This is a genomic window from Oribacterium asaccharolyticum ACB7 (genome assembly GCF_000238075.1).
In the GTDB taxonomy this organism is placed as follows: Bacteria; Bacillota; Clostridia; order Lachnospirales; family Lachnospiraceae; genus Oribacterium; species Oribacterium asaccharolyticum.
Genome location: NZ_JH414505.1, coordinates 190,047 through 274,476, shown reverse-complemented (window position 1 = coordinate 274,476; position 84,430 = coordinate 190,047). Strand labels below are relative to the sequence as shown.

63 protein-coding genes and 1 pseudogene are annotated in these 84,430 nt (G+C 45.3%); 55 read left to right on the top strand and 9 right to left on the bottom strand.

Annotated features, from left to right (window positions below):
* Window positions 1-141: 141 nt before the first annotated feature.
* The 17 genes and pseudogenes from HMPREF9624_RS06190 (at window position 142) to HMPREF9624_RS06115 (ending at window position 20,997) form a co-directional block, all read left to right on the top strand.
* Window positions 142-1,230 (top strand): HD-GYP domain-containing protein, encoded by a 1,089-nt coding sequence (locus tag HMPREF9624_RS06190; protein WP_009537007.1) that lies wholly within the window; start codon window positions 142-144, stop codon window positions 1,228-1,230.
* Window positions 1,231-1,417: 187 nt separating this feature from the next.
* Complete coding sequence (locus HMPREF9624_RS06185) at window positions 1,418-3,319, top strand: energy-coupling factor transporter ATPase (protein WP_009537006.1); 1,902 nt, start codon at window positions 1,418-1,420, stop codon at window positions 3,317-3,319.
* Window positions 3,312-4,118: an energy-coupling factor transporter transmembrane component T family protein gene (locus tag HMPREF9624_RS06180; protein ID WP_009537005.1), complete on the top strand. Its 807-nt coding sequence runs from the start codon at window positions 3,312-3,314 to the stop codon at window positions 4,116-4,118. The genes HMPREF9624_RS06185 and HMPREF9624_RS06180 overlap by 8 nt, the downstream gene beginning before the upstream one ends.
* Before the next feature lie 181 nt (window positions 4,119-4,299).
* Window positions 4,300-5,061: a tRNA pseudouridine(38-40) synthase TruA gene (truA, locus tag HMPREF9624_RS06175; RefSeq protein WP_009537004.1), complete on the top strand. Its 762-nt coding sequence runs from the start codon at window positions 4,300-4,302 to the stop codon at window positions 5,059-5,061.
* An 82-nt stretch (window positions 5,062-5,143) separates the two neighbouring features.
* Window positions 5,144-5,986: a hypothetical protein gene (locus HMPREF9624_RS06170; RefSeq protein ID WP_009537003.1), complete on the top strand. Its 843-nt coding sequence runs from the start codon at window positions 5,144-5,146 to the stop codon at window positions 5,984-5,986.
* 4 nt (window positions 5,987-5,990) lie between these two features.
* Window positions 5,991-8,174 (top strand): thiamine pyrophosphate-binding protein, encoded by a 2,184-nt coding sequence (locus tag HMPREF9624_RS06165; protein ID WP_009537002.1) that lies wholly within the window; start codon window positions 5,991-5,993, stop codon window positions 8,172-8,174.
* Window positions 8,175-9,356: an NAD-dependent epimerase/dehydratase family protein gene (locus HMPREF9624_RS06160; RefSeq protein WP_009537001.1), complete on the top strand. Its 1,182-nt coding sequence runs from the start codon at window positions 8,175-8,177 to the stop codon at window positions 9,354-9,356.
* An 18-nt stretch (window positions 9,357-9,374) separates the two neighbouring features.
* The gene (locus HMPREF9624_RS06155; RefSeq protein WP_009537000.1) at window positions 9,375-10,604 is read left to right on the top strand and encodes a class I SAM-dependent methyltransferase; all 1,230 of its coding nucleotides are present in this window, start codon (window positions 9,375-9,377) and stop codon (window positions 10,602-10,604) included.
* A 156-nt stretch (window positions 10,605-10,760) separates the two neighbouring features.
* Window positions 10,761-11,966: an alcohol dehydrogenase catalytic domain-containing protein gene (locus HMPREF9624_RS06150; RefSeq protein WP_009536999.1), complete on the top strand. Its 1,206-nt coding sequence runs from the start codon at window positions 10,761-10,763 to the stop codon at window positions 11,964-11,966.
* Between the two features lie 15 nt (window positions 11,967-11,981).
* Window positions 11,982-13,076 carry a glycosyltransferase family 2 protein gene (locus tag HMPREF9624_RS06145; RefSeq protein ID WP_009536998.1) on the top strand — a complete coding sequence of 365 codons (1,095 nt, stop codon included), beginning with the start codon at window positions 11,982-11,984 and terminating at the stop codon, window positions 13,074-13,076.
* Between the two features lie 6 nt (window positions 13,077-13,082).
* Window positions 13,083-15,470 carry a glycosyltransferase family 2 protein gene (locus HMPREF9624_RS06140; protein WP_009536997.1) on the top strand — a complete coding sequence of 796 codons (2,388 nt, stop codon included), beginning with the start codon at window positions 13,083-13,085 and terminating at the stop codon, window positions 15,468-15,470.
* 37 nt (window positions 15,471-15,507) lie between these two features.
* Window positions 15,508-15,594 (top strand): annotated as a pseudogene (locus HMPREF9624_RS12290) (toxin HicA); the annotation flags it as partial.
* Complete coding sequence (locus HMPREF9624_RS06135) at window positions 15,578-15,928, top strand: type II toxin-antitoxin system HicB family antitoxin (RefSeq protein WP_009428403.1); 351 nt, start codon at window positions 15,578-15,580, stop codon at window positions 15,926-15,928. The pseudogene HMPREF9624_RS12290 and the gene HMPREF9624_RS06135, both read left to right, overlap by 17 nt.
* A gap of 41 nt (window positions 15,929-15,969) precedes the next feature.
* Window positions 15,970-17,634, top strand: a complete 1,665-nt coding sequence (locus HMPREF9624_RS06130) for a M3 family oligoendopeptidase (protein WP_009536995.1) — start codon at window positions 15,970-15,972, stop codon at window positions 17,632-17,634.
* Between the two features lie 90 nt (window positions 17,635-17,724).
* The gene (locus tag HMPREF9624_RS06125) at window positions 17,725-18,354 is read left to right on the top strand and encodes a DUF421 domain-containing protein (protein ID WP_009536994.1); all 630 of its coding nucleotides are present in this window, start codon (window positions 17,725-17,727) and stop codon (window positions 18,352-18,354) included.
* 285 nt (window positions 18,355-18,639) lie between these two features.
* Window positions 18,640-18,891, top strand: coding sequence for a hypothetical protein (locus tag HMPREF9624_RS06120; protein WP_009536993.1), 252 nt, complete (start codon window positions 18,640-18,642; stop codon window positions 18,889-18,891).
* Between the two features lie 435 nt (window positions 18,892-19,326).
* Window positions 19,327-20,997, top strand: coding sequence for a M3 family oligoendopeptidase (locus tag HMPREF9624_RS06115; protein ID WP_009536992.1), 1,671 nt, complete (start codon window positions 19,327-19,329; stop codon window positions 20,995-20,997).
* A gap of 226 nt (window positions 20,998-21,223) precedes the next feature.
* On the opposite strand, the gene HMPREF9624_RS06110 is transcribed toward HMPREF9624_RS06115, so the two are convergent.
* The gene (locus tag HMPREF9624_RS06110; protein ID WP_009427665.1) at window positions 21,224-22,177 is read right to left on the bottom strand and encodes an EamA family transporter; all 954 of its coding nucleotides are present in this window, start codon (window positions 22,175-22,177) and stop codon (window positions 21,224-21,226) included.
* 244 nt (window positions 22,178-22,421) lie between these two features.
* Here HMPREF9624_RS06110 and HMPREF9624_RS06105 point away from each other — a divergent pair, with 244 nt between their 5' ends.
* The 11 genes from HMPREF9624_RS06105 (at window position 22,422) to HMPREF9624_RS06055 (ending at window position 33,328) form a co-directional block, all read left to right on the top strand.
* Entirely contained in the window at window positions 22,422-23,078 is a 657-nt protein-coding gene (locus HMPREF9624_RS06105; protein WP_009536991.1) for an L-fuculose-phosphate aldolase, read from the top strand.
* A gap of 28 nt (window positions 23,079-23,106) precedes the next feature.
* On the top strand, window positions 23,107-24,255 hold the full coding sequence (fucO, locus tag HMPREF9624_RS06100; RefSeq protein WP_009536990.1) for a lactaldehyde reductase: 1,149 nt from the start codon (window positions 23,107-23,109) through the stop codon (window positions 24,253-24,255).
* A 261-nt stretch (window positions 24,256-24,516) separates the two neighbouring features.
* The gene (locus HMPREF9624_RS06095) at window positions 24,517-25,953 is read left to right on the top strand and encodes an NAD(P)/FAD-dependent oxidoreductase (protein WP_009536988.1); all 1,437 of its coding nucleotides are present in this window, start codon (window positions 24,517-24,519) and stop codon (window positions 25,951-25,953) included.
* 22 nt (window positions 25,954-25,975) lie between these two features.
* Window positions 25,976-26,599: a histidine phosphatase family protein gene (locus HMPREF9624_RS06090; protein ID WP_009536987.1), complete on the top strand. Its 624-nt coding sequence runs from the start codon at window positions 25,976-25,978 to the stop codon at window positions 26,597-26,599.
* Window positions 26,600-26,641: 42 nt separating this feature from the next.
* Window positions 26,642-26,911 (top strand): hypothetical protein, encoded by a 270-nt coding sequence (locus HMPREF9624_RS06085; RefSeq protein WP_009536986.1) that lies wholly within the window; start codon window positions 26,642-26,644, stop codon window positions 26,909-26,911.
* A complete protein-coding gene (locus HMPREF9624_RS06080) occupies window positions 26,902-27,180 on the top strand; it encodes a DUF1294 domain-containing protein (RefSeq protein WP_009536985.1) in 279 nt (92 codons plus the stop codon). Before HMPREF9624_RS06085 ends, HMPREF9624_RS06080 begins: the two co-directional genes overlap by 10 nt.
* A gap of 216 nt (window positions 27,181-27,396) precedes the next feature.
* Window positions 27,397-28,512 (top strand): ABC transporter ATP-binding protein, encoded by a 1,116-nt coding sequence (locus tag HMPREF9624_RS06075; RefSeq protein WP_009536984.1) that lies wholly within the window; start codon window positions 27,397-27,399, stop codon window positions 28,510-28,512.
* Window positions 28,509-30,155, top strand: a complete 1,647-nt coding sequence (locus HMPREF9624_RS06070; protein WP_009536983.1) for an ABC transporter permease — start codon at window positions 28,509-28,511, stop codon at window positions 30,153-30,155. The genes HMPREF9624_RS06075 and HMPREF9624_RS06070 overlap by 4 nt, the downstream gene beginning before the upstream one ends.
* 115 nt (window positions 30,156-30,270) lie before the next feature.
* Window positions 30,271-31,395, top strand: coding sequence for an ABC transporter substrate-binding protein (locus HMPREF9624_RS06065; RefSeq protein WP_009536982.1), 1,125 nt, complete (start codon window positions 30,271-30,273; stop codon window positions 31,393-31,395).
* 389 nt (window positions 31,396-31,784) lie between these two features.
* Window positions 31,785-32,486 carry an L-ribulose-5-phosphate 4-epimerase gene (locus HMPREF9624_RS06060; RefSeq protein WP_009427816.1) on the top strand — a complete coding sequence of 234 codons (702 nt, stop codon included), beginning with the start codon at window positions 31,785-31,787 and terminating at the stop codon, window positions 32,484-32,486.
* 20 nt (window positions 32,487-32,506) lie between these two features.
* A complete protein-coding gene (locus HMPREF9624_RS06055) occupies window positions 32,507-33,328 on the top strand; it encodes a DUF6033 family protein (RefSeq protein ID WP_009536981.1) in 822 nt (273 codons plus the stop codon).
* A gap of 142 nt (window positions 33,329-33,470) precedes the next feature.
* Here the strand turns inward: HMPREF9624_RS06055 and HMPREF9624_RS06050 are convergent, their stop codons facing one another.
* The 3 genes from HMPREF9624_RS06050 to yedE are packed head-to-tail and all read right to left on the bottom strand — an operon-like array spanning window position 33,471 to window position 35,017.
* Window positions 33,471-33,734, bottom strand: a complete 264-nt coding sequence (locus tag HMPREF9624_RS06050; RefSeq protein WP_009429105.1) for a DUF3343 domain-containing protein — start codon at window positions 33,732-33,734, stop codon at window positions 33,471-33,473.
* A gap of 1 nt (window position 33,735) precedes the next feature.
* Window positions 33,736-33,945 carry a sulfurtransferase TusA family protein gene (locus HMPREF9624_RS06045; RefSeq protein ID WP_009429693.1) on the bottom strand — a complete coding sequence of 70 codons (210 nt, stop codon included), beginning with the start codon at window positions 33,943-33,945 and terminating at the stop codon, window positions 33,736-33,738.
* 1 nt (window position 33,946) lies between these two features.
* Window positions 33,947-35,017, bottom strand: a complete 1,071-nt coding sequence (gene yedE, locus HMPREF9624_RS06040; RefSeq protein WP_009428982.1) for a YedE family putative selenium transporter — start codon at window positions 35,015-35,017, stop codon at window positions 33,947-33,949.
* Between the two features lie 415 nt (window positions 35,018-35,432).
* Between yedE and HMPREF9624_RS06035 the strand changes: the two genes are divergently transcribed.
* From HMPREF9624_RS06035 to HMPREF9624_RS06025, 3 genes are all read left to right on the top strand, one after another.
* Window positions 35,433-40,499 carry a hypothetical protein gene (locus HMPREF9624_RS06035; RefSeq protein WP_009536980.1) on the top strand — a complete coding sequence of 1,689 codons (5,067 nt, stop codon included), beginning with the start codon at window positions 35,433-35,435 and terminating at the stop codon, window positions 40,497-40,499.
* A complete protein-coding gene (locus HMPREF9624_RS06030; RefSeq protein WP_036594880.1) occupies window positions 40,427-41,101 on the top strand; it encodes a Spy0128 family protein in 675 nt (224 codons plus the stop codon). The genes HMPREF9624_RS06035 and HMPREF9624_RS06030 overlap by 73 nt, the downstream gene beginning before the upstream one ends.
* A gap of 686 nt (window positions 41,102-41,787) precedes the next feature.
* Window positions 41,788-42,690 (top strand): hypothetical protein, encoded by a 903-nt coding sequence (locus tag HMPREF9624_RS06025; RefSeq protein WP_009536978.1) that lies wholly within the window; start codon window positions 41,788-41,790, stop codon window positions 42,688-42,690.
* 333 nt (window positions 42,691-43,023) lie between these two features.
* Here HMPREF9624_RS06025 and HMPREF9624_RS11410 read toward each other — a convergent pair whose 3' ends face one another.
* Together HMPREF9624_RS11410 and HMPREF9624_RS06015 are read right to left on the bottom strand one after the other, a co-directional pair.
* On the bottom strand, window positions 43,024-43,677 hold the full coding sequence (locus HMPREF9624_RS11410) for a DUF898 family protein (RefSeq protein WP_009536977.1): 654 nt from the start codon (window positions 43,675-43,677) through the stop codon (window positions 43,024-43,026).
* A gap of 111 nt (window positions 43,678-43,788) precedes the next feature.
* Window positions 43,789-45,501, bottom strand: coding sequence for an adenine deaminase C-terminal domain-containing protein (locus HMPREF9624_RS06015; RefSeq protein ID WP_009536976.1), 1,713 nt, complete (start codon window positions 45,499-45,501; stop codon window positions 43,789-43,791).
* A gap of 398 nt (window positions 45,502-45,899) precedes the next feature.
* On the opposite strand from HMPREF9624_RS06015, the gene HMPREF9624_RS06010 reads away from it, so the two are divergent.
* The 3 genes from HMPREF9624_RS06010 (at window position 45,900) to HMPREF9624_RS06000 (ending at window position 50,232) form a co-directional block, all read left to right on the top strand.
* Window positions 45,900-47,258 carry an NCS2 family permease gene (locus HMPREF9624_RS06010; protein ID WP_009536975.1) on the top strand — a complete coding sequence of 453 codons (1,359 nt, stop codon included), beginning with the start codon at window positions 45,900-45,902 and terminating at the stop codon, window positions 47,256-47,258.
* 110 nt (window positions 47,259-47,368) lie between these two features.
* The gene (locus HMPREF9624_RS06005; RefSeq protein WP_009536974.1) at window positions 47,369-48,628 is read left to right on the top strand and encodes an amidohydrolase family protein; all 1,260 of its coding nucleotides are present in this window, start codon (window positions 47,369-47,371) and stop codon (window positions 48,626-48,628) included.
* 161 nt (window positions 48,629-48,789) lie between these two features.
* Complete coding sequence (locus tag HMPREF9624_RS06000; RefSeq protein ID WP_009536973.1) at window positions 48,790-50,232, top strand: hypothetical protein; 1,443 nt, start codon at window positions 48,790-48,792, stop codon at window positions 50,230-50,232.
* Window positions 50,233-50,375: 143 nt separating this feature from the next.
* On the opposite strand, the gene HMPREF9624_RS05995 is transcribed toward HMPREF9624_RS06000, so the two are convergent.
* Window positions 50,376-50,882, bottom strand: a complete 507-nt coding sequence (locus tag HMPREF9624_RS05995; RefSeq protein WP_009536972.1) for a hypothetical protein — start codon at window positions 50,880-50,882, stop codon at window positions 50,376-50,378.
* A gap of 299 nt (window positions 50,883-51,181) precedes the next feature.
* Between HMPREF9624_RS05995 and HMPREF9624_RS05990 the strand changes: the two genes are divergently transcribed.
* From HMPREF9624_RS05990 to HMPREF9624_RS05955, 8 genes are all read left to right on the top strand, one after another.
* Entirely contained in the window at window positions 51,182-53,227 is a 2,046-nt protein-coding gene (locus HMPREF9624_RS05990) for a DHH family phosphoesterase (RefSeq protein WP_036594876.1), read from the top strand.
* Complete coding sequence (rplI, locus tag HMPREF9624_RS05985) at window positions 53,227-53,673, top strand: 50S ribosomal protein L9 (RefSeq protein ID WP_009428040.1); 447 nt, start codon at window positions 53,227-53,229, stop codon at window positions 53,671-53,673. Before HMPREF9624_RS05990 ends, rplI begins: the two co-directional genes overlap by 1 nt.
* A 3-nt stretch (window positions 53,674-53,676) precedes the next feature.
* Entirely contained in the window at window positions 53,677-55,032 is a 1,356-nt protein-coding gene (gene dnaB / locus HMPREF9624_RS05980; RefSeq protein ID WP_009536970.1) for a replicative DNA helicase, read from the top strand.
* 302 nt (window positions 55,033-55,334) lie between these two features.
* Complete coding sequence (locus tag HMPREF9624_RS05975; protein WP_009428910.1) at window positions 55,335-56,048, top strand: adaptor protein MecA; 714 nt, start codon at window positions 55,335-55,337, stop codon at window positions 56,046-56,048.
* Between the two features lie 91 nt (window positions 56,049-56,139).
* Window positions 56,140-56,373 carry a DUF1858 domain-containing protein gene (locus HMPREF9624_RS05970; RefSeq protein ID WP_009536969.1) on the top strand — a complete coding sequence of 78 codons (234 nt, stop codon included), beginning with the start codon at window positions 56,140-56,142 and terminating at the stop codon, window positions 56,371-56,373.
* Between the two features lie 109 nt (window positions 56,374-56,482).
* Complete coding sequence (locus tag HMPREF9624_RS05965; RefSeq protein ID WP_009536968.1) at window positions 56,483-57,082, top strand: type IV toxin-antitoxin system AbiEi family antitoxin domain-containing protein; 600 nt, start codon at window positions 56,483-56,485, stop codon at window positions 57,080-57,082.
* Window positions 57,079-57,933, top strand: a complete 855-nt coding sequence (locus HMPREF9624_RS05960; protein WP_009429801.1) for a nucleotidyl transferase AbiEii/AbiGii toxin family protein — start codon at window positions 57,079-57,081, stop codon at window positions 57,931-57,933. Before HMPREF9624_RS05965 ends, HMPREF9624_RS05960 begins: the two co-directional genes overlap by 4 nt.
* A 672-nt stretch (window positions 57,934-58,605) precedes the next feature.
* Window positions 58,606-66,999 (top strand): MSCRAMM family protein, encoded by an 8,394-nt coding sequence (locus HMPREF9624_RS05955; protein WP_009536967.1) that lies wholly within the window; start codon window positions 58,606-58,608, stop codon window positions 66,997-66,999.
* Window positions 67,000-67,189: 190 nt separating this feature from the next.
* Here HMPREF9624_RS05955 and rsmI read toward each other — a convergent pair whose 3' ends face one another.
* A complete protein-coding gene (rsmI, locus tag HMPREF9624_RS05950; RefSeq protein WP_009536966.1) occupies window positions 67,190-68,062 on the bottom strand; it encodes a 16S rRNA (cytidine(1402)-2'-O)-methyltransferase in 873 nt (290 codons plus the stop codon).
* Window positions 68,063-68,376: 314 nt separating this feature from the next.
* Window positions 68,377-69,486, bottom strand: coding sequence for an AAA family ATPase (locus HMPREF9624_RS05945; protein ID WP_009536965.1), 1,110 nt, complete (start codon window positions 69,484-69,486; stop codon window positions 68,377-68,379).
* Between the two features lie 267 nt (window positions 69,487-69,753).
* Between HMPREF9624_RS05945 and HMPREF9624_RS05940 the strand changes: the two genes are divergently transcribed.
* From HMPREF9624_RS05940 to HMPREF9624_RS05875, 13 genes are all read left to right on the top strand, one after another.
* A complete protein-coding gene (locus tag HMPREF9624_RS05940) occupies window positions 69,754-70,314 on the top strand; it encodes a glutathione peroxidase (RefSeq protein ID WP_009536964.1) in 561 nt (186 codons plus the stop codon).
* A gap of 156 nt (window positions 70,315-70,470) precedes the next feature.
* Complete coding sequence (locus tag HMPREF9624_RS05935) at window positions 70,471-72,693, top strand: methyl-accepting chemotaxis protein (protein WP_009536963.1); 2,223 nt, start codon at window positions 70,471-70,473, stop codon at window positions 72,691-72,693.
* A gap of 257 nt (window positions 72,694-72,950) precedes the next feature.
* On the top strand, window positions 72,951-73,859 hold the full coding sequence (locus tag HMPREF9624_RS05930) for an AraC family transcriptional regulator (protein ID WP_009536962.1): 909 nt from the start codon (window positions 72,951-72,953) through the stop codon (window positions 73,857-73,859).
* A gap of 57 nt (window positions 73,860-73,916) precedes the next feature.
* Window positions 73,917-74,186: a type II toxin-antitoxin system HicB family antitoxin gene (locus tag HMPREF9624_RS05925; RefSeq protein ID WP_009429718.1), complete on the top strand. Its 270-nt coding sequence runs from the start codon at window positions 73,917-73,919 to the stop codon at window positions 74,184-74,186.
* Between the two features lie 229 nt (window positions 74,187-74,415).
* Entirely contained in the window at window positions 74,416-75,804 is a 1,389-nt protein-coding gene (locus HMPREF9624_RS05915) for a dihydroorotase (RefSeq protein WP_009536961.1), read from the top strand.
* Between the two features lie 129 nt (window positions 75,805-75,933).
* Window positions 75,934-76,656, top strand: a complete 723-nt coding sequence (locus HMPREF9624_RS05910) for a dihydroorotate dehydrogenase electron transfer subunit (RefSeq protein ID WP_009428620.1) — start codon at window positions 75,934-75,936, stop codon at window positions 76,654-76,656.
* Complete coding sequence (locus HMPREF9624_RS05905) at window positions 76,650-77,558, top strand: dihydroorotate dehydrogenase (RefSeq protein WP_009536960.1); 909 nt, start codon at window positions 76,650-76,652, stop codon at window positions 77,556-77,558. The genes HMPREF9624_RS05910 and HMPREF9624_RS05905 overlap by 7 nt, the downstream gene beginning before the upstream one ends.
* Window positions 77,559-77,675: 117 nt before the next feature.
* Window positions 77,676-78,440: an orotidine-5'-phosphate decarboxylase gene (pyrF, locus tag HMPREF9624_RS05900; protein ID WP_009536959.1), complete on the top strand. Its 765-nt coding sequence runs from the start codon at window positions 77,676-77,678 to the stop codon at window positions 78,438-78,440.
* A gap of 143 nt (window positions 78,441-78,583) precedes the next feature.
* On the top strand, window positions 78,584-79,219 hold the full coding sequence (gene pyrE / locus HMPREF9624_RS05895) for an orotate phosphoribosyltransferase (protein ID WP_009536958.1): 636 nt from the start codon (window positions 78,584-78,586) through the stop codon (window positions 79,217-79,219).
* A gap of 129 nt (window positions 79,220-79,348) precedes the next feature.
* On the top strand, window positions 79,349-80,272 hold the full coding sequence (gene pyrB / locus HMPREF9624_RS05890) for an aspartate carbamoyltransferase (protein ID WP_009536957.1): 924 nt from the start codon (window positions 79,349-79,351) through the stop codon (window positions 80,270-80,272).
* A 232-nt stretch (window positions 80,273-80,504) separates the two neighbouring features.
* The gene (locus HMPREF9624_RS05885) at window positions 80,505-80,936 is read left to right on the top strand and encodes an aspartate carbamoyltransferase regulatory subunit (protein WP_009429674.1); all 432 of its coding nucleotides are present in this window, start codon (window positions 80,505-80,507) and stop codon (window positions 80,934-80,936) included.
* A 126-nt stretch (window positions 80,937-81,062) separates the two neighbouring features.
* On the top strand, window positions 81,063-82,565 hold the full coding sequence (malQ, locus tag HMPREF9624_RS05880) for a 4-alpha-glucanotransferase (protein ID WP_009536956.1): 1,503 nt from the start codon (window positions 81,063-81,065) through the stop codon (window positions 82,563-82,565).
* An 8-nt stretch (window positions 82,566-82,573) separates the two neighbouring features.
* Complete coding sequence (locus HMPREF9624_RS05875) at window positions 82,574-83,980, top strand: alanyl-tRNA editing protein (RefSeq protein ID WP_009536955.1); 1,407 nt, start codon at window positions 82,574-82,576, stop codon at window positions 83,978-83,980.
* Window positions 83,981-84,430: the final 450 nt, after the last annotated feature.

The window sequence follows — 84,430 nt, the reverse complement described above, 5'->3', positions numbered from 1 at the left end:
CTTTTTTAAGTCGATGAAAGGCTTATAAAAATTGAAATTATAGACGATAGGAAGGTAACTGTGTTTTTGGAAGAAAATGTCCGTTTTACGCATGGCGAAATTTAAACAAGGGAAGAGCAATGCCGCAGGGATAGGGAGAAGATGGAAGAAAAAATATTTGTCCAAAGAGAGAAAATAGAAGTAGGGATGCAACTCGGAGAAAGCATCAAAGACTCCATGGGAAGAGTAATGATCGAAAATGGGGTTTATTTGGATGAGTATCAGATTCGCTATATTAAAGAGAAAATGTATCCGGGAATTTACACCTATCGCTTTGTGGATGATAAAGCAGTTCCGATTCCGGAGGCTACTAAGAAAATTATCCGCCAGCATAGAAAACCCGATAGAGCAAAGATTCAGCTTTCTGCACAAGTAAAGCAACAGTTGGAAGAAAGGATGAACCACATCTTTGAGCATACGGAAGATGAGGATTTTACTTCGAATTCGTTGGATATTTTCGGGGAGTTGGAATCGGCAATTTTTAAAAATGACGCGGTGGCAATTGACGTCAATATGATTAAAATCAGCGATGAATATACCTTCAAGCATAGCGTGGATGTCGCAGCAATTTCCATGATGATTGGCAGAGAATACGGGATGGCCAAGGAGGAAATCCATCATCTCGGTATTACCGGTCTTTTGCACGATGTGGGAAAAGCAAAAATTCCAAATGAAATTTTGAATAAGCCGGGGAAGTTGACCGATGAAGAGTTTGAAACGATAAAGAATCACAGCCTTTATGGGTATGAAATCTTGAAGGAGAAGAATAATTTTTCCGCTTTGATTTTAGACGGTGTTTTACATCATCATGAGAAAATGAACGGATTGGGCTATCCGGATAAATTGCTGGGGAAGGATATTTCCCTCTTTTCCAGAATCCTGTCTGTGGCGGACATTTTTGACGCGTTGGTGACGAAGCGTCCTTATAAAGGACCGATTAGCGGACGCGAAGCGATGGAAATGATTTTGGCTCTTGGATCCGAGCTGGATAACACGGTTATTCAGAGCTTCATAGAAAGCGTCATTCTTTATCCGGTGGATTCTATCGTGGAACTTTCTAACGGAGAAATGGCTAAAGTTGTAGAAAACAACAAACGTTATCCTACCCGCCCTAAGGTCGTAGAGATTCAGACGGGAAAGATTTATAATTTAAGTGAGGATCATTCCTGTAATAATATCGTGGTTTTATAAAAAGAATGCGTATTGCGGTTTTTTAAGAATAAGGCTTAGCGGAAACGGGATATTGCACACTCTGTGATAAGAATAAAAAAGGTTCCTTTACCCTTTCAGGGCGGAGGAGCCTTTTCTCTTGTTATGCACCCCTATCTATTGTAAAATGTTGCAAGAGTAAAGAAGGTTTAGAGAGCAGGAGTGTGCTTTGGAAAATATTGTTGTAAAAGATGTGTCCTATCAATACACGAGGCGAAATGAAAATGATGAGGTGATTGAAACCTTGTCTGCTCTTTCCGCACTCAATTTTTCGATAGAGGCGGGGAGCTTCGTTTGCATTTTGGGACATAACGGATCCGGAAAATCGACTCTGGCTAAGCTTTTCAATGCCTTGCAGCTTCCAACAGAGGGTACGATTCTGGTCTCCGGAATGGACAGTCGGGAGGAAAAGAACATTTTCCCGATAAGAAGAGAAGTGGGAATGGTCTTTCAGAATCCGGACAATCAGATTATTGCGTCCGTTGTGGAAGAGGATGTCGGCTTCGGGCCGGAAAATATCGGGCTTCCCACCGATGAAATCTGGCAAAGGGTAAACAACGCTCTCTCCGCAGTGCATATGGAGGCCTATAGACTAAAGTCTCCGAACCACTTGTCCGGCGGACAGAAGCAGCGTGTAGCGATTGCAGGAACTCTTGCTATGGAGCCGAAGACCATTGTGCTCGATGAGCCGACCGCCATGCTGGATCCGAGTGGAAGAAAAGAGGTTTTGGAATCGGTTTTGGAGCTGAAGCGGAAGAAGGGCATCAGCATTATTTTGATTACACACTATATGGAGGAGGCGGTCGATGCGGACCGGATTCTCCTTATGGACAGCGGAAAACTCGTTATGGACGGAAGTCCCCGTGAGGTTTTCCAAAATGTGGAGCGCTTAAAGGAATATCGCATGGATGTGCCGCTTATTACGGAGCTCGCGCACAAGTTGCAAAAAAAGGGTTTTCCGATAGAGAAGACCATTCTAAAAAAAGAGGAGCTGGAGGAAGAGCTTTTTAAGCTAAAGGAAGAAGGATTTTCTCTGCAAGAAAACTTTACGGCGCCGGAGCTCCCGGGCTTGTCGGAACTTTCTTCCGAGAAGCCTGAGGCAGGCGACTATATTGTGGAAGTCAATCATCTTTCCGCGATTTTTCAGGAGGGCACGGCTATGGAAAGCTTTGCCTTAAAGGATTTAAGTATGAAAATACGGCGGGGAAGTCTCACCGCGGTAATCGGGCACACCGGCTCGGGAAAGTCTACACTGGTGCAGCACTTGAATGGGCTCATTAAGGCGAAGTCGGGAGAGATTTTTGTTTCCTTCCGGGAGAATCCACCCCTCGTGAAGAGTGGGAAATCCTTCCTCTTTTTCAAGGGGAAGAAGACGGTCATAGAAAAAAAAGGAAGACTTTCCCTTTCGGAGGAAGGTTTTGATTATCGTGCGCTCCGCTTTAAGGTAGGGCTTGTTTTCCAGTACCCGGAGTATCAGCTTTTTGAGGAAACGGTCCTCGCGGATGTGATGTTCGGCCCCCTAAATCAGGGAAAGACGAGAGAAGATGCGGAAGCGCTTGCGAAAGATGCCTTGGCGAGTCTCGGAATCGGAGAAGAGCTCTATGCAAAATCTCCTTTTGAACTTTCCGGAGGGCAGAAGAGGAAGGTCGCCATTGCGGGCGTACTTGCTATGGGACCGGAGCTTCTTATTTTGGATGAGCCGACAGCAGGATTGGACCCTGCCGGGAGAGATGAACTTTTTGAAGAGATTGCGGGACTTCGAAAAAACTATGCAATGACCATTCTTCTTGTTTCCCACTCCATGGATGATGTGGCGCGTTACGCGGACGAGGTTTTGGTTTTGCATCAGGGAGAGCTAAAGCTGGAAGGCACGGTAGAGGAAGTATTTTCTAAGAAGGAAGAGCTGGAAAGTATGGGACTTGGACTTCCGCAGATTCGCGCACTTCTTTTCGACTTGAAGAAAAATGGTTTAGATATGCAACTTGGAAATACCGTTTCGGAGGCGGTGCATGCCCTTTCAGCCTACTTTTCCGGAGATTATTCCGAGGGAAAGGGGGTAAGTCATGCTTAGAGAAATTACCTTAGGGCAGTATTATCCTGTAAACTCTTTTATTCATAGACTTGATTCGAGAGTAAAGCTTGCCGGTACCTTCTTGTTTTTAATTGCCCTATTTATTGTGAATTCCTGGACTGCCTACGCGGTGCTTGCCCTTGTGCTTTTCGGCTTTATTCTTTTATCGAAGGTGCCCTTCTCCTTTATGGTGAGAGGCTTAAAGAGCGTGCTGTTCTTGCTGTTACTCTCCGTGAGCTTTAATCTCTTTCTCACACCGGGAGAAGAATTATTTCGATTTTTTTTCTTGAAAATGACCAAGGAAGGCCTGCAAATTGCAAGCATGATGGCGATTCGTCTTGTGATGCTGGTGCTTTCCAGTTCCATTTTAACCTTAACGACTACGCCGAATGCGCTGACAGACGGTATGGAAAAGGGACTTGGAATCTTCAAGCTCTTCCATTTTCCGGTACATGAAATTGCGATGATGATGTCTATTGCTCTCCGCTTTATCCCGATTTTAGTGGAAGAGACGGATAAGATAATGAAGGCGCAGATGGCAAGAGGCGCGGACTTTGAGAGCGGAAGCATCTTCGATAGGGCAAAGGCTATGGTGCCTATCCTTGTCCCCCTCTTTGTCTCCGCTTTCCGAAGAGCCTATGACCTTGCGATGGCTATGGAGGCGCGCTGCTATCAGGGAGGAGAGGGCAGGACCAAGATGAAGCCTCTCCACTATACCAAGGCGGATTACCTTTCCTATCTTGTCCTTTTTCTGATTTTAGGGATGGCTATCGGAAGTCGATTTATCAGCCTTCCCTAGGTAAAATACGATGATAAAGGGTTTCGTGCATTCTTTATTTAAGGAGAGTAGGAGAGTTGTAAGACCGGGTCCGGTTTCCAAAGCTGTAATTAGTGTAAAAGCCTATCCCTTAAAGTTGAAAAATACGAGATTAGATAATTAGCAATAAAAAAAGAAAGAGAATATAAGAAAGAGGTGCGTCTTGCATCGTTTTGTATTGAAACTGGCCTATGAGGGCACAAATTATCATGGATTTCAGAGGCAAGAGGAGCTTCGGACGGTCTCGGGAGAGGTAGAGGAAGTGCTTTCGCGTCTTTTTCCGGGAGAGTGCCAAAACTTTATCGGGGCGAGTCGGACAGACCAAGGAGTCCATGCTCTGGGAAATATTCTTTCCTTCGATACGGAAGCGGAGCGGAATCCCGAAAACTATGAGAGAGCATTAAACAGCTATCTTCCGGAAGATATTCGTGTTCTTTCCGCTTGGAAAAAGACGGAGGATTTTCACCCTCGTTTTACGACACATACGAAGGAATATCGCTACAGTATAGACAGGGCGCGAGTGGAAAATCCGCTCTTTCAAAGACTGTACTACCATTATACCTTTCCGCTTGATTTGGTGAAGATTCGGGAGGGAATCGAAATTTTAAAAGGAGAGCACAACTTCACTTCCTTTGCGAACCCCAAGGCGCAGACCCTGTTACAGGGAGGCTCTGCAGTGCGCTGTATCACGGATTTTCGCTTGGAAGAAGAGGGGGAGTATCTGCATTTTACCGTAAAGGGAAACGGTTTTCTCTATCACATGATTCGCATCCTTTGCGGAACCCTCTTGGAAGTCGGGAGAGGAAGGATTTCGCCCTCTGCACTTTCCGAGATACTTGCCGGAAGAGACAGGCGCCTTGCCGGGCCGACAGCTCCCGCAAAGGGGCTTTGTCTACTGTATTTAGACTATGGAGATGCTTTGTAAGCGAAAATTCGCTTTTTCCTAGGGAAATATAAGCTATAATGGGTTGCAGACAGGCTTTTTGAAATTTGGAAAGGAGCCATAGATGGAGGAAGACCGGGAAGAGATGGGGAGAGAATCGGAGATTATCTTTTTGGATTTACAAGGAGGCTATCGGGAGCTTTCCCTTACAGAAGGGATACGAGTAGAGAGCTGTTCTTCAAATAGTTTCAGGGAAGCCTTAAAGAAAGAAAAGTTTTCTCCCTATGGGTTGCATTTTTTCGATTCTGCAGACTATCATTTTCTGACAAAATATTTTTTAGACGGTCTTTCAGAGGAATTTCTGCTCCTCCTATTTGACCATCAGGCGGATTTAAAGAGAGGAGAGGGAGAAGAACTCAGCCATCGCTCCTGGCTTAGGGAAGTCATGGTGTCCGTCCCGCATTGTAAGGGGATACTTCTTCTGGGAACACCGGAAAAGGAAAAGGCGGAGATCAATGATGCTCTTATGAGTTTAAGCGACGAGTATCGTCCGAGGCGGGAGTCGCATTTAAAGGATGCGAGAGCGGAAAAGATGGATTTGAATAGGGAGAAGGAAGCCTTTCGAGATCCCATTTTAAATACCAGCCTGTACTGTTTTACGGATGGAGATTTTCAGAGCGGAAGAGTAAAGACACATTTGCCGAGGCTCTTAAAGATGCTTAATCTACCTCTTTACTGCTCCATGGACAAGAAAATTTTAGGAGAACGCTTTACGGAAAAGGAATTTGATGAGGGCATTTCCTATGTTTTGGAAGCTGGGGTAAAGATACTCGGAATGGACATTTTCGAAGATGGGAATATAAAAAAGCAAAGCGAAGAAGAGAAGAATGCTCGACTGTTTAACGAAAAATTAATCAGCAATTATCATATCAATCACCATGGCTTATTTTTAGAGAGGAAGGATTAGGAAAATGAAGAAAAGACTAGCGGATTACATTGCGGAAAAACTGGTGGAAGCGGGGATTTGCCGCTCCTTCTCCGTTGTAGGCGGAGGCGCAATGCACTTAAATGATGCGCTTGGGCACAATAAGGGAATTCAAACCCTCTACCAGCATCATGAGCAGGCCTGTGCTATGGCGGCTGAAAGCTATGCCAGAATCCACAATGTTCCGGCCCTCCTTTGTGTGACCTCCGGTCCCGGCGGAACGAATACGATTACCGGTGTTTTGGGAGCATACCTGGACTCCCTTCCCATGATTGTCCTATCCGGACAGGTGCGACATGACAATACCGCCCGCTGGTCGGGAAGAGCGCTTCGTGCCATGGGAGATCAGGAGTTTGATATCCTGCAGTCCGTATCCTGCATGTGCAAATACAGCGAGATGCTGATTGACCCGTATCGCGTGCGCTATGCGATAGAAAAAGCGATTTACCTAAGCCAGACCGGTCGTCCCGGTCCCTGTTGGCTGGATATTCCGGTGGATGTACAAGGCTGCACCATTGAAACTGAGGATTTACTGGGCTTTGATGTTTCCGATTTTGAAAATGGAGGAGACGGCTGGGAAAAGAGAGCCGTGGAGAACAAGCATCCGGAGTTTGCAACTGCGCTCCGAAAGTATTTTTCGGATGAGGAAGAAAAGAAGGCCCTCCATGCACTGTATGCGAAAAAAGAGAATCCGCATGTTTTAGCCGAGGACTTAGGAGGACAGGAAGACCACGGCTTTACTTGCTGGGAGGACTTCCTTCCCCTCGCAAAACAGGTTTTAGAGAAAATTAGAGAAAGTAAGCGCCCCATTTTCTATACAGGAAACGGCATTCGCATTGCCGGAGCGGAGACGATGTTTCTGGAGCTCTCCGAAAAGCTAGGAATCCCCGTAGTGCTCGGCTGGAATGCGCCGGACATTTTCCCGACAAAGCACCCCTTAAATGCGGGACGCCCCGGAGGACGAGGGGACAGACCCGGAAACCTTGCCGTACAAAATGCAGACTGCATCTTAAGTATCGGATCGAGACTGAATATTCGGCAGGTTGGCTATGCCTTTCGTGACTGGGCACCCGAAGCCTATGTGATGCAGAACGATATTGATAAGGAAGAGATTGCAAAGCCCTCCGTGCACTGCGATTTACAGCTTCACGGCGACGCCAAGGCCTTGATTCGTGCACTGCTCGAGCTTTTAAAGGAAGAAAAGAGTCTTCCCCTCTTTAAGGGCGGAGAGGGCATTGTGCGTGCGGAAGCCCGGAAGTTCATTCGGGAAAAGGCGGCAAAGGCCGTTTTGGAAGAGGATAAGAGCGAGCGTCTTACTTGGCTTGATACCGTGCGCTTCTATCAGGCAAATTATCCCACAATTCTTCCGGAATATCGTTCGGAAGAGACTGCGGAGTGCAATGTCTATGCCTTAGTGGAGAAGCTTTCGGAAAGAGCGGAGGAAAATCAGATTACTGCGGTAGGGAACGGTTCTCCCTGTGTTGCCGGCGGACAGAGTTATATCATTAAAAAGGGCACCCGTTTTATCAGTCAGGACGGTGTAGCGTCCATGGGATACGGCCTTCCGGCGGGAATCGGCGCCTACTGTGCGGCGGTTGACTTTACAAAGGAAGAGGCGGAAAGGCTGAAGAAGACGCCGTATTGGCAGGGAAAGGAAGAAAGCTATCCGCCTTACCAAGAAAAGGATATCATTGTCCTAACCGGAGACGGCTCCATTCAGATGAACCTGCAGGAGCTGCAGACCATTATCCACCACAAGATGCCGCTGAAGATTTTTGTGGTAAATAACGGCGGGTATCATTCCATTCGTCAGACACAGAACAGCTTCTTCGGAAAGCCTTTGGTGGGAATCGGTGTGGACTCCGGCATGGAGGGAGAAGGTACGGACCTTTCTTTCCCAAGCTTAAAGAAGCTCGCGTATGCCTATGGCTACCCCTATGTTTCCATTCACAGCAATAAGGAGCTTTCCGAGGGAATCGAGAAAACTTTGACACAGGAGGGGCCGGTGCTTTGCGAAGTCTTTGTAAGCCTTACGCAGCAGTTCCTGCCCAAATCCAGTGCAAAGAGGGATAAGGACGGAAATCTTTTCAGCCCGCCCTTGCAGGATATGGATCCCTTCCTTCCGGATGAGGAAATGGAAATGCTCATGCTCTTAAAGAAGAGGCAGTAAATGCGGGTACTGATTAGCGGGATTACGAGTTTCCTCGGCATTAGTACGGGAAAAGCGCTTTTAAAAAAGGGACATGAAGTCTACGGGATTTTGCGTCCGGAGAGTCGGAATAAAGAAAGACTTAAGGGAGAGAAGGGAATTGAACTTCTCTCCCTTAACATGGAAAGCTTTCTTCTTTGGGAGAAAGAAAATGCAGGAGAAGCGGAATATAACAACAGTACTACGGAAGCCGGCATCACTACAGAAAGGAATGCTACTTCTGAAAACCTTAGTCCGGTTAGTCCGGCCTCTCTTAGCGAGCTCCACTTTGACACGGTTCTGCATTTTGCTTGGGACGGTGTAGGCTCTCTCGGGCGTTCGGATATTGCAACGCAGGAAAAGAATCTTCGCGTGAGCAAGGCCTTTTTTTCCTGGGCTAAGGCACATGGCATAAAACGCTTTTTCTTTGCGGGATCACAGGCGGAAATGGGGAGAGGCACAAGAGAAGATCCCCTTCCGGCAAGTCCCTACGGGGAGAAGAAACTCGCTTTTTCCGAATACGGCCTGAAAAACCACGGGGAGATGGAATTTATCGACCTTCGAATTTATTCTATCTACGGAAAAGGGGATCATGAAAGAAGTCTTGTAAAGACGCTTGTGAGAAACACCTTAAGAGGTACGGAAACGGAGCTCGGAAGTGGAAATAAAATTTGGAATTTCATGGCGGAGGAAGATTTCGGGCGTGCATTGGCCTTCCTTACGGATTTGGATATTCCGACGCGGAAGGAAGAAAGCAGAAATCAGAGAGGTAGTAAATCGGAGGGCGAAAACCCGGAAAGAGAGAATGCAGATTCGGAAATCGAGTATAAGGAGAAGCAGCTTGAGTCAGGATTGTTCGGGCAGGATAAAGACTGCGGTAGCTTTACGATAGACATCTGTAGCGGAAAAAGCCGTCTTCTTTCCGACTATATTAAAGAAATCGAGCAAATCGGCTTCTCCTTCCTTAAGAAAAAGGGGCTTAGATATAGCGAAGCAAGTCTCCTGCGCTTTGGCCTGCGCCCCCCCAATGTAGAGGGAGATTATGACTTTACGGCGCATACAAAAGAGCTTTCCGCGCTGGGATTTGAAGAGCAAATCAGCTTTTCTTCCGGAATAGAAGAGCTGTATGAATTTATTTATGAAACGGAATGTAATAAAGTATAAAGAAGAAAGGGGAAATCGATGGCAAACTGCATCGTCTGCGGAGAAAAGCTTTCCGAGCTTGCCGTTTTTCATAATATGCCTGCCTCTGCGCAGGATTTTCCGAGAAAAGAGGATTTGGAGCGGGAAAAGCCGGTGGATTTACCGCTTTGCCAATGTCTGCACTGCGGTCTGGTGCAGTTTGATACCGAGCCTGTTTCCTATTATAAGGATGTGATTCGTGCAGGAGGCGGAACAACAACCATGCGCCGTCTTCGAGAGGAAGAATACACAAAGCTTCTTTCCTATTTGCATAATAAAGGACAGAGGGAGCCCGTAATCTTGGAGCTTGGAAGCGGGCAGGGAGAGTTCCTTAAGATGTGGGAAGGCGTGGAATGCGGAGCGTTGACGCCCTATACTTTTGGTATAGAGCATAAGAAGAGCCTTGTGGAAAAGGGGAGGGCAGCAGGTCTTCCTCTCTATGAGGGATTCCCGGAAGAAGACTTTTCCTTAAAGGGACTTATTGCTCTTTCTCCGGACGGAAAACACGAAAAGGAAGTCGGAGAGGAAGTCGATGCCATGGTGCAGTTTAATTTCCTCGAGCACCAGAAGGACCCGAAGGGGATGCTGGACTACGCGTATACGCATCTTCGGGCGGGCGGCATTTTCCTCCTCACGGTACCGAGCTTTCATTATATTTTGGAAAATAAGAGCTACTATGAGCTGCTCCGTGACCATATCAGTAATTTCACGGAAGAGAGCCTGCAATACCTTTCTCAGGAAGCCGGTTTTTCTCTTCTCGAGAGTCGCGTAATCAATCGGGATACCATTGAGTTTGTTTTGCAAAAGGAAGCGAAGGAGAACTTAAGCATTTTCCGCTACAGCGGGCAGAAAATCGACATTTCTCCTCTTCTTGAAAATGAAAAGGAGATTCAAGAAGACGTAGAGGCTCATATTGCGAAGCTAAAGGAAAAGGGAGAAAAGATGGCTATATGGGGTGCGAGCCATCAGGGGCTCACCTTGCTTTCTACAACGGCGCTAAAGGATGCAGTTTCCTATATCATTGACTCTGCACCCTTTAAGCAGGGACTGTACAGTCCGGCTTCCCATGTATTGATTGTGCCGCCTAAGCATTTTCAGGAGGAGACGGTGGACGAAATTCTTATCGTGGCACCGGGCTATACGGACGAAATAGCCGGGATTATCAAGAGAGATTTTCAGCCCTGCCCGCGGATTTTGGCACTTAGGGGCGAAAGGATAACGGAGCTTTAGGATTGAAGGGAATCACCTATAGGAAAGCAATATTTTGGCAAAGCGTGAAGTTGTTTGCCACGAGGGTAGAATAGAGGCTAAGGCCTTTATAGAATGATAATCCATCATAATTCGGTGAGCTGCAAAGTATTTTACGAAAAAAGAAAGGAAGTCGCTGTGCGAGCATTTGTCTTAGAGGGAAGAGGAAAAGTGAAATGGATGGAAAAGGAGAAGCCGCGTTTAATAGAGGAACACGGTGTGCTCATCATGCCTCTTCTTCTTGCGCCTTGCACAAGTGATGTGCATACAATCTGGCAGGGCTCTCCGAAGAGAGAGAATCTCACTCTGGGGCATGAGTGCGTGGGGAAGATTATAGAGAAAGGCAGTGCGGTAAAGGATTTTTCCGTGGGAGAAATCGTGGCGATTTCCGCCATTACCCCGAACTGGGAGAGTGAAGAAGTTACGGAAAATGAGTCTCACGCAGGCTATCCCTTTTCCGCCCATTCCCTCGGAAAGTCCATAGACGGGGCTTTTCAGGAGTGTTTTTATTTGCCCCATGCGGATAAAAACTGCGGAAAAATTCCGGAGGGTCTTTCCTTAGAAGATGCGCTTCTCTGCACCGACGTTCTGCAAACCGGCTTTACGGCGGCGGAAGAAGGAAGAGTGGAGCCTGGAAATACGGTCTGTGTACTGGGAATCGGCGCCATCGGTCTTGCGGCAATCTTTGCGGCGCAGTACTTCGGAGCAAGTCGCATTTTTGTCGTGGGAAGCAGAGAAGAGAGTAAGAGCCTTGCTCTTAGTATGGGAACAAAGGATTGTCCGGTGGAGGTTTTGGACTATAGAGAGCTTAGAACGCCCCTTCCCGAAGGAAAGCATCCTCTGGCAAATTCCACCAATTCTTCTATTGTGAACGAGATTTGGAACAGGACTGCCGGAAAAGGGGTGGACCGGGTGCTTCTTTGCGGAGGAGACGAATATGCCCTATGTGAAGCTTCCGACATGGTAAAATACGGTGGCGGCGTGGTCAGCAATGTGGCTTATTTCGGGGCGGATGAGGACATTGTAACGGAAGAGCTTTCCGGAAGACCGCTTCGCTATCTAATTGATGGAGAAGAGAGAGAAAAGAAGGCGGTAGACGCCCTCTATTTACCGAAATTTTCCTTAGGAAAGGGTATGGCGGGAAAGAGCTTTGTCTTCTCCCTTTCCAAGGGCGGAAGAGCGCATCTTGAGAAAATCATGAAGATAGTCAAGGAACGGAATTTTCATCCGAGCGCATTTTTCACGAAAAGCTACCGCGGTATGGAAAATATAGAAGCGGCACTATATGATATGAAGAACAGAAAGGCCGTAAAAGTCTTGGTATATACCGATTTAGAAGGATAGAAAAGAGGTTGGAATTTGAAGAAAACCATCAGTATTGTCATTCCCTGCTATAACGAGGAGGAAAATGTCGTTCCCCTTGCGAATGCTCTTAGAACTTGCTTTCAGGAGAAACTTCAGAATTATAAATATGAGCTTCTCTTTATTGACAATGACTCGCAGGATAAGACGCGGGAGAACTTAAGAGCGCTTTGCAAGGAAGATAAGGGTATTAAGGCGATTTTTAATGCAAAGAATTTCGGCCAGTTTAATTCCCCCTACTACGGGATGCTGCAAAGCACGGGAGACGCGACCATTCTTATGGCGGCGGACTTTCAGGATCCGGTGGAAATGATTCCGAAGTTTGTGGAGGCCTGGGAGGAGGGCTACCGCATTGTGATCGGTGTGAAGACAGAGAGTAACGAGTCGAAGCTCATGTATGCGCTTCGAGGTATTTACTATAAGCTTATCCGGAAAATGTCCTCGGTGGATCAAATCAGCCAGTTTACGGGCTTTGGCCTATACGACAAAGGCTTTATTTCGGTGATGCAATCTTTGGACGATCCGACTCCCTTCCTGCGCGGTATTGTAGCGGAGCTTGGTTACAGAAGAAAGGATATCCCCTACACCCAGCCGAAGCGCCGGGCAGGAGTGACCCACAACAATTTCTATACCTTATACGATGCGGCTATGCTGAGCTTTACCAGCTATACCAAGGTGGGTCTTCGCTTAGCGGTATTTTTTGGCGGGATCTTTGCGGGAATCAGCATGCTGGTGGGGCTTATTTACCTCATTATGAAGCTCATCTGGTGGGACCGCTTTCCCGCAGGGATGGCCCCCATGCTGATAGGAATGCTATTCCTCGGCTCTGTGCAAATCTTTTTTATCGGACTTTTGGGAGAGTATATTTTATCCATTAACCAAAGGGTCATGAAGAGACCGCTCGTGGTGGAGGAAGAGAGACTGAACTTTTCGAGCGAATCGCCGGAAAGGAACTCTTCGGGACAGCCGGAGCAGGCTGCCGGCGACAGCAGTATTTCAGAGCAGGCAAGCGGTGCTCCGGAAGAAGCAATAGGCGAAGACAGTTCTTCGAAACAGCCGGTACAGAATGAAAGTACCGCGGAAGAGGTGTAAGAGAAAATGAGAGCAAAGATTGATATTGCCTTAGTAAGAGAAGGAAAACTGCATATTCAGGGCTGGGCCTTCGGAAGAGATCCGGAGACTCCTGTGAAACTGTCCGTCCAGGGAAGACAGGGAGAAAAAAGAGAGTTTTCCTATGAGGAAGTGGAGCGGGAAACAGTAAATGAAGCCTATTTCCCGAAGTACGAGGAGGAAAACGGGAAGAAAATCAAGAGAAAGCTGGGCTTTTCTGTAGACACTCCCTACGAAATGGGAAAGGGCGAAAGGGTGGAGCTTTTGCTTCAGGTGGATCATCAGCTTCGTCGTTTTACCTTTGACGATAAAAAAATTGAGTCCTTTAACTCCCATGCCCACAAGAAGATGGAGAAGTTCCTGGCCCTCTTCCAATGGGAAACGGTGGAGGCGGTGAAGGACACCTTGAAAAAGGGCGGTTTTTCCGCTCTTTGGCATAAGAGTGTGCGAAAGCTAAAGAGTATTGAAGAGGAATACGACTATAACGAGTGGTATAAAAAGGAAAAGACCGGAGCGGAAGAGCTTTCGAGACAAAGGGCGGAAGTTTGGGAGAATCCTCTGCTTTTTTCCATTGTGATTCCGGTGTATCGTCCCAAGGAGGCTTTTTTACGAAGACTCTTAGACAGCATTTTGTCCCAGACCTACCCCCATTTTGAAATTTGCCTTGCGGATGCTTCCGAACTTTCCGAGGATTCCTTGGAAAATGGAGAAAAGTCCCCCCTTGCGGTCTTAAAGGAGTATCAGGAGAAGGACAGCAGAGTGCGTTTTACCGCCCTTCCCAAGAATCTGGGCATTTCCGGTAATACCAATGCTGCCATTGCCATGGCCAAGGGGGATTTCATCATTTTCTCCGACCATGATGATGAGCTTACCGAAGATGCTTTATATACCATTGCCAAAAGCATTAAGGAGCACCCCAAGGCTGAACTTCTCTATAGTGATGAGGACAAGATTGACTTTGCTTCCGCTTACTACTTTGAGCCCCACTTTAAGCCGGATTACAGCCCGGAGCTTCTCCGTAGTGTAAATTATTTCTGCCATCTTCTGATTGCGAAACGTTCCTTACTGGAGGCTGTAGCAAAGGATGGTGAGGCCGGAGAGAAGATTTACGAGCAGAAGGAATATGACGGTGCTCAGGACTATGATCTGATTTTGCGACTTTGTGAGGAGGCGGAAAGAAGGGAAAAGGCGGCAGGCCTCAGTGAAGAGGAGAAAAAGGCGCAGGAAGCGGCGCTCTTTACTTCTTCTACGATTATCCATATCAGGAAGGTGCTCTATCATTGGCGTTCTCATCAGCTTTCCACAGCCCAGAATCCGGAGGCAAAGCTCTATGCCTTTACTGCCGGAGAGCGGGCGGTTTTCGACCATGCGAAGCGTTTGGGACTTCCCATTGAAAAGGTGGAGCGGGGCATTACCTATGGCTATTATCATTGCCACTATGCCTTGGGGAAGAAGGAAGGGGAGCTTCCTCTTATTTCCGTGATTATTCCGAGTAAAGATCATAGCGAGGATTTGGATTTGGCGATTCGCTCCCTCTTTAGCGGAAGCTATCCCTATCTGGAAGTGATTGTGGTGGAGAACAATTCCGTAGAGGAAAAGACATTTGCCTACTATGAAAAGATTCAGGAGGAATTCCCGGCACGATACGGAGAATTCCATACTAAGGCGGTACGGGTGGTGCGCTGGGAGAGAGAGTTTAACTACTCCGCCATCAATAACTTCGGGGTAAGCTTTGCTCATGGGGAGTACCTGCTCTTTATGAACAATGACATTGAGTGCTTAAAGGCGGATTCTGTGGAGGAAATGCTTCAGTTTGTGCAGCAGGAGGAAGTGGGCATCTGCGGCGCAAGACTCCTGTATCCGGATAAAATGATTCAGCACGCCGGTGTGGTGATGGGCTTTGGTGGTATTGCCGGAGCCACCTTTATCGGTACCCATGAAACGGAAAACAGCTATATGCATAGGGCGGCCTGCATTCAAAACTATTCTGCTGTCACTGCCGCCGTTTTAATGACTAAGAAATCTCTCTTTGACAAGGTGGGCGGTTTCCGAGAAGAGCTTGCGGTAGCTTTTAATGATGTGGATTTTTGCTTGAAGATTCGTGCCCTTGGGAAGAGGGTGGTGTATACCCCCTATGCCCTTTTCACCCATTACGAGTCCAAGTCCAGAGGACTGGAGGATAATCCGGAGAAGGTAAAGCGCTTTAACGGGGAGATTGTCTGCCTGGCAAAGCATTGGCCGGAGATTTTGAGAAAGGGAGATCCCTACTATAACCCGGCACTGACCCTTAGGAAGTCAAACTTTACACTAAGAGACCTTTCCGTAGAGAAGGTGGGAGAGCCGTTTCCTTTGGAGATTTTGAAGGATATTGTGTAAATGAGGTTACGATGCTTCAGGTATTTCTTGCAATCTAAAGCACGAACCGATTAAGAAGGTATATGTAGAAATGGTGCGGCAGATTGTAGAAAGTGAGGCGAAAAATGATGAAGACGCTGAATGATTATTTGGCAATGTCTTATCGTATGGAAATTGTAGAAGATAAGGATGAAGGTGGATTCGTTGTTTCTTTTCCGGATTTACCCGGGTGTATTAGCTGTGGTGAGACTGTAGAAAGTGCAGTAGCGAATGCGATGGATGCAAAAAAAGAATGGCTTGCAGCAGCATTGGAAGAAGGTGTGAAGATTCATGAGCCGGATAGTCTGGAAGACTATTCCGGACAGTTTAAGTTGAGGATTCCCCGGAGCTTGCATCGATCCTTAGCGGTGCATTCTGAGAGGGAAGGAATTAGCATGAACCAGTATTGTGTATATCTGCTTTCTAAAAATGACGCCTAGTATAAAAGGTGAGTGGATATAGAAGGAAAGGAAAATGAATTATGAAACTGAGTGAATTCCCTTATGAGAGGGTGGATTTTACAAAAATGGAAAAGGAGCTTTCGGATTTAACGAAGGCATTAGACAAGGCAAAGTCCGTAGAGGAGGTCTTTGCCATTCATAAGAAGTATTACAAGATGCAGGATGATGTGATGACGGCCATGGTGCTTGCGAATTTTCGGAACAACATCGATATGACCGATGAGTTCTATGAGAAGGAAAAGGACTACTATGACGAAAAGATGCCGGGCTTTTGGAATGCTATGGTGGATTACCAGAAGAAGCTCTATCACTCTCCTTTCAAAAAAGAGATGGAAGAGAAAATCGGGCATGTTGCCTTTAAGAATATTGAACTAGCGATAAAAGGCATGGACGAGAAGCTCATTCCCCTTATGCAAAAGGAAAATGAGCTCACTACCGCCTATGGAAAGCTTCTCGGTACGGCGACGATTGAATGGGAGGGAGAGGAATTAAACCTTTCTCTTATGCGCCCTTATCTTACCAGCGTGGACCGCTCTGTACGAGAAAGAGCCTGGGAAAAGTACAGTGCTTTTTTTGAGGAGCATAGGGAGGAACTGAATTCCCTCTATGATGAGTTGGTAAAGAACCGAACTGAGCAAGGACGCCTGCTTGGCTATCCTGATTTTACCGAAATCGGCTATGCCAGAATGAATCGTAACTGTTACGGCGAGAAGGAAATTGAAAGCTTTCGGAATCAGGTGAAGCGTGACCTTGTTCCCTTTGTGGAAAAACTGCATGAAAAGAGAAGAAAGAGACTGGGACTCGAGCATCTCTACTATTATGATGAAGATGTTTTCTTCCCGGAGGGAAACCCTGCGCCGTGCGGAAGCCCGGAAGAAATCATGGCGGCAGGAGAAAAGATGTACGATGAGCTTTCCCCTGAGACCTCTACTTTCATGCGAAAAATGCGGGAAATGGAGCTCTTTGATGTCCTTGGCAGGAAAAATAAGAGTACCGGCGGCTATATGGATATGCTTCCGAACTACAAGATGCCTCTTGTTTTTGCAAACTTTAACGGGACGGCGGGAGATATCGATGTGATTACCCATGAGTGCGGACATGCCTTTCAGGGCTATTTGACTGCGAATCTTCCTATTCGGGAGCATAATGACTTAACTTCCGAAACGGCGGAAACCCATTCCATGTCCATGGAATTTTTTACCGAGCCCTGGATGGAGCTTTTCTTTGGAGAGAGGGCAGATGACTATAGGGAAATGCATTTTGAAGATACGCTGATGTTTATTCCCTATGGCACCATGGTGGATGAATTCCAAAATATCGTTTACAAGAACCCGGAAATGACTCCGGAAGAGCGAAACGAGCTTTGGAAGAAGCTCGAGAAGGAGTACAGACCGCATCTTGATTATAAGGACAATCCTTTCTTAAATGAGGGAAGACTTTGGCAGAAGCAGAGCCATATCTATGAAAATCCTTACTACTATATTGACTACTGCCTTGCGGCAATCAATGCCCTTCAGTACAAAGCATGGATGAAGCGGGATTTTAAAGAAGCCTGGAAGAGCTATATGGAGTTTTCTCATCTTTCCGCATCTCTCTTCTTTACCGAACTCGAGAAGAAGGCAGGACTTATGAGTCCCTTTGAGGAAGGAAGTATTAGAAAACTCGTTGAAGGACTAGAAGACTAAGGTCACGGAGAGGAAAGACCGGAAGACAAAAGCCTCTTAAGAGAGGCGAAAACATAAAGAAAGAGTGGTGTATTTAGGGGAGGGTAAAACATGAATCCATTTTTATTGGTGGCTATTAAGCTCTTAATCGGGTTTCTGGCCTTGGTATTGATTATCAACATCACAGGGAAAGGCAACTTGGCACCGTCATCTGCCAGTGACCAAGTTGTGAATTATGTACTCGGTGGAATTGTCGGAGGAGTGATTTATAACAATAGTATTAAAATCTATGAATTTATTGTCATTCTGGGAATATGGTGTCTTCTTGTGCTTGGCCTGAAATGGGTTAAGAATCATAATGTAAAGGCGAAGCAGTTAATCGATGGTAAGGCGCATATCATCATTGATGACGGTAAGATTCTTATTGAAAATTGCAAGAAATCGGGCTTGTCTGCCCATGATGTGGCCTTTAAACTGCGTACCAACGGCATTTTTTCTTCTGATGAGGTAAAGAGAGCCATTGTGGAACAAAACGGACAGTTGATTGTTATTCAGTCCGGTGAGGAAAATCCGAAGTTCCCCATTATTACGGATGGTCAGGTACAGCATGATATTCTGAGCGTTATCGGTAAGGACGAGGAATGGCTTCTTGAGGAGCTGAAAAAGCAGGGAATTGAAAATTGTAGCGATGTATTTTTAGGCGAGTATGTTAATAAGCAATTGAAATTAACGACTTATTAAGGTAGAGCGGAAGATGGGAATAAAGAAAATTACCAATGTAACGAATTTATAATATTTTGCTATCATCCTGATGGTTTACTGATTCCTTTGCATCTTTACAATGGAGAAAAGGGAAGAGGGGATAAAAATTTCTTCTAGACTATCATGAAAAGGTATTTTTTATTCTTAATGAGCGGTATCTCGTTGATTACTACTTTTCTTGACTGCAACAACATTATGAAATCTTGGAAAAGTGTCAAAAATGGATTGAAAATACCTTGGAAAAATGTCAAATAGGAGGAAATGATGGAAGCAGCAAAGGAATATAATGTTCACCTCGATAGTAAGAAGAGAGTTACTTTGCGCGGGGCTTTATACCAATATTATAATGTTAAGGAATATGAAAATGGCTGTATTATGCTAGAGCCTCGTGAATTGACAGTTCCGGATACTATTTCTGCACGTACTTTGAAAGATATGGATAAGGCTGTTAGTAATTATAAGCAAGGATATGTATCAGATCCTATAGATCTTATCAGAAAATCCCAGACATCCTAGCTTAAAAACACATGATATAGAAGTATTATCGGAGCGATATGGAGAAAGATGAATTATAAAAACCGACAAATTGTCAGTAAGTTTTTTACTTGGATTTGTAGTGTTGCAAGTTCGAGAAAGGGGCCGTAAAAAATCAAAATAATAAATGGATTTTCGGAAATATAGGTCTAAATGAGGGGTAGTCTGAGCCCGTCGGTACTTGCGAAAAACAAGAGAATCGAAGTTTTTCGCTTAGTATCCGCTACGTGGCGAAGCTAGCGAAAGCGTGCCCCAAATTTAGACCTATATTGCTTAGAAAGCCATTTTGATTTTTACATCCCTATTTTTTCTGTGCAAAAGGGAAAAGGAAAAATACAAAACTTATGGAATATTCCCATAGAAATGTTATGCTTATACCGATTGTTTTACATTGTGCTTTATGAATTGGAGGAAAATATGAAATTTACCGAATTTCCCTATGAGAGAATTGATTTAGATAAACTGAAGGCTGATTTTTTGGCGCTTTGCGAGGGAGTAGATAAGGCGCAGTCCGGGGAGGAGCTTTTCGCCCTGCATCAAAAATACTATAAGCTGGTGGATGATGTGATGACGGAAAGTGTGATTGCCAGCATTCGAAACGACATTGATATGACTGATCCCTTCTATGAGCAGGAGAGAGCCTTTTATGATGCCAATATGCCCATTTTCCGAAATCTTTTAGTGGACTACCAAATGTGGATTTACCATTCTCCTCACAGAGCCTATATGGAAGAGAAGCTGGGGCATGTAGCCTTTAAAAACATGGAGCTGGCACAGAAGGCGGTGGACATTTCCCTCATTCCCCTGATGCAAAAGGAAAATGAACTGACCACCGAATACAGTAAGCTTCTGGCTTCTGCAAAGATTCCCTGGGAGGGAGAGAACTTAAACCTTTCTCTTATGACACCCTACCTTACCGCAGAGGACAGAGAGGTGCGTAAGAAGGCATGGAAGGCGTATACGAAGTTTTTTGAGGACAATGCGGAGAAGTTGGACTCTATCTATGATGCCTTGGTGAAGAATCGTACCGAGCAGGGGCAAATGATGGGCTATCCGGATTTCACGGAAATCGGCTATGCCAGAATGAATCGAAACTGCTATGGGGAGAGGGAGATTGCTTCCTTCCGCCAGCAGGTAAAACGGGATTTGGTGCCATTTGTCCAAAAGCTTCATGAGAGAAGAAGGGAGCGCCTCGGGCTGGACAAGCTCTATTACTACGACGAAGGGGTATTTTTCAAGGAGGGAAATCCCGCCCCCATCGGAACACCGGAGGAAATTCTTAAGGCTGGACAGAAGATGTACGATGCACTTTCTCCCGAAACCGCAAAGTTTATGCAGGATATGATGAAAATGGAGCTTTTCGATGTGCTGGGCAGAAAGAATAAGAGAACCGGCGGGTATATGGAAATGCTTCCCAACTACCACATGCCTTTTATCTTTGCCAACTTCAACGGAACAGCCGGGGACTGTGATGTAATTACCCACGAGTGCGGACACGCCTTCCAGGGCTATATTACGGCGGATTTGCCCATCCATGAGCATAATCAGTTGACCATGGAAACGGCGGAAACCCATTCCATGTCCATGGAATTCTTTACCGAGCCTTGGATGGATTTATTCTTCGGTACGCGGGCAAAGGACTACCTTTCCATGCATTTTGAAGAGTTCCTGATGTTTATCCCCTACGGAACCATGGTGGATGAGTTCCAAAACATGGTCTATAAGAATCCGAAAATGACCCCGAAGGAGAGAAAGTTGCTTTGGAGAACCCTGGAGCAGGAGTATAAGCCTCATTTGGATTATGCGGACAATACCTTTATGGAAGAGGGCGGATTCTGGCAGAAGCAGCACCATATCTATGACCTGCCCTACTATTACATTGACTACTGTATCGCGAGTATCAATGCTTTACAGTACAAGGCCTGGATGGATAAGGATTTCCAAGGGGCTTGGAAGAGCTATATGGAGTTCTCCAAGTGCTCTGCATCCCTTTTCTTTACAGAACTGGAGGAAAAGGTGGGACTCATGAATCCCTTTAAAGAGGGAACCATTAAGAAGATCGTAGAGGATTTGGAGAAGAATCTGTAAAAAACTATTCCGCTTTATAAAAGCGAGCTGTCGAATGTTTTCTGCATATTATGAGTAAGGATTTCTTCATAAGGAGCAATCTTCGTTTAAGAAGAAAAGAGGCTGTAAAAAATCAACTTTGATTTTTACAGCCCTTTTTCTTTTAGCGTTGAATTGCTTTTCTTTTAAGAAGCAATGTCATGCATAAATATTTTTTATATTTAAAGAGACCGGGAAAAGGAATAGCTTAATCCTCTCCGAAGAATCCCATGATGACGATACCGACTACCGCCAGAGCAACAGCAAAGTACTGCTTTTTGCTGAGCCTTTCCTTTAAGAAGATGTGTGCCCAGAGAGCGGAGAAGATGCAATAGCTGGAAATCAGCGGTGCCGAGGCAACGGCATTTGCAGCAAGGGCAACAATATAAGCTGCCTGTCCCGCAGTTTCACTCATGGCTCCAATCAGTTTTGCTCCGTCATAGCTCGGGAAGAACTTGGTCTTCTTCACAAAGACAAGATAAAGCAAAGTGATAAGAGCTACTGCAAGGAAAGTATATTCGTATGCCACATTGGCGGAGTCTTCGGAAAGACGATGAACAAAGATGGAATCCATAAGGGTTCTTTCTGCAGGATTATCCGATATCGGAGATAAAACGACGGCATCCATAAAGGTTCCCAAACCGTCAATGATGCAGTAAGCAATAGAAAAGAAGATAGCAAGGAAGCTGTTCATGTGCTTCATACCGGGTTCTTCCCCGGATTCTTTAAGCTCCGCTTCTTCCTTCTGCTTTTGAAAATAGGATAGAAGAACGATCGCGACAATTACAAGTATGGTAGCGATAAGTTGCGGAAAGCTGAGTGTCTGCTTTAAAAAAAGAAAAGATAAAAAGGCCGCTACGGCTCCGGAGGTATTACAAATCGGAGAAGTAATGGAAAGCTCGATATAGCGTAGCCCGATATAACCGAGAAGCATAGAGAAGATATAGAGGAAAGACACGGGGAGGTAGACCCAAACCGTTTGAAGATTAAAAGTCACTCCGTTTACGAGAACTTGATATGTCGCGTGGGAACCCATCACGAGCCCTACGGCAACAACCATTTTCAGATGACTGTTCGTGTCCTTCTCCGGAGAACCGAGCTTGGAAAAAAAATCGGAACCGGACCAGAAAAACACGGCAACCAAAGAAAGAATAAACCACATAAAAAACCCCTTCTAAATAATAAAATGATTAAAAGGGAATGTAAAAAAATAAAAATGACCTTCATAGCATAAAGAAGTTTTTATTTTTTACAGCCCCAAAGCAATCCATAATATAGCATGAGTATTTTGCTTCTGACAACATTCTCTTTTGATAAGATTCTCTTGCAATCAGAGACAAGTTGGACCATAATTTCTGCAAAGAGAGAAATCGATTGAGGAAAGGAAAGCGAAGGAGAACGAATATATGGATATGGAGAAAGAAAGGCAACTTTTGATAAAGTACGGAAGGAAGCTTGTAGAGGCGGGACTGACCAAAGGTACGGGCGGAAACTTGAGTGTCTTTGATCGAGCAAGCGGAAGAGTTGCCATTACCCCTTCGGGAATTGACTTTTTTGAAATTCAGCCTGAGGATATAGTGATTATGGACTTGGACGGTCATGTACTGGAAGGAAACCGGGTTCCGTCTTCCGAGTGGGCCATGCATGTTATGCCCTACAAGTATAGAGAGGATATAGACGCCGTGGTTCATGCCCATACTATGTATGCCACGATTTTGTCCTGTTTAAGAGAGGATTTACCGGCTACGCATTATATGATTGCGGTTGCCGGAGAAAATGTCAGAGTGGCGAAATATGCCACCTTCGGCTCCATGGAGCTTGCCAAAAATGCATTTGACGCAATGAAGGATAGGAAGGCGGTTATTCTCGCGAACCACGGCCTTCTTGCCGGTGCGAAGGATCTGGCAAATGCTTTTAATATTATTGAAGAAGTAGAATACTGTGCAGAGATTTACACCAAGGCAAGATCGATAGGCAACCCGGTGATTCTGCCGGAGGAGGAGATGAAGGTGATGCTTGAGAAATTCAAGAGCTATGGACAGAGAAAGGGTGAGGACAAATAGTCCCATTTATTTATAAGGAGGTAAAATTATGGCAAACAAAATTGTGTTAAACGAGGTATCTTATCATGGAAAGGGTGCCATCCTGAGTGTTCCGGAAGAGGCAAAGGGGCGCGGCTTCAAAAAGGCTTTCGTTTGTTCCGACCCGGATTTGATTAAGTTTAATGTTACCAAGAAGGTAACGGACTTACTCGACAAGGAAGGGCTTCCCTATGAAATCTACTCCGATATTAAGGCGAATCCGACAATCGAGAATGTGCAGAACGGCGTAGCGGCATTCAAAAAGTCCGGGGCTGACTATATCATCGCTATCGGTGGAGGGTCCTCCATGGATACCTCCAAGGCTATCGGGATCATCATTGCCAATCCCGAGTTTGAGGATGTAAGAAGCTTAGAGGGACTTTCCGCGACAAAGAAGCCGTCCGTACCTATTTTTGCTATTCCGACAACGGCAGGTACCGCGGCAGAAGTAACCATTAACTACGTTATCACTGACGTAGAAAAGAAGAGAAAGTTCGTTTGTGTAGATCCCCATGATATCCCTGTTGTAGCTTTCGTGGATCCCGATATGATGTCCAGCATGCCTAAAGGCCTTACCGCATCTACCGGTATGGATGCTCTAACCCATGCTATCGAGGGATATACCACAAAGGGCGCAAATACCATTACCGATATGTTCAACTTAAAGGCTATTGAGCTCATTGCACAGTCCCTTCGCGGTGCAGTGGACAATACCCCGGAAGGAAGAGAAGGAATGGCACTCGGGCAGTACCTTACCGGAATGGGCTTCTCCAACTGCGGACTCGGAATCGTGCACTCCATGGCACACGGTTTAGGAGCTCTTTACGATACACCGCACGGTGTAGCGAATGCGATTATTCTTCCTACCGTTATGGAATACAATAAGGATGCTGTCGGAGAGAAGTTAAGAGATGTGGCAAAGGCTATGGGCGTTTCCGGCACAGAAAATATGAGCAAGGAAGAGTACCAGAAGGCGGCTATTGATGCCGTTAAGAAGCTTGCTGAAGATGTAGGGATTCCTAAGGATTTGAAGAATATTGTAAAGCCCGAAGATGTGGATTTCTTATCCCAGTCCGCTATGGATGATGCTTGCAGACCCGGAAACCCGAGAGATCCGAAGTTCGAGGATATCAAGGAGCTTTTCTTACAGTTAGTGTAAAGGACATGTCGAGTTTTTAACCGGGGCTCTTAACGCTTTGGAAAAAAGCTTATAGAAATGACTCTTGTAAAGTGTTTATGTAGTATAGGTCTGAAAAAGGGGAAAATTGAATGCTCCCCGATTTCGGGCCTATTCTTTATGGAAAGACAGTTTTTTCCGTGAGACTTTTTTGTCTGCAAGTTCTTATGCAAAAGCAAATAAATTATGATAAACTAAGTCGTAATTATGAATCGGATTCGTGTTTAGCGGCAGGGAGGGAAAATGAAGAATTATGATGTGGCTATCGTCGGTGCGGGACCCGGCGGAATTTATGCGGCGTATGAGCTGATAAAGAAGAATCCCGCTCTTTCTGTTGTGGTTTTGGAAGCAGGACATAGCCTGGAAAAGCGGCACTGTCCGATTGACGGGAAGAAGATCAAGTCCTGTATTTCCTGTAAGAGTTGTTCTATTATGAGCGGATTTGGCGGAGCGGGGGCATTTTCCGACGGGAAATACAATATCACAAACGATTTTGGCGGTACCCTCTATGAATATATCGGAAAAGAAGAAGCCCTTTCCCTCATGAAATATGTTGATGAAATCAATATGGAACATGGAGGAGAAGGGACCCGTCTCTTTTCTACGGCCGGAACCAAATTCAAGAAACTCTGTATGCAGAATCGCCTGAAGCTTCTGGATGCTTCCGTCCGTCATTTGGGAACGGATATCAACTATGTGGTTTTGGAAAAGCTGTATACCGAGTTGAAAGATAAGGTAGAGTTTCATTTTGATACCCCGGTGGAGAAAATAGAAATTCAGGGAAGACGGGAAGAAAAGGAGAAGTCTTCCGCAGAAAAAAACAAGGAAAAAGTGTATTGTGAAAGCTATCTGCTGCATACCGGGAAGGAAGACTTTTCCGCAAGAAGATGTATTGTTTCCGTCGGACGCTCCGGCAGTAAATGGATGGAGAAAGTCTGTGATGAGTTGGGGATTCCTACGAAGTCCAATCGTGTGGATCTCGGTGTGCGCGTGGAACTGCCTGCCGTGATTTTCTCTCACCTGACCGATGAACTGTATGAAAGTAAAATCGTTTATCGAACGGAACTCTTTGAAGATAATGTACGAACCTTCTGTATGAATCCGAACGGCATTGTGGTAAACGAGAACACAAACGGAATCGTCACCGTGAATGGACACAGCTACGAGGGAGAGGATAAACATACGGAAAATACCAACTTTGCGCTCCTTGTGGCAAAGCATTTTTCGGAGCCTTTCAAGGACAGTAACGGCTACGGAGAAAGCATTGCCCGTCTTTCCAATATGCTGGGCGGCGGTGTCATTGTGCAGCGCTTTGGAGACCTGGTAAGAGGAAGAAGAAGTAATCAGAAGCGGATTGAAGAGGGAATGGTGCAGCCGACTCTTAAGGCGACGCCGGGAGATTTAAGCCTTGTGCTTCCCAAGCGCATTCTGGACGGGATTATGGAGATGATTTATGCTCTGGATAAAATTGCACCCGGAACGGCAAATGAAGACACCCTGCTCTATGGAGTGGAGGTAAAGTTCTACAATATGGAAGTAGCTTTGGATGAACATCTGGAGACGAAGTATAAGGGATTTTATGTGATTGGAGACGGATCGGGCGTAACGCATTCTCTTTCTCATGCATCGGCATCCGGTATTTTTGTGGCAAGGGAAATTGCTGAAGCGGGAAAATTATAGTGGAAAGGGGTAAAGAAAGACTGTGCGCATTTTTTTGGCTCGTCATGGAGAAACGGATTGGAATGTAGAAAGACGAATTCAGGGGAGTACCGATATTCCTTTAAATGAAAACGGAATCCGGCAGGCACATTCTTTAAGCAGCTATTTGGATAGGCTGTTTCATGCCGAGGGAGGTTTTCTTTCCTCTATTTTCACGAGCCCTCTTATGAGGGCTAAGGAGACTGCGGAAATTGTGGGAAGGCGGCTTGGCGTGGAAGTGGAAACCGTGCCCGGTCTGGAGGAGATGAATTTCGGAATCTGCGAAGGAAAAACCTGGATAGAATCAAAAAGCCTTTATCCGAAAGAACTGGAAGAGTGGGAGCAAAACAAGCGATACAGGAGAATTTCGGGGGGAGAGTCCTACCAGGATGTGTTGAATCGCTTCTTCTCCGCCTACTCTTTGATAAAGAAAAAACGGAGTGCAATGGATGCCGATGCCCAAAAAGGGGATATCTTGATTATCACACACGGCGCGGTCATTATGTTGCTTTTGTCCTTGCGGGACGGCTATGCCATGTCGGACAGCTTCATTCGTGTGCGGGTGGAGAATGCCAGGGCCTATGCCTTTAAGGAGGAAGAAATAGAAGCGATTCGGACCATGCTCTAGTTTACAATCCGTTTCAGGGTGTAAAAAGAAAGGAAAAGAAAGATGAATAAAAAGAAAATGCTGGAAGAAATTCTGCAGGAAAATAGACAGGTGAATCGGAATCTTGTTCATTTGGGGAACTTAATCGGTCTTTTAATCCTTCTGGAAGGAATAAAAGAAGGAAAAAAGAGAAGAGATAAAGGCATGATCGGACTTGCAAAATTCGGCCTGGTTCTTGTGAGTGTACTGGAGGCAATTCTCACGGCTCTCAATATACAGGACATTTATGCAAAGTACAAAGAGAAAAAAGAAGAGGACGAGCTGTGGGGATAGAGCGTTTGTTCACTCCGTTTGGCGTCTATTTTTTATCCATTAATTTTATAGCATTCTTATTTTATGGGGCGGATAAATATAAAGCCATTCATCATGCATGGCGTATTCCCGAGAGGGTTTTATTGCTGACGGCACTGATGGGGGGCGCTTTCGGCTCACTTTTTGCTATGTATTTTTTTCATCATAAAACGAAAAAACTGAAATTCAGATTGAGTATTCCTCTGTTTTGCCTGCTATGGGGATATGGACTCTTTTTTTCAATAAGTTGAACGCAGGTCCGGGATAGATATTTTTTAGATTCATTTTTCAAAATGCACAAGGAAATTGTGGATTTTAAGTCTTGCCATAGCAAATACTTATAAATAAAAAACTTGATTTTAAAAGCACGAAACAATATACTGTTCCTGCTGCCTATTGTGTAAATAAATTTAGACAATAGGAACAAATGCTACAAAAGCCTGATAGAGAGTAAGGAGGAGAAGATCTTGAGCGTAGCCATTTCTATTAAACATGCTGTGAAAAAATATGGGGACAGTACCATTATTCCCGATTTAAGTTTAGATATTCATGAAGGCGAGTTTTTCACCCTGTTGGGGCCGTCCGGTTGCGGGAAGACAACACTCCTTCGTATGATTGCCGGATTTAATTCCATTGAGGGAGGAGATTTTTACTTCAATGACAGACGAATTAATGACCTGGATCCTGCCAAGAGAAACATCGGAATGGTATTCCAGAATTATGCTATATTCCCACACTATACCGTAAGGCAGAACGTGGAATTCGGCCTGAAGAATAAAGGGGTTCCGGCGAAGGAAAGAAGAGAAAAAAGCGATGAATTCCTGCGTCTGATGCAGATTGAGAATCTGGCTGACAGAAAGCCGGAGCGAATGTCCGGAGGACAGCAGCAGCGTGTGGCGCTCGCGAGAGCCCTTGTGATTCAGCCGGATGTTCTTTTAATGGATGAGCCTTTATCCAATTTGGACGCCAAGCTTCGTGTGGACATGCGCGGTGCAATCAGAAGAACGCAGCATCAGGTAGGCATTACCACGGTTTACGTTACCCATGACCAGGAAGAGGCTATGGCGATATCCGACCGTATCGCTGTTATGAAGGGCGGCGTATTACAGCAAGTCGGTACACCGAAGAGTATTTACCAGAGACCGGCAAATCTCTTTGTCAGCAGCTTCATCGGCCGTTCCAATGTGGTGGAAGCGGAACTGAAGCAGGAAGGCGGAGAAGATTTCCTGGTATTTTCCAATGGAAAGAAAGCACAGATTCAGAATGTGCAGGGGCAGTTCCGAAAGAACCAAAAGGTAAAGCTCAGTGTCCGCCCCGAAGAGTTTATTCTTTGCAATAAAGAAGAAGAGCTGCTTCGTGCACGTATTACGGAGAGTATTTTCCTGGGACTGAATACCCACTACACGGTGGAATTGGAAACGGGAGCACGTGCGGAAATTATTCAGGAGTCCACGATTAGCAACATCTTAAACGTGGGAGAGGAGATTTCCTTAAAGATTAATACGGATAAGGTGAACGTATTTACCGAAGACGGGGAGAAGAATATCCTGATTTCTGCTGACGGAAAAGGAGTTCAGGTATGATGAAAAGAAAATTGGAGATCTGGACCTTTTTTACCTTTGCCCTCCTGGCACTTTTTATCGTATTTTTGATTTACCCCTTGTTTGGCATCCTGCAACAGTCGGTGATTGATGAAAACGGGCGTTTTACCTTAGAGCAGTTTCATAAGTTTTTTACCAACCCTTATTATAGCAGTACCATTCTGAACAGCTTTACCGTGACGATTGCCATTACCGTCAGCACCCTGGTTTTGGGTATTCCTTTTGCTTATTTTTATTCTTTCTACCAGTTACGGGGCGCAAAGTTTTTATTTGTGGTCAGTATCCTCTGTTGTATGTCCGCCCCGTTTATCGGAGCGTATGCCTGGATTATGCTTTTGGGAAGATCCGGCGTGATTACGCAGAGTCTGGCGAAAATCGGAATCAATATAGGCAGCATTTATGGATTTAAGGGCATCCTCTTCGTACAGGCTTTAAAGCTCTACCCTCTGGTTTTTATCTATATGAACGGAGCGTTTAAGAACATTGACAACTCCCTGATTGAGGCATCCACAAGCCTGGGCTGTAAGGGCATTAATCGTTTCTTTAAGATTATTTTGAGCCTTTCCATGCCGACCATTTTGGCAGCATCCTTATTGGTGTTTATGCGTTCTTTTGCGGATTTCGGAACGCCCCTTATCATTGGAGAAGGTTTCCGTACTTTCCCGGTGGAAATCTATAAGCAGTATATCGGAGAGAACGGAACAAACCACGCCTTTGCGGCAACGATATCCGTTGTGGCCATTCTGGTTACGGCACTGGTTTTCCTGATTCAGAAGTGGGTCGGAAAGCGCTTTACCTTCTCTATCAACGCCTTGCATCCGGTAGAGAAAAGGCGTCCGAAGGGGCTGATGGGGGTTCTCATTTACCTCTATACCTACGGACTTAGTGGAATTGCCATTCTGCCCAATGTCTATATTATTTACCTGTCCTTCCGAAACTGCGACCGTTCCGTATTTAAACCGGGCTACTCGTTAATCAATTATACGCAGGCGGCAAAAAAGTTGCTTGTTCGTTCCATTCAGAATACCTTCCTTTTGGGATTTTTATCCTTGGCTTTGATTATTCTGATTTCGATTATCATTGCGTACCTGGTAGTACGGAGAGGAAGTATTTTGAACAATACCATTGATACACTTTCCATGCTGCCCTATATCATCCCGGGATCGGTAATCGGTATCGCGCTTGCAGTATCCTTTTCGAAGCCGCCGATCGTATTGGTGGGAGGCCTTTGGATCATGGTGCTGTCGCTCGTCATCCGGCGTATGCCTTATACCATTCGTTCCGCTACCGCAACGCTGGTGCAGATTCCTTATTCTATTGAGGAAGCGGCATTAAGTCTCGGCTCTTCCAAGTTGAAGACTTTTATCAAGATTACGGTACCGATGATGGCGAACGGAATTCTTTCCGGTGCAATCCTGAGCTGGGTTGCGATTGTAACCGAGCTTTCTAGTGCCATTATCCTGTATAACAATAAGACCATTACATTGACCATGTCGGCTTATGTGGCAATTTCCAGAGGAAATTACGGAATAGCGGCAGCTTTTTCCGCAGTGCTTACTATACTGACAACCATTTCCCTGATTATCTACCTCTTCGTAAGTAAGTCCGAGGATGTGAAGGTTTAAGGAAAGGGAGAAAAGGCGGGAAAGCAGAGGCTGCAGGGAAGAGGTTTTGCTTTCCGGTAAAATGATTTTGTGCATAAAACAGAAGTGTTTTTGCAATAGATTAAGGAGGAAAAAAATGAAGAAAAACTTAATGAAATTACTTGGACTCGGACTTTTGAGTTTGAGCCTTGTAGCTTGCGGCGGAGGAGCGAAGAATAAGGAGACTGAGGCTCCGAAGCAGGATGCCAAGACGGAAAAGACGGAGGCCGCTCAGGAAAAGACGGAAGCAGCTACAGAGAATGCGGAGGACTTGGGAGACAGCCTTACACTCTACTGCTCTATGACGGATGATGACGTGGATACAGTATTGGAAGGCTTTAATGAGCTTTATCCGGATATTACGGTAGAGGTTGTAAACGGATCTGCAGGAGAGCTTTTCGCAAGATTAAAGGCGGAGGCTGCCAATCCGCAGGGTGACGTTATGCTTGGCGGAATGAATCAGGCGGACGGAGACAAGAACAAGGATATCTTCGAGCCGTTTATCTCTGTACATGAGAATGAGCTTCCGGACAAGTATAAGAGCAATAATGGATTCTACAACTATGATCACCTTTCTTCCGTAGTATTCTGTGTTAATACGGATTTAGAGAAGGAACTCGGTCTGGATATTAAGGATTATAAGGACCTTTTGGATCCGAAGCTGGAGGGAAAGATTGTATTCTCCGATCCGAATGAGTCTTCCGCAGCATGGAACAATATTTCCAACATCATGGCTGTTTACGGAAATGACAGCGAGGAAGCTTGGAATATGATTGAAGGTCTGATGAAGAACAAGATGGTGATTCAGGGAAGCTCCTCCGCCTGCTTTAAGAATGTGGCAGACGGTGAGTACGTAGTAGGTCTTACCTATGAAGACGGTGCTTCCACTCTCTTAAAGAGCGGTGCGAAGAACATCAAGCTGGTTTATCCCGCTTCCGGAAGTTCCAACTTTGCTTTCGGTTGTGCGGTAGTAAAGGGTGCTCCTCATATGGCGGCAGCTAAGGCTATGGTAAACTTCCTGCAGTCCGCAGAGAGCCAGACTGCAAGAGGAAATGCATTGGGAACAATCCGTCTTACGAACCCGAATGCAAAGATTGACTATAAGTACATCCCGAAGGATGATGAAGTGAAGTGGGTGGACAGAGATATTGATTGGTTAATCAAGAATAAGGACCAGGTTTTAGAGCACTGGAACAAGCTGTACACACAGTATTATAAGTAAATTCAGGCTAAGGGATTCGCACGCTTTGCGCATGATACTCGTTATGAACGAGATACCGCATGCTACGTGAGCGATACTCGTGAAGAATTGGAAGATGCCTCCGGAAAGATTCCGGGGCATCTTTTTTCGATTCTTAACAAGTGGCGAGGCGAAGCCTGAGACATCTTGTACCGGGAGGAATTATCCGTTGCGCTTCCCCAAAAAAGAAATTCTACAGTCCTCTGAAAAGAAGCCCGGTAAAGAAGGCTTGTGTTTTCTCTTATAATTTAATAAAATCAAGTTAGTTTAAAATTTATTTGTGAAAAGAGGATTCCCCATGGGGACTTGTACGAGATGCGTGAAGATTTTGTTTTACCGAGGAATCCGTTTTTTAGAGAGGACATGTCAAGATGCTGGAAAGTTTAAAAGAAGAAGTTTTTCAGGCAAACCTGGAATTGAAGAGACAAAACGTGGTGATTTATACCTGGGGGAATGTAAGCGGAATTACGGAAGACAGAAAATACATGGTCATCAAGCCGTCGGGGATAGCTTATGAAAAGATGAAGGCCGAAGATATGGTTGTGGTTGAGCTGGAAACGGGAAAAGTGGCGGATGGAAAATGGAACCCTTCCTCCGACACGGAAACGCACCTTGTTTTATACAGACATTTTCCGACTCTTCGCGGTGTTGTGCACACCCACTCCACCTACGCTGTCAGTTTTGCGCAGGCGGGGAAGGCAATTAAGGCTCTGGGTACCACCCACGCGGATTACTTCTACGGAGATATTCCCTGCACAAGAGCGCTTCGTGAAGAAGAGGTAAAAGAAGCTTATGAGAGAAATACGGGAAATGTCATCGTGGAATGTATTGAGGAGTTAAAACTGGATCCTCTGGCAGTGCCGGGCATTATCGTGAAAAACCATGGTCCCTTTGCCTACGGAAACTCTCCCGCCAAGGCGGTAGAAAATGCGGTTGTTTTGGAAAAAGCGGCAGAAATGGCTTTTCGTACCCTGCTTTTAAATCCCAATGCATCCATGGAACAATATATACTTGATAAGCATTATTTCCGGAAACACGGAAAAAATGCTTATTATGGGCAAAAAAGCCAATAAAAACAAAGTAAGGAGGAGCTATGTTACCAAATGTGAAAGCGGTGGGGGATTCCTACCAAAACAAAGTATTGGGGCATACAAAAAAAGAGAAAGAGCTTGAGCACAAAGAGAGCTCGGTACTTTCTCCCAATGTGGCTGACAAGGAAGTTGCCACTTTGTCAAAGACGGACAGACTGACCTTGTCTAACGAAGCGACTCGTAAAACGGAAGAGAAAAAGGAACTTACGGTAGAGGAGCAACTTTCCGACAAGGCGAAAAACTATCTGTCGAAACTAAGGAAAAGCCGTAAAAATGTGGATTTCCGGATTTCAGAGAAGGGCATGGAAGAAAAGTATCTGGATAAGACGACATCCAAGGAATTTACCGTGGTACTCACGAATGAAGAAATCGAGAAGATGGCGACGGACAAGGCCTTCGAAAAGAAACAGCTGGCAATCATTGATAAGACCATGCAGGAAATGCTGAAAGCCTCTCTCGGACTCGGAGAAGAGAATGGAAGCGGAAAGACCAATGCATCCGACGTAAAAGATATTGCCCTTCGTATAAAAGAAGACGGCAGCATGGAGATTCTGGCAAGCTTGGAGAAGTCTTCGAAGTCTTTGAAACAAACCGCTGCCGAGCAGGCAAAGAAAAAGGAGACGGAGAAGGCGGAAGCTAAGCGACTGGAAAAGAAACGGGAAAGCGAAAAGGAAACGAAGAAGCTTGCTGAAAAACGAGAAGCCAAGGAGGCGGAAAAAGAAAGAGTTAAGAAGGTGGAGGTCAAAGCCAACAGCATCGCGGAATTAATCGAAAAGATGAAGGCGATTGACTGGGATAAGATTTCGGAAACCGAAAAAGAGTAAAGTGCAGATTGAATCGGCTGCCTCGGGCTTTTCCCCGGATAAGCGGTTTAAACGAGATATTATCGTACGCTTTGCGCACGATACTCGTTATGAACAAAAAAGAAGTGTCCTGCGAAATGCGGGACACTTCTTTTGCAATATCTTACTCCAGGGGCGCGTAGCAAACTTTATAGCTGTGCCCTACAATTTCCACAATTTGCTCGATTTCACCGTGAGGATCCTTAATTGATAAGGGTTCACTCTTCCCGTTATCCTCTACGTAAAAATGCACAGCAGTACCGCAGGAGGAACTAAGGTCTCTGGGAACAGGCTGTAGATAGGCCTTCTTTCCCTCCTTCACCTTTTCCTTATGAAAACGGGCTGCGCCAAAATGGCTATGAAATGTAGCAATATATTCTCTTAACATCTTACTTCCTTGTGAGAGTTACTAAGAACTCTTCCTCATTTTGTTTCTTATACTCGGCTTCGTATCCGGCACTCTTGGCAAAACGACAAACATTTTCCACACAGGGCATATTGTCGGTTAAAAGAGTATACTGGGATTCGTGTGTTTTTTCAACAGCACTTTTAATCAGTAAGACCGGTTGCGGACAGGAAAGTCCTCTGGCATCTATCATATTAGCTCCTTTCTTCTTTCTTTCCAAAAGTATTCATAAAGGCAATGCATACAAGTACAACAAGGCCGATGATGACAGCGATTTTTCCGTTGGGAGTCGGTCCCTTGCCGGATGCGGCAAGACCGAAATTGTGGCAGAAAGCGGCACCGACCAAAAGACCCAGATAGCTGACTGCAGAGTCTGCATTTCCTTCTCCCGCCATGACCATTTGTCTGAGAGGACATCCGCCAAGCATGGTGCATCCCAGACCGGCAAGAACCATGCCGAGGAAGTTCCAAAGAGAGTCGGTATGGGCAACAGGTTGGTCTGCGAATCCAAGATGGAACTTACCGAAGATCAGGTTTCCAATCAGTGCTGTCAGGAAAATCATGCAGAATCCGATTAAGAGCTTCGGTTCGCGGAAAAGGATAATGTCACGGAATCCGCCAACCATGCAGAGTCTGGTATACTGCGCCAAAGCACCTACGATAAGACCTGCACCGAGAGAGTAGATTACTGCAGCATGCTTCGCACCGGGACCTTCGGCTGTAAAGAAAATAAAGGCCGGAGCGGATACCAAAAGGATAAGGAGAACAAGCTGCACGATGGGAAGGGACAAGCCTTCGACCATGGTCTGCTTATAGGTTCTCTTTAAGGAATAACCGTTCTTTAAGAAGAATACGCCGGCAGCAATACCGACTACAAAACCGATGAGTCCGACTACCGCATTTAAGTCACCGCCGGCAAGACGGAGAACCATACGGAAGGGACAACCCAAAAACATCAGGGCACCGACCATGACGAAGAAGGCAATAAAGAAACGGGTAACGGGGGCGGAACCGCCGCGCGGCGCAAACTCTCCTCTTGCCATAGAAAGAATCATGGCACCCAATACCAATCCGATTACCTCCGGGCGAATATACTGTACCGCTTCAGCCCGATGAAGACCAAGACCGCCTGCCGTGTCTCGGATAAAGCACGCCAGACAGAATCCCATGTTTGCAGGATTGCCCAGCAATACCAATGCAACGGAGATAATCCCGATGATTCCTCCGGCAATGGCGATGTGAATACGTTCCGCTTTAAAATTCATACTTCCTCCTCTTTCCGCTTGACTTGCGGAGCTTTCGGTTCAAAACGTGTGTCGCAAAAAGCACGAAATCACTTCTCCACAGTGATAACGCGCGAAAAGAATGTGTGACGGCTTCTTGAAAGCCTGTTTTGCACAAAATATGCGACAGCCAATTTATAAAATCTTCAAATAGTATAGCATGGAAGCGAAATTAGAATTTATTGCAATATTGGAAGAGTGATTTTATTTATAGAAAAGTGCGAAGAGTAAAAAATATATATAATTGGTATAAACCCTTGGAATTTAACTGATTTTGTGCTTAAATAGATAAACTTGCCTGCGAATAAATATTAAAATTTAAGAACAGACAAAAAGAGACATAATTTAATTCATAACGAGTATCGTGCGATATCTCGTTTTTGGTAAGGAGACCATTATGCATCGCCCAAGAATCATGCACAATCGAAAAAGACTTATGGCCTTATTTTTAGTGATGAACCTGGTTCTTTCTCCCCTCTCTTCCTATGCAGTGGAAGAAGGGCGGATTGAGACGGGAGTGGAAGGCCTCACGGAAAATCGGGAGGAGCTTGCGAGAAAGGAAGACGCGGCTGTATCATCGGAAAAATCTCAGTCTTCAAAAGAAGGCGAAGACGCTGTTTCGGCTACAGACGAAAGCAAGACCGCGGAAGAACTTTCCGGGGCATCCGCAGAAGAAGGTTCCGAAGCTCTTTCTGCCGACAGCACAAAAAAGGATGGGAATTCCGTTTTTACGGAAGAAGAGAAGGATTTCGCTAAAGCGGGAGAGTTCAGAAAGAGCCTGGAGGACGGAACGGAAATTCAGGTAAGCTTTGAAGAGGGAACCTTCCCGAAGGGAACGAAGTTTTTCGCTACGCCTATTTTGAACGAGAAGAAAATAGAAAAGGCTCTGGCTATATCGGAAAAACTTTTAAAGCAGGAGTCCGCTTTTTCTGAAGAAGGAAAGACGGAAGGGGAAGAGGAAAGCGCCTCCGAAGTCATTGATATCTACGGAATAGACCTCTCTTTTAAAGTAAAGGAAGAGAATGGAATCTACAGAGAAGTAGAGCCGGAGGAGGGAAAGGAAGTTTCCGTATCGATTAGCTATCCGGAAGGAAAGTCTTTCTTTGTGAAGAAGGAGGAAGAAGAGGCTGATAAAACAGTCTCCGGATTAAATGGAGAGAGTGGAAGTGAATACAGTGAGGAGCTCTCCTATGTTCTGCACTTAAAGGATGAAGAGCATCCTGAGCTGATAGAGACAAAGGAAGAAGAGGGAAAACTTCTGTTTAATACCAAGTCCTTCAGTCCCTATTATTTCACGCGCGTGCGGAGAAGAAGAGAGGCACCGTCTGAGAAGATTTCCACGGAGTTCAAAGTTTATTGGACCGATCCGGCTACAACCGGGGCCAATCCGACTCGTTCCTATACGGGAACAGTTCATAAAATCGAGGACCAAAAGGATGTTGTTTTGAATCCGGCGAATAATGCGCGCTTTACGACAACCTATAAAATTCTTTTGAACCTGAAGGGAAGAAAGGATACGGTATACCCGGAGGGAACCGTTTCCATCGATATTCCCGTCAACGTCTTTAAGTCCTGGGACCCGGCCAATCCGGGAAGAGTGCTGGTTAAGGAAGGGAACGGACAAAGCAGGGGAGCGGAATTACTCTCTTCCTACCGTTCGGGGATTCCGAAGGCACCGAATAAAACGGGACAGAGCAGCTTTAACTATACGGAAATCCCGAAGACGGTAAACGGGAAGCAGGAGGCCTACTACCGACTGACAAACTACCGCCCCCTGGAGGGAAATACCGAGTTTGGGGTAGAAGTCGGCTATGACTTTACTCCGACCATGCTCGGGGTTACAAAAACGCAGATTGGTGGAAAAGAAGTCGGAGAGTATAAATGGGAATTTCCGGTGGAACTGCATGTCAATCATGACGATAACCAATTTGATTTGGAGGATACAAAGCAGCTTTCCGTGGATGTACGTACCAAGGTAGAACCGACGACGGTAAATGTTTACCATGGAAGGAAAGGACAGAATCAGGGACTTTACTTTGACTGGGATAACAGCTGGGGAAAAAGACCTTCGGATGATCACCCCGGAGATTTTTTCTACGGCGTGTATTATGTTGAGGTGGCAAGAAGCAAAAACAGCAGCCAGGCCTTTGATTATGTCTTTACCGAGCCTTCCAATTCGGCAGTCCTGGAAGGCGGAAAGCTCATCGGGGCTAAAAAATATCCTCAAAGTCAAAACTTTGATGATTACCGTTATAAGTCCTGGATCGATCAACAGGTTGATGCAAGCTATAAGGACATTACCGAGTACATGGACGGGAACGGGACACCCGCACCGGCTTCTCAGCCCTGGCTTGCAAATCCGATAGGAAAGACTTACCTTGGAATCCCGAAGGATCCCTATAATAAGCATGCGGATAAAGCACAGTATGTAGGGCCGGAAGAATATAACGGAACCTTCAACACGCAGATTTATGCGCTTTTATATCGTTATCCGATGCAAATCATTGAAGATGCGAAGACAACCACCGATATGGTGCACGACGGCATTTATATCGGAACGGGAGTGAAATTAAAGGAAATCTGGGCGGACGGATACGAAAGAGAGCAGGAATTTACAATTACGGATCAGAATAAGAAAATGCATGTTCTTCTTCCGGAGACGGGAAACGGAACCTTTAAGCTCGATAAGTGGGTGCAGGGAGATCCGACGAATAAGTCCCTTCTCAATCTGGATACCCTGCAAAGTTTCTATGCCAAGCGGGAAGAAGCGCCTTTGGTGTATAATGCCTTTCGGCAAAGCTTTTCCTTAAGTTATATTTCCACGGTCTCCAGGGACAGTGTGAACTTCCCCTACGGAGATGACCGCTATACTACAAACGGGGTGAAATTTTCCTTGCAGGATAACGGAGAATATTCACTGCTGACGCTTCCAAACGGAAAGAGCTCCGCGGAAGGAAAAGAGGTGGCGAAGGATTTATCCAATACCCACTATTTGGACCCGATTACAGGAGGAAATCCCTATTCCTTAACAGAGGAAGATTTTTCCTATAAGAGCTTCTTTGTGCCGAAGTTCAACACCTATGATGTGAAAAAGCATGCGAATCCCGCTATCAAGGTAACAGAACTGAATCAGCCGAGTACGGATTATGCCAAGTACCCGGAAGTGAAGGTCATGATTCGTAAGAAGGGGGAGGCGAAGAACCATTTTACGGAGTACGGAACAGTAAAAAGAAGAGCCAACGGAGATGTTGTTTTTGTGAATCAGTCCGGGACGGAGACAAAAATTTCGGAAACCGAACCGATGGCGCTTCCCGTCGATACGGTAGGCATTGATTTCCGGGGAGAAAGCTCCTTCTACAGGACGGAATTTACCGCGTCCTTTACTTTGAACATCCATCCGACGACCGACATGGCGAATCGGATTCAGGAAGACATCAACAAGAGTAAGACCTCCCTTATTACAGGACCTGCGGAAGGAAGGTACAGTGAGGGCGCGAGTGAACTGTTCCACGCGAGACTGGGAGAAAGCTTCGGCAGAATAGGCTATGAATTAAATGTCTTTAGTTATAAGACGGATATTTTAAAGGAACAGACCGGGGAGAGCGTTTACCACAGTGATGTCCTGGAACAGTGGACGCCGATTTCCATCGAACTGCTAAATAAGGCAAATGTTCCCGTCAGTATGCGTAAGCGTTCCGTAATGGATCCGTACCTCATTAAAGAAGGAATCTTCTATGACCTCCTTCCCTTCGGTACCTATGTCAACAAAGAAGAGGTGGAGCTCGGCACTTGGGAAATCAGTAATGCGTCTCCCATTTCCGCAAGCAGAAAATATATCCAGGATACGGACTATACCGTGCATTTCCAAAGGAACTGGGAAGGCACGGGACAGACTATGATGATTGTAAAGGTTAAGGTTCCCGATTCCGCAAATACCTTGTACTGGGATACGGGATTTAACTGTGCGGGTATGAAACTGAAATATACCCTGCACAATCCCTATACGAATATCATTGATCGCGGTAGAGAGCCGATGAACACCGTAGGCTTCTTAAATACCGGGGATACCGAGTTTAAAGCTAATTTCAGCAATAGCGAAAATCCCGATGTGGAAAAGCGGGAAGCCTACAGAAATCTTATGATGGAAGGTGCCGGAAACGGACATAAAATGATTCTCGGAGAGAGAAAGCTGAATTTCAAGCCGATTACCGTTATTGAGGCAAACTTAAGCAATACCGTTTCCACAGAGATTCATAAGAGCTTTTTAAAGGAAAATATCAGCTATCTCGGAGAAGAGTATCGTCACAGACTGCAGTATCAGGCGGCGGAAGCCACCAGAACTAAGGACTTTGTTTTCTACGACATTTTAGGAGAAGAGGCAAATCGAAACGGCGATTTCCAGGGACTGGATTTAAGCAGCTTAAAGATGAAGGCAAGCTACAATCCGTCTAACCCGAGCGCTCTGGACTATTGTAAGCCGGTGTGCTATTACGCAACAACGATTCCGGATGACCGAAATGTAGATGACAGCACGGTTTGGAAGGCCTTTGATCCGGATAACATGAGCGGAATCGACAAGAAGAGTATCAAGGCGATTGCCATTGACTGCCGAAAGACAGTGTCCGGACAAAACTTTATTTTGGACCAAAAGGGAATTATGGTCGCCTATGTGGAAATGTTGGCAACCAGAGATTCTGCAAAGGTTTCCGTGGTGAACACCAACACTGCATACCGGAAGGCAACTCTTTTTACCGGTGGAACGGTTCCGATGAATGTGAACCTGACCGAGGCAAAGAGTGAGGCAAAGCACGCCATTGTTCCACCCCTTACGCTGGATATTCCTGTGAAGAAGGAGTTGGAGGTACCGGCAAGACTCACGGCTCCGGATATTCGGGAGAATTTCTCGTTTAACATCCGTGCGCTTGGAGATGCTCCGCTTACGGATCAGTATGATAACCCGATTATAAACAATATTAAGAATCCGGATGAAAACGGCGGAATCATTCGTTTTTCCGGAATTCGGATTGTAAAGCCGGGAATCTATAAGTATCGCATTAAGGAATCGAAATTGGTGAATACTGCCGGTGTAATACCGGATTCCATGGGTGAAAAGGAATTGCTTGTCACGGTAGTGCGGGAAAATAATGTCCTAAAGGCAAATCTTTCCGCAACAGAAGAGCATCCTCTAATCTTCCGGAATGTCTATGGTGTACAGGAAGTCAAACCGGAAATTAAAGTTTCGAAGAGCTTGCTGTCTTCCAAGGCCGATAAACCGGATATCAGCGGAAAGTACCATTTTACCTTAAAGGCATTAAACGGTGCGCCGATGCCGGATGAGGCGGGAGGGGCAAGTACTCTGGAAAAAACGATCCGGATGCGGACGGAGGACAGATGTCCTTCGGACGAATCACCTTTACCACTCCCGGTGAATATAAGTACGAACTCGTGGAAACCGGAGAGGTGACCGATGTTCGAAACGACGAAAGACCGCTGAGAGAGATTACCATCACGGTGAGTGACTTTGGAACGGGAAAGCTGATTGCACTGGTCAGCGGAGATTCTTTGGAATATAAAAACCGTTATATTCCGGATGAACCGCCTCTTCCGACACCGGACGAACCGAGTTATCCCGGAGGGGGAGGAGGAACGCCCAGAAAGCCGATTTTCCCGAATCCGAATACACCGGGAGGACCGGGAGAAAAGCCGAAAGAGCCTGACAAACCGACGGTTCCGGAGGAACCGGGGACTCCCGGGACGCCGGAAAATCCGACACCGGGAGGCGGAGAGAATGTACCTCCAACGCCAAGTATCCCGGAAAGAATCAGAATCATTGAAAAGCGAATCGGGGAAATACTCGGAGAGGCTCGTAAGCGCCCGCTTACACCGGAAGAACAAAAAGAACTGAAACGCTTGGGAGAAGTTCTCGGAGCGCTTCGGAGGGAGCAATCCAGAAAAGTTAATACGGCGGATACATCCCGGATGCTCTGGTATGCTTTGGCAAGTAGCCTAAGTATTATGCTTCTCGCTGCTTACAGTCTTTTGGAAAGAGCAAAGAAAAAAAGATAAAAAGGAATAAAAAGGGACTGTAAAAAAATCAAAATAATTTTCTAAGCAATATAGGTCTGAACTTGGGCACGCTCTCGCTAGCTTCGCCACGTAACGGATACTAAGCGAAAAACTGCGTTTCTCTTGCTTTTCGCAAGTACCGACGGGCTCAGACTACCCCGCATTCAGACCTATATTGCAAAAATTACTTTATTATTTTGCTTTTTTACAGCCCTTTTTCAGTATGAAAGTACTATGTTTTCGATAAAAACTTCTAGGGAAATTATACGGCTGTTGCCGTTGCCGATTCTGCGGAACATCTCATCCTGTTGTGCATGTGTCGTCTGTCTGCTGTGTATATTTATATTGTTCATCGGCAACATACTTTACGGTAGTAAATTTCACAAATTACTGCATTTTAGCTTGAAAAGTAAAACATTAATTTTTACAATGTGGATTAAAAGATACGGCCTTATACACACTCCAATGTTCTTCACACAAAGCGCTATGCTTATTCCCGTGGTACATAGGTACATAACTTCATTATAAATTACTGCGCTATGTCGAGTATAATGTAGATTAACTTATCTTTTGAACCTTGAATGATGGGCGTCAGACATTCATACCAAACTAAATGTAAAAGAGAATGTTTTGAAAACTTAAAGAAATTATTTTATCTGAAATAATTTTTAAAAAGGAGGGGTTTAATGAAAAAGATTTTTTTAGTAACTGCCTTGGCTGTAGCAACATTGTCCGTAAATGTACTTGCTATGCAAGCTCAGGCAGGTGTATTAGGTCTGAAGCCTAGCGCCAATCAAAGCGTGACTCAATCAAGCGGTAATACTACTAACGCGGCGAACACGGATGTTCAAAACGTGCAGTATGATACCACGAAGTATCAATATCCTGCCCAGCAACTTAAGGCAGAGGGTAAAAACTTCGACAAGTACAACTGGAGGCTTTTCCAGCGTTTCGACACAGGTGAACTAATGGTCCAAGCTTGGGCCGATGGCCTGAACTGGCGAATCCGCGAGTATGCAGATAATACTGCTGCTGCTGCAAGAGGGAGTGAACGAATTTATGCGTTCGACCTCAGAGAAGAAGTCCTTCCTTATTACGACTGTGAGTACACCATAAACGGAATGCGTAGGTCAAGCTCGGAAAATAAACTTTATTTCATGAGGAATGATTCTGGACATATGGATATACCAGTTAGGATGAGTGTTGGGGTTCATGTTAAGCCGGAAAATTGTTATCCACGCGGTACGCGAATTGTGGTCCCAGGGGCAATGAATCATAATGGTTCCGGAGAACCATTTGCTGTGTATCAGGAACTCTACTGGAATAATGCTAGTAATGGACAGACTACGAATGAAACTGTTGATGACTATAATGCTAAGTATGGACATCCCATTGAGCCTGTGAAACTGTATTATCCTAGCGTAAATCGTGCGCTATATGTTTCCGGCTGGTGCCTTGATGATGTTGCCAAATATATGCCTATCATCGATAGCGTGTATTTGGATGATAATCCCGAAAACAATTCCCACTATACTTACTTGCTTCATTATAAGCTACGTAGCTTACCAGGCATGGAGCAGGATATCTAACCTCTTTTAAAAACCACCCAATATCGGGTGGTTTTTTACGGTATTTCCACAAAATTTGTGGATTAAACTATACATCGCAGTTATGGTCGTCATCGCACGATCGTAATTAATCTAGGGTATCCTACTAACTATATCTTAATTATGGATTTTGGAAGAATGTCAAATATAATCTAGAGAATAAAAGTTTCTTATATTATAATCTATTCCATTAGTATAAAAAATCCAGGATTTCAGAAAAAGTTAGAAAAAGACCGATAAATCCGGCTAATGCCGGTTTATCGGTCTTTTTGTGGGGCGTTTTTTTACAGCCCCCTTTATAGAAGTCAAAATTCCCTAAGAAAAGAAGGTATGAGAAGCCTTCCATTTTCGTAAAGCAACCTCTACCCATGCATCGTAAAGGAAGAGGGCAAGAATGAAAATAAGATAGATAACAATTAGAGCAAGTGGAGGCATGATGCCGGATTGAATGCTGTCAAAGGTATCTTCGAATCCGCCTGCAGCAAAAATAACAATCACTTCCGCTATGATAAAGAGGATGCTGAGACCGAAACCGCCCAAAAACCAAATGATAAACTTTCCGAAAAGTTGGAGCGCGGAACCGTCAAACTTTAAGCGGCGTCCTTCGATATAAGTATGTGTTGCTTCCCACTTATAAATCATGGTGTAGGCCCATGGAATGCAAAGTCCGAAGGTAATTAAAGAAACCAAAGCTCCTAAGAAACGCCAACCGATAAGCTGTAAGGTGGTTCCGTCAAAGTAAGACTTACCCTTGGTTTCCACAGGGTATACCGGGATACTGCCCGGTGTTCTCTGCGCATTTTGTGTAGAGGGAGCCGGACTTCCCACATAAATGGGGGTTCCCTGAGCGACATTTCCCTGAGCTGTACCGCTTTGTGCTCCGCTATTCTGTGCATTACTTCCCTGTGTTGTATTTCCCGACGTTGTACTGTTCTGTACTACGTTTTCCTGCTTTGTGTTTTCTTCCATACAATCCTCCTTCTGTAAAAAGCTTTTTAACTCATTAGAATTTAATCATAATTTTATCTTATCTTCAAGAATAATTTAATTCGAAAACAAGCTATTTAATTCGAAAACAAGCTATTGCTTTAAAAGTCTGGACTGGGCACCCTTTATAACATACATTCCTCTCGGCGTGATTCGAATCTCCGGAATGGAGGGAGAGGAGAGAAAGGCAAGCGGAAGGAGGGGGTCCATGGCAGTACCGATTCCCATTTCATGCAGTTTTTCTTTCAGCAGTCGTAACTGTTCTTCCGCCTTTTCATGGCCGCAGTCCGTGAGTAGCCCCATAATGGGAAGGGCGAGGGAAAAGAGGATGGTGCCCTGTGATACGACGGAAACGCCTCCCTGCGTTCGAAGAAGCTCGTTTGCCGCAAGACACATATCCCTGTCCGAGTCTCCAATTACGAGAATGCCGTCACAGTCTCGGGAAAGAGAGGTGGCTATCGCACCTTGTCGGATAGGATAGCCGGAGCAGATGGCAACACACATCCGCTTCCCGCCACTGTTGCGCGAAATCGAAGCGATTTTACGATAGTCCGGATTTTCCAGGGGATCAAAGTTATTGCTTCTTCTGAAGTTGACCTGCAGACGGCTGTTACGAATTTCCCCTTCTTGGATTCCGATAACCGTAGAGTTCTGCTTGAAGATGGGAAGGTGAAAATCTTCTTCCTCCAAGGGAGAGAAATGGAGTGTTTTTTTCAGTTCCTTCGGACAATGCGAAATAGGGTACTTTTCCTTCTTCTCCACCCGTTTTCCCTTATGGAAAACGGCCTCGATATCAACTTTTTTCGGGTCGGAAAGCAGGACAAGGTCAGCTTGTTTTCCGGGAGCAATCACTCCCAGATGACTTAAGTGGTAGCATTCTGCGGCATTGATGCTTGCCATCTGATAAGCCTTTCCAACGGGAAGACCGAGAGAAATTGCTCTTCGGATTAAGTGATTAATATGGCCTTCTCTCAGAATGTCCCCCACTTTCTTACCGTCGGTACAAAAGGAGAAGCTCCTACTGTCTATTCCCTTGGAAAGGATTCCCTGAATCGAGGTTTCCAGCTTATGCACGGCGGAGTCTTCTTTGATGTGAATGTGCATCCCGGCATGAACTTCATCCAGCGTATAGGAAAAGTCCTTCGGAACCTGACCGGTTTGCAACTTCAAAAGAGAGCAGTCTTCGGAGTTTAGGGATAAGAAGCTGGAATAGCCGCCGGGAAATTTGCTTTCCGCTCCGTCTGCCGTTTTCCAAAGTACAGGATTGGAGTGGATAACTCCTCTTGTGTCCATGAGTTCTTCAAGCCCCAGAATGCGTGGATTTTTTAAGAAGGAAAAGAAATCTGTTGAGGAAAACTTGGCTTCATGCCCTTCGGAAAGGGATGGACTGATGCAGTAGGGAAGCATAAGAAAGACATTGGCGGGACTTTTCTCACTTTGCTTTAGGAGATAATCAATGCCCTCCTTTCCCGCCACAGTCCATACTTCGTGGGGGGTTACGATAAAGCTTGTGGTTCCGCAGGCCGCTGCCGCACTAATCACTTCATTGGGAGGAACCAGAGCGGCTTCCAAATGAGCATGTGCATCGATGAACCCGGGGAAAAGATACTTCCCCTTACAGTCGATTACGGTATCGCCCGGAAAGTCCTTTCCGATTCCGGCAATATAGCCTTGTTTAACCGCTACATCTCCATCGTAAAAGGAGGCGGTGTAGGCGTCAAAAATATGGGCGTCTCGGAAAATCAGATCCGCAGGACTTTCTTTTTTGCAAACCTTGGATAATTTGTCGTAAAGACTTTTGTTCATACTGCCGCTCCTTAAAGAGTAGAAAAGTAAGTGGGAAAGTAAGTAAAAAATAGAGTCTATAGCCATAAAAATAGAGAAACGGAACCCTTATAACTTAACTATAGCGAAGAATGTCGAGGAAAGAAAATAGAAAGTTTTTATGCACTGCAGAATAAAAAGAAATATAGGAAAACAAAAAAAGAAATATAGGAAAACAAAAAAAGTCCTGTTCTTTTTTGATGATTGATGTAAAATATCGTTTGTTCGTAAAAAAACGAATGATGTATAGCTCAGTCAGAGATTCACTTAAGAAGATATTTTGAACGGTTCTTTTTTCTCGTTGAATCCCGGTATGAACATGTCGTGAAGTCTTTACCGGTTTTCATATACTGTCTATTTCATTTTTAGGGGGACGACAAATGGAAAAATTTTTCAAACTCAAGGAACATCAAACTGATGTAAGAACGGAACTCATAGCGGGCATTACCAGCTTTATGACGATGGCTTACATCCTCGCCGTAAATCCGCGAGTACTTTCTGCAGCAGGAATGGATGCGGGCTCCGTGTTTACGGCAACAGCCATAGCTTCCGCCATAGCCTGCATCATGATGGCGCTACTGGCTAATCTGCCCTTTGTTTTGTCGGCGGGAATGGGACTGAACGCTTACTTCGCCTATACCGTGGTACTGAATATGGGTTACACCTGGGAAATGGCATTGGCAGCCGTGTTTGTGGAAGGAATCATCTTCATCCTTTTATCCCTGACCAATGTTCGTGAGGCAATTTTCAATGCGATACCGCCCAGTCTGAAACTCGGTGTTTCCGTGGGGTTTGGACTTTTCATCACCTTTATCGGTTTACAAAATGCACATATTGTAGTAGACGGTGCAACTTTGGTAACCTTATTTTCTTTCAAGGGCTCTGTCTTAAACGGAACCTTCCAATCGGAAGGAATCACCGTGCTTCTTGCCTTACTCGGCGTATTAATCACAGCCTGCCTGGTGATTAAAAATGTAAAAGGAAATATTTTGCTGGGAATTGTAATCACTTGGGGGCTGGGGATTCTCTGTCAGCTTACCGGCCTTTATCAGCCGAATCCGGACGGCGGTTTTTACAGCCTGATTCCCGGAAAGGTCGTTTCCATGCCGGCATCCGTGGCACCGACCTTTATGAAAATGGATTTATCGAAGCTTGCCAGTCTTGAATTCGCTATGGTTGTTTTCGCCTTCCTTTTCGTGGATGTCTTTGATACCCTCGGCACATTAATCGGATGCGCTTCCAAGGCCGATATGTTGGATCGGGACGGAAAGCTTCCCGGGATTAAGGGCGCTCTTCTTGCGGATGCAATCGGAACCACGGTAGGCGCTATTTTCGGAACTTCCACGATTACAACCTTCGGAGAGTCCGCTTCCGGGATTGCGGAAGGCGGCAAGACAGGTCTTACGTCTATTGTAGTAGGTGTACTCTTCCTTATTGCACTGTTCTTCTCTCCGATTTTCCTTGCGATTCCGTCCTTTGCAACAGCACCGGCACTTATCGTAGTCGGATTTTTCATGATGCAGCAGGTGGCAAAGATTGATTGGAACGATATGCTTACGGCGATTCCCGTATTTATCTGCATTATTGCGATGGCCTTTACCTATTCCATTTCCGAGGGAATTGCATTCGGAATCATGAGCCATACCGTTATTCACCTTCTTTGCGGAAAGGGAAAGAAAGTCAGCATTTTGATGTACGTATTAAGCTTTATCTTCATTTTGAAATATATTTTCATTTAAGATACACTGCACATGGAACGGTTTCCACCGAGCGTTAAATTGTCCGGACAGGAAAGAGAGATTTTTCGGTTCGGGAATCGGAAGCTGTTCCATTTTTTGTAGGAGGGAAAATGGAATATTTAGTACACGGAGACCTGTGTTACAGTACGGGACCGGAGCATATTGAGACAAAGGAAAATGCCTATTTGCATGTAAAGGACGGGAAATGCCTTGCCGTCTATGAGAGCCTGCCTTCGAATTGTTCCGCTTTGGAAATCAAAGACTATCGTGGAAAACTCGTGCTTCCGGGGATGGTGGACCTGCATCTCCATGCACCCCAGTATGCCTATCGGGGAACGAAAATGGATTTACCGCTTCTGGATTGGCTGAATATCAACACCTTTCCGGAAGAGGCGAAATATCGGGATACCGACTATGCAAGGGCGGCTTATCGTAATTTTGTGGAGGATTTAAAGGAAAGTCCCACAACCCGTGCGGTCATTTTCGGAACCTTGCATAAGGATGCAACGCTTTGCCTCATGGAACTTCTGGAAGAAAGCGGCCTGGAGACTATGGTGGGAAAGGTCAATATGGACCGGAATTCTCCGGAGTATTTAACAGAGCATAGTGCGGAAGAGTCGCTAAAGAATACAAGAGAGTGGCTGGAGGAAATCCCGAAGAACTATCGGCACTGCCGCCCGATTCTGACGCCGCGCTTTACCCCAACCTGTTCGGATGAGTTGCTTCTCGGTCTCGGGAAAATGATGGAAGAAAAAGGGCTTCCCCTGCAATCTCACCTTTCCGAAAACAAGGCGGAAATCGCCTGGGTTTCCGAGCTTTGTCCGGGTACCCGAAACTATGGGGAGAGTTATGATCGTTATGGTCTCTTAAACCATACCGTTATGGCCCACTGCGTTCATACCGGGGAGGAAGAACTGGACCTTCTTATTGAGAGAGGATGCTTTATCTGCCATTGTCCGCAGTCCAATACCAATCTGCAATCCGGCGTTTCTCCGGTAAAACATTTTCTGAAGAAAGGCGCAAAGCTTTCTTTGGGAACCGATGTTGCGGGAGGGGCGAACCTGTCCATGTTTCGAGCCCTTACGGATGCCATCCGGGCCTCCAAGCTCCGAAACTGCCTCCTGGAAGAGCATGACAGTGCCTTGAATCTGGAAGAGGCCTTTTATATGGCAACGCTTTCCGGCGGTGCTTTCTTTGGGGAGGTTGGGTCTTTCATGCCGGATTATGAGGCGGATTTCCTGGTGTTTTCCCGGAAGAGACAGAGCGTCAGGGAAGAAAGCCTACTTGAGCGTCTGGAAATGCTCTTGTATACGGAAAAGGAATTATTTGAGATGGAAGCCAAGTATGTTCAAGGAAGAAAAATTCTGTAAGACCGGATAAGAAGAGAGGAAATGCTTTTTCTACGAAGAAAAACAGAAGAGAGAAAAGATAAGCTAAATCACAAAAACGGCTTATCTTTTTTCTTCTCTATGATACAATGAAACGGACACACTTCGGAGAAAAGAGTAGCAGTTTAGGAGAAAACAAACTTATGGAAAAAGAGATGCAAGAGGAGCTTGTACTTGACCTTCCCGAGCTTTTAGCCATGTATTTGAGAAAAGGAGTTCTGATTCTTGCGTGCAGCTGTATTTTCGGCATTCTTTTTGCGAGCCTGAGAACCTTGCGGAGAGGTGAGGAGAATCCTGCCGTAAGTACGGAGGAAGAGTCGGCGTTTGATAAGGAGCGGGCCTTAGAAGAGGGAACGGCGAATTATGTAAAAACGCAGCTGGAGCGGGAAAAGGATTTAGCTCTTTGGGAAGTAAAGAGACTGGAGGATTCGGCTCTCTTTCAATTGAAGCCGGATTCCGTCTATGAGAGACAGATGGACCTTTATCTGAAACTGCCCAATCCTGTGGATGCGCAGGGAAATTCGGAATCGATTTACATGAATAGAATAGCGGAGAGGGAAGGCTTGGTGGAAGCTTATAAGACGCTTTTTCGCTCGACGGATTTCTATAATCAGATTGCATCCTCGACGGGGAATTTGAAAAGCAGTGATATTCCGGATCTCCTGTTCCTGGATGCCGATGATAAAACCGGGAACATCAGTCTCTCTTTCGCAGGTGCAAGTGCGGAAGAGGTAGAAAAAATGGGAAATGCCGCGAAGGCCTATTGGGAGAATGCTGCCGCAAAACTGGGAGAAGAGCTGGAACCGCACAGCATCATTCTTCTTTCGGATACAAGCGCACAGGGAATGCGTGTGCACAGTGTTTTGACCTATCAAAACTCCGGGGAAAATGTAGAAGGAAGAGGACAGGATTCTATCCTGGGAAGACAGGAGGACAAGAAGGCAAGTCTGAACAAACGCTTGGAAAACATTAAAAACCTGAAGGATCAGGAGAAGAGTCTTCCTAAGGAAACGGCAAGTGTGAACCTCGGATTCAGCAAAAGAGCCTTTGCGAAACAAGCCATTTTAGGCGTGATACTGGGTGGATTTCTTTCTGTTTTTGTTTTTACATTGCAGTATCTTTTTGAAAAGAAGCTTCCGAGAGAAGAAGATTTGGAGAGCATCTACGGTTTTACCGTATTGGGAAGTAAAAGAAGATTCGGAAGAGAGGGGCTTTGCAAAAGCTTATCCGACAAGCTTTCGGGAGACCGGGAAAGAGAAGGGGATGAAGAGGCTCTGCTTTCCCTTGCGAAGAGTAACCTTTCTCTGCTCCTTAAGGAAAGGAATATTGCCGAAGAGATTCTTTTTGTAGGAGAGGACAAGACACTTTTAGAAAAAACGGTCAAGTTCATGAACGATGAAAGTCCCTATTTAAGTTGTTCCTATGCCTATGATATTTTCAAAAATGAAGAAGGCATCAGCAAATTGGGAATGTATCGGACCCTTGTTTTTGTGGCGGCAGGACGAAGTGATTTGAGAAGTCTTTTGAATATGAAGAGAAAGGCGGAGACCTTAAAGAAAGAGGTTATGGGTCTGCTTTTGTTCTAAGCCTTCAGGGCGTTTCGCGAGCAATACTCGTTATAAACGAGATATCGACCCTTTGCGCACGACCCTCGTTATGAACAAAAAGGGAGAAGAAATTTTCGGATTTCTTCCCCCTTTTAAATAGTCTGATTCGCTCTTTTCGAGGCTTAATTCTTGCCCTGCTCTCTACTGAAATCGGCAGCATTGACTTCCCCGGATTTAGGGGTTACGCCGCTTCCCTGGATGCCTGTTCCTCTCGGCTTATAGTTCTTCATAACACCGTTCTTTTTCTCGGGAACTTTTACGACAGGCTTTTTCTTATTGATAGCATCCTGCTCAGCCTGCTCGTACTGCACCTCTACTTCCTTTTCTTTTACGCCTTCATCCGGATCCCCTACATACCAGGCACCATCCGCATTTACGGTATACCCGTCCGGAGTGGTAGTGTCCATCAAAGCCCAACCGGCATCATCAAAGTAATAGCACTCTGCGAGTCCGTCTCTGTTTCCGTCCAGCCAGAACCAACCGGAGTGACACCAGCTTCCGTCTTCATTTCCATACCACCAACGATTGCTGTTCTCTCCCTGTCCCATGTTCCAATTTGCCATAGCGGGGATAGCTGCCATAACACTCATTGCAATGGCAAGAGTAGCAACTAAATTCGTTTTCTTCATAGTATAACCTCTGTTTCTACATTTTATTTTCAAAAATCATTCGCAAAACTGCATTCATTCTACTAGAGGAGGAAAATAAAACAATAAAGAAAATCTTAAGGATAACTCGTTTTTCCTTAAGTTCGTAATCTTTTTGTTCTCCGGAGTAAGCTTTTCGTTCTTCATAGGAAGCTTGTAACTTTACCTTGGAAGGAAGAAATAGTATAATGGCAAAGATTATTTGAAAAAAGGATTTAGAAAAGAAACAGCAGATTAACAGAGATTGTTTTGTTTAGATAAAAGATGATGAAAGAGGAATCATGAAAAAAAGACATGCATTACCGGGGATAATAGATTTTTATCTGAGAGCCCCTTTGTGGTTATCTTTACTTTGGCTTCCCATAATTTTCACGGCATTTTTTAGGGAGTGGAGATATGGGCTTATGCTCATCTTCTTTGCCTTGCTCTACCTTTGTGCGGCCATTGTTCTGTATCGTAGCAGAAAGAGCTTGATGTTATCCGCTCTTTTGGAGTTTTCCTTGCGGGCAAATGAAAACAGGGCAAAGCTTTTTGAGGAAATGCCCACCGCCTATTGTATTATCGGACAGAATGGAGACTTGCTCTGGGAGAATAAGGCATTACATAAAATTTTGCAAACCGGTAATAAGCCGGAGAAGAATATTTTCAGTATTTTTCCCAATATGCAGAAAGAGATGCTCGAAGAAAAGGAAGCGGTGGTGGAGCTGCACTCCTCCTTCATGGGAAGAAAGTATTGTATCGACATCATTCGTCTGGACAGCTTACGGGATGAGGGAGAGGTTGTACACTACGGTCTTTCGGAGGAAGAAGAGCTTGTAGCGGTTTACCTGCGGGACGAAACGGAGGAAGTGGAGCTCCAACAGAAGCTGGATGAAGAAAGAGTGGTGTTGGGGCTGGCTTATATCGATAACTATGAAGATGTTATGGAGCAGATTGAGGAAGTCAGACGTTCCCTGCTCACGGCTCTTGTGGATCGAAAAATCACCCGCTATATCAGTTCCGCAAACGGTGTTATCAAGAAAATTGAAAAAGACAAATACTTCTTTCTTTTAAAGCAGACAGCCTTGGAGAAGATGATGGAGGATCGTTTTTCCATCCTGGAAGAGGTGAAAGAAGTGGATATGGGAAATGAACTGGCGGTAACCTTAAGCTTGGGAATCGGCTACGGTGCGGGAGAATTTACCCAGAACTACGACTATGCGAGAACCGCCATGGATATGGCACTCGGTCGAGGCGGGGACCAGGCGATAGTAAAGAATCCCGAGAAGCTCAGCTTCTTTGGCGGTAAGAGCCAAAGTACGGAAAGAGTGACCAGAGTTAAGGCAAGAGTGAAGGCGCAGGCCTTTGAGGAGTTGATTGACTCGAAGGATAAGGTCCTGATTATGGGACATAAGAATGCGGATATGGACTGTCTCGGAGCTTCCGTAGGAGTCTATCGCATGATTACGGCACTGGACAAGAGAGCTTATATTGTGCAGAATAAGGTGACCTCCACCATTCTTCCTTTAAAGGAACGCTTTCTGAACAATCCGGATTATCCGAATGATATGTTTATTGACGGAGAGACGGCAAAGGCTCTGGTGGATAACAATACCATGCTCGTGGTGGTGGACTGTGACAGACCTTCCATTATTGATGAGCCGGATTTGCTGACCATGGTGAAAACGAAGGTGGTATTTGATCATCACAGGCAGAGTTCCGAGACCATACAGGGGGCAGTTCTAAGCTATTGCGAACCCTATGCTTCTTCCGCTTCGGAGTTGATTGCGGAGATGATGCAGTACATTCGGGAGGGAATCAAGGCGAAGCCGATAGAGGCGGACTGTATGTACGGGGGAATCGTTATCGACACGCGGGAATTTACCAACCAGACCGGCGTGCGAACCTTTGAGGCCGCTGCCTATTTAAGACGTTGCGGTGCGGACATTATCCGCATTCGGAAAACGTTCCGAGAGGATTTTATTGATTATCAGGCGAAGGCGGACACCATCAGTAAGGCGGATATTTATCGGGAATACTACGCCATCAGTACCCTGGAAAGGGCCGGGACAGAGAGCCCGACCGTGCTTTGCGCCAAGGCGGCCAATGAACTTCTGAATATTCGCGGCATCAAAGCCAGCATCGTTTTAACGAAGGTGGAGGATACGGTTTTTCTTTCCGCCCGTTCTATCGACGAGCTGAATGTGCAGGTGCTTATGGAGAAGCTTGGCGGGGGCGGACATCGTACGGTGGCCGGCGCCCAGATGAAGGGATTTACGATAGAAGAGTGTATTGACAAGGTAAGAGCGGCGATTGACGAAATGATTGAAGAAGGAGAAGTGGAATAATGAAGGTTATTTTATTAAAGGATGTAAAGAGCTTAGGAAAAAAGGGAGAAATCGTAGAAGTCAGTGAGGGATATGGCAGAAATTTCATCATTCCCACTAAGGCGGGCGTTCTGGCGGATGCCAAGAACTTAAATACCTTAAAGCTGCAGGTGCAGAATGCCGAGAAGATTGCGGAAGAAAAATTGGAAGAAGCGGAGGCGCTGAAGAAGAAACTGGAAGAGGTAAAGCTCATCTTCCATATGAAGGCGGGAAAAGACGGAAGAGCCTTCGGTTCCATTTCCACAAAAGAGGTACAGGAAGAGCTGAAGAAGCAGTATGACATCAGTGTGGATAAGAAGAAAATGGAGCTGGATGTGCCGATGAAGAATTTCGGAGGCTATGATATCAAGGTGAAGTTGCATAAGGATGTGGAGGCGACTCTCCATGTCAGTGTACAATCGGAGTAAATTATGGCATCACAGGAAGAAGAGCTGCTTTTACGAACGATTCCCCATTCGAAGGAGGCGGAGGCAAGTGTAATCGGTGCGATGATTCGCGACGGGGATGCGGTACTGCAGGCCTTGGAAATCTTACAGCCTGAAGATTTTTACGGAAGACAGTTTCAGGTGCTTTTCTCTACGATGAAGGAAATGGCCAGAGAAGGCATCAGTATTGACTTTGTCAGCTTACAGGACAGATTGAAGGCGAAGAAGGATGTTCCGCCTGAGTTTTTTTCCTTGGAAACCTTGAAAAATCTGGCCATGGAAGTACCCAGTGTGGCGAATATCCGCATTTATTGCGAGATGGTACGTTCCAAGTCCATTCTTCGTGCTCTGATTCGAACGAACGAAGAGATTGCCAACATGTGCTACCGGGGAGAAGAAGACCTGGAAACCATACTGGAGACTACGGAGAAAAAGATATTCAATCTCTTACTCGAGAGAAATACCAGAGAATTTGTGCCCATTTCCGAGGTGGCCATGAATGTACTTCGGAAGGTGGAAGAAGCATCCAAACAGAAGAATGCCATTACGGGCGTTGCTTCCGGCTTCATTGACCTAGACTATCGGACGGCAGGTTTCCAGAAATCCGATTTAATTTTGATTGCGGCAAGACCTTCCATGGGAAAAACGGCCTTTGTCTTAAATATCTTGGACCATGTAGCGGTAAAGAAGCAGGAACCGGTTATGATTTTTTCCTTGGAGATGTCCAAAGAACAGTTGGCAAATCGCTTGCTTTCTTTGGAAACCAAGATTGAGGCGGATAAGCTGAGAAAAGGAACCCTTACGGACGAAGAGTGGGGAGACCTCATTGAAGGAGTCGATCGTTTATCCAAGTCGCAGGTTTTTATTGACGATACTCCGGGAATCACGGTAAGTGAATTGAGAGGAAAATGCAGGAAGAGAAAGCTGGAGTCCGGACTTTCCCTTGTGATGATAGACTACCTTCAGCTAATGAGCGGAGAAAAGGGGAAAAGGTCTTTGGAAAACCGACAGCAGGAGATTTCCGACATTTCCAGATCCCTAAAGGCACTTGCCAGAGAGATGGACTGCCCGGTTATTGCACTCTCTCAGCTGTCCCGTGCTGTGGAGCAGCGTCCGGATCACCGCCCCATGCTTTCCGACTTAAGAGAGTCGGGGGCAATCGAGCAGGATGCCGACATCGTCATGTTCCTCTATAGAGATGATTATTACAATAAGGATACGGAGCATCCTAACGAAGCGGAGTTGATTATAGCAAAGCAAAGAAACGGTCCCATAGGGACGGTGCGCCTTTTGTGGCAACCGCAGTATACGCGCTTTAAAAATGCGGAGAAGGAGCGATAAAAGCTTCTTCTTTTTCCTTATCAAGAGCAGATGATTTGTAGTGCATGGGGGAATGCAGCCTATTTCGTTTTACAGGGGAGAAAAGTAAGATCTTTTATTAATAAAATTGATTTAATATCATTAAAGTCAGATAAATTTCTTTTATAATATAGCATATCAACAGAATTTATCCGGTATATTAGCTTAAAATATTCTAAAAACGGGTATTAGAAATTGCAAATGAACCGATTAAATAGTATGATAGTGCAATCGATAAATCTTTTTTAGTAAGGGAAAAAGGCTATCGATAGTAAGGAGGAGCCATGAAAATCGAGAAAATTGATGACAACTCCATCAAGTGTACACTGTCCAGTTTAGATTTATCTTCGAGGAATTTAAACCTAAGGGATATGACCTATGGCTCTCAAGCTGCTAAAAGGCTATTTAATGAAATGATGCAAAAGGCGAAGGAAGAGGTTGGATTTTCCATTGAAAACACGCCCCTCATGATTGAGGCTGTTCCTTTGCAAGGAGGTGCGGTACAACTCATTATTTCTAAGGTGGATGACCCGGAAGAGTTAGATACACGCTTTTCGAAGTTTTCCGCAGCCGGCAGTGGACAGAACGGCTGGATTTCAGAACTGGCAACCCAGATTTTGGAGGGAGCGCAGGGCTTGATGAAGCAATTGAAGGAGACCGAAGAAGAACCCGGCGTAGCGGAAGAGAAGAAGGAATCCGGAGATGAGGGGATTCGCTTATATCGCTTCCGGACTTTGGATCGCGTAATCGATGCAGCCAAGGCGGTGTCGTATTGTGATTTGGGCGCAAACAGTCTGTATAAGGCAGAGGACAAAAAGGGGTATTATTTGAGTCTGCACAGTAAAGGAGACGACATCGACAGCCTGAATCGTGCTGCAAATCTTTTGCTGGAATATGGAGAAAGAGTGAACGGCGGTTCCGCTACAGAGGCTTATTATAAGGAGCATATGGAGCAATTGATCCAAGAAAACGCTTTACAGAAGTTAAAGACGGTGTAATCGAATCAAGATTACCCGGGCGGGAGTTATGGAATAGAAAAGAATCCCTTACAAAAAATAGCTTGAAAAGGCGTTAAGGAAGGAGAATGCTATGGAAGAAATTACAAAAGACATGAAGATTAGCGAGATTTTGGCGCTAAATGAATTGATCGCTCCATTTCTTATGCAAAACGGTATGGGTTGCGTATCTTGTGCTGCCTCTCAAGCAGAGTCTTTAGAAGAAGCCTGTGAGGCTCACGGCATTGATGTGGATGATTTGACAGAGGATTTGAATGATGTTTTGCGAGAGTATATGGAGATGCAGGAAGCCTCGCGGAATGCTTGATGGAAAGGATTGGACGGAGAGAAAATGAGTTCTCCGTCTTTTTTTTGCTAAATATTGACTTTTGTTCTTATAAATACCATAATTTAAGAACGAAAAGGCGGTAATAGAAATGAGTAAACGGGAACTCCTGCTAAAAAAAATAAAAGAAAATAATGGGATTATAACTACCAAAGAAGCCTTAAATCTTGGTATTCATAAGGATATCCTAAAAGAATTAACCATAAAAGAAGAACTTGAAAAAATAGCCAACGGACTCTATGTACTTCCGGATGAGAATATTGATGAGTATCTTTATTTCTCATACAGAATACCCAAAGGTATTTTTTCTCACGAAACAGCGGCATATTTACAAGGATTATCAACACGAATGCCCCTTGTTTATGTGATGACTGTAAAGGTAGGAGATAATGTCAGCAGAGTCAAGTCAACAAGAGATAATATTATTTTTAAGTATGTGAAAAAAGATTATTACGATATTGGAAAAACAACTATAACCGGTCCTTTTGGCAGAGAAATATTAGTGTATGACAAAGAAAGAACCATACTTGATATTATCAAAGATAAGGACAGAATAGATGCACAAGTATTTAGCGAAGCAATAAAATCTTACTTTGCAGGTAAGGAGAAAAATTTATTAAAACTGTCAAAATATGCCATTAGGATGAATATGGAGCAAGCTTTAAAACGATATACGGAGGTGCTGTTATGAAAACATCGGAACAGATAAAAGGAGCGATTAGGAACATATCTAAGAAAACGGGAGTTAATCCGAACTCTCTGCTTCAGATGTGCTTGTTTGAAGGAATACTTGAAAAACTCTCAAAATCAAAATATAGTGAGAATTTTATATTAAAAGGCGGACTTCTTATCTCCTCTCTTATCGGTGTTGATATGCGTAGTACGATGGATATGGATACCACGCTTAGAGGCATTCCGCTAAATGAAGAGTCTATATCAAATATTTTAAATGAAATATTAGCGATTGAAATTGATGCAGATATTGAATATAAGCTGATTAAATTATCGCCAATAAGACAGGAAGATGTGTATGAAGATTTTTGTGCAAGCATATCCTGCATTTTTGGGAAAATAAATGCAACCTTAAATATAGATATAACGACAGGAGATGTTATTACTCCAAGAGAAATGAATTATTCCTATTCAAGAATCTTAGAAGAAGGTACAATACCGATTATGACCTATACCATAGAAACTATACTCGCTGAAAAATTTGAAACTATTTCAAGCAGAAATATTACCACAACAAGAGCAAGGGATTTCTATGATTTGTATATGATATACAGCATTTATAAAGATAAAATTGATAAAGACATATTAAGAAAAGCAATAGAAAGAACGAGTAAATACAGAGGTTCTTTTGAAACAGCTTTACAGTATAAGGAAATCGTAGAGTTATTCCGGGAAAGTGAAACACCAAAAGAACTATGGAAAAAATACACACAGAATAACCCGTATTCTAAAGATGTTGATTTCTTAGATACTATATCAGTCTATGAAGAAATAGGTACTGTATTAAATGTGAATGATGATACTAAATAGTATTATGGTCGGTATGGTCTTTAGGGTTGCACCGGCTCTTTTTTTGTAGTGTGTCTTTGAGGCAGAGCCTAAACCAAAGCAAGACATTCCTTAGTCTGTATGATGGAGTTGCCAACGATTACTTGACAGTAACACTCGTTTTGAAAAAAATAAAAAAATTGCTTGACAGAAAAAAATAGTTAGTGTAATATAACTGCAGTTAGATAAAACTAACTGTTGTGAATAAGGGTTTTGCCACCTAAGAGAATTACCGTCCCTTATGCAGCATGACTTAAGAATTCATAACAAATCCCTTTGTCGTGTCCTCCTGACCATAAGCACGATAAAGCGGGAATCTCCTGAAATAAATAGACTCAACTTAAGTGTCCGTCTTTAAGGCGGAAAGAAAAGCAGAAGCGTGCTCGGCTTCTGCTTTTTGCTTGCCAAAGATTTTCTTTTAACTTGTTTTTCCTTTTACTTGCCTTTTATTATTATATTTGTATAAATTCGGTCGATAAAATGAGGTGATATTTAGAAAAGCACACTAATTTAAATATTTTTAATTAGTTGAAGCGTAAAAATCCGGTCTTGTTTTTAAAGCAAAAAAACCAGTCAAAAAAGACGGGTGAAACTATTAACGGGTATACTGCAGGAGGGAACCGGCAGTATCGATTTGCTCTAAGGATGGGTAATATGAGACGTGTATTTTCCTTATTTTTGGCGTTAATGATTGTGATGCAAAGCATCATAGCAGTGGGAGAGGAGCAGATTCCGGTGCTCGCAATGCAGGATTCGGAGCAGGATTTTGTTTTGAATCCGCAGGGAGAAGACAGCGGAAGCGGCGAAGCTTTCGTAGGAGAAGGCGGAAGTGCCGAAGACTTTACTCTTGCGGAAAAAGAAGCTCTTACGGAAGGATCCGGAGAAAGCTTTGAGGATTCCCTTTATCAGGGAATGAATGCCGAGAGCAAAAAGGAAAAAGAGAAAAACACATCCGATCCGGAGCAGGATTTGACCAGTCCTTCCTATATGGAAGCCAATCAAATCAAAAGCTTCAAGTATGAGGATGAGGAGATTACGGTCAATGCCACTCTTTCCGTGCCGGAAAGCCTGCCGAAGGGAGTGGTTTTTCTGGTGCGCCCGATTAAGGAAGAAGAAAGACCGGAGCAATACAGTGCCTATACTGAAGCGCTTACGGAGCATGAGGAGGACTTCCGGGCGGGGGACCTGCGCCTATATGATATAGGCTTCTTTTTGACGGAAGAAAAAACGGGAGAATACGAGGAAATCGAGCCGAACCGGGGAACGGTCGATCTGAAATTTTCCTTTCGTAAGCCTCTGGAAGGAAAGGGAGAGCTTCAGGCGACGCATTTACCCTTAAAGAAGGAAAAGAAGGAAGACGGCATCAGTACCTTGGATATTCTGGACGTGAAGAAGGAGGATATCGAGGTAGAGGCGCTTTCCGTAAAAGAAGGAAAGAAGTATCTCGGCGATAAGCGGGACAAGCTGGAATTCAGTTTGGACAGCTTTTCCGTTGTTTCCTTTTATAGGGCGGGTACAACAGGAGAAGAACGAATCAGAAAAGATGTCAGCTTTAGTCTGAAAAATCTTACCGGACGTCTTAGTGGTGAAACGACGGATTCCGACTTCACCGCGACGGAGGCAGGCGGAAAGACGAACTGGAAAATCAACAAGAGTTATAACCCTCTGAATCTGGATACGGTGGAAATGTCACTTTACTTTGAAGTGAAGAATAATCGAAGCATTAAAAATGGAGATACCATTCGGATTCCGTTTCCGGAACTTTTGCAGGCCGTGCATGTGAATCCCTCCCCGACGGATCCCTCTATTGCAGACAGCGGTGTATACAACAAAGACGGGAAGAAGGTTTTTCAATACGAAGTTAAGAAGGTAAGCAATCATTACGAACTTCAGTTGCAATTCACCGAGGGAATAGAGGATGAAAATATCCGGGATATTTTGAAAAATATCCCTTTAAAGTTCCGCTTAAATCCTGACAAGATTAAGGCGGAGGGAGAGACCTCCGTAGAAATCAATATCCCGGGAAAGACACATGTGATGCAATTTCCGGCGATTCCGGAACTCATTTCCGGCGTAAAGAAGACCGCTGAAAATCTCCAAAAGGAGGGAAAGATTCGGTGGACGATTGAAGTCGGAACGGAAAGCAAGGGCGCGAAACTGAATGGCCTCACCGTGACAGATATTTTTGATGAAAATCGTTTAAAATTCCTGGATGCGGAGTGGCAAAATCCGGCGACAAGCTCCAATATCAACATTAAAGAAGCCATAGAAGAAAGCAAGAATACAAAGGGTACTTATTCCTTTACTTTCCCGAAAGAGGGAGAGCCTATTCGTGCACCGCAAAAAATCATTTTCACGACCGGCTTAACAAAGAAGATCTATACAGATCCGCAAAATGTAGAGCAAAATAAGGTGGAGCTCAGTCATGAGGATCCTTCCCGTCTGGTATCGGATCCGACGAAGACGCATACGGAAGCTGTTGCGGATATGAGCGTCAAGAAAGTGGAGCTGAAAAAAGAAGGCGGTCAGACTGAAGGAAAGTATATCAGCTGGCAGATGGATTTTAATACGAATCGTGCTTATGCGCATAAAGTGGCGGTTGTGGATAGTCTGAGTTCCGGGCTGATTGTAGACGAAGTGCAGGGAATCAAGATTGAAAGTCTGAACGGACCGAAGAAAATCCTTATTCTAAACCAGGGAAACCGGGAGAAAAGCATCCCGGGCGGCGGATCCGACGGGCATGCGAGCACGGTAGACTATGTCATTTCTCCCAGCAATATCGGAGGAGGAAATGAGCTTAGGGTGAATTTCGGAACCGGCTTTGATCAGGCTTATCGCATCAGCTTCCGGACCAAGGTGGAGGAAGGCGCAGAGGAGCCTTCCGCTACCGGAGCACAGGTTAAAAATACGGCTCATGTAGAGGTGGAATATCCCCTTTCGGACGGAGGCTCTTTCGGTGTGACGCAGATTCCTTCGATTGCCAACGTGCCCTTCCACAAAGCTTTTATCAAGAAAACGGCAGGCAGTTGGAATAAGGATAAGGCTCTTATGGGCTGGAGTCTGGATGTATCCACAAGAGGAGACGACTACGATAAAGCGATCGTTACGGATAACATCACGGGAGACAGTGCCTTAGCGGATCTCAGTATTTCTTACAAGGGTACGGACATTTTAAGGGATGAACCCGTAGCGAACTTTGACAGTGCCGATAAGACGGATACGATAGTAAGCGGGGGAGTAAGCCTTGCGAATCTTACTGTGCGCTATACGCCGAGTGCTACACCCAATACGGCCGGCGGTGTGCTGCAAATCACAGCGGAAAAAGTAGGAAGTTCCGTGCCTTTGGACTTGTCCAAGCTGAAAATAAGCTACCATACAAAGGCATTGCATTATATCGGGCACAATAAAGAGGCCCATGAGTATAAGAATAAAGCTACACTGGCTATTTACCAGGGAACATTACTGCGGCATGAAATGCAATCCGAGGAGGTAAAGCAAAGCCATTCAAACGATCTTCTGAGGAAGGAAATCAAGACTTTTTACGATGATCAGGAGCAGAGAGCGTATTTCCATTTCACCATTAACGCAAACAATGACGAGTATAAGGGTCTGGAAAACGTGGTTCTTACGGACGACCTCTCCACTATTTTTAAGTTTAGAAAGAAGGACGGAACGGGGGCGACTGCACTTTCGGCAGAGTACTTCACGATAACCGATTCCAACGACCCCAAATATCCGACAAAGGCTATTATTCATAAGGCGGGCGGCGAGCAGAAGCTTTCCGCATCCGAGCTTACGATCGATGATACGCATAAGTTGGTAAAAGTGGCCTTGAATCAGCCTTTAGAGAACCGGCTGGAACTGGATGTTTATGCCTATTTAAATGAAGAAGGGCGGAAGCGCCTCTATCAATTTTCCGGTACGGACTCGCTGCAGGATATGGAAATCTACGCCGGAAATACGGCGAAACTGGAGTCCACGACTTTCCCGACGAGTCAGGTTAGTAATCCGTCCAATACGGCGGTGACCGTGACGGCGGAAGGGCATGCAAACACGGAGAATTTATGGAATGAAATCCTGAAAAAGACGGGAAAACAGGGAGAAGAGGCGGGAAAAAAGACCAATGTCGTTAATTGGACGGTGAAAATCAACCCGCTCGGAGCAAAGCTTTCCGGCTCCTGCATTCTGAGGGATGAAATTCAGGATAAAACCTTCCTGGATTTGGATTCCGTGCAGCTTTATGAGGTCGGGCACGTTTCCGGAACGGCCAAGTTGCCGGATACCCCGGAGGGGCTTACTCCGCTTCCCAAGGGCACCGGAGTCTGGAAGGCGGAGCGAAAAAGAAATTATACGAGTGCTTCGAAGGAAGCGTATACCACGGCATTGGAAATTACCCTTCCGAATAATACGGATAAGAGTTACATCCTGACCTATAGAACCTATATTAAAATGGTCAAAGGAGAGAGTGCCATAACGCGGGCGGAGAATACCATAACGGATAAGGGCCAGAGTAAGAGCATCGCCATAGTGGATTTGAATAAAAATATGGACTGGAGTTCCTCCAGCTCTAAAGTGCAGTTTAATATGAAGAAGGTGGATTCTCTTTCCGCAAAGCTTCCGCTTGCAAAGGCAAGATACGGACTCTTCTTAAAGGACGATTTGTCTGAACTGAATACTGCGCTTGCCGCTTCGGATGACGAGAAAGTTCTGGGTCTGGCAGAAGATATTCAGGATACCGATGACAAGGGAGAAATCAGCTTAGCCGGAGATCGGAATAAGGAATACTATATTATGGAGCTAAAGGCTCCCGCAGGCTATAGTCTGGATAAGACACAGTACGGAACGTATCGGATTAACACCGGAGAAAAATATTTCAAGGATATCTATCCCCTTACCCGGAATATACTTGGAATAGAGGAGAAAAAGGGAGAGCTCTTTACAGACGAGCGTGAGCGTAAGACTTACAAGACAGGGGAACTGACGATTCAGAAGCATTTTGAAGAGCATGCTCTAAGTTTTACCTCGCGTTATACCGGAAAAAATCAGGGAAACCGAAATAACTATACAGCCGTTTTCAAGTTGTCCATTTTCCCGAAGAAGAATGACAATACGGAGAAGCGCGTTTTAAAGTTAAAGAAGCTTTCTGAAGGGGAGTATCAGTATGCCGACTTAAATGCTGCAGATACCGTGGAAGAGCTTCAGACTGCGCCTTCCGTAAACGGAGTAGCCAATCTGCGCTTTAAAGACCTCCCCTGGGGAAAGTATGAACTGGAGGAAATCAAGACGGAAGAGGGCTATACACTTTCGTCGAAAATTCAGTTTGAAGTAAAAGACAATCAGGGTGCAGGAGAGAACCAGGCGGAAGTAATTTATAACGGGGCCACCATTACGGCGCCGATTGCGATGCAGAACTATCCCTCTAAGTTCAGTTTTGAAAAGTGGAATGAAAATAACTCCGTAAACTTGAAAGAGGGAGAGTTCCGTTTGCGCGGAAAGAAGGAAGACTTCTTAAAGGGGGACGGAGCGGCGACTTATACCCTTGTGGAAGACGGGGCAAATGCTTACATCACAATAGATAAAAACAATCTTACGGGGAACGGCTTCAGTTTGGAAGGCGTGTTGAAAGCAGACGGAAAAACCAAGTACACAATCGAAGAGATGAGCGCACCGAAGGGCTATGAAATCGGAGCGAAGGGCGGCTTTAGCTTAAAGGCCGACGGAAGCGGTATTGTACCTGCAGGCCCGGAGAATCTGGGGAATTTTGGAGTAGCCGGAAATACCTTAAAGATGAAAAATCAGCCGACTTCCTTCAGTTTTGATGAGAAAGATCAAAATAACTATGCCGTTTTGGATACCGAATTTGTGATCTATCCTTCTAAGGAGCATGGAGAATGGCTAAACTTGCCCCCGATTACTTCTTGGACAAATAATACCGTTAACAAGCTGGAAGCGGACGGCTACTACCGTCTGGAAAGAAAGCAGCAGTCTATCCTTTACGTACAGAGTAAGAATCAGCAAGGAGAGAACAGTGATTACGTTCTTTTTAAAGTAAGTCCTGACGGAAAAAGCATGGAGAAGGTCAAGGAAAGAGGACTTTCCGGAACGGTTTCCGCAAATAAAAAGACGCTGACGATTCGGGCAACCCGTGTTCTGGCACATGCTACTTTGCAGAAGCTGGATGCACTTCCGACCACAGAGGGCGGTACGGATTTTAAAGCTTTGGCGGGGGCGGAGTTTACGCTTTATCAGGTGAAGAATTCCGATCGTAGGCTGAATGCGGAGGGACTCGAAGCCTACTACGGAAACAAGCTGAGTATCACTCCGGATTACTTTAATTTCCTGGCTAGATCCGAAACCGAAAATGCAAAAGCTCTGGGCGTATACACTACGGATCAGGACGGAAAGATTACGACGAAAAAGCCCGCTAAAAAAGAAGTCAACAAGGTTTATGAGTCAAAATCCCTGACGGAAGGCCTTCCTGTCGGTGTGTACTATTTTGTAGAGACAAAGGAGCCGACCGGCTATAGCCTGCAGAAAGAAGGCGCACAGAAAAAGAAGTATGTCTTTATTGTGCGAAATGCCGATCAGGGACAGGAGTTGAAGGCCCAGTCTTTAAAATCCCGTCTTGATGTGGAAGATGGCATTCCGGCAAAAGAGGAAGAAGGGATTGCGCAAAATGATCGTATCCCGGGAACTTTAAAGCTGATCAAGGTGGATTCTCACGATGCAACGAAGAAACTTAGCGGTGCCAAGTACGGCCTCTATACCGACGGTGCAAGCGGAAAGGTAGCGGTACAGAGGAACGGTGCAGACTATACAGCGATTACGAACGGAAACGGAGAACTGCAGTTTACCGGACTGGATTGGTATAAGAATTACTATATTAAGGAGTTGCAGGAGCCGAGCGGCTATTTGATTGATGACGATTTTTACGGGAAATCGCATGAGAAGAAGCCTTTTACGTTTTCTGCTACAAGTCTTTCCGTAACAACACAGCAAGAAAACAGTAAAAACGGAATTCAGATCAGTATGTTTGGCATCGATCCTTTGCTATCCTATTCGCCGGAAGATAAGAAAATAGAAAACTGGGAAAATAAGGAAGCAATGAAATCGTATAGCTTCACGATTTCCGGAAATTTCCGTGACGGATCAACGGAGAAAACGTATACGACAGGAAGCAGCGGAACGGAATCGGGGGCTGTGCTGATTTCCGGAGACCTTCTTGCCGGACAGGTCTATACCATAAAGGAAGGAACTATGCTTCCCTCCTCTCTTCGTCCGATGAAGGATTTGCAGTTTAAGATCAACAATAAGAACCGTATAGAGCTTATCCAAGCGGATAAGAGCATCATTTCCCATGTGGACAGGAATTACCTGGACCTTGCCAGGGAGCGTACGGCTTTACAGTTTTCCGCAAGGGTGGAACATCAGGAACGCGTCGGAAAGACGGAAGCTTTACCGCTTTACGGTATTTCCTACCTGCTTTCCGAAGACTCGGCAGGACTTCAGGCTATTCCTGCGAATCTGAAGCTTACGGTAAATGGAGATAGAGTCAACACGCCGACAGCATTTACCACCTATAAGATAGACTCCGCTGTCCGGACAGGAGAGATTCGTGCCGCCAAGCGAAACGGATATCGTCCCTATGCCGAAGGAAGTTTAAGCATCTTCGGACTGGAAAGAGGAAAAAGCTATTATCTTCGTGCCAGTGCAAGTAATTTAGCGGAAGACCCGGATAGCAGGAAGAATCTGGATCTTTCCCCGGACGGCATCGGACTCTACAAGATTACGGTGGCTTCCGACAGCAATATTACGGTGGAAAAGGAAGAAGACGGAGCAAAAGAAAGTTTTAGTCCGGGAGAAGAGCCTGTTTTCACATACGGATTGAAGAAGGACAAAATTGCCTTCCATACGACGGACTTTAAGACCAGAACAAAGGATGTCGGGGAGCAGAAATATGCCCTTTACATGAAGAAAGACTGGAGCCTTAAGGATTTGTTGAAAGGGGAGAAGGGAGAAGATGACAGCATAGAGAAGGGGACCGAATATCGTGAAAGGGTGCCGAAAACCGTTATTTCCTATCATGGAGAGGACTACCTTTTACAGGAAGTTTTTGAAAATGATGCGGACGGAAACCTCGCGATAGAGAACCTGACTCTGGCACAAGACTATCTGCTTTTAAACCTTTCCGAAGAAAGAGAGTATGAGAATCCGAGTATGGAGACGGCTTTCCGTATTGTGGAAGAAACGGACGGAAGCAGAACAATGCAGGTTCTTTCCTATGGAAGAGACCTGAGAAATCCGACTCGTCCCAGATACCAGACGGCATTTTCCAAGGGAGAAGAGCTGTACATTCGCAGAACAAAGCGAGATTTGCAGACCGATCTCTACTATCCGATGAATGAGGAAGGAGTCTTGGGAGAAGGGGAAGAAATGATAGAGAAACTGACATTCCAGTGGCTGCTTTATCCGAGAGAATCCCATGGCGGAGGTAGTCCGCATGTCAGCAAAACCGGAAGGATTCCGGGGAAAAAACCGAATGGCGGTGAACCGGGAGTGGAGGAGACACAGCCAAACAATCCTGCAGTAACGGATGATGTGGAACTGATTTTTGTCGGTTTGGATAAAAACGGAAATCCGATTTATTTCCCCAAACGCTTATTGCATCCGGAAATCATCCGCTATTTGCAAAAGTACGGATTGCCGCATAAAAGTTCCCAAACGCCCATTTCCAAGAAGGGGAGAATCATCAGACCCAAGAAGAAAAAGGGAGAAATCGGCGGCGGCTATACCAGGGATGAGATTGCAGACCGTCTGGCGGAGGTACTCGGTTCCAGCAGGACATTAAGCCAAGAAGACCTGGATGAACTGAATTACATCGGAGAAATCCTTGGTGCGATGCGAAGAGGACAGATGGATATCTATGGCAGATGGGTTGCTACCGGAGACCGGAGCCAATTGCCGGTTTATCTCGGAATGTGTGCGCTCAGTGCCGTTCTTTTGGAAGAGTACTTAAGACGGAAGAAAAAAGAAAAGCAAGAGGCATAAAGAGTCATAAAAGGGGCTGTAAAAAATCAAAATAATTTTCTTAGCAATATAGGTCTGAACTTGGGCACGCTCTCGCTAGCTTCGCCACGTAACGGATACTAAGCGAAAAACTGCGTTTCTCTTGTTTTTCGCAAGTACCGACGGGCTCAGACTACCCCGCATTCAGACCTATATTGCAAAAATCACTTTATTATTTTGATTTTTTTACAGCCCCTTTTATGAGTTTATAGACATCCCGCTTTCCCATTCCGCGGTCTTTTGCAATCTGCTTTAGAGCATCTTTTTCACTGTAACCCTCGTTAAGATAATACTCAAAATGTTCTTCCATCGAGAGTTCCTCCCACTTGGCCTGCGCTTCCTCTTTCTTCTTCTCACGGGATGCTCCGGCAAGGACCAGAACATATTCTCCTCTGGGTTCTTCCTCTTGGTATTTCCGAATGGCGTCATCCAAACTGAAATACAGCACTTCTTCATGCTTTTTGGTCAGTTCCCTGGCAAGACTTAAAGCTCGATTTTCCTGAAAAGCCGCCCGAAGGTCTTCGAGAGTTTTCTTTAAATGGTGCGGGGCCTCATAAAGAATTATCGTTCGTTCCTCTGTGCTCAGGCTCTCCAAAATCGCCTTTCGTTCCTTTTTATTGCTCTTTTCCGTAGGGAGAAAGGCCTCAAAGACAAAGCGTCTTGTACTCAGAGCGGAAAGTGTCAGGGCAGTCACAAAGGCGGCAGGGCCGGGAAGACTTTCTACGCGGATACCGGCGTCAATTGCCTGCCGTACCAGCTCTTCTCCGGGGTCGCTGATGCAGGGAGTGCCGGCATCGGTGATGAGAGCAATATTTTCCCCTTTTAAAAGACGTGAGACGAGTTCCCTCGCTTTTTCGACCTTGTTAAACTCATGGTAGGCGGTCATCGGCGTTTTAATTTCGAAGTGATTTAAGAGCTTAATGGAATTTCTTGTATCCTCTGCGGCAATGCAGTCCGCCTCTTTCAGCGTGCGGAGCACACGGAAGCTGATATCTTCCAGATTTCCTATAGGGGTGGCACAAAGGCTTAATGTTCCGCTTTCCATGACTTAAGAGAGCTCCTTTCCGAGTAAAGGGGATTGGCTAAAGTTTCAGAATGAATAGTACTACAGTTCAGGGCGATTGCCCAGTCCTATACGGTGGAAAATGGAGTTCTCGCGAACTTCTTTCTTTAAATAGCATTCATGTAAGAAAAAAATCCCTATGGATTAGAAGAGAATAGGCAAGCTGCCAATACTCTGTACAGCCGGATTGGGGCAAAAAAATACCCCGTTGGTTTCCCAACGAGGCATCAAAGATTATAATGTTTTAATTTGAGAACTATTATTCTCCACAAAACTAAATGCTTCAGGCGTTTTTGTCATTGAAGACCTTCATCTTCCCACCCCATTTCCAACTCGTCCAAAAGGGAATCCTGCGGAAGCGAGGCAAACACATCATTCTCGACCGCACAGCGTAAAGAGTCTGTATTTCGTTTCAGTACATCCGATGCAGAAACAGCAGAAACCTGATATACACCTTCCTCCAGATGCTTACGCAAAAACACATAACTATGTTTCGGCAGGTTCAAATCCAACATATCTGTATTATGCGTTGTAAAAATCAACTGTTCATCGTCTCCGGTACGATCCAGCATAATACCGAAAATCCGTTTTTCAATATCGCTCTGAATATAAGAAAAATGTTCATCACAATAATAGAAACTGCTTTCTTTTGTCGCCATTGCAGCAAGGAACATTGCGACATCTATTCCTTCTGCTGTACCACTGGACAGTATCTCCCGATTCAGTAGTTTACCTTCCTGAATGATGATTTCCGTTCCACCGCGCCGAATAATAAAGGTATCCTTCAAATCTTTTGATAAACTAACGTCCTGCAATGTAGGATCAAGCGTTCCAATAACAGCACGCAGTGTCTTCAACAAAATGATTTTATTTGCACCTGTTAGTTTCAAAGATTTTTCTATTTCAGGATATGCAAAACGATATCGAACAGCACCTACCAGCTTCTTAAGTGCTGTAGCGGTTCTGGTTGCCTCTATTGTTTGATCTTTCAGCTTCTTTACACATTTTTCATACGAATCCATCGTATCAATGTCTGCGGTCTGATACTGAATGTCAATCTCCTGATTAGAAGTATCAATCTGAGCTGACAACCGCTGCAGGCGGTAATCACCATTTACAAAATCAATACTGAAGTATCCCTTATCGCCTGAAACCATCTCATACAGCGGTGTTGGATTTCCATCAGTCATATATCCGAAAATACGAAGCAAAGCCTTTCCAAGGCTGGTCTTTCCTGTAGCATTAGCACCCATAAGAATTACAGCCTTCTTATAGCGAAACCGCTCTCTTCCTTTCAGATATTCCTGATCGATAATCGAATTGACAATCTTTTTGGGATAACTGAAATTGATATGAAAATCATTGAATCCATAAATTCCCTTTAGCTCAAAGTCTAATACGATCATGTCAGAGTCTCCTTTTCATTATTTCGCTTTATCCGAACTAATGATATCCTATTTAAAAGAGCATTTCAAGGACAATAGTCACTTATCAAAACTCTTGACAGGAGAAAAATATTGCTTATAATTAAATTGTAAACAATTAAAAGTTGCTGTTTGCTTTATACCCCATCTCGTATATCGGGTAGGGGAGAGAGTGGAAGCAAGTGTGCATGGCAAATATTTTCAAACAAAAGCAGTACAGAGTTGTAAGAATCAAAAAGGAGGAACAAAATGAACATTTATGATTTTTCAGTACCGATGGTAGGGGGCGGAGAGCTTTCTTTGGCAGAGAATAAGGGTAAGGTTATGCTTATCGTGAATACGGCAACCGGCTGCGGATTCACGCCGCAGTATGAGGATCTCGAGAAGCTTTATGAGGAGTATCATGAGAAGGGCTTGGAAATCATTGACATCCCTTGCAACCAGTTTGCCGGACAGACTCCGGGAACCGATGAAGAGATTCATGAATTCTGTACCTTAAACTATAATACCAAGTTTCCGCAGATGAAGAAGTCGGATGTAAACGGAGACAATGCACTGCCTCTTTATGCTTTCTTAAAGGAGCAGAAGGGCTTTTCCGGCTTTGGGCATAGTCCGAAGGGGCTTGCCATGGCGGCAATGTGCCTGACAAGAGATGTCAACTATAAGAAGAATCCGGATATTAAGTGGAATTTCACGAAGTTTTTGGTCGATAGAGACGGAAATGTTGTGGAACGTTTTGAGCCGACGGCGGATATGGGAGAGGTAAGGAAGAAAGTGGCAGAACTGATTCATAACGAGTATCGCTCGTAAAGCGTGTGATATCTCGTTTAAGCTATAAAAAATCTACTATATAGCAAGCCCGTAGTATAAGATTTTCCTATATTTCTTATTCTTTTCCTGCTCTCCGACGAAAAAATAAGGAGTCAGCGGATACAGCTGTGTTTAGCATCAGAGGAGAAGAAGAAAATGAATAAGGGAGTGGAACGAAAGAAAAAACCAGCCGGTCCTAAAAAGGCCGGCTTATTCCATAGCTTGCGTTTAAGCAGCAAAATGTCGATTTTACTTGGCCTTTGCTCGGCGATAGCGCTAATTGGGTCAGGCTCTATTTTGATTGATATCAGTAAGAGAAGCATGGAAAAAAGCATTGACAGCAATATGGTGGACAAAACCCATATGGCAATCAATGATATTCAAAATATACTCTACCAAAATCAGGTGGTTGCCGAAACGATTAAAGAAGGAATTTCATCGGCCTATGAGACGGAGGAAGAGGTGGGAGCGGCTCCGGCCAAAATCTGGAATGTTGTGGATGGTAAGGGTGATCCGGTTTCTGCCAAAGCGATGGGGCCCGCCACGTTTCAATCTCGTATAAGAAACGTTGCCATTCCGGCAAACCTCTACAACGCCGAATCCTCTATGTTGGACGCGCTTTACGCGGCGGTAAACAGTGATGACAGCATTTTTGGGGTAGGGATTTATTTTGATAAAGATGCCTTTATTCCGGGAGTGGATGATTATTCTTTGTATCTTACGAAGGAAAATGCGAAAACAAGAACGATACAAACCTATTCCGCAGGATACCAGGAAGAAGAGGATTTCAAGCATTTAAAAGAAACGAAAAAGCTTAGTGTTAGTGGAATTTATCAGGATGCCTATACCAAGGACTGGGTATTTTCCATTATGGTTCCCATCGTCATAAAAGAAGAGTTTAAAGGATATGTTCTTGTGGATATGAAAATGGACGTTTTCGAACTCTTGCAGCAGAAGGACGAGCGTTTTCCTTCTTTAGCTATAGACTTGGCGGATAATGAAGGAAATATTGCCTATTCCATGGATGCGGATACCATTGCCAAACCCTTAAAAGAAATTATGCCGGAGGAAGCATATAATGCTCTTGAAACAAAGAAGGAAGAAGGAAAATCCTTTACTACCGTGACCTCCAGTGCAGACAAGGGAAATGTAAAACGGTATATTGCGCCGGTAGAAGTGGGAGACTCCGATTGGTGGGTGACTGTAAGCCTTTCCGAGGCGGAATACAATGCCACCCTGATGACCTTGGTTAAAACGGCGTTGTTATCCAATATCCTCGGTGTATTGATTTTGGTTTGTCTTACGCATTTCCTGATTCGAACCTCCTTGGCACCCTTAAAGAAAATCTCTTCTGCGGGTGTGGAAGTGGCTAAGGGAAATTTCGATGTAGATATTCAGTACAATAAGAAAGATGAGATTGGAGAACTGGCAGAGAGCATGAGAGAAATCATGCAGAGAATTCGGGTGATTATTTCCGACCTGCAGAACAAACTCAGCGAACTGTCCAAGGGAAACTATCGCGTGGATATGGAGGATCAGGAGTATTATGCCGGTGCTTATGCACCGCTCTTACAGTCTCTTCGGGACATTCGTGGAGACTTATCCGATACTATGAAGGAAATTAAGAATTCCGCAGAACAGGTAAAGGCGGGATCGGAACAAGTGAGTAATGCAGCCCAGTCTCTTTCCGAGGGGGCTACGGAGCAGGCATCCTCCATCGAAGAACTCTCCGCTACAATGGTTGACATTTCTCATAAAATTGACAGTACGTTGAAAATCACCGAGGAAGTAGCTCAGTTAAGCAATGATGCGGAAAAAGCCGTCAATGTCAGCACCGATAAGATGGATGAGATGGCAAAAGCCATGCAGGATATTACGGTAAAATCCCAGGAAATCAGCAAAATCATCAAGACCATTGATGATATTGCCTTCCAAACCAACATTCTCTCCTTAAATGCCGCTATTGAGGCAGCCCGCGCAGGTGAAGCCGGAAAGGGATTTGCCGTTGTAGCGGATGAGGTAGGTAATCTTGCTCAAAAATCTGCAAAGGCCGCTCAGAATACCGGCAGCTTGATTGCCGAGGCAATTGATGCAGTGGAGAAGGGTGCAAAGCTTTCCGGGGAAACAGTTCAATCTTTGGAAGTGGTTTCCACGCAAAGTAAGAAAATCAATAGTATGATCGGGAATATCTCTCAGGCGTCGGATGAACAGGCCAAGGGGGTAAAGCAGGTAAGCGTGGGAATCGATCAGATTTCCTCCGTGGTACAAAACAATTCCGCTACGGCGGAAGAAAGTGCCGCTGCGTCTGAAGAACTTTCCGGACAGGCACATACTTTAAATGAGCTTATGAGTAAATTTCAGTTAAAGGAAGAAGAATAGTTTTAACGATTCGCTTGCGGCTCTCTGGATAAAAGCCTCTTCCTATGATAAACTTATAGCTACACTTCGATGGAGGTGTAGCTATTTTTATGCATTATGAAAATATTATGCATTATGAAAATTTTATGCATTGTGAAAAGCGTGTTAGCTTGTCTATAGCGAACCTATCGCATGAACGGCTCGACATTTATTCATAACGAGTATCGCTCGCAAAGCGTGCGGTATCTCGTTTTTAATACGGGGAAGGAGAGGGAAAAATGAAAACGGAACAAAACACGACCTCTTCTATAAGTTTACCCGTTTTGTATAGCAGTCTCAGCGGAAAAAGAGAGCGCCTGGCGGTAGAAGCGACCTGGCATGATTATGATGAGCTGATTTATTTCCAAGAGGGAGAATTTCAGCTTTACTTGAACCTGAAAGAAAAATTAATCAAGGAAGAATCTCTCTACTTTATCCCGAGAGGCTGTTTCCACAGGCTTTATGCGACATCGGATAAGGCGGTTCAGCATTCTCTTTGCTTTCGCTTGGAAGATTTTTCTTTTGCAGAAGGGGATTTTTTGGAGCAGGATTTTTTTGGACCGCTCAGGAACGGCTCCCGTTTTTTTCCGGAAGATATCAGTTTGAACGATATGGGATTTATTGAGGCGGTGCAAAGCTTTTCTCGTCTGGTGCAGTATTTTCACAAGCACGGGACAAATGATAAGAGTATTGAGGCCAGTAAGAAATATAGTCTTCGAGGTCTGGCACAACATATGTACGTCCGTGCGGAAATGTTGCATCTCTTTGCAACCATGGAGAGTATGGGATTGATTCGGGATAAGAGCCCGCTGGAAGAAGAGAGAAAGACTGAGCTTTTGAAAAACTGTATTCTTTTTATGGAGGAGCATTATAGAGAGAGGCTGTATATTCATGACCTTTCTTCGTTATGTCAATTAAATGAACAGTATTTTACCCGCTTCTTCGGAAACCATGTAGGCATTCCGCCTCTGGAATATCTGAACCGTTATCGGGTGAAAATGGCAACCGAGCTTATGGTGCATACGGAGGAGAAAATTATCGATATCGCCAAGAATACGGGTTTTCATAATCAGGGGAATTTTATTAAGACGTTTAAGACCATTATGGGGGAAACGCCGAATCAATATAGAAAGAGAATGCAGGAATAGCGGAAAAATTTAGAGTAGAATCAGTAAAAGAAATGGATAGAAAGAAGGGAATGAAAAATGACGTATTATTATCCGGCTATTATTCGGAAAAAAGAAGAAGGCTATAGAGTGGATGTGATTGATTTGGAAGGCTGTTTCGGAGAGGGGAAAGATAAGCAGGATGCCTTGGAAGACGCAAGGCACGCCGGGGTAAACTGGCTTCTTGTGGAGTCTGAAGACAGCATGAACTTCCCGAAGCAGACTCACTTGGACGATATAAAACTGAAGGACGGAGAAGAGAAGACCATGCTTGCCTTCCTCATGCCAAAAGAAGGGTGGGATGAGTGAGACCAGATTCCGAAGGAATCTGCTTTGCGAAGCAAAGTGAGCAGTGGACTTCAAGTCCACGCTCAGTCATGAGTGGAGGTGTTTTCAATAGGAAAACACCGGAAGGAGGGAAAGACTTTGCTGAAACAAAGTCTTTTTTTGTATTTTTCAAAGTCCATTTTTCCCCCTTGCCACCCTCTTCTTTTTTTGCTATACTCTTGCAGACATTTGGGCAGGATAGGAGGACAAGGTGAGTAAGGTACTTCTGAAAAATGGCTATGTGTATACGAAAGAGGGAATCGGGAAGGCGGATGTATTGCTTTCCGAAGATAGACTTTTTCTTGATTTTTCTGAAAATGATTTAGAGAATACTACTGTTTACAACTTAGAGGGGAAATTAATTGTTCCGGGCTTTGTAGATGTTCATGTACATCTCAGAGAGCCCGGTTTTTTGTATAAGGAAACGGTGGAGAGCGGAACACGGGCAGCTGCGCACGGAGGGTATACCGCGATTTGTGCTATGCCGAACTTAAATCCGCCGCCATCAAGCGTGGAGAATCTTTCCGTTGAACTTCAGGCAATAGAGAAGGATGCACTCATTAAGGTTTATCCTTACGGTACGATTACCCGGGAACAAAAGGGACGAGGTGTGCTTTCCGATATGGAGGAGATAGCAGAGGATGTGATTGCTTTTTCCGATGACGGAAAGGGCATGCAGGAAGAGGCACTTATGCGAGAGGCTATGCAAAAAGCGCATGCGCTCGGAAAGGCTATCGTTGCACACTGTGAAGATGAAAGTGAACTAAAGCCGGGCGGCTGTATCCATGACGGAGACTTTGCAAAAGCCCATGGCTATATCGGGATTAACTCTGAATCGGAATGGAAGCAGGTGGAAAGAGACCTTCGGCTGTCGGAAGAGACAGGCGCACAGTATCACATTTGCCACATTTCCACAAAAGAATCCGTAGAGCTTCTTCGAAAAGCGAAGGAAAGAGGAGTGAAGGCGACGGGAGAGACCGGACCGCATTACCTCATGTTTACGGACATGGATTTGGAAGAAGACGGAAGCTGGAAGATGAATCCTCCGATTCGAGCAGCAGCTGACAGAGAAGCCTTAATTCGGGGAATACAGGACGGCACGATTGATTGTTTAATCACGGACCATGCGCCGCACAGTGCGGAAGAAAAGAGTAGGGGTCTCTCCCAATCCTCCTTTGGTATCGTAGGACTGGAAACCGCCTTTCCGGCTATGCTCCACAATATGGTTCTCCGGAACCCCTTAGACAGAGAAGAAGCACGAGTAGACAGACGAAAAGCTAAGGCAAAGGTTTCGGAAATTCTTTCTGAGGGAGGGAAGACAGTGCATGGAGCGATTTCCCTCTACAGGCTACTGGAGCTGATGTGCACAAAGCCGAGAGAAATTTTCCCGATTTGCGGACCGAAGTATATCGAGAACGGGGCCGAAGCGGACATTGCGATTTTAGACCTTGACGCAGTGTACAAGGTAGATGTAGAGAGCTTCTATACGAAAGGCAGAAGCACGCTCTTTTCCGGTCAGGAGGTACAGGGCAGGGTGCTGAAGACTTTCTATCAGGGAAGAGAAGTCTATGACAGCGAAAAAGGGATTTTGAAAGCTTAGGAAGACTAAGACTCTGAGGAGCAAGGGCATACCAGGGAAGAACTGTGTTTTCTGAAAACGGTTTACTTTTGGAAAAAACTTTATTATGGGGAAAGAGTTGAGTAAGAGTAAGGAGAGGAGAAAAACTGCATGCAAGAATGCGAGTTTAAGATACTGGAAAACAAAATGATTGCAAAAGAGGTTTTCTTGATGAAGCTGGACGGGGACTGCTCGGAATTTACAGCGCCGGGACAGTTTTGCGAGATTAAGATTCCCGGTAAGTATTTGAGGAGACCGATTTCCGTATGTGATGTTTCGGAAAATACCTTGACACTCATCTATAAGGTTTTGGGAGAGGGAACGGAAGAGCTCTCCTGCATGGAAGAGGGAGAATACCTCTCCATCTTAACAGGACTTGGAAACGGCTACAGCGTGGAGGACGCCCCGAAAAATCCTGTACTCTGCGGCGGCGGAGTCGGTGTTCCGCCTCTCTACTACCTCTGCAAAAAGCTGGTAGAAGCCGGAAAACACCCTTATGTTGCTTTGGGCTTCCGCGCAAAAGAAGATGTTTTCTTTGAAGAAGAGTTCCGCACACTGGGCGTTCCCGTGAATGTGGCGACAGAGGACGGCAGTCACGGACAGAAGGGCTTTGTAACCTCTCTGCTCGGAAATCATAACTATGCCATGGTCTGCGGGCCGGAGCCGATGCTCCGCGCCGTGTATGAAAAGGTAGAGGGAGGACAGTTCAGCTTTGAGGAGCGCATGGGTTGCGGTTTCGGAGCCTGTATGGGTTGCAGCAGGAAAATGAAGTCCGGCATGAAGCGCATCTGCAAGGACGGACCGATATTTGCATGGGAGGAAATCGAATGGTAAGCATCAAAACAACGCTTTCGGGAATAGAGTTGGACAATCCGATTATTCCCGCCTCCGGCACCTTTGCCTTCGGAGAAGAGTTCAAGAGTCTCTACGACTTAAATATCCTTGGATCCATTTCCTTTAAGGGAACGACGGTGGAGGAACGGCCGGGAAATGCCCTTCCCCGTATTGCGGAGTGTCCGGGCGGCATGCTGAATTCCGTGGGGCTCCAGAATCCTGGTGTGAAAAAGGTTGTAGAAGAGGAGCTTCCGCGCCTTGGAAAGTTCTTCAAAAAACCTTTGGTAGCGAACATTTCCGGCTTTTCTCTGGAGGACTTCGCTATCCTCTCTGAAGAGATGGATAAGGTGGAAAATGTCGGCATTTTAGAAGTGAATATCTCCTGCCCGAATGTATCCCACGGGGGTATGGCCTTCGGAACGGACGCAAAGTCCGTGGAAGCGGTTTGTAAAGTAGTAAAGGAAAAGACGAAGAAGCCGGTTTACATGAAGTTAAGTCCGAATGTAACCGATATTACGGAAATGGCCAGAGCCGCAGAGAGCGGAGGGGCAGACGGTCTTTCACTCATCAACACGGTGCTCGGCATGCGAATCGATATTAAGAGAAGAAAGCCGGTGCTGGCAAACAAGGTCGGAGGCTATTCCGGACCGGGCATTTTCCCGATTGCCGTTCGTGCCGTCTATGCGGTACATCAAGCAGTGAAGCTTCCTCTTATCGGAATGGGCGGAATCAGCCGTGCGGAGGATGTCTTGGAAATGATGATGGCGGGTGCAAGTGCGGTGGAAGTCGGGGCGGAGAACCTTGTGAATCCGAGGGTTTGCGAAGAAATCATCACGGAACTTCCAATACTTTGCGAGAGACTGGGGATTAAGGATATACAGGATATTATCGGAATTGTTTAGTTAAAAGCAGTTTAGTTCTATAGAAGAGATAAACTGAATTCGAAAACATAGAAGGCACAAGGTCGAATTCAAGATAAATCAATGAAAATATATAGATAAAAATGGGAAGGAGCCAAAATGGGAAAGGATGTTATGGTAGCGCTGGACTTTCCGAGCGGAGAGAAGGCCTTAGCGTTTTTGGATTTATTTGCAAAGGAAGAAAGAAAGCCCTATGTGAAAGTGGGAATGGAGCTTTTTTACAGCGAGGGACCGGAGATCGTCAGGAAAATAAAGGAGAGAGGACATCAGATTTTTCTGGATTTAAAGCTTCATGATATTCCGAATACCGTAAAGGGCGGAATGCGCTCTTTAAGAGACCTCGGTGTGGACATGACGAATCTGCACGCGTCCGGAGGAGTGGAAATGATGCGACAGGCACTTTGCGGTCTTTCCTTCGAGGAGGGAGAGAATGAAGCTTGTGCTTGCCATGCGGAAGAGGAGAGCTCAAGCTCTGAAAAGCGGAAAAATCGTCCGCTTCTTATTGCGGTAACACAGCTTACCTCTACAGACCAAAGGTGTATGGAGGAGGAACTTCTCATTAAGGAAGAGCTGAAAAAGGTTGTGCTCCACTACGGACAAAATGCGAAGACGGCGGGGCTCGACGGTGTGGTTTGCTCTCCTTGGGAAGCAAGAGAAATCCACGAAAAGCTGGGGAAGGACTTCTTAACGATTACTCCGGGTGTTCGCTTTAAGGGCGGTGACATAGGGGACCAGAAGAGAGTCATGAGCCCTTCGGACGCGAAGGAAGCGGGCTCGGACTACATCGTGATGGGACGGCCCATTACGCAGGCGGAAAATCCGGTAGAGGCCTATAGAGAAGCGGTAAGACAGTTCTGCGACTAAACTTCCTTTCTAAGATAATGGGAAGGCTGAGTTTTATGAATAAAAGTAGAGTTTTGTGAAAAGCCGGAATACAGCGGCACAGCAAGGATTGTCTAATACAGTACAAAATTAGTTTAATAAGTCCATATAGCAGGAGGGAAAAAATGAGAAAAGAAGAAATTGCAGAGGCTTTATTATCCATTCAGGCGGTATTTTTAAGACCGAAGGAGCCCTTTACCTGGGCATCGGGAATTCATTCTCCCATTTATTGTGATAACCGCTTGACCCTCTCTTTTCCGGAGGTAAGAAGAAAGATTGAGGCGGGGCTTGCCGAGCTTGTGAAGGAGCATTTTCCGGAGGCAAAGGCACTTTTCGGGACGTCTACGGCAGGCATTGCCCATGCCGCTTTAACCGCGGAAATCCTGGACCTTCCCATGGGCTATGTGAGAGGCTCTGCTAAGGATCACGGCAGACAAAATCAGATTGAAGGAAAGCTTACTCCGGGTGAACCCGTTGTTGTGGTGGAGGATCTCATTTCCACCGGCGGATCGGTTATCGACTGTGTGAAGGTCTTAGAGGAAAATGGAGCCAAGGTGCTCGGCGTGGTGAGCATTTTCACCTACGGAATGGAAAAGGGAAAGAAGAGACTGAGCGAGGCCAATGTAGTGAATTACTCCCTCTGCGACTTGGATTCTCTCTTGCCGGTAGCTGTTGCAAAGGGCTATATCGAAAAGGAAGAAGAGGCGAAGCTCCTGCACTTTAGAGATAATCCCTCCGATGAGTCCTGGATGGCAAAGTAGAGACGGAAAACGAAGCTGTTCCTTGTGAAGGAAAAAGTTAGTGTTTGTGGAACAGCTGTAATGCATAAGAGCAAATCCTGAAAAAGGATTCTCTATAGATGATGTTTGAGCATAAGAAAGGGTAAAAGGATGGAGAAAAATCGTAGTATCATTAACATTTTGGATCTGAGTATTGAGGAAATTAATGAGCTGATGGCTTTGGCGGATAAGATTGAAGCAAAGCCCGAAGACTACTGGGAGCGATGCAAACATAAGAAGCTGGCGACTCTGTTTTTTGAACCGTCTACAAGAACCAGACTTTCCTTTGAGGCGGCTATGCTGGAGCTCGGCGGTTCCGTCCTCGGTTTCGCAGGGGCATCGAGTTCTTCTGCAGCCAAGGGAGAAAGCGTAGCCGATACGATTGAAACCGTTTCCAACTATGCGGATATCATTACCATGAGGCATCCGAAGGAAGGTGCACCGGTTGTAGCGGCAGAACACACAACGGTTCCGTTCATCAATGCCGGTGACGGCGGACATTTCCACCCGACACAGACCTTGGCGGACCTTCTGACCATTCATAGAACCTACGGCAGAGTGGATAACTTATGCATAGGTGTTTGCGGAGACCTGAAGTTCGGCCGTACCGTGCACTCCTTAATCGATGCCATGCTTCGCTACCCGAATAACCGCTATATTCTGATTTCCCCTGAAGAGCTTCGCCTTCCGGAGTATGAGATTGAGAAACTGAAGGAAGCCGGCGCGGAGTTCAGAGAGACGACGGACCTGGAAGGCGCGATTCCGGAGCTGGATATCCTCTATATGACGAGAGTCCAGAGAGAGCGTTTCTTTAACGAGGAAGACTATCTCCGCTTAAAGGACATCTATGTTCTGACTCCGGAAAAGTTGAAAAATGCAAAAGAAACAATGGGTATTCTTCACCCGCTTCCCCGCGTAAACGAGATTTCCGTTCAAGTGGATAAGGACAAGCGCGCAAAGTATTTCTATCAGACACTTTGCGGAAAGCAGATGCGAATGGCGCTGATTTTGAAGCTTCTCGGATTGGATAAGTAAATATAGATTTATTGATTAAAGATTGTACTTCCATTCATATACTCTTTTCTAAAGGCGCTCTCGCTCGATTCCGACAGAGCGGCACTAAGCCTCGAGCTTCGCTGCGCTTGCTTTCGGCAAGTGCCGGCGTCTCCATACGCTTTAGGAAAAAGAACGAAATAGTATTTTCTGGTAGTATAGAAAAATCCATTTTACTGTAAGATAAACTGTTAAATAAGGAAAGGAAATCATAATGAATATAGATGGAATTGAGAATGGTATTGTTTTAGATCACATTAAGGCAGGCAAGAGCATGCTGGTGTATCAGTATCTGGGACTCCAGAATCTGAACAGTCCGGTGGCGCTCATCCAGAACTGCTCCTCCGGAAAGATGGGAAAGAAGGACATCGTAAAGATTGCGGAGAATATTGACCTTGACTTAAATGTGCTTGGTTACATCGATCCGGGCATCACCGTAAACTATATTCGGGACGGAAAAAGAGTGGATAAGGCTTGCCTATCCTTACCGGAGACGCTGAAAAATGTCCTGCATTGCAAGAATCCGCGTTGCATTACTTCCACGGAGCAGGAGCTTCCGCAGGTATTTAAGAAGATTGAGGGAAAAAATAGGCAGTATCGCTGCATTTATTGTGATACAATTGCGAAGAACGATGAATTTGAATAAACTATGTTTTTAGAAGGAAGGTGTTCATAGCGAAAAAGGCTATGGAAACGCTACAGTCGCATTCGCTAAAGTCCGCTTCTGAAACCGTAGTTTTGGAAGTGGACTTTTTTATGTGAGGGAAAGGATATGAGCAGTTTTCTTTTAGAGCGGAGAAGGGCGGGGATTTTGATGCCTCTGTTCTCCTTACCGGGAAAATACGGAATAGGAAGTTTTTCAAAGGAAGCAAGAGAGTTTGTCCGTTTTTTGAAGGAGGCGGGACAGAGCTATTGGCAGATTCTCCCTATGGGGCCGACAGGCTACGGGGACTCTCCTTACCAGAGTTTTTCCACCTTTGCGGGAAATCCCTATTTTATTGACCTTGATACTTTGGCGGAAGAGGGGCTTCTCTTGGAAGATGAGCTTTCCGACCTTTCTTTTTCCGATTCGGAAGAGCACGTAGATTACGGAAAGCTTTATACGCTACGTTTTCCTGTACTGGAAAAAGCGGTAAAGCGTTTTTTAGAGAAGCTGGATTTGGATACCGCTTCGAGCGGAAGTGCAGAGCATGGCGAAGCAAAAAAATACAGCAAGGAAAACCTTGAGAAAGAGAAAGAAGCCTATAGCGCCTTCCTTTCGGAAAATGCGCATTGGCTTCCGCGCTATGCCGAGTTTATGGCGAAGAAGCTGCCGTATTCCGCCGATTTTCATAAGGTTTGCCAGTATTTTTTTATCAAGCAGTGGAAGAGCCTGAAAGACTATGCGAATAGCTTGGGGATAAAGATTATCGGGGATATTCCGATCTATGTTTCCTTGGATTCTTCTGATGTCTTGGATCATCCCTCTCTCTTTCAGCTTAAGGAAAACGGAGAGCCCTCGGCGGTTGCCGGTTGCCCTCCCGATGCCTTTGCGGAAAATGGACAGCTTTGGGGAAATCCGCTCTATGCGTGGGAAAAGCACGAGGAGGAAGGATATAGCTGGTGGATTTCCAGAATAAGGCATTGTTTCTCCCTTTATGACATCGTGCGAATTGACCATTTCCGAGGCTTTGACGAATATTTTTCCATTCCCTACGGAGATGAAAATGCAAAGCGCGGACATTGGGAAAAAGGACCGGGAATGAAGCTTTTCCGTGCCGTGAAAGAGGCGCTCGGAAAGAAAGAAGTGATTGCGGAGGATTTAGGCTATGTCACGGAGTCGGTGAAGAAGCTTGTTTCAGACAGCGGGTTCCCGGGTATGAAGCTCCTGGAATTTGCCTTTGACTCGAGGGAGAGCGGAGATTACCGTCCGAATACTTGGACCAAGAACACGGTCTGCTATACGGGAACCCATGACAATCAGGTCTTAAAGGACTGGTTTTTGGAAATCCTTCCGGAAGATCGAGAAATGGCGGCAGACTATAGCGGTAGGACTGTAGAAGAGCTTCTTAAGATGGATTATGTCGATTTCTTTATCAAAATGACCCTGGACTCGGTTTCCAACACGGCCATTATTCCCATGCAGGACTATCTGCATAAGGGAAAAGAAGCACGCATCAATACGCCATCTAAACTGGGTAATAACTGGAGCTACCGCTTTGCAAAGGAGGATTTCTCTAAGAGCGTGGCGGAAAAGATTCGGAAAATGACGGAAGAAAGCGGCAGATTGGAATAGGGTTAACGATGTTTAAGAATGCTTTGTATTATCAAGAGGAAAAAGAGAGTTATAAGGCAAAGGTTCTGTCTTGCCTGCCTTTGGAAGGAAAAGAGAAGGCGGCATGGGAGAAGAGAGTGGGGAAAAGCTTTCCCGCTCTTTTTCTTCTGCGGCTTTCCGAAGAACCCTTTTATCCGGAGGGAGGCGGACAGGCGCCGGACAAGGGGACGATAGATGGCGCAGAGCTTCTCTTTGCGGAAAATGTAGAGGATGAGTATATCGTGCATCTTCTTGCAAAAGAGATTCCGGAAGGAACAGAGGTGCTGTGTAAGGTAGACTATGCCTATAGAAGGAGGCAGTCCGAAAATCACAGCGGAGAGCATATTTTCGCAGGGCTCATCAATCGGCGCTTCGGTTACAGCAATGTCGGCTTTCACATGGAGCTTCTCGGGGACAATCCGCATGTCACCGTGGACTTTAACGGAGAACTTTCGGAAGAGGAGCTTTCGGAGCTGGAATTGGCAGTGAATGCCGTGATTCGAAGGAATCTGCCGGTAGAGGAGAAATACCTAGAAGATGACTTCGGGAAAGAGAATTTAAAAAGCCTGCCCGATGCAGAAGACGGGGGGAAAAGTGAGGAGCTGGAGACAAGTGCGGAACAGCTGTCAGTAGAAGAGCCTGGCGGAGGCCTCGAGCGAGAATGGAAGACAAGGGAATTTCGCCAAAAGAAAGCCCTTTCCGGTGCGATTCGAGTGGTCAGCATTCCCGGAGTGGACAGCTGTGCCTGCTGTGGAACGCATGTGAAGAGGACAGGAGAAATCGGACTCTTTAAGCTTCTATCCTTTGAGAAACACCGGGGAGGAACAAGAGTTTTCCTGCTTTCCGGGGAGCTCGCTTTTTTGGACACGCAGAAAAAAGAAAAGCTGCTTTTGGAGGCATCCAGAAAGTTAAGTACCGACTATCAAAACCTTTCCGAACGGGTGGATAAGCTGAAGGAACAGACGGAAGAGGAGAGAGGAAGACGAATCGCCCTTTCCCTGCAGGCAGTAGAGCTGCTTGGAAATTCTTATAAGAAAGAACTGCTTATACAACAAGAAAAAGCCGTTCTTACAGGAAAACCCCTTCGCGGCGAGGGCTTAGAATACTATGGAAAGGAAAAGCTTGCTGTCTTTCATTTTCCGGACTATGAGATGATTCTTCTTAATAAAGCCTGTGAAAGCTTAAAATCCTATGTGGATACGGATTTTTTCTGCTTTTCCAGGAGAGGAGAGAAGGAATGGCAGTTTGCCGGAGCAGGTTGCAGCGGGTTTTTAGAAAGATTTAAGAAATGGAAGGACGCAGGACGATTTTCCGGAGGAGGAAGAGAGGAAATGTTGCAGGGACGCTTTCTGGGAACGGAAGAAGAGCTGAAGGCCTGGGTAGACAGTGCAGAGTAATCTGTACTCTCTTTTTTTAGTATGACGGGCATGCCGTCAATCTGTGGTGCAAGTCCACAAGGGGCGTAGTTGCCGACGAACCCCATAGCGACTCCCAAGGTTTACATCGCGAGGTGTAGGCGAGAAGAAGGGATAGCGAAATCGTAGCCTGACGAACAGAAACCTGATATTAAGGCGTTTACGGCGGATGAGCTGGCTAAAAGCAGCAAAGTCCAAAAGGCAACCGTAACCCGTAGGCGTAAATCAGGCAGGTAGACGAGGAAAGACTGGCAGGCTTATCCCGTGAGGTCTCACAGACGAGGAAACTCGCCGTAGCAACAACGAACTGTGAGAAGTCAGCAGAAGCCGTAGTAGGTATGATTCTGAAATGGATGATACCGAAGGGCTGAACAAGGTAACTGTGTAATCAAATGTATGCCCCATGAAATACCTGACAGCGGAAAGTGCGAA

What these genes read in the sequence shown, in the direction of transcription:
- HMPREF9624_RS06165 (WP_009537002.1), top strand. Translation starts at nt 5,991, where the DNA reads ATGAAGAAAAGACTAGCGGATTACATTGCGGAAAAACTGGTGGAAGCG.
- HMPREF9624_RS06005 (WP_009536974.1), top strand. Translation starts at nt 47,369, where the DNA reads ATGGAATATTTAGTACACGGAGACCTGTGTTACAGTACGGGACCGGAG.
- HMPREF9624_RS06095 (WP_009536988.1), top strand. Translation starts at nt 24,517, where the DNA reads ATGAAGAATTATGATGTGGCTATCGTCGGTGCGGGACCCGGCGGAATT.
- HMPREF9624_RS06035 (WP_009536980.1), top strand. Translation starts at nt 35,433, where the DNA reads ATGCATCGCCCAAGAATCATGCACAATCGAAAAAGACTTATGGCCTTA.
- HMPREF9624_RS06030 (WP_036594880.1), top strand. Translation starts at nt 40,427, where the DNA reads ATGTCCTTCGGACGAATCACCTTTACCACTCCCGGTGAATATAAGTAC.
- HMPREF9624_RS05965 (WP_009536968.1), top strand. Translation starts at nt 56,483, where the DNA reads ATGAGTAAACGGGAACTCCTGCTAAAAAAAATAAAAGAAAATAATGGG.
- HMPREF9624_RS06120 (WP_009536993.1), top strand. Translation starts at nt 18,640, where the DNA reads ATGGAAGCAGCAAAGGAATATAATGTTCACCTCGATAGTAAGAAGAGA.
- HMPREF9624_RS05885 (WP_009429674.1), top strand. Translation starts at nt 80,505, where the DNA reads ATGAATATAGATGGAATTGAGAATGGTATTGTTTTAGATCACATTAAG.
- HMPREF9624_RS06010 (WP_009536975.1), top strand. Translation starts at nt 45,900, where the DNA reads ATGGAAAAATTTTTCAAACTCAAGGAACATCAAACTGATGTAAGAACG.
- pyrF (WP_009536959.1), top strand. Translation starts at nt 77,676, where the DNA reads ATGGGAAAGGATGTTATGGTAGCGCTGGACTTTCCGAGCGGAGAGAAG.
- HMPREF9624_RS06110 (WP_009427665.1), bottom strand. Translation starts at nt 22,177, where the DNA reads ATGTGGTTTATTCTTTCTTTGGTTGCCGTGTTTTTCTGGTCCGGTTCC.
- HMPREF9624_RS06160 (WP_009537001.1), top strand. Translation starts at nt 8,175, where the DNA reads ATGCGGGTACTGATTAGCGGGATTACGAGTTTCCTCGGCATTAGTACG.
- HMPREF9624_RS06155 (WP_009537000.1), top strand. Translation starts at nt 9,375, where the DNA reads ATGGCAAACTGCATCGTCTGCGGAGAAAAGCTTTCCGAGCTTGCCGTT.
- fucO (WP_009536990.1), top strand. Translation starts at nt 23,107, where the DNA reads ATGGCAAACAAAATTGTGTTAAACGAGGTATCTTATCATGGAAAGGGT.
- HMPREF9624_RS05940 (WP_009536964.1), top strand. Translation starts at nt 69,754, where the DNA reads ATGAACATTTATGATTTTTCAGTACCGATGGTAGGGGGCGGAGAGCTT.
- HMPREF9624_RS06180 (WP_009537005.1), top strand. Translation starts at nt 3,312, where the DNA reads ATGCTTAGAGAAATTACCTTAGGGCAGTATTATCCTGTAAACTCTTTT.
- dnaB (WP_009536970.1), top strand. Translation starts at nt 53,677, where the DNA reads ATGGCATCACAGGAAGAAGAGCTGCTTTTACGAACGATTCCCCATTCG.
- HMPREF9624_RS05875 (WP_009536955.1), top strand. Translation starts at nt 82,574, where the DNA reads ATGTTTAAGAATGCTTTGTATTATCAAGAGGAAAAAGAGAGTTATAAG.
- HMPREF9624_RS05990 (WP_036594876.1), top strand. Translation starts at nt 51,182, where the DNA reads ATGAAAAAAAGACATGCATTACCGGGGATAATAGATTTTTATCTGAGA.
- rplI (WP_009428040.1), top strand. Translation starts at nt 53,227, where the DNA reads ATGAAGGTTATTTTATTAAAGGATGTAAAGAGCTTAGGAAAAAAGGGA.
- HMPREF9624_RS06060 (WP_009427816.1), top strand. Translation starts at nt 31,785, where the DNA reads ATGCTGGAAAGTTTAAAAGAAGAAGTTTTTCAGGCAAACCTGGAATTG.
- HMPREF9624_RS06170 (WP_009537003.1), top strand. Translation starts at nt 5,144, where the DNA reads ATGGAGGAAGACCGGGAAGAGATGGGGAGAGAATCGGAGATTATCTTT.
- malQ (WP_009536956.1), top strand. Translation starts at nt 81,063, where the DNA reads ATGAGCAGTTTTCTTTTAGAGCGGAGAAGGGCGGGGATTTTGATGCCT.
- HMPREF9624_RS06190 (WP_009537007.1), top strand. Translation starts at nt 142, where the DNA reads ATGGAAGAAAAAATATTTGTCCAAAGAGAGAAAATAGAAGTAGGGATG.
- HMPREF9624_RS06085 (WP_009536986.1), top strand. Translation starts at nt 26,642, where the DNA reads ATGAATAAAAAGAAAATGCTGGAAGAAATTCTGCAGGAAAATAGACAG.
- HMPREF9624_RS06000 (WP_009536973.1), top strand. Translation starts at nt 48,790, where the DNA reads ATGGAAAAAGAGATGCAAGAGGAGCTTGTACTTGACCTTCCCGAGCTT.
- HMPREF9624_RS05945 (WP_009536965.1), bottom strand. Translation starts at nt 69,486, where the DNA reads ATGATCGTATTAGACTTTGAGCTAAAGGGAATTTATGGATTCAATGAT.
- HMPREF9624_RS11410 (WP_009536977.1), bottom strand. Translation starts at nt 43,677, where the DNA reads ATGGAAGAAAACACAAAGCAGGAAAACGTAGTACAGAACAGTACAACG.
- yedE (WP_009428982.1), bottom strand. Translation starts at nt 35,017, where the DNA reads ATGAATTTTAAAGCGGAACGTATTCACATCGCCATTGCCGGAGGAATC.
- HMPREF9624_RS06105 (WP_009536991.1), top strand. Translation starts at nt 22,422, where the DNA reads ATGGATATGGAGAAAGAAAGGCAACTTTTGATAAAGTACGGAAGGAAG.
- HMPREF9624_RS06055 (WP_009536981.1), top strand. Translation starts at nt 32,507, where the DNA reads ATGTTACCAAATGTGAAAGCGGTGGGGGATTCCTACCAAAACAAAGTA.
- HMPREF9624_RS06045 (WP_009429693.1), bottom strand. Translation starts at nt 33,945, where the DNA reads ATGATAGATGCCAGAGGACTTTCCTGTCCGCAACCGGTCTTACTGATT.
- HMPREF9624_RS06050 (WP_009429105.1), bottom strand. Translation starts at nt 33,734, where the DNA reads ATGTTAAGAGAATATATTGCTACATTTCATAGCCATTTTGGCGCAGCC.
- HMPREF9624_RS06135 (WP_009428403.1), top strand. Translation starts at nt 15,578, where the DNA reads ATGAAGACGCTGAATGATTATTTGGCAATGTCTTATCGTATGGAAATT.
- HMPREF9624_RS05975 (WP_009428910.1), top strand. Translation starts at nt 55,335, where the DNA reads ATGAAAATCGAGAAAATTGATGACAACTCCATCAAGTGTACACTGTCC.
- HMPREF9624_RS05910 (WP_009428620.1), top strand. Translation starts at nt 75,934, where the DNA reads ATGCAAGAATGCGAGTTTAAGATACTGGAAAACAAAATGATTGCAAAA.
- HMPREF9624_RS06125 (WP_009536994.1), top strand. Translation starts at nt 17,725, where the DNA reads ATGAATCCATTTTTATTGGTGGCTATTAAGCTCTTAATCGGGTTTCTG.
- HMPREF9624_RS06130 (WP_009536995.1), top strand. Translation starts at nt 15,970, where the DNA reads ATGAAACTGAGTGAATTCCCTTATGAGAGGGTGGATTTTACAAAAATG.
- HMPREF9624_RS06115 (WP_009536992.1), top strand. Translation starts at nt 19,327, where the DNA reads ATGAAATTTACCGAATTTCCCTATGAGAGAATTGATTTAGATAAACTG.
- pyrB (WP_009536957.1), top strand. Translation starts at nt 79,349, where the DNA reads ATGGAGAAAAATCGTAGTATCATTAACATTTTGGATCTGAGTATTGAG.
- HMPREF9624_RS05960 (WP_009429801.1), top strand. Translation starts at nt 57,079, where the DNA reads ATGAAAACATCGGAACAGATAAAAGGAGCGATTAGGAACATATCTAAG.
- HMPREF9624_RS06015 (WP_009536976.1), bottom strand. Translation starts at nt 45,501, where the DNA reads ATGAACAAAAGTCTTTACGACAAATTATCCAAGGTTTGCAAAAAAGAA.
- HMPREF9624_RS05995 (WP_009536972.1), bottom strand. Translation starts at nt 50,882, where the DNA reads ATGAAGAAAACGAATTTAGTTGCTACTCTTGCCATTGCAATGAGTGTT.
- HMPREF9624_RS05935 (WP_009536963.1), top strand. Translation starts at nt 70,471, where the DNA reads ATGAATAAGGGAGTGGAACGAAAGAAAAAACCAGCCGGTCCTAAAAAG.
- HMPREF9624_RS06070 (WP_009536983.1), top strand. Translation starts at nt 28,509, where the DNA reads ATGATGAAAAGAAAATTGGAGATCTGGACCTTTTTTACCTTTGCCCTC.
- HMPREF9624_RS06140 (WP_009536997.1), top strand. Translation starts at nt 13,083, where the DNA reads ATGAGAGCAAAGATTGATATTGCCTTAGTAAGAGAAGGAAAACTGCAT.
- HMPREF9624_RS05905 (WP_009536960.1), top strand. Translation starts at nt 76,650, where the DNA reads ATGGTAAGCATCAAAACAACGCTTTCGGGAATAGAGTTGGACAATCCG.
- HMPREF9624_RS05955 (WP_009536967.1), top strand. Translation starts at nt 58,606, where the DNA reads ATGAGACGTGTATTTTCCTTATTTTTGGCGTTAATGATTGTGATGCAA.
- HMPREF9624_RS06025 (WP_009536978.1), top strand. Translation starts at nt 41,788, where the DNA reads ATGAAAAAGATTTTTTTAGTAACTGCCTTGGCTGTAGCAACATTGTCC.
- HMPREF9624_RS05970 (WP_009536969.1), top strand. Translation starts at nt 56,140, where the DNA reads ATGGAAGAAATTACAAAAGACATGAAGATTAGCGAGATTTTGGCGCTA.
- HMPREF9624_RS05930 (WP_009536962.1), top strand. Translation starts at nt 72,951, where the DNA reads ATGAAAACGGAACAAAACACGACCTCTTCTATAAGTTTACCCGTTTTG.
- HMPREF9624_RS06065 (WP_009536982.1), top strand. Translation starts at nt 30,271, where the DNA reads ATGAAGAAAAACTTAATGAAATTACTTGGACTCGGACTTTTGAGTTTG.
- pyrE (WP_009536958.1), top strand. Translation starts at nt 78,584, where the DNA reads ATGAGAAAAGAAGAAATTGCAGAGGCTTTATTATCCATTCAGGCGGTA.
- rsmI (WP_009536966.1), bottom strand. Translation starts at nt 68,062, where the DNA reads ATGGAAAGCGGAACATTAAGCCTTTGTGCCACCCCTATAGGAAATCTG.
- HMPREF9624_RS05925 (WP_009429718.1), top strand. Translation starts at nt 73,917, where the DNA reads ATGACGTATTATTATCCGGCTATTATTCGGAAAAAAGAAGAAGGCTAT.